The organism is Streptomyces gelaticus (genome assembly GCF_014649535.1).
In the GTDB taxonomy this organism is placed as follows: Bacteria; Actinomycetota; Actinomycetes; order Streptomycetales; family Streptomycetaceae; genus Streptomyces; species Streptomyces gelaticus.
This window is the reverse complement of sequence record NZ_BMTF01000004.1, coordinates 50,397-164,036: the sequence shown is the minus strand read 5'-3', so window position 1 is coordinate 164,036 and position 113,640 is coordinate 50,397. Positions and strand designations below refer to the sequence as shown.

Here is a 113,640-nt window from a genome sequence, read left to right as displayed (position 1 = left end):
CAGCGCGAGCGTGCCCGTCACCACCACCAGCCACTGCTCGGGGGCGGGCTGGGTACCGAAGACGCGGTCCCACAGATTGCCCAGATCGGTGCTGTTCATGACGTGGGCGGCTCCTTGCGGTTCGGCTTGCGGTATCGGCGTCCGGCCGGCGTGGCGGTCGTGGCAGTCTGGCACTTATGTGCGGACGGTATGCAGCGAGTCGGCGGCCCGAGGACCTGACCGGACTCTTCCAGGTCGAGAAGTGGGAACCGGCCGAGGCCCTGGTGCCCGACTGGAACGTGGCGCCCACCAAGGAGGTCTACGCCGTACTGGAGCGCCCCTTGAAAGACGCAGACGACCCGCGTCCGGTTCGCCAGATGCGTGCGCTGAAGTGGGGGCTCGTACCGTCCTGGGCGAAGTCCCCGGAAGGCGCCGCGCGGATGATCAACGCCCGCGCGGAGACCGTCCACGAGAAGCCGTCCTTCCGTCGCCCCTTCGTCTCCCGGCGCTGCATCCTGCCCGCCGACGGCTACTACGAGTGGGTCACCGGCGCCGACGAACGGCAGCTGGAGGAGAAGGGGAAGAAGAAGCGCCCGCGCAAGCAGCCGTACTTCGTGACGCCCGCCGACGGATCGGTCTTCGCGATGGCCGGGCTGTACGAGTTCTGGCGCGACCGGACGCTGCCGGACGACCACCCGATGGCCTGGTGGGTGACCTGCTCGGTGATCACGACCGAGGCGGAGACCACCCCGCTCGCCGTCGCCCCCGCCGACGGTCCCGCCACGCTCGCCGACATCCACCCCCGGATGCCGCTGATGCTGACCCCGGACCGATGGGACGCCTGGCTCGACCCCGCGCGCACCGACGTCGAGGAGCTGAGGGCCCTGCTCGCACCCCCGCCGGGCGGGCTGATGCGGGCCTACCCGGTGGCCACGGCCGTCAGCAATGTCCGCAACAACGGCCCCGAACTGCTGGAAGAGCTGGCCGCGCCGGAGGTGGGCACGCTCTTCTGAGCCCCCGGCGGGGAGGATGGGGTACGTGAGTACTACAGAGACGGGCCGCCGGCCCGAGGCGGTCGAAACGGTCGACACCGATGCCGGACCGGCCAGGATCAGCTGGTTCCCCGCGACGGGCACGACCAAGGCGCGGAGCGCGCGGCTGGTGCTGGCCCTCGGCCACGGCGCCGGCGGCGGCATCGAAGCCCGCGACCTCCAGGCCCTGGCCGCCGGACTGCCCGCTCACGGGGTGACCGTAGCCCTGGTGGAGCAGCCGTGGAGGGTCGCCGGGAAGCGGCTCGCACCCGCCCCGAAGACCCTGGACACGGGATGGCGGGGGCTGTGGCCCGCGCTCGCCGCCGCCGGGCCGCCCGTCGTGGCGGGCGGGCGGAGCGCCGGGGCCCGGGTGGCCTGCCGGACCGCCGCGGAGCTCGGTGCCCGCGCCGTGCTCGCGCTCGGCTTCCCGCTGCACCCTCCGGGCAGGCCGGAGAAGTCCCGCGCGGACGAGCTCCTCGGCACCGGTGTGCCCACCCTCGTCGTGCAGGGCGGCCGCGATCCCTTCGGGCGGCCCGCCGAATTCCCGCCGGGAGATTACGAGATCGCCGAAGTGCCGTACGGCGACCACGGGTTCGCCGTGCCGAAGAAGGCCGGTCCGGGCCAGGGCGAGGCGATGGGCGTCCTGACCGCCGCCGTGACCGGATGGCTGGCCGCCCTCGTGTGAGTACACCCCGGGAATGTTGCGCGGGGGGCCACTGTTGTGGCTGTCATCGGTACAACAACGTCGTACGTGGAGAGGGAGTCCGTCGCATGGGTTCGACCATCTGCCCGCGCCGCTCGAACGCCGCTGACCTGGAGTGGACGGTGCTGCATGCGGCCAAGACCACTCCCGAGCGGGCGCTGGGCGGATCGGAACGACAGCCCGTCTCGAAGCAAGGTCGACTATTCTCCGATTCGAGCGGGTCCGGTTTCGGCTCCGCCACAGCGTTGGAGGAGGTGGGTCCGGTCACTGGGACCGACACGGGGACCGACGACGGCCGCGCACAGGAGACGCCCGCCGAGCGCAACGCGCGCTTCGAGCGGGACGCGCTCGGTTACCTCGACCAGATGTACTCGGCCGCGCTGCGCATGACGCGCAACCCCGCGGACGCCGAGGACCTGGTCCAGGAGACGTATGCCAAGGCGTACGGCTCCTTCCACCAGTTCCGTGAGGGCACCAACCTCAAGGCGTGGATGTACCGCATCCTCACCAACACGTTCATCAACTCGTACCGCAAGAAGCAGCGCGAACCCCAGCGCAGCGCCGCCGAGGAGATCGAGGACTGGCAGCTGGCGCGTGCCGAGTCGCACATGTCGACCGGTCTGCGCTCCGCGGAGTCGCAGGCGCTCGACCACCTGCCCGACTCCGACGTGAAGTCCGCACTGCAGGCGATCCCCGAAGAGTTCCGCATCGCCGTGTATCTCGCCGATGTCGAGGGCTTTGCCTACAAGGAGATCGCGGACATCATGGGGACTCCCATCGGTACGGTGATGTCCCGACTGCACCGGGGCCGCCGCCAGCTGCGCGGCATGCTGGAGGACTACGCCCGTGAGCGCGGGCTCGTCCCGGCCGGTGCCGGAGAGTCGGACGATCGGAAAGGCTCGGGCTCATGAGCTGCGGAGAGCCGCATGAGACGGACTGCTCGGAAGTCCTCGATCATCTCTACGAGTTCCTCGACCACGAGATGCCCGACAGCGACTGCACCAAGTTCGAGGTGCACTTCGAGGAGTGCTCCCCGTGCCTGGAGAAGTACGGCCTGGAGCAGGCGGTCAAGAAGCTGGTGAAGCGCTGCTGCGGCCAGGACGACGTGCCCAGCGATCTGCGGTCCAAGGTCATGGGCCGGATCGACCTGATCCGCTCGGGGCAGGCCGTCCCCGAGCAGGACGTGACGGCAGCGCCGAGCGAACAGCCGTCCGCCGCCAAGGAGTGACACCCGGCGGCCGGGCGGTACCGGCCGCCGTCACCGAATCACCCGAATGTGCTAATCGGGCTCATTGAGGCTCGAAGGGTCGCACAACTCGCTAGCGTGGCGCCTCCATTGACCATGGTGAGGGGCGGGCCGAGCGGGTGAGAGCCACACGCGGGGCGGCGCGCGCGTACATTCCGGCGGCCGCGGTGGGCGCCCTTTGCTGTGCGCTCCCCGCCCTGCGGAGCGGTGCGGGAACCCCGTGGGCGACCGTCGCCCTGCTCACCGGGCTCTATCTGGTCTGTGAACTCCCCGGACGCTGCCCCTTCTTCGGCAGCTCCGTGCCGATCCGTGCCGGATCGTTCTTTCCGCTGCTGCTCGCCGCCGCCTTCCTGCTGCCGCCCGCCGCGGCCACCCTCGTCGCCGTACCCGGAGCCCTCGTCGGCCCGGTGGAACAGCCGCCCGTCGCCGCCCGGCGGGTCTGGCGGGCCGCGCAGCTCGCCGTCACCGTCTGGGCGGCCTCGTCCGTACACGGACTCCTCGGCGGCACCGCCACGCTCGGCGGCGCCGGCCGGCTCCCCGACCTGCCCCACGCGATCCTGCCCGCCTGCGCCGCCGCCCTGGCCTTCAGCCTCGTGCTGACCGCGCTGGACGGCTCCATCCTGGTCGTGGCCGAACGCCTGCCCCTGCGGCGTGCCTGGAGCGGACTGCTGACCCGCTCGCTGGGACCGCATCTGGTGCACGGACTCGCCGGGCTGATGATGGCGGTCCTGTGGCGCGGCCCCCACGGTCCGCTCTCCGCGCTCATCGTCCTGCTGCCGGTGTACATCTCCTGCTGGGTCTTCGCCCAGTACCACCGCGAGCACGCCGCCCACCGCGCCACCATCAGGGCGCTGGTGCAGGCCGTCGACATCAAGGACACGTACACCCGCGGCCACAGCGAACGGGTCGGGCGGGCCTCCGTCCTCATCGCCCGCGAACTGGGCATGGACCCGGACCGCCTGGAGGTCGTCCGGTTCGCGGGCATCCTGCACGACGTCGGCAAGCTCGGCGTCCCCACCCGGGTGCTCCGCAAGGACGGACCGCTCACGCCCCAGGAACGACAGGTGATCGAACTGCATCCGGAGTACGGGCACGAGATCGTCCGCGGCATCGGCTTCCTCGGCGAGGCGCGGGCCGCGATCCTGCACCACCACGAACGGCTCGACGGCAGCGGCTATCCGTACGGGCTCAGCGGGCGCGAGATCCCGGAGCTCGCCCGGGTCGTCGCGGTGGCGGACGCCTTCGACGCGATGACCTCGACCCGGTCGTACCGGCGCGGGAGACCGGTGCCGGCCGCGCTGGAGGAGCTGAAGCGGTGCGCGGGCACGCAGTTCGACCCGCAGATGGTCCGGGCGCTGGTGCGCGGTCTCGACCAGCACGGCTGGTCGGCGGTGACGACGGCAGGGACGGCGGACGGGCCCGGGGTCCCGGGGCCCCGCGGCGAGAGCGCGCAGGCCGTCCCGGACCGTCCCGGGCCGTCCGGCGGACTCGACCGCGTACCCCCGCCGCAGCCGTCGCCGGACGGGCTCGGCGCGGCGCCCGGTCCGCCGTCGCACGCGGACCACCGCGGATGACCCGGGCCGGGGCACAGCCACCCCCTGCCGTCCTGGCCGTCCGCGGCGCCGCGGCCCTGCTCGCCGCCGCCGGGCTCGGCCACACCCTCTGGTACGGCCTCCACGACCCGGGCCACGCGCTCGCCTTCGGGGTGCTCATCACGGTGGGCGAACTGGCCCGATGGCGCGCGCTGCCGGGGGAGCGGGAGCCGGCACCGCTCGGTGCCGCCGGAGCGCTCGCGTACGCCCTCCTCGGCCGCAGCGGCGGCGAACCGACCTCGCACGGCGTCCCCCAGGTGATCGCCGTGCTCGTCGCGGCACAACTGGCGGCCTGCGTGCCGCATGTGGCGCGCGGCACCGCACCGGCACTCGACCGGGTGGCCCGCCGCGTCCTGACCGTCGCCTTCGCCGCCGTGTGCTTCCAGCCCCTGTACAACAGCGGCCGCACCGGCAGCCGGTTCGGCGAGGGTCCCTCCTATGTGCTGGTGCTGCTCCTGATCCTCGTCCTGACCGCGCTGTGCGACGCCGTGCTCGCGGCCCTGCTGCTGCGCTCGCGCACCCGCCACCCCTACCCGCCGCTCCTGCGGGACGAGCTGCGCGGTCTCATCGGTATCGGGTCGGCGGTCTGTGCGACCGGGGTCGTGATGGCCCTCGGGGTGGCCGTCGCCGGGCTCTGGGCACTGCCCGTCCTGTGCGTACCGCTGCTGCTGACCCATGTCTCGTTCCGGCGGTTCGTCGCCGTGCGCACCACCTACCGGCAGACCATCGCCTCGCTCGCCAGGTCCACCGAGATCGCCGGGTACACCCCGCACGGGCATGCCCGCAGGGTCGCGGTGCTCTGCCGGGCCGTCGGCCGCGAGCTGGGTCTCTCCGGGAGCCGGCTGACCGTGCTGGAGCACGCCGCCCTGATGCATGACATCGGCCAGCTCTCGCTGGTCGACCCGGTCCCGGACGGGGCCACGGCCACCCTGCCCGCCGCCGAGCAGCGCCGCATCGCGCTGCTCGGCGGGGCCGTGGTGCGGCAGACCGGGGTGGCCACCGAGGTCGCCGTCGTCGTGGAACGGCAGGCCGACCCCTATCGCGAGCAGCCGTTGTCCGCCAGGATCGTCAGGGTCGTCAACGCATACGACGACCTGTGCGGGGAAAGTCTCATCGGGCCGCTGGGCGCACTGGAACAACTCAGGCTCGGGACCGCCCACGACTATCAGCCCGAAGTCGTGGAATCACTGGCCAGGGTCCTGGCCCGGGGCGGTCGGGCCCCGGTCCTGCCCGGGTAACCGATGGGTAATGAGCGAGCGTCCGGCCCGGCATGGTTGGATGCGAAGAAGAGCGGAAAATGAGGGTGTCCAGTCGGGACGGGCGGGAATCGTGAGGATCTTCGGGAAGGTACGGCATCGGCCCTCCGCCTCTTGGCGGCAGGCCACGGACCGCGCGTTCACGCTGATCGGCGACGGCCGGTACGAGGACGCGGGCGCGCTGCTGACACGTGCGGCGGACCTGGAGCCCTGGCTCTCGGAGTCGTGGTTCAACCTGGCGCTGCTGCACAAGTTCCGGCATGACTGGGAACAGGCGAGAGCCGCGGGCCTGCGGGCCGTCGCGCTGCTCGACAAGGAATCCGGCGCTCCCGACTGGTGGAACGTCGGGATCGCCGCCACCGCGCTGCAGGACTGGCCGCTGGCCCGCCGGGCCTGGCAGGCGTACGGCCTGAAGGTGCCGGGCGCCGGCCAGCACACCTCCGCGGCCAACAGCGAGCCGGTCGGGATGGAGCTGGGCAGCGCCGCGGTACGGCTGTCGCCGGAGGGCGAGGCCGAGGTGGTCTGGGGCCGCAGGCTGGATCCGGCCCGGATGGAGGTGCTCTCCATTCCGCTGCCGTCGTCCGGCCGCCGCTGGGGCGAGGTCGTCCTGCACGACGGGGTGCCGAACGGCGAGCGGGTCACCGCGGCGGGGCCCTCGTACCCCGTCTTCGACGAGATCGAGCTGTGGGCGCCGTCCCCCGTGCCGACCTGGGTGGTGCTGCTGGAAGCGGCCACCGAGGCGGACCGGGACGCGCTGGAGCAGCTGGCGTCCGACGCCGGGTTCGCCGCCGAGGACTGGTCGTCCTCCGTGCGGCTGCTCTGCCGGGCCTGCTCGGAGAGCCGGATGGAGAGCGACGAGGGCGACGGCGAGCACCTCGATCCGCACGACCACAGCGAGCCGGGGCATCCGGGCCCGCTGGGCCACCGCACCGCCGGTGAGCTGTGGGTGCCCGAGCGGGAGTGCGGGATAGCGGCGCCGGCCGGGCTGGTGCGCGGTCTGCTGGACGGCTGGGTGGCGGACAGCCCGGACAGCCGCGAGTGGCGGGATCTCGAAGAAGTCTGCTGACCGGTGCCCGTAGGCTGTACGGGCACCGGTCGCGGTGCCCGGTGCCCCGGGCCCGGGACTGTCGGATGGCCGGGTTTCAGGTATGGCCGGGTTTCGGGTTTTGAGGAAGGCGTACGGCGGACATGGCGCAGCAGGAGACGGACGAGCAGATCAGCGTCGACGACGAGGGTTTCGTCGTGGACACCGAGGACTGCGAGGCGCGTGAGGCGGCGCATCGCGAGCGCGGCACCTCCCGTCCGATCACGGTCGTGGGCAACCCCGTGCTCCACAAGGAGTGCAAGGACGTCACCGAGTTCGACGACGAGCTGGCCCGGCTGATCGACGACATGTTCGCCAGCCAGCGGACGGCGGAGGGCGTGGGCCTGGCCGCCAACCAGATCGGTGTCGACCTCAAGGTCTTCGTCTACGACTGCCCCGACGACGAGGGCGTGCGGCACGTGGGCGCGGTCTGCAACCCGGTGCTCGAAGAGCTGGCGCCCGAGGACCGGGTCCTCGACGACTCCAACGAGGGCTGCCTCTCCGTCCCGACGGCGTACGCCTCGCTGGCCCGCCCGGACTACGCGGTGGTTCGCGGACAGGACGCCAAGGGGAACCCGGTCAAGGTCCGGGGCAGCGGCTACTTCGCACGCTGCCTCCAGCACGAGACGGACCACCTGTACGGCTACCTGTACATCGACCGGCTCTCGAAGCGGGACCGCAAGGATGCGCTGCGGCAGATGGCGGAGAACACGCCGCGCTACGAGATCGTGCCGAACGACTGAGCGCGCACCCGGCTGCCGACGGGCCCGGTCCTTCCGCGAGGGGGACCGGGCCCGTCGGGCTTCACCCGCGAGTGACTGTCAATCACCATTGATCCGTGGGTGGTTGACGCGCGTCGACTCGTCCGACAGGCTCTCTCCCCATACCTCCTCACGGCAGGGAGCCCCCTCATGCTCAGACGTACCGCACGACTTCTGCTCGGGCTTGTCATGACCATGGCTTTCGCCGTGGGTGGTGCCGTGGTGACCGCCGGCACCGCACAGGCCGACGGCTGCTACACCTGGACCCGCACCCTGTCGCCCGGCGCCACCGGCAACGACGTCGTCCAGCTCCAGATCCGGGTGGCCGGCTACCCCGGCTACAACTCCGTACTCGCCATCGACGGCTCCTACGGGCCGGCCACCACCGCTGCCGTCAAGCGCTTCCAGGCCGCCTACGGCCTCGCCGCGGACGGCATCGCGGGCCCGGCCACCCAGGCCAAGATCTACGAGCTCCAGGACAACGACTGCACCCCGGTGCACTTCACGTACGCCGAGCACAACCAGTGCAATTCGACCTGGGCGGGTGGTGCCGTCGCGGCGGGCACGGCGAAGGCCAACGCGCTGAGCACCATGTGGAAGCTGGAGGCGCTGCGGCACGCGCTCGGTGACCAGTCCATCCGGATCACCAGCGGTTTCCGCTCCGCGTCCTGCAACAGCGCGGTCGGCGGCGCGTCCAACAGCCGTCACATGTACGGCGACGCGGCCGACCTCGGCGCCGGACCGCACTCCCTGTGCACCCTCGCCAAGCAGGCCCGCAACCACGGCTTCAACGGGATCCTCGGCCCGGGATACCCCGGCCACAACGATCACATCCACGTGAACCAGGGCCCCTCGCACTACTGGTCGGCGCCCGGCTGCGGCGTCTGATGCATTGGGGCCCCGTACGCCGGTTCCTTTCCGGACCGGTGCACGGGGCCTTTCGCGTGCCGTGCGCCGCTCGCCGCTCGCCGCGCGCCCGTGGTCAGGCGCCGGTCCGCCGGCGTCGGATCCTTTGCGGATCAGGCCACTTCGACCGTCGCGCCCGGTCCGCGGAAGGTGCGGCGGTACGCGTTCGGCGTGGTGGACAAGGAGCGTACGAACTGGTGGCGCAGTGCGGCGGCGGTCCCGAAGCCGGTGCGCCCGGCGATCGTGTCCACCGTTTCGTCGGACGTCTCCAGCAGGTGCTGCGCCAGCAGTACCCGCTGGCGCAGCAGCCAGCGGTACGGAGTGGTGCCCGTCTCCTGCTGGAAGCGGCGGGCGAAGGTGCGCGGCGACATGTGCGCCTGGGCGGCGAGCTGTTCGACGGTCATCTCCCGGTCGAGGTGGCGCTCCATCCAGGCGAGCGTCTCGCCGACGGTGTCGCAGGGGGTGCGGGGCAGTGGCCGCTCGATGTACTGCGCCTGACCGCCGTCCCGGTGCGGCGGCACCACCATGCGGCGGGCGAGCGCGTTCGCGGCATCGGGGCCGTACTCCTGCCGGATCAGGTGCAGGCAGGCGTCGATCCCGGCCGCCGTGCCCGCCGAGGTGATGACCTGGCCCTCGTCCACGTACAGCACATCGGGCTGGACGACGGCCCGCGGGAAGCGGCGGGCCAGCTCCGACGCGTGGCGCCAGTGGGTCGTGCAGCGGCGCCCGTCCAACAGTCCGGCCGCGCCCAGGGCGTACGCGCCGGAGCAGACACTCATCACCCGGGCACCCCGGTCCACGGCCCGGCGCAGGGCGTCGAGGGCCTCTTCGGGGTAGTCCCGGTCCACGAAGCGGCCGCCGGCCGGCACGGCGATGAGGTCGGCCTCCTCCAGGCGGTCGAGGCCGTGCGGGGTGCTGATGGTGAAGCCGGCGTGGGTCCGGAGCACCGGGCCCTCGGCGGAGACCACGGCGAAGTCGTGGACCGGCAGCCCCTGGTCGCTGCGGTCGAGTCCGAAGACCTCGCACAGCACGCCCAGTTCGAAGGGGTGGACCTCGTCGAGCAGCAGAGCGGCGACATTTTTCAGCATGGAGCCAGTGTGGCAGTAATTCGATGCTCGATGACAGTCCTGCCACTGCCGCGATCCGTTCGCACGGACGAGAGTAGAGCCATGAACACATTCCGGAACGTCCTGGGCATAGCCGCACTTATCGCCCTCGTCCTGCTCCCCACCCTCGCCGGACTCGCCCGCGAGCGCCGCATCGACCGCGAGCTGCGCGCCGCGGAACGGGCCCGGAGCGACGGACCCCCACAAACGGCGGACGCCGCGCGGCCGGTCACGGCTGCGCGGCGCCCCTGCCTCAGAAGCTGGGCCAGGATCTAGGCCCTACGGCACTAGCTAGAAGTCGTCGTCGAAGGCGACCGAGCCCTCCACCGCCACCTGGTACGCGGACGGTCGGCGCTCGAAGAAGTTCGTCAGCTCCTGCACGCCCTGGAGCTCCATGAACGAGAACGGGTTCTCGGAGCCGTAGACCGCCGGGAAGCCCAGCCGGGTGAGCCGCTGGTCGGCGACGCACTCCAGGTACTGCCGCATCGACTCGGTGTTCATGCCGGGCAGCCCGTCGCCGCACAGATCACGGCCGAACTGCAGCTCCGCGGCCACGGCCTCCTTCAGCATGTCGGTGACCTGCTGCTGGAGCTCGTCGTCGAAGAGGTCCGGCTCCTCCTTGCGGACGGTGTCCACGACCTCGAACGCGAAGTTCATGTGCATCGTCTCGTCACGGAACACCCAGTTGGTGCCCGTGGCGAGACCGTGCAGCAGGCCCCGCGAGCGGAACCAGTAGACGTACGCGAACGCGCCGTAGAAGAACAGCCCCTCGATGCACGCGGCGAAGCAGATCAGGTTCAGCAGGAACCGGCGGCGGTCGGCCTTCGTCTCAAGACGCTCGATCTTCTCGACCGAGTCCATCCACTTGAAGCAGAACTGCGCCTTCTCACGGATGGAGGGGATGTTCTCCACCGCCGCGAACGCCGCCGCCCGGTCCTCCGGATCGGGCAGATAGGTGTCCAGCAGCGTCAGATAGAACTGGACGTGCACGGCCTCCTCGAAGAGCTGCCGCGACAGATACAGCCGTGCCTCGGGGGAGTTGATGTGCTTGTACAGCGTCAGCACGAGGTTGTTGGAGACGATCGAGTCGCCCGTCGCGAAGAACGCGACCAGCCGGCCGATCATGTGCTGCTCGCCGGGGGACAGCTTGGCGAGGTCGGCGACATCGGAGTGCAGGTCGACCTCCTCCACCGTCCAGGTGTTCTTGATCGCGTCGCGGTAGCGCTCGTAGAAGTCCGGGTAGCGCATGGGCCGCAGGGTCAGCTCGAAGCCCGGGTCCAGCAGGTTTTTGTCGAGCGCGGTCTTCTCGGAGTTGGTGGAGCTCATTACTGGCAGGCCTCGCAGGACTCGGGGTTTTCGAGGGAGCAGGCGATCGCGTCCGCGTCGGGCGCCGAAGCCTGCTGTACGGGAATGGGGGCTGCGGCCGAGGCCTGGCCGGAGGCGGCACGGGCGATCCGGGTCGCCGGGCGCGAGCGCAGGTAGTACGTCGTCTTCAGACCCTGCTTCCAGGCGTACGCGTACATCGAGGAGAGCTTGCCGATCGTCGGCGTCTCCAGGAAAAGGTTCAGCGACTGGCTCTGGTCCAGGAACGGTGTACGGGCCGCCGCCATGTCGATCAGGCCGCGCTGCGGGATCTCCCATGCCGTGCGGTACAGCGCCCGCACCTCCTCCGGGATCCAGGCGAAGCCCTGCACCGAGCCACTGGCCTCGCGCAGCGCCTCACGGGTCCGCGCGTCCCACACGCCGAGCTGCTTCAGCTCATCCACCAGATACGCGTTGACCTGAAGGAACTCACCGCTGAGGGTCTCGCGCTTGAAGAGGTTGGAGACCTGCGGCTCGATGCACTCGTAGACCCCCGCGATCGAGGCGATCGTCGCCGTCGGCGCGATGGCGAGCAGCAGCGAATTACGCATCCCGCTCTTCGCGACGCGGGCGCGCAGCGCCTCCCACCGCTGTGGCCAGTTCAGCTCGGTGTCGTAGTGGTCGGGGTGCAGCACACCGCGCGCCGCCCGCGTCTGCGACCAGGCCGGCAGCGGGCCGGACCGCTCGGCGAGCTCGCACGACGCCTCGTACGCGGCGAGCATGATCCGCTCGGAGATCTTCGTGGAGAGCGCGCGGGCCCCGGGGGAGTCGAAAGGCAGCCGCAGCTTGAAGAAGACGTCCTGGAGACCCATGGCGCCCAGGCCCACCGGGCGCCACTTCGCATTGGAGCGGCCGGCCTGCTCGGTCGGGTAGAAGTTGATGTCGACGACCCGGTCCAGGAAGGTCACGGCGGTGCGGACGGTGGCGTCCAGCCGCTCCCAGTCGATGTCACCGTCGGCGACGAACGCGCCGAGGTTGACCGAGCCCAGGTTGCAGACCGCCGTCTCGCCGTCGTCGGTGACTTCGAGGATCTCGGTGCACAGGTTCGACGAGTGGACGACGCTGCCCGGCTCGGCGGTCTGGTTCGCGGTCCGGTTGGAGGCGTCCTTGAACGTCATCCAACCCTGGCCGGTCTGCGCGAGGGTGCGCATCATCCGGCCGTACAGCTCGCGGGCCGGGATCGACTTGCGGGCCAGCCCCTGGGCCTCGGCGGCCCGGTACGCGGCGTCGAACTCGTCGCCCCACAGGTCGACGAGCCCGGGTACGTCGGCGGGCGAGAACAGCGACCAGTCGCCGTCCGCGTCGACCCGACGCATGAACTCGTCCGGGATCCAGTGCGCCAGGTTGAGGTTGTGCGTACGCCGCTGGTCCTCGCCCGTGTTGTCGCGCAGCTCCAGGAACTCCTCGATGTCCGCGTGCCAGGTCTCCAGGTAGACGGCGGCGGCGCCCTTGCGGCGGCCCCCCTGGTTGACCGCGGCGACGGAGGCGTCGAGCGTCTTCAGGAACGGCACGATGCCGTTGGAGTGCCCGTTGGTGCCGCGGATCAGTGAACCGCGGGAGCGGATGCGGGAGTACGACAGACCGATGCCGCCCGCGTGCTTGGAGAGCCGGGCCACCTGGTGGTAGCGGTCGTAGATCGAGTCGAGCTCGTCCAGCGGGGAGTCCAGCAGATAGCAGGAGGACATCTGCGGGTGCCGGGTGCCGGAGTTGAAGAGCGTGGGGGAGGAGGGGAGGTAGTCGAGCCGGCTCATCAGCCCGTACAGCGCCGCCACTTCGTCCACGGCCCGCTGCGACTCGTCCTCGGCCAGCCCGGACGCGACCCGCAGCATGAAGTGCTGGGGCGTCTCGATGACCTGGCGGGTGTGCGGGTGGCGCAGCAGATAGCGGCTGTGCAGGGTCCGCAGCCCGAAGTAGCCGAAGCGGTCGTCCGCGCCGTCGGCGAGCGAACGCTCCACCAGTGCGTCGAGGGCGGCCGCGTGCCGGGCGACGAACTCGGCGGTACGGTCCGCGATCAGGCCCTCGCGGTGCCCGACGGCGACCGAGGCGGAGAAGGAGACCGCGCCCTGGCCGGCCGCCTCGTCCGTGATGGTGAGGGTCAGGAGCCGGGCGGCGAGCCGGGAGTAGGCGGGGTCCTCGGAGATCAGGCCCGCGGCGGCCTCGGTGGCCAGCGAGCGCAGTTCCGCCTCGTCCGCACGGGCGCTGCGGCCGCGCAGCGCGGCGGCGGCGACCCGGCCGGGGTCGGTGTCGGGCAGATCGGCGGTGAGGTCGGTCAGGGTCCGCAGCAGTGCGGTTCCCGGTCCGTCCTGTGCGGCTGCCTCGGACTCGGCTGCTGCGGACGCGGCGACTGAAGCCGGATCGGCTGGCGCGATGGTCACGTGGTGCTCTCCCTCGCTCGGCTCGGGGCCGGCGGGGAACGGGGCAGCCCTGTGGACGCACACACCCGGGGCAGGGCAGCGCTCCGCACGGCGTCCACCGGCCCAACCGCGAGGCCCGGACGTCTGGGCATCCGGTTCGGTCGAGCCGGATGCGCTGCCGGCAGGTCATCGGACTGACTCGGGGGTGCACAAAAGCGCACTGAATACACCGTTGCGGGACAGTTCCGGATTCTCACCGGATTCCCCTGCGGCGACAGCGAGGACGAGCATACATGTGGGGGCTCGCCGAAGAGGCAGCCCCCACATCTTGTGTCATGCAGATCGGGCCGGGCCCGCAGAATGAGCCGTACGGCCCTTTCCCGGGGCGGCGCGCCCGATCCACACCGACGGCCCGCCGCGCCCCGCCGGAGGGGGCTCGACGGGCCGTGGGCCGCAGTCGTCAGTGGCCGCCCGGCGCCCCCGCCGTGGCCGGCGGGAGTTCCGTCTCGACGCCCGGGTCGCCCGCGTCGGCGGTGTAGTCGGCCGGGGAGGTCTCGTCGGTGCCGACGGGTGCCTTCACGGCGTTCAGGGCGAAGGTGAGCACCACCGTCACCACCACGTTCAGCACGAACGCGGTCAGGCCGATGTAGCCGATCTCGCCGATGCCGGGGATCTCCGCGGACGAGCCGCCGAAGTGCTTCTGTGTCGGCGAGGCGACCCCGTACGCGGCCACCGTTCCGTACACCATGCCGACCGCCCAGCCCGCGAGCAGTGCCCAGCGGTGGAACCAGCGGGTGAACAGGCCGCCGACCAGGGCCGGCATCGTCTGGAGGATCCAGATGCCGCCGAGCAGCTGGAAATTGATCGCGACCGTCTTGTCCATCGTGAGGACGAAGGCGAGCGCGCCGACCTTGACCAGCAGCGACACCAGCTTGGAGACCTTGGTCTCCTGCTCCGGGGTCGCGTCCGGCCTCAGGAAGTCCTTGTAGATGTTGCGGGTGAAGAGGTTCGCCGCGGCGATCGACATGATCGCGGCGGGCACCAGCGCGCCGATGCCGATGGCGGCGAAGGCGACGCCCGCGAACCAGTCCGGGAACATGTTCTCGAACAGCTGCGGGATGGCCAGCTGCCCGTTGTCCACCTTGATCCCGGCGGCGATGACCATGAAGCCGAGCAGCGCGAGCAGGCCCAGCATCAGCGAGTACAGCGGCAGGATCGTGGTGTTGCGCCGGATGACGTTGCGGCTGCGGCTGGAGAGCGTCGCCGTGATCGAGTGCGGATACATGAACAGCGCCAGCGCCGAGCCCAGCGCCAGGGTGGCGTACCCCCACTGGCCCGCCTCGCCCGGCGCGAGCGCGCCGCGCGGCTTGCCGGTGGCCGGGTTGGTCTCGGAGAACGCCTCGCCCGCCTTGGCGAAGATGTCGTCGAAGCCGCCCAGCTTGATCGGGATGTAGATGATCGCCACCGCGATGACCAGGTAGATCAGCCCGTCCTTGACGAACGCGATGAGCGCGGGCGCCCGCAGCCCGGACGAGTAGGTGTACGCGGCGAGCACCGCGAACGCGATCAGCAGCGGCAGGTCCTTGACGAACCAGTGGGTGTTCTCGCCGCCGCCGACGCCCATCACGTCCAGCACCGCCTGGATGCCGACGAGCTGGAGCGCGATGTACGGCATCGTGGCGAGGATGCCCGTGACGGCGACTGCCAGCGACAGGCCCTTCGAGCCGAAGCGCCCGCGCACGAAGTCCGAGGTGGTGACGTACCCGTGCTTGTGCGAGACCGACCACAGCCGCGGCAGGAAGGTGAAGATCAGCGGGTACACCAGGATGGTGTACGGGACGGCGAAGAAGCCCGCCGCGCCCGCCGCGTAGATCGCCGCCGGCACGGCGACGAAGGTGTACGCGGTGTACAGGTCGCCGCCGAGCAGGAACCAGGTGACCCAGGTGCCGAACGACCGTCCGCCCAGGCCCCATTCGTCGAGGCTGGCCTCGTTCTCGGCCTTGCGCCAGCGCGCCGCGAGGAAGCCCATGACCGTGACGGCCGCGAAGAAGAAGATGAAGACGCCGAGCGCGACGCCGTTCACACCGTCCTTCATGCCGACTCACCTCCCTTGCGGGCGCGCTGGTCGCGCTGCCACAGCTTGTACGCGACCGTCGTGAGCGCGGTGGAGATCAGCACCCAGAGCATCTGGTACCAGTAGAAGAACGGAATGCCGATGAAGGTGGGGTCCACCTTCGCGTACGAACCCACCCAGAGCATCGCCACGAACGGCGCGACGAGGCAGAGGGCGATGACCACCCGCACCGGTGTGACGGTGGGCGGCTTTCCTGCTGGGCCTGCTGGCATGCGGCGACTCCGTCCCCTCGCTGATCACCTTGTGATGCGCAGGAAATCTAGGGGAGGCTTCCGGTCACCGTCACCCCCTGTCCGCATTGCGGTCCGGCAACGGTCCCCTGAGCAGGTACTTCTGTTCGTGATCCCGTCACACGTACGGCAATCGGCCCGCCCCGGGGCATGCCCGGGATCCCCGCGGAGTGCTGCGTTCCACGGGGGCCCGAGCGGTGGCGCGGAATCAGTCCGCGGGCCGCTTGAGGCGTGCCACGAACTTGTACCGGTCGCCGCGGTAGACCGAGCGCACCCACTCCACCGGCTCGCCCTGTCCGTCGAGCGAGTGCCGGGAGAGCATCAGCATCGGCAGGCCCACGTCCGTACCGAGCAGACCGGCCTCGCGCGGGGTGGCCAGCGAGGTCTCGATGGTCTCCTCGGCCTCGGCCAGCCGTACGTCGTACACCTCCGCCAGCGCGGTGTAGAGGGAGGTGTACTTCACCAGCGAACGGCGCAGCGCGGGGAAGCGTTTGGCCGAAAGGTGGGTGGTCTCGATCGCCATCGGCTCACCGCTGGCGAGCCGCAGCCGCTCGATCCGCAGCACCCGGCCGCCGGTGGTGATGTCGAGCAGTCCCGCGAGTGTGTCGTCGGCCGTCACGTAGCCGATGTCCAGCAGCTGGGAGGTCGGTTCGAGGCCCTGGGCGCGCATGTCCTCGGTGTACGAGGTGAGTTGCAGGGCCTGCGAGACCTTCGGCTTGGCGACGAAGGTGCCCTTGCCCTGGATGCGCTCCAGCCGGCCCTCGACGACCAGCTCCTGGAGCGCCTGGCGCACGGTGGTGCGCGAGGTGTCGAACTCGGCGGCCAGGGTCCGCTCCGGCGGCACAGGGGTGCCGGGCGGCATGGTGTCCGTCATGTCGAGCAGATGTCGCTTCAGCCGGTAGTACTTCGGGACGCGCGCCGTCCTTGTGGCCGCGCCCGTCTCGTTCTCCGTACTGCCCCCGTCGGCACCCATGGTCCGCCTTCCCGACGCTTGCGTTGCTGCCGTCACCGGCTCCTCCGTCTGTCGCGGCTCACATGGTGGCACGGTCCGGTCACGGCTGGTCGCCCTCCCTCAGGTGTCGGTCCGATAACGGACGCGAGTGCACTTCTTATACACCCTTGACACCCCAAAAGGTCTAGGCCAAGCTCCCCGTGCTGGTCTAAACCATTAAAGACCAGGTTCCAGCCCCAGCAGTACTCGTCGACGGTCTTCGCGGTGGGGAGGGGTTGCAGCATCCCTGAGGAGGGTGGCGTGAAGCGCAAGCTCATCGCGGCGATCGGCGTCGCGGGCATGTTGGTTTCGGTCGCAGCGTGCGGTTCGGACGACGACAAGACGTCGTCCAAGGACCCGAAGGACCGTAAGGAGACGCTCACCGTCTGGCTGATGTCGGACGCGCAGAGCACCTGGCCCGAGCTGGTCAAGGATGTCAACAGCCAGTTCAAGGCGAAGTACCCGAACGTCAAGGTCGATGTCCAGTACCAGACGTGGGCGGACAAGGCCAAGAAGCTCGACGCCGCTCTGGCCGGCGACAAGTTCCCGGACGTGGTCGAGCTCGGCAACACCGAGACCATGACGTACATCCTCAACGGGGCTCTTGGCGAGATCGACCCGAAGAAGTACGAGAACTCGGACACCTGGATCAAGGGTCTGAAGGACACTTGCGCCTTCGAGGGCAAGCAGTACTGCGTGCCCTACTACGCCGGCGCCCGCGTGGCGATCTACAACAAGGACATGTTCAAGGCCGGCACCGGCAAGGACACCCTCCCCGCCACGCAGGACGAGCTGACCGCCGCGCTCGACAAGGTCGGCGCGAAGTACGGCAAGGACAAGGCGTTCTCGCCGCTGTACCTGCCGGGTCGCTACTGGTACGCCGCGATGTCCTACGTCGCGGCCGAGGGCGGCCGGATAGCCGAGTACGACGAGGGCAAGAAGGAGTGGAAGTCCACCCTCTCCACCCCCGAAGCCCAGAAGGGCATCGGGGACTTCGTCGAGCTGGTCAAGAAGTACAACCGCGGGGACAAGACCAAGGACGAGGCGGACCACGCCAACGTCATGGCCAACGAGAAGACCGCGCTTCTCTACGGCAACGGCTGGGAAGCCGGCAGCGTCGTCGACTCCAAGGCGAACGGCAACCCGAAGCTGGAGGGCAAGATCGCCACGGCGGGCATGCCCGGTCCGAACGGCAAGGCCCTCCCCTCCTTCATCGGCGGCTCCGACCTGGCCACCATCTCCAAGTCCAAGATCCAGGACCTCGGCGAGGAGTGGATCTCGATGTTCACCAGCGAGAAGTCCGAAGAGGTGCTCGCTTCCAAGAACATCCTTCCGAACAACACCAAGCAGCTCGAGCCGCTGAAGGCCAAGCCGGAGACCGCGGCCATCGCCAACGCCGTGCCGGACGCCTGGTTCACGCCGATCGCCCCGGGCTGGACGGCGATCGAGAAGAAGGAAACGCTCGAGATCATGCTGCTCGACATCATCAAGGGCAAGTCGGTCGCGGAGGCCACCGAGGCGGCCGACGCGGAGATCGACTCGATGATCAACAAGGAGTCCTGAGCCTCCGGCTCACGGAGTCCGAGCCGGTGAGTCCGTGAACCACCGACTCCAGTGATCATCTGCGGGGGTGGCAGTCCGAAGGAGCTGCCACCCCTGTCCTCCGGTACCAGGTCCGAACGGAAGGCCAGCACAGTGAGTGCCGCCGATATGAAAGCAGCCGACCCGCCGGTGTCCGTCCCGCGGGCCCCTGAGGGGACGCGACCCCAGCCTGCGACGAACGGGAATCGTCCACCGCGGAAGGCCGGCGCTCTGCTGCCGTACCTCCTGATAGCTCCGGCGTTCATCGCGATCGCCGCCGTGTTCGTCTGGCCCTTCATCAAGACGGTCGTCATGTCCTTCCAGGACGTGGGGCGCCGTGAGCTGTGGACGGGAGATGCCGCTCCGTGGGTGGGCTTCGACCAGTTCACCAACATCCTCGGAGACGGCGAGTTCTGGCACGTCGTCCTGCGGACCGTCGTCTTCATGGCCGTCTGCGTCGTGGCGACCATGGCCGTCGGCCTGGGCCTCTCCATGCTCATGCAGCGGATGTCCACGTGGGTACGGCTCCTGCTGACCGCCGCGCTGGTCGCCGCCTGGTCCATGCCGCTCCTCGTGGCCACCTCCATCTTCCGGTGGTTCGCCGACTCCGACTACGGCGTCCTGAACATGGTGCTGACCAAGTACCTCGGGATCGACGCACAGGGACACAACTGGTTCCTGGACCCGAAGCAGGGCTTCGTCGTCATCGGCGCGGTGGTGGTCTGGGGCGCCGTCCCCTTCGTCTCCGTGACCTTGTACGCCGCGCTGACCCAGGTTCCCAAGGAGCTCGAAGAAGCCGCATCGCTCGACGGAGCCGGCACCTTCGGCGTCTTCCGCTTCGTCACCTGGCCCGTCATCAAGCCGGTCTTCCAGATGGTCGCCACCCTTTCCGTGCTGTGGGACTTCAATGTCTTCGGCCAGATCTTCCTGATGCGCGGCAACAAGCCGGAACCCGAGTACTCCGTCCTCGGCATCTACTCGTTCGAGAAGGCCTTCGAGTCCAACTCGTTCAGCCAGGGCGCCGCCATCTCACTCATCACGGTCCTGCTGCTGTCCGGCGTCGCCGTGTACTACCTGCGCCAGCTGCTCAAGATCGGAGAGGTCGAGTGAGTACCTCCGCCCCCCGGGTCCTCCGCCCGGACCGCAAGAAGAGCCGCATCGGCTACAACATCGCGGGCCTCGTCGCCTTCGTGCTGATGGCGTTCCCGGTCTACTGGCTGATCGTCAGCTCCCTGCGGCCCAACGCCGAGATCCGCAGCTACGACCAGACGCTCTGGCCGACGTCGATCACCTTCGACAACTTCTCCCGGGCCGTCAAACAGCCGAACTTCGCCACCGCCATCGAATCCAGCCTCATCGTGTGCGGTGTCGCTGTCCTCGGCGGCATGCTGCTGGCCACGATCGCGGCCTTCGCCATCGGCCGCTTCCGGTTCCGCGGACGCAAGTTCTTCATGATCGTGCTGCTCGTCGTCCAGCTGCTGCCCCCGACGGCCATGCTGATCCCCATTTACATCCAGCTCAACGACCTCGGTGGACTCAACGAGTACTGGGGCGTCATCGTCATCTACCTCGTCTCCACCCTGCCGTTCGCCACCTGGATGATCCGCGGCTTCGTGATCAACATTCCGCAGGAGCTGGAGGAGTCGGCCATGGTCGACGGCTGCAGCCGGATGGGAGCGTTCTGGCGCGTCACCTTCCCCCTGCTGGCCCCCGGCCTCGCCGCCGCGTCCATCTTCTCGCTGATCACGGCCTGGAACGAATACCTGCTCGCCTACGTCGTGCTGCAGGACAACGACAAATACACGCTCAACGTGTGGCTGATGAACTTCACCACCTCGCGAGGCATCGACTACGGCGCGCTGATGGCGGCCTCCACGCTGATCGCCATCCCGGTCGTGGCCTTCTTCCTGCTGGTCCAGAAGTACATGGCGACCGGCCTCACCTCCGGTGCCGTGAAGGGATAACGCCGCCCATGACCACCCTGATATCCGCCACGGACACCGTCACCCGCGACGCGCTCGCCGTCCTGCAGCCCGGATTCACCGGCACCACCGCCCCGGACTGGGTGCTGCGCCGGGTCGACGAAGGTCTCGCCTCCGTCGCCCTGTTCGGCCGCAACATCCGCACGCCCGAGCAGGTCGCCGCGCTCACCGCCCAGCTCAGGGCCGAGCGCGAGGACATCCTCGTCGCGATCGACGAGGAGGGCGGTGACGTCACCCGCCTGGAGGTGCGCACCGGCTCCTCGTTCCCCGGCAACCTCGCCCTCGGCCACGTCGACGACCTCGGCCTGACCCGCGCGGTCGCCCAGGAGCTCGGCCGCCGGCTCGCCGAGTGCGGCGTCAACCTCAACTGGGCGCCGTCCGCGGACGTCAACTCCAACCCGGGCAACCCGGTCATCGGCGTACGGTCCTTCGGCGCCGACACCCAGCTCGTGGCCCGGCACACCGCCGCATACGTCGAGGGCCTCCAGGCCGCCGGGGTCGCCGCCTGCACCAAGCACTTCCCGGGGCACGGCGACACCGCGATCGACTCGCACCACGCGCTGCCGCGCATCGACGTGGACCTGGAGACCCTGCACGCCCGTGAGCTGGTGCCCTTCCGGGCGGCCATCGCGGCGGGCACCAAGTGCGTGATGAGCGCGCACATCCTGCTGCCGGCGCTCGACCCGGACCACCCCGCCACCGTGAGCCCGCGGATCCTCACCGGCCTGCTCCGCGAGGAGCTGGGCTACGACGGACTGATCATCACCGACGCCGTGGAGATGCAGGCCATCGCCGCGACGTACGGCATCGAGCACGGTTCCGTCCTCGCGATCGCCGCCGGGGCCGACGCGCTGTGCGTCGGCGGCGGCCTGAAGGACGACGGCACGGTGCTCCGGCTGCGCGACGCGCTGGTCCGGGCCGTGCGCAGCGGTGAACTCGCCGAGGAGCGGCTCGCGGACGCGGCCGCACGGGTGCGTGCCCTCGCGTCCTGGACGCAGGGGGCCAGGGGGGCCGGTTCGGAGTCGGGCGCGGCAAGGCAGGAGGGGACCGGGCCCGGCACCGGAACCGGCTCCGGCATCGGCCTGGTCGCCGCCCGCCGGGCGGTGCGGGTGACCGGCTCCGCGGGCCCGCTGACCGAGCCCGCGTACGTCGCCGCGTTCACCTCCGCGTCGAACATCGCCGTCGGCAACGAGACCCCGTGGGGCGTCGCCGCCGAGCTGGCCCGGCTGCTGCCGGGCACCGGGACCGGCGCGTACAGCAGCGAGACCGAGGCACCCGTCGCCGCGGTGCTGCGGGCGGCGGGGGAGCGGCGCATCGTCGTGGTCGTCCGTGACGTCCACCGCCACGCCTGGATGGGCGAGGCGCTCGACGCCCTGGTGGCGCAGCGCCCCGACACGGTCGTCGTCGAGATGGGCGTCCCGCAGGCGGCCCCCAGGGGCGCCCTGCACATCGCCACCCACGGCGCGGCCCGCGTCTGCGGCCTCGCGGCGGCGGAGCTCGTCGTCAGGGGCACGGACGGCCCGACGGCCTGAGAGCCGGCGTGATGAGGGCCGGGGCCGCATCACGCCCGGCCGGGCCCGCGACGGCATACGAGAGGGCCGGGGGCACCCGCGGTGGGTTCCCCGGCCCTCTTCCGTGTGTCCGGGGGTGCCTACAGCCCCTGCCACGCCGGCTTCGCGGCATACGTGGCGCGGAAGTAGTCCGCCAGCTTCAGCTTCGACGCGGCGGCCTCGTCCACCACCACCGTCGCGTGCGGGTGCAGCTGGAGCGCCGAGGCGGGCACGAACGAGGCGACCGGCCCCTCCACTGTCCGCGCAACGGCGTCCGCCTTGCCCTCGCCGGTGGCGAGCAGGATCGGGTGGCGGGACTCCAGGATGGTGCCGATGCCCTGGGTGATCACGTGGTGCGGCACCTGCGTGATGTCGTTGTCGAAGAAGCGCGCGTTGTCGATGCGGGTCTGCTCGGTGAGCGTCTTGATCCGGGTGCGGGAGGCGAGCGAGGAGCACGGCTCGTTGAAGCCGATATGCCCGTCGGTGCCGATGCCGAGGAGCTGCAGGTCCACCCCGCCGGCCTCGGCGAGCGCCTTGTCGTACGCCAGGCAGGCCGCCCGGACGTCCTCGGCGGCGCCGTCCGGGCCCATGAAGGACGCCTCGGACAGGCCGAGCGGTTCGATGACCTCGCGCAGCACCACGGAGCGGTAGGACTCGGGGTGGCCCGCGGGCAGCCCGACGTACTCGTCGAGCTGGCAGATGCGGGCGCGCGAGGCGTCGACGGCACCGGAGCGGACCTTGGCCGCCAGAGCCTGGTAGATGGGCAGCGGGGTCGAGCCGGTGGCAACGCCGAGCAGGGCGTCGGGCTTGCGGCTCAGCAGGGCACCGATGGCCTCCGCGATGAGTTCGCCGCCTGCCTTGGCGTCCGGGACGATGACAACTTCCACGCGGGGCCTGCCGATCTGAAGAGTTGAGTCAGGTGGTATAGACCAATTGGTCTCCAATCTAGCAGACCCGGGCAACGCGGGCACGGGATGTTCACGTCCCGGACGCGGTCCGCCGGCGGATGTCCGGCGCACCGTGCCAGACTCGTCCGAACGGCACTGCCGACGCACCGGGGCGCCGCTGGGAAGTGCTCGACATGTCCGCCATTCTCCGGCCGAGGAGGCGGGCGGCCGGGCCGGATCATGTCCGGTGGGACGGCCGGGCTGCCGACGGCCGGGGTCGCCGGGGAGTTCCGGGCGGTCCTGGAGATCCTGCCGCTCCGGATGCGGCGCAGGAGATGACGATCGCCCGCGGTCAGGACCCTGACGCGCTCCGCGCCCTGGCCGAGGTCACCGGACCCGCCGAATACGGGAACTGCCCCGAAAGCACCCGCGGGCCACGGCGCCGGGACGGGACCCTCGGCCCGTCCGGCACCGCAGCCCGGAGTAAGACCGGCCTTCACGGACGGTCCGGTCGGCCGGCGGTGTGCGGTGCCCCCGGCCGGGGAGAGGTACCGGCGCGGTCAGGGCAGAGAGCGCGGTACCTCGATCCACTCTCCTGTGCGGGGAGAGCGGAAGTTCTGTCCCCAGCATTGTGGACTAGACCATTCGCCGTGTCCATCCATACGACGGCCGCAATTTTCCGGCCTTCTCCCCTTGCACGCACAGCCCGGTCGTCCGGTTCGGAACCATTGCTCCTCCGCGGGTACGCTCGCACACGTGCCCTCCATGAACGACCTCGTCCGCCAGCACACAGCCCTCAGCGACACCGACCTGGAGTGGCTGCACCTGCTGGTCTCGGAGTGGCAGCTGCTCTCCGACCTCTCCTTCGCCGACCTCGTGCTCTGGGTCCCCACCCGTGACGGCACCCGCTATGTGTCCGTGGCGCAGATGCGCCCCAACACCGGCCCCACCTCCTACCAGGACGACATGGTCGGGCATCTGGTGCCGCGCGGCCGCCGTCCGCTGCTGGACGCGGCGCTGGACGAGGGCCGGATCGTGCGCGAGGGCGACCCGGAGTGGCGCGAGGAGGTGCCGGTACGGGTCGAGTCGATCCCCGTGCGCAGGGAGGGCCGGGTCCTCGGCGTCATCGCGCGCAACACGAACCTCCTCACCGTCCGGACCCCGTCCAGGCTGGAGCTCACCTACCTCCAGTCGGCCGCCGACCTGGCCCAGATGATCGCTGCCGGGGCCTTCCCCTTCCCCGGCCAGCAGGTCGACATGGACGCCTCGCCGCGCGTCGGCGACGGGCTGATCCGGCTCGACGCCGACGGGGTCGTCCAGTACGCCAGCCCCAACGGCCTCTCCGCGTACCACCGGCTCGGCCTCGCCTCCGATCTGGTCGGCCAGCACCTGGGCGGCATCACCGCCGAACTCGCTCCCTCCCGGGGCCCGGTGGACGAGGCCCTGGTGAAACTGGCCAGCGGCTACGCGCCCCGGGAGTTCGAGGTCGAGTGCGCGGGCGGGGTGATCCAGCTCCGGGCGATCCCGCTCAAGCCCAAGGGTGTCCGCATCGGCTCCCTGGTCCTGCTCCGGGACGTCACCGAACTCCGCCGCCGCGAACGCGAGTTGATCACCAAGGACGCCACCATCCGGGAGATCCACCACCGGGTGAAGAACAACCTCCAGACCGTTGCCGCCCTGTTGCGCCTCCAGGCCCGGCGGATGGACTCCGTACGGGGCCGCGAGGCGCTCAACGAGGCGGTACGGCGCGTCGGTTCGATCGCCATCGTCCATGAGACGCTGTCCCAGAATCTGGACGAGCGGGTGGAGTTCGACGAGATCGCCGACCGTGTCATCGCGATGGTCGCCGAGATCTCGCCGGGCAAGGTCACCTGCCGCCGGACGGGACGCTTCGGCATCCTCGACGCCGAAGTGGCCACACCCCTGGCGATGGTGCTCACGGAGGTCCTGCAGAACGCCCTGGAACACGCCTTCACCCTCGCCGAGTCCGGCACGGTGGAGGTGTCCGCGGTGCGCGGCGGTTCCTCCGCCGGAGCGCGGCTGCTGATCACGGTCCAGGACGACGGGTGCGGGCTGCCCGAGGGGTTCGATCCGCAGCGCGCCGGCAATCTGGGTCTGCAGATCGTCCGGACACTGGTGGAAGGCGAGTTGGGCGGAACCTTCGGCATGGTCCCGGCCCCCGAGCGCGGCACCCAGGTCGTGCTCGACATCCCCGTCCTGCCCCAGAAGTAGCCCGCCGGCCGGTCTGTTCACCGCTGTGGACGGGCGGACCGGCGGCAGCGTGAACACAGCAGTGAGCCCGGACCGTTCGCACGGTCCGGGCTCACTGTTCATGCATGCGCTTCGGGGGTACTGCGCGCTGCGACTCGGGGGGCGGGGTTGTGCGTACGCTCTGTACGCGCCGCCTGGCTGAGGCTCGTAGCGGTGGCGTCGGTCAGGCGCTGGCGTTGCGCGCCCGGTTGCGAGCGGCGCGACGCTTCATGGCGCGACGCTCGTCCTCGCTGAGGCCACCCCAGACGCCGGAGTCCTGGCCGGACTCGAGCGCCCACTGCAGGCACTGCTCCATGACGGGGCAGCGACGGCAGACGGCCTTGGCTTCCTCGATCTGCAGCAGCGCAGGACCGGTGTTGCCGATGGGGAAGAACAGCTCGGGGTCTTCCTCGCGACAAACGGCGTTGTGACGCCAGTCCATGGCTGCTACCTCTCCTTGGTATTACATACTGTGCTTGTGAATGTGAACGCTTTCACGAATCCCCCCGCAGGTGACGGGCCGACGCCCAGATGAACTGGTTGTGGTCCTGTGCAGTAAGGAGGGGTTCTGGCTCTCAGTGGAGGCCGGTGTTGCGGGCCGTCCCGATCGCCATGTAGAGATTCGCAAACCTCAGCGGCGGATACAACCCCTTCTGGAAACTTTTTTTTGATTCCTCGGTGTCGACTAGGTCACAGCCGTACTTCTATGGGGTGGAGCCCAGCCCAAACGTTCGAGTCAAAGGACTTTGGCCCCTTCCACTCACACAATCACACGCAGTGCACGGCGTACGCCTGTGAACGTCACACTCGTGCGCACTCCCAGGTGGTCGCCGTCCATCTGGAAGGGGAGCGGCACCTTTGAATGCAAGGTGAAGTCCGTGAGGTCATGGAGTGAAACCGCGTGCTTGCCGGACGGGCCCCTCTCCGGGCTCGAAGTGAGCAGCTGGGTGCCGTAGCGGGCGACCGCCGGGGTGGAGAGCCGCTTCAGCCCGAGCACGTCCAGGCCGGTGTCGAAAGTGGCCTTCGGGGACGCGTACAGAGGACGATTGCCCAGGTAGGACCAGGGGGCGGTGTTGGAGATTATGGACAGCGCCAGATCGGTGACCGGTTCGTGCCCGGGGGTCTCCAGGGTCATCACGCCTTGCCTGCGGTGCGGCTCGTCGATGAATTGCCGGAGCACCTGGCGTACGTAGAGCGCGTGCGTGGAGCGCTTGCCGCGTTCGCGTTGCTGTTCGACGCGGCCGACCACGCCCGCGTCGAATCCGAGGCCGGCGCAGAAGGTGAACCAGCGTTCCGGGACCGATTCGTCCTCCGTGCCGGGGGTGCCGACCGCCAGCCCGAGGCCGACCGTGCGTTCGGTCCGGTTGGCGAGTGCGTCCAGGATCGCTCCGGTCGCCTCCACCGCGTCGTTGGGCAGGCCCAGAGCGCGCGCGAACACATTGGTGGACCCGCCGGGGACCACCGCGAGGCGCGGGAGGTTGTCCAGGTCGGGGCCGTTGTGGAGGAGGCCGTTGACGACCTCGTTGACCGTGCCGTCGCCGCCCAGGGCGACCACCATGTCGATGTCGTCGTCGTCCGCGGCCCGCCGCCCCAGGTCCCGGGCGTGGCCGCGGTATTCCGTGGTCACGGCCTCCAGCTTCATCTCGCTGGCCAGCGCGTGGATGAGCACGTCACGGGTCCGCGCACTGGTGGTGGTAGCAGCTGGATTGACCACGAGGAGTGCGCGCATGACGGCCAGACTACCTACCGTGCGGTATCACTCTGAAGTCCTGCCCCCAGACCTTCACGCTCGGTGACGGTCCGGGTGCTGCGGGGCGGGCCGGTCCTCCGTCCCCGTACCGATTCCGACCCCGGCTTCGCTTTCGTGACCTCGGGATGCCAACCTGCAAGGGTGAGTACTCAGCAGAACACGCCCGCCTCGTCGCCCTCGCCGAGGCTCGAACCGGTGAAGCCGAGCAGGATCACTCTCGTTGCCGCACTCACCGCCCTGGAAGGGGCGGCGCTGGCCATCGGCGGGATCTACATGCTGGTCATGGGTCTGCTCGGAGACCCCGAGAGCCCGCAGCAGGCGGAGATGGGCGGTCTGACGCTGATCGCGCTCGCCCTGATCCCGCTGTCCGCCGCCCGCGGTCTGCTGCGGCGGCGCAGCTGGAGCCGCGGTCCCGCGCTCATCACGCAGATCATCGCGCTCCCGGTGGCCTGGACGCTGCTGAGGTCGCACGGCGCGCTGATCCCGGCCGGGATCGTCCTCGCCGCGGTGACCCTGACGGCGCTCTACCAGCTGGTCAGGCCGACGACGGTCGAGGCGCTCGGTATCCGCCGGCCGGGCACCAACCCGGAGAACTGAGTGCGCCCCGCCCGATGACCGGGCGGGGCGGACCGGCGCCACCGGGCGGCCGCCTACTCCTCGACGAGCAACCGCTCGCGCAGCTGTGCCAGCGTGCGGGCCAGCAGCCGGGAGACATGCATCTGCGAGATGCCGACCTCCTGCGCGATCTGCGACTGGGTCATGTTGCCGAAGAAGCGCAGCAGCAGAATCCGCTTCTCGCGCGGCGGCAGGTCCTCCAGCAGCGGCTTGAGCGACTCCCGGTACTCGACGCCCTCCAGCGCCTCGTCCTCGGAGCCCAGTGTGTCCGCGACCGCGGGGGACTCGTCGTCCGTGTCCGGCACGTCCAGTGAGAGCGTGCTGTACGCGTTGGCCGACTCCAGGCCCTCCAGGACCTCTTCCTCGGAGATGCCCAGTCGCTCCGCCAGCTCGTGGACCGTGGGTGAGCGGCCGTGCTGCTGGGAGAGCTCCGCGGTGGCCGTGGTCAGCGAGAGCCGCAGCTCCTGGAGCCGGCGCGGCACCCGGACCGCCCAGCCCTTGTCACGGAAGTGGCGCTTGATCTCGCCCACGACCGTCGGGGTCGCGTACGTCGAGAACTCGACGCCGCGGTCCGGGTCGAACCGGTCCACCGACTTGATCAGGCCGATCGTGGCGACCTGGGTCAGATCGTCGAGCGGCTCGCCGCGGTTGCGGAACCGGCGGGCCAGATGCTCCACGAGCGGCAGATGCATCCGCACCAGCTGATTGCGCAGCTCCGCCTTCTCGGGCGAGCCGTCGGGGAGCGCGCGCAGTTCGACGAAGAGCGCCCGCGCCCCGCTGCGGTCGTGTGGATCGTGGTGCCCGTGCTCGCTCATCTGGCCTGCCCGCTCCGCCTGCGACTGCTCCACCGCGACCGTACGGCCTGTCGGCCCGTCCCCGTCCACCGGATGGGGGAGGGCCTGTTGTTCCGGGATGCCTGCTGCGCGCACCACCCCTGGTCGCATCGATTCGTCCCGCACAGGACCGTCCCCGTTCCCGCTGCTCACGCCGGCCCGGGTCCCGCGCCGCGCTGTTTGTAGAGGCTGATGCTGACCGTACGGTCGTCGGCCACCGAGGAGTCGACCTTCCCGGCCAGTGCGGAGAGCACCGTCCAGGCGAAGGTGTCGCGCTCCGGTGCCCGTCCGTCCGTCGTGGGGGCGGCCACCGTGACCTCGAGAGAATCCTCGACGAGCCGGAAGACGCAGCTGAGGACGGAGCCCGGCACGGCCTGCTGAAGCAGGATCGCGCAGGCCTCGTCGACCGCGATGCGAAGATCCTCGATCTCGTCGAGGGTGAAGTCCAAGCGCGCTGCGAGACCGGCCGTGGCCGTACGCAGCACCGACAGGTAGGCACCCGCAGCGGGCAGCCGGACCTCTACGAAGTCCTGATTCCCGGGCTCGCCTGCGATCTGGGACACCCTCACCTCCAAGGTGGCACAAACTCTTTCGAGGATCCGGGAAGGGTGCCCCGGAGCCATGCGGTACGTCTTCGGTTCTGGTCCGCGACGCTATCGCGACCCATGATGCCGTGTCGCCAGAGCCCCAGCCCATGGCTGTCACTCATGGTAAGCCCATGGGTACACACAGTGGGTAGGGGTCTGCGGCGGTCAATTGCGAACAACCGGCGCCGGTTTGACGTACCCAGGCCTCAGACGATCGAACCGTCCTCGAAGCACCAGCGCCAGCTCTCGCCCGGCTCGAAGCTCCGCATCACCGGATGGCCCGTCTCCTTGAAGTGGCCCGTGGCGTGCTGGAGCGGCGACGAATCACAGCAGCCGACATGGCCGCAGACCAGGCAGAGCCGCAGCTGCACGGGGTGGGTGCCCGCCGCGAGGCAGCCGGGACACGTCGCGCTGAGCGGTGCCGGTTCGGGGCGCGGCAGTGCGGACACATGGAGGCAGTCACTCATGATTGTCAGGTTACGACGGATGCGAGGACCGTGGAATGGACGTATTGCCGCTGGTGGGACTGGTCGCGGCCAGTGCGGCGGTCGCGGGGGCGGCCCGCCGTACCCCGGTGCCTGCCCCGCTGCTGCTCGTCACCGTGGGCCTGATCGCCTCCTATCTGCCCGGGGTGCCCACCTACACCCTGGACGCGCACATCGTGCTGCCGCTGCTGCTGCCGCCCTTGCTCTACACGGCGGCCGTCGACAGCTCGTACCTCGATCTGCGGGCCAATCTCCGGCCGGTCGCGCTGCTGTCGGTCGGTTACGTCCTGTTCGCGACGGTCGCGGTCGGCTGGCTGGCGTACCGCCTCGTGCCCGACCTGCCGCTCACCGCCGCGCTGGTGCTCGGCGCGGTCGTCGCCCCGCCGGACGCGGTCACGGCCGCCGCGATCGCGCGCCGGGTCGGGCTGCCCGGCCGGGTCACGACGGTCCTGCAGGGCGAGTCCCTGGTGAACGACGCCACCGCGATCACCGCCTACAAGGTGGCGGTCGCCGCCGCCGTGGGCGAGGGGATGAGCTGGGGCGCTGCGATCGGCGAGTTCTTCCTCGCCGCGGTCGGCGGGGTCGCGGTCGGCCTGGCGCTGATGGTGCCGCTGCACTGGCTGCGCACCCACCTCAAGGAAGCGCTGCTGCAGAACACGCTGTCGCTGCTGATCCCCTTCGTGGCGTACGCGGCGGCCGAACACGTACACGCCTCCGGGGTGCTCGCCGTGGTCGTCGTGGCGCTCTACCTGGGGCACCGGGCCTGGCAGGTGGACTTCGCGACCCGGCTCCAGGAGGCGGCCGTCTGGAAGATGGTCGCGTTCGTCCTGGAGTCCGCGGTCTTCGCGCTGATCGGGCTCCAGCTGCCCTTCGTGCTGAAGGGGCTCGGCGCGTACGCCGTGGGTGACGCGGTCCGGTACGCGGTGGCCGTCTTCCTCGCCGTGGTCGTGGTCCGCTTCATCTGGGTCTATCCGGCGACGTACCTGCCCCGGTGGCTGTCGAAACGGATCAGGGAACGCGAGCCCGACACCGACTGGACGGCGCCGCTGATCGTCAGCTGGGCCGGGATGCGCGGCGTCGTCTCGCTCGCCATCGCCTTCTCCATCCCGTTCGCCGTGTCCGACGGGAGCCCGTTTCCGGCCCGCAACCTGGTGCTGTTCCTGACCTTCACCACCGTCATCGGCACCCTGGTCGTCCAGGGGCTCAGCCTGCCGCTGCTGGTGCGGGTCCTGAAGCTCCCGGGGCGCGACGCGAAGGCCCAGACGCTGGCCGAGGCGCAGGCCCAGAGCGAGGCATCCGCGGCCGCCGAGGCGCGGCTGGACGAGCTGCTCGCCGATCGCCGCAACCAGCTGCCGGGACCCCTCGCCGACCGGCTGCGCACCGTGCTGGAGCGCCGCCGCAACGCCGTGTGGGAGCGGCTGGGCGCGGCCAATCCGCTGACCGGGGAGTCGGCGGACGACACCTACCGACGGCTGGCCAGGGAGATGATCGAGGCCGAGCGGTCGGTCTTCGTGACGCTGCGGGACGAGCGGCGGATCGACGACGAGATGCTGCGGACGCTGCTCAGACGGCTCGACCTGGAGGAGGCGGCGGCCTACCGGGAGGAGTCGGACGCCCCCTGAGGGCTGCCCGTGACGACCGCCGCGACCGTGGTTCCCGGAGGGAACGCGCCCTCCCCGGCCAGTTCGGTGAGCGCGTGGAGCAGCTTGGCGACGTAGAGCCGCTCCACGGGCAGGCCGTGTCGCTGCTCGAAGTCGTCGGCGAAGGCGTGCAGGGCCGGGGTCGTACGGGCGTAGCCGCCGAAGTGGAAGCGCTCGTCCAGGGACCACGACCCGGCCGGGCCGCCGAAGGCCTCCTGCTGCAGTTCGCGCACCGCGTCCCCGAGGAAGCCGCCGCGCAGCACCGGGACGCCGAGGGCGCGCTGCCCGGGGGCGAGGCCGGCGGCGAGACCGGCGAGGGTGCCCCCGGTGCCGCAGGCCACCGCGACCGTGTCGGCCCGGCCGCGCAGCTCGCGCCCCAGCTCTGTGCAGCCCTGTGCGGCCAGGGCGTTGCTGCCGCCCTCCGGGACGACACAGCATTCCCCGAAGGCGCTCAGCAGCCCCGCCAGGACCTCAGGATCGCCCTTCGCGCGGTAGGTCGCGCGGTCCACGAAGTGCAGGGTCATGCCGTCGGCGGCGCACCGGGCCAGTGAGGGGTTCAGCGGCCGGCCGGCCAGTTCGTCGCCGCGTACGACCCCGACGGTGGGAAAGCCGAGCAGCCGCCCGGCGGCGGCGGTGGCCCGCAGGTGGTTGGAGTACGCGCCGCCGAAGGTCAGCACGGTGCGCCCGGCGGCGGCCCGCAGATTGGGGGCGAGCTTGCGCCATTTGTTGCCGGGCAGATCGGGGTGGATCAGATCGTCACGCTTGAGCAGCAGCCGTACGCCGCGGCGCGCGAAGCGCTCGTCCTCGACCGGCTGCAGGGGCGAGGGCAGCACCGGCCGCAGCCGGGCGAGGTCGAGCGCTTCGGAGGCCATGCCGCAATTGTCGCCGGACCGCAGGGGCGCCGGACTCAGTCCTGGGTGAGCCACATGTCGGGGCCGAACACCTCGTAGTGGATGTCGGCCGCCGGGACGCCCTTGGCCAGCAGCTGGGTGCGTACGGCGCGCATGAAGGGGAGGGGGCCGCAGAGATAGGCGTGGGTGCCGGGGGCGACGGCGAGGTCGCTCAGATCGACCTGGCCGGTGCGCTCGGCGGGGTGGCCGGGCTCGGGGTCCTCGTACCAGAAGTGGGCGGTGGCGTCGGGGAGCTTGCCGGTGAGCAGGGCGTGGTCGGTGCGCATCGCGTGGGTGGCGGGGGAGCGGTCGCCGTGCACGACGGTGACCGGGGCGCGGTGCCCGGTCGCCGCGAGGTGGTCCAGCATCGAGAGCATCGGGGTGCAGCCGATGCCGGCGGAGGCGAGCAGGAGCGGCGCGTCGGCGGATCCGAGTACGAGGTCGCCGTACGGTGCGGAGACCCGCAGCAGGTCGCCGGCCTTCACCTCGGTGTGCAGATGGTTCGAGACCTCGCCGTCCGGCGCGCCGCCGCCGTGCACCCGCTTGACGGTGATCGAACGGAGCCGCGAGCCGGGGGCGCAGGAGAGGCTGTACTGGCGTATCTGGCGGGCCCCGTCGGGGAGTTCCACCTGTACGGAGACGTACTGGCCGGGCCGGAAGGCGGGGGCGGGCGCTCCGTCGGCCGGGCGGAGCTGGAAGGTGTCGACATCGGCGGTCTCCTCGATCCGGGCGGCCACCTCCCACTCGCGCCACACGTCGCCGGCGACGACGCCCTGCTGTGCGTACAGCCGCTCCTCGATCGAGATCAGGGCACCGGCCATCAGCCAGTAGACCTCGTCCCACGCGGCGGCGACCTCCGGGGTGACCGCGTCGCCGAGCACTTCGGCGATGGCGGCGAACAGATGGGTGTGCACGATGTCGTACTGGGCGGCGGTGACGCCGAGCGAGGCGTGCTTGTGGGCGATCCGGCCGAGCATCACGTCGGGGCGGGTGTCCGGGTGCTCGATCAGATGGGTCGCGAAGGCGGCGATGGAGCCCGCGAGGGCCTGCCGCTGGGCGCCGGACGCCTGGTTGCCGCGGTTGAAGAGGTCGCGCAGCAGCTCGGGGTGGGCCTCGAAGAGCTTGCGGTAGAAGAGATCGGCGATGTCCCCGATCGCCGCGCCCACGGCGGGGAGGGTGGCACGGACAGTGGCGGTCGACGTCTCGGAGAGCATCAGGACTCCTCATTTGAATTGGTATTTGAGATTCGTATTTTTGGGCAGGACGGAACCGGGCAAGGCGAAGCCGGGTGGTTGCGGAATCGGGCGCCGGGGCCCGTGGTGCGGCGGCTCAGCCGGTGTCCGGGCGGCGACCGCTGATGCCGATCAGCAGTGGTCCGGTGGGGGATGCGACCAGTTCGGTGACGGTGAGCGGATCGAGCGAGGCGTAGAACGCCTCCTCGGCGAGGCGCAGGGCGCTGCGCAGCCGGCAGGCCGAGCGGAGGGGGCAGGGGGTGCTGCCCTCGCAGTCGACGACGTCGCCGGGCCCTTCCAGCTCCCGGACGAGTCCGCCGATCGAGGCGGAGCGGCCCGCCCCGGTGAGACTCAGCCCCCCGCCGCGGCCCCGTCGCGCCTCGATGAGGCCGAGGTGCTGGAGCCTGGCGACGACCTTCGCGGTGTGGGTGTACGGCACCTGCATGGTGGCCGCCACCTCCCGGGTGGTCGGCGGGTCCTCGTTCTCCGCGACGGCGAGGCGCATCAGTACGCGCAGCGCCACGTCGGTGAATCTCGTCAGCCGCATGGCAGCAACCGTAGATAAGTTGCATCGAGGATGCAACTTAAAGCGCTCCGCGGACATCGCTCAGCGTTGTGCCCAGCCCAAAGCCGATTAGTCACACTCTTTTGTGTAATGGCGCGACCACTCTCCGCGCTGAAAGGCTCTTCGTGCAGGTCAGCCGAAGAGGGAGAGGACGTCAGATGTCCGTTGGTGAAGAGGTTCAGAGCGCGTCGTTGCCGCCGCAGCAGAGTCTGGGGACGGCAGCGGCGCGGAACCTCGCGACGACCACCAAGTCCGCCCCGCAGATGCAGGAGATCACCTCGCGGTGGCTGCTGAAGATGCTGCCGTGGGTGCAGGTGCAGGGTGGTACCTACCGGGTGAACCGCAGGCTGAGCTACTCGGTCGGGGACGGCAGGGTGACCTTCGTGCAGACCGGTGACCGGGTCGCGGTCATCCCCGCCGAGCTCGGAGAGCTCCCCGCCCTGCGGGACTTCGGTGACGAGGAGGCGCTGGGCGAGCTCGCCCGGCGGTGCGAACAGCGCGAGATCGCGGCCGGGCAGGTGCTGGCCGCGTCGGGGGACGCGGCGGACAGCGTCTATCTGCTGGCACACGGCAAGGTCGAGAAGATCGGCACCGGTCCGTACGGGGACGAGACGGTGCTCGGGGTCCACGCCGACGGGGCCTACTTCGGGGACCAGGCCCTGGTGGACGGCGACGCCGTCTGGGAGTACACGGCCCGTGCCGTCACCGCCTGCACGGTGCTGACGCTGAGCCGGGCGGACGTGCTGAACCTCGCCGAGCGCGCCGACTCGCTCCGCGACCATCTCGCCGGACTGCTCAGCATCCCGGAGCAGCGCACCAACAAGTACGGCGAGGCGGCGATCGACCTCTCCGCCGGCCATGTCGGCGAGGCCGTCGTCCCGCACACGTACGTCGACTACGACGCATCCCCCCGTGAGTACGAACTGAGCGTCGCCCAGACCGTGCTGAAGGTCCACAGCCGGGTCGCCGACCTCTACAACCAGCCGATGAACCAGACCGAGCAGCAGTTGCGGCTCACAGTCGAGGCGCTGCGCGAGCGCCAGGAGCACGAGCTGATCAACAACCGCGAGTTCGGGCTGCTCAACAACTGCGACTACGGTCAGCGCCTCCAGCCGCACGACGGCGCGCCCGGCCCCGACGACATGGACGAGCTGCTTTCGCGCCGCCGCGGCTCGAAGCTCTTCCTCGCCCACCCGAAGGCCATCGCCGCGTTCGGCCGTGAGTGCAACAAGCGCGGTCTGGTGCCGGAGAGCGTCGACGTCGGCGGACACCACGTGCCGGCCTGGCGAGGGGTGCCGATCTTCCCGTGCAACAAGATCCCGGTCACCGACGCCCGGACCACGTCGATCATCTGCATGAGGACGGGTGAGGCCGAGCAGGGCGTCATCGGACTCCAGCAGTCCGGCATCCCCGACGAGATCGAGCCCAGCCTCTCGGTCCGCTTCATGGGGATCGACGAGCAGGCGATCATCTCCTATCTGGTGACGGCCTACTACTCCGCGGCCATCCTCGTGCCGGACGCCCTGGGCGTGCTGGAAAACGTCGAGGTCAGCCGCTGGCGGTAGCCCCTCGGGGGTCCGGACGGCGATGTCCGGGTCCCCGTCAACCTCCGCCACCGGGCAGCCGTGCCCGGGGCGGCCTCGGGAGGACGGCCCAGTGAAAACCCACCACGTACCCCAACCACCCACACCCCGGGCCCCGGGCGACGACGCCCTGCCCGGCAGTGCCCCGCCCGCCCCCGTGGGGCAGGGCGCCGACGGCCCGCCCGCCCCCGCCGCGACACAGGGCCGGGAGGCCGAGGTCCTCCTGGAACGGACCCGGGCCCTGGTCGACCCCCGACTGCGCGCCGCCGTCGCATCGTTGCCCGGGTCGATCCGCCGCGTCGCGATGTACCACTTCGGCTGGCAGGAGGTCGACGGCAGCCCCTCCTCCGGGCCGGCCGGAAAGGCGGTCAGGCCCGCATTGGTCCTCGCAGCCACCCGTGCGCTGGGCGGCGACCAGGCACAGGCGGTACGGGCCGCCGTCGCCGTGGAGCTGGTTCACAACTTCACCCTGCTGCACGACGACGTCATCGACGAGGACCGGACGCGCCGTCACCGGGCCACCGCCTGGGCCGTCTTCGGTATCCCCGACGCGGTCATCGCGGGCGACGCCATGCTCGCCCTCGCCCAGCGGCTGCTCGCCGATGACCCGTCCCCGGCCGGGATCCGCGCCTCGGCACGGCTGTCGAGCTGTGTCATCGAGCTGTGCGCGGGCCAGCAGGCCGACTGCGCCTTCGAGGACCGGGGCCCCGACGAGGTCACGCTGGACGAGTGCCTGACCATGGCCACGGCCAAGACCGGTGCTCTGCTCGGCTGCGCCTGCGCGCTGGGAGCGCTGTACGCGGGGGCGGGGGAGCGGGCGGTCGGCGCGATGGACGGATTCGGCCGGGAAGCGGGCCTCGCCTTCCAGCTCATCGACGACCTGATCGGCATCTGGGGGGACCCGGCGCGGACCGGGAAGCCGGTCGGGGCGGATCTCGTCGCCCACAAGAAGTCCCTGCCCGTCGTCGCCGCGCTGACCTCCGGCACCCCGGCGGCGGCCGAACTCGCCACGCTGTACCAAGGATCGATGAACACACCCGGCGAGGTGAGCCGCGCCGCCGACGCCGTCGACCGGGCCGGCGGCCGGGACTGGGCGCAGATCGCCGCGGCGGACCGGATGGCCCGCGCGGTCCACCATCTGTCCCGGGCGGTCCCCGATCCGGCCCGCGCGGGCGACCTCCTGACCCTGGCGGAGTTCGTCACCCGCCGGACGCACTGACCGCGGAGCGGAGGGGGAGAACAGGAACAAGCCGCCGAGGTCACAAGGCCCGTGAGAGGAAACGGAGGGCGACCGGGCGACTGTCATGGGCACGGGCTACAGTCCGTGCCCATGACAGACGAGTCATGGGCAGGGTGGTACCGGGACCGACAGGGTTCCGACGCCGTCGTCCTCACCACCGACGGACAGCAACTACGCCTCCGGACAAGGGGCATCGACTTCGAGGGCACGAGCTTCGACGGCCTCGCCCCGGCCGTCGGCACGCCACCGGCCGACGACCGGTTCACCCTGGTGGACGGCGCACTGAGCGACTGCGTTCTGGAGTGGGACCTGCCGCTCCCGGTCATCTGGGACGGAGCCGTCCACCAGGCCACGCTCAGCTGCCTGTTGTCGCTGCGCCGCCCCGATTCGCACCTCGGCCTGGAGTTGCAGTTCGGGGGCGCGGCCTACGCGTCCCATCGCGCCGAGAGCGACTTCGCGTCCGCGCTCGCCACGATCCAGCGCGCCCTGCCGCCCGGCGTGCGCATACAGACCTGCATCGCCTGTGCCTTCTCGGACTACTTCCCGGCCCCGGCCACGGGCCGCGGACTCTCCGGCGGCCTCGCCTGTTTCCGGGGTGCCAAGGACGCCTACCGAGGGGCGGCCGGTGAGGGCGATGTCCGGGACCTGTGGGACCGGCGCACCGGGTTCGTCCAGGAGATCTGGAGCTGCCGCGAGTACGAGCCCCGCCCGGAGCAGGGAGCCGGTACCGGCCACCGGGGCGCCTTCCCGCTGGAACACGCCTGATCGCCCGGCCCCGGCGCGCAGGAGACCGCCGCGCTGGGGGCCACCCCGTCCTACGAGGTGGCCCCGCCGGCGCGACGTGTCCGGACCGGGACGGTCAGGAGGTGCTGCGCGCGAGGGAAGCCGCGAAGCCGAACTGCCACAGGTAGTTGACCTGGCTGCGCTCGTTCGCATTGGGGTACGGGTTGGTGCAGGAAGTGCCGGGGCCGCCGCCCGACATCAGCTCGCTGCACGGGCCGGAGTAGTGGTCCGGAAGGCCGAGCACGTGCCCGGTCTCGTGCGCGGTGACGCGGGTCGAGTTGTACTGCTGGTTCTGCGCGTAGTCCAGGAAGATGTACCCGTTGCCGTGCCCGTCGGTGCTCGCGTACGAGCCCCTGGAGTCATTGCCCTCGTAGTAGGTGAAGTCGGCGTTCGAGCCCTCCTGCAGGCGGACGTTGGAGACGGAGCTGTTCCAGATCTGCGCGCTGCTGGCTATCTGGGAGCGGAAGCTGGGCGCGTTGGCGGCGCTGTAGACGACGGTGACCGACTGCGCGCCGGGGTTCGCCGCCTGCTTCTTTGCCACGGACTTGGCGACCGCCTCGAAGAACGCCTTGTTCGCGGCGGCGTTCTCGTGCGACCCGGCGTAGGTGGTGTAGCCGGCGCGGGCGTCCGAGGCGGTGGGTGCTGCGGCGGGGGCCGAGGAGGCGATCGCCGGTGCCGTGCCCAGCGCGGCCGCGAGGCCGAAGCCGAGGCCGACCACGGCCGACATGACGGTCCTGGGGTGTCTCATGGGGGGGTCTCCTACCGTTACCGGTCCGATGAACCCGTCCGATGATCGGACTCGGACGGGTGCGGTACGGAGAGAGTGTCGGGGAGCGGAAGGCGTGGCGGATGATGTCAACCGGCGATAGCACCGGGCTATCGCAGGCCCCGGTACCGTCGCCGAAGAGTCCGCCAACTCCAGGTGAATTAAAGGGGTTTGATGCGATTGGGGAGTCTGGTGCGAGCGTCGCCCGCCGCCCTACGCTCGATCGTATGGAGCTTGAGGTGAGACACCTCAGGGCGCTGTGCGCCATCGCGGACACGGGCAGCCTGCACCAAGCCGCCCGCAGACTGGGCGTGAGCCAGCCCTCCCTGACCACCCAGCTGCGCCGGATCGAGAACACCCTGGGCGCCGAGCTGTTCCGCCGCGAACGGACCGGCTGCCGGCCGACGTTGCTCGGCCGCGCCGTGCTCAGCCGGGCCCGCCCCCTGGTCGACGGGATGACCGCCCTGGTCAGCGACGCGAAGGCGGAGGCCGAAGCGGTCCGGGCCTCCGGGCCCCGACTGCGCATCGGTTGCACGGCGAGCCGGGTCATCGGCGGATGGCTGCGCAGGCTGCGGCTCCGGCTCCCCGGTACCGACATCTCGCTGCGGGTCGACGTATCGGCCCGCGCACTGCTCCGCGACGTCGGGGCGGGCGGGCTCGACGTCGCCTTCGTGCACGAGGTCGAGGGCTGCCCGCTGACCGTCCCCGAGGGCCTGGAGCAGCGCGTACTCCTGGACCGTGAACCGCAGTTCATCTCCATGGCCAGGGACCACCCGGCCGCTGCCCGGCCCGTCGTCGACCTCGCCGATCTGGCCGCCGACCGGTGGATGGTCGACCCCACGGTGGACGGCGAATGGGACGGGCTGCGCCGGGTGTTCGACGAGGCCGGTCTCGCGCCCACCGTCCTGCACGGCGACTACCTCACCGCCGCCTCCCTCATCGTGCTCGGCGAGGCGGTCGCCCCTTGCCAGCCCACCTCCGGGCCCCGCGACGACATGGCGATCCGCCCGCTGCGCGACGACCCCCTCGCCGTACGGCTGCTGCTGGTGTCACGTCCGGGCCTCGACACGGCGACGGTCTACGGGGAGCTGGAGGCGGCCTACCGGGAGGCGGCCCGGCGCGCGGCCGGGTACCACCAGTGGCTGCTGCGCAACCGCAGCCCGCTCGCCCGCACCCCGTGAAGTGCCCGGTTCCCGATTCCGCCGAGAGCGAGGACCGGTTCCCACCCGGCCGCCCGGCGGGCAGAGTCGGTGCCATGAGGCTTCTGATGCTGGGTGGTACGGAATTCGTCGGGCGCGCCGTCACCGAGGCGGCGCTGGCGCGGGGCTGGGACGTCACGGTGTTCCACCGCGGCCGGCACGCGCCCCCGCCGGGCGTGACGGAGCTCCTCGGCGACCGCACCGCCGAGGGCGGCCTCGCGGCCCTGACCGGACCGGGACCCGCAGCCGGCACGGTCGACGAACCCGGCGACGGGTACACCTGGGACCTGGTGGTCGACACCTGGAGCGGCGCCCCCTCGGCGGTACGGGACGCGGCCCGCCTGCTGACCGGCCGGGCCGCCCGGTACGCCTATGTCTCCAGCCGCTCCGTGTACGACTACCCGGCCCCGGCCGGTCTGCCGGAGGAGGGTCCGCTGGTGGCCGGTGCCTCGCCCGACGCGGGCGGGGACGTCTCGTACCCCCTGGCCAAGCGCGGCGGCGAACTGGCCGCGCTCGACGCCTTCGGTGACCGGGCCCTCCTGGCCCGCGCGGGACTGATCCTGGGCCCCTGGGAGAACATCGGCAGACTGCCCTGGTGGCTGCTGCGGATCGCCCGGGGCGGACCCGTACTGGCCCCGGGCACACCGGATCTGAAGCTTCAGTACATCGACGCCCGCGACCTCGCCGACTGGCTGCTGGACGCCGCCCGCAGCGGTCTGCACGGACCGTACAACCTGGTCAGTCGGCCGGGCCACGCCACCATGGGGCAACTGCTGGAGGCCTGTGTACGTGTCACCGGCTCCGACGCGGAACTGCGCTGGACGCCCGCGGAGAAGATCCTCGCGGCGGGCGTGGAGCCGTGGAGCGACCTGCCGGTCTGGCTGCCGCCGGGCGAGCTGTACGACACCATGCACTGCGGTGACGTCAGCAAGGCGTACGCGGCCGGCCTGCGCTGCCGCCCGGTCGAGGAGACGGTCGCCGACACCTGGAAGTGGCTGGAGGAGCTGGGCGGACAGGCCCCGCAGCGCCCGGACCGGCCCGCGGTCGGCCTGGCCCCGGGTGCGGAGGCCGGACTCCTGGCGGACCCGGCCTGATGCAGCACGGGTGGCGTCCGGGGGCTGCTGACGCCCCGTCGGCCATGTGCCCGCGCGCACGGGCGTACCCGTCCCCGGCTCCACGTATACGAGTGCATCGGGGTCGCACCGGGCGGGACCGCAGCCCACACCGTCCCACATCTGGCCGCACGAGCCCGACGGGCCGGACGAGCCCCGTCCCGGGTGCGCGCGCCGCACACAGGTGCGCGCGGCGGTGAACGGGTTCTCGGCGCAATCGCCGCCGCGCTGCTCGTGGCCGGATCGGCGGCCACGCTGATGGCCCGGAGGGCGCGTCGACGCGGCTAGTTTGGGCCCATGGCCGAACTGCTGCTGCACCTCACCGAAGGCCCCCTGTGGGAGGCGGCCCGCGGGATCGGGACGTACGAGATGTCCACCCGCGGCCGCACCCTGCACGAAGAGGGCTTCATCCATTGCTCGCTGCCGCACCAGCTCGCCGGCGTGGCCGAGATGCTGTACGGCGCCGGGAGCGGGGCCGGGACCGGGGACCAGGAACTCGTGGTCCTCGTCATCGATCCCGGCCGGCTCCCCGTGCCCGTACGGTACGAGTCCGTCGCGCCCGGCCGCGAGGAGTTCCCGCACATCTACGGACCCGTCCCGGTGGACGCGGTCGTGGAGGTGCGGCCCTGGCCGCGCGAGGAAGGCGTCCCCGCATGAACAACCCACCCCCCACCGGCCCGGAGAACCCGAGCGCCCCCATCGTCGCCGTCACCGGCGCGGGCGGAGCCGTCGGCGGACGTGTCGCGCGGCGTCTGGCGCGCGCCGGCGTGCCCGTGCGGCTCCTCGGTCGCGATCCGTCCCGGCTGCCCGAACTGCCCGGCGCCGTCGCCGCGCCGCCCGCCCGGTACGGCGACGGGGAAGCCATGCGCCGCGCCCTGGCCGGGGCGCACACGCTGTTCCTCGTCTCGGCGCACGAGAGCCCGTACCGGGTGCGCGAGCACACGACGGCCGTGGACGCGGCGGTCGCCGTGGGCGTCGAGCGCATCGTGTACGTCTCCTTCCTGGGCGCGGCGCCGGACGCCACGTTCACCTTCGCCCGGGACCACTGGCACACCGAGGCGCACATCCGGGCCACCGATGTCCGCTACACCTTTCTGCGCGACAGCCTGTACCTGGCCGGGATCCCGGCCATGACCGGCGCCGACGGCGTACTGCGCGGCCCGGCCGGCGACGGCCGCGTGGCGGCGGTGGCGCACGACGACATCGCGGACGTCGCGGTCGCCGTTCTGCTGGCCGACACCGAGAGCGACGACACCCGCTACGACGGGTTCACCTACGACCTCACGGGCCCGGAGGCGTTCACCCTCGCCGAGGCGGCCGAGGAGCTCAGCAGGGTCACCGGCCGGACCATCACCTACCTGCCGGAGACCCGGGAGGAGGCCTACGCCTCCCGGGCGCAGTACGGTGCCGAGGACTGGGAGGTGGCCGGCTGGGTGACGTCGTACGAGGCCATCGCCGCCGGCGAGATGGCCGCGGTCTCGGACGCGGTGCCGGACTTCACCGGGCATCCGGCGACGAGCCTGGCGGCCTTTCTGAGGGACCATCCGGACAGCTACCGGCATCTGCTGACGACGGACTGACGCCCGCGGCGGGCGGTTCCGGAGAGGGAGAGGGGCCTGCGGCCATGCGTACGGAAACCCCGTGGGGCCCCTGGGACCCGCCCCCGCCGGACGAGGCCGCCCGCCTCTTCGCACCCTTGCGTGCCCCCTGGTGGATCGCCGGGGGATACGCGGTCGAGTTCGCCGTGGGCCACGCCTTCCGGGACCACGGCGACATCGACGTACTCCTGCTCCGCCGCGACCAGTTCGCCGCCCAGCTCCTCCTGGCGGACTGGGAGTGGTGGGCCGCGGACCCGCCCGGCACGCTGCGCCGCTGGCTCCCCGGCGAGGTCCTGCCGCCGTACGTGCACGACATCTGGTGCCGCCCGGGGCCGGACGAGCCGTGGCGCGTCCAGCTCATGCTCGACGACGCGGAGGGCGGCGACTGGCTGTTCCGCCGTGACCCCCGTATCCGCCTGCCGGTCGAACGGCTCGGCCGGGTCTCCGGGGACGGCGTTCCGTATCTCTGCCCCGAGGTGCAGCTCCTGTACAAGGCGGGGTCCCCGCGCCCCAAGGACGAGCAGGACTTCGCGCAGGCGCTGCCGGTCCTCACCGCGGACCAGCGCGCCTGGCTGACCGAGACCATCACCCTGGCCGAGGGCGCCGGGCACCCGTGGGCGGCCCGCCTGCGCGCCCACCCGGCGGGCTGACGGGGCCTACGCTCCCGCCCGTCCTCCGCTCCCACCCGTCCGGGCTGACCGGACGGGCGGCCCTCAGCCGACGTACGCGCTCGGCCGCGCCGCCGCTGCCGCGGCCTCGGCGGCCGAGCGGTCGGCCGGTTCAGGAGCCGTACGGCCATCGTCACCGGCGGGGCCGTCCAGGCCGTTGCCACCCTCTCCCTGGTGGCGCTCGGAACGTCACCAGCAGGTCGGCATCACCATGGGCATCCTGGTGATGAGCGCCGTCGCCACTGCCAGGATGTCCGCCCTCGGCGACACCGGCCCCGAGGGCGTCCTCTCGGGCGTCTCGGTCGCGATCCTGGTCAACTCGGCACTGGTCCTGGCCGGCGCGCTGCTCGCGGGTACCTTCCTCGCCCCGCGGCGCGCGAGGGTGACGACGGGCAGGGGCCGCCGGGCCCCGGCGCGCAGATGCCGGAGGGTACGGATCCACCGACTCCCGTCGGGTCCGCCCTCCGGCATCTGCGCGCCCGTACGTTCGCGCGTCCAAGTGCCCACGCGTCCGCGCGGCTCAGCCCTCGTCGTGCGCCTTCCGCAGCGCGGCGATGTCCAGCTTCTTCATGGTCATCATCGCCGAGGTCGTCCTTGCGGCCTTCGTCCCGTCCGGGTCGAGGAGCAGCTCGGTCAGCCCCTCGGGCACGACCTGCCAGGAGACGCCGTACCGGTCCTTCAGCCAGCCGCAGGGCCCCTCTTCGCCGCCGTCGGTGAGGCTGCTCCAGTAGTAGTCCACCTCGGTCTGGTCCGCGCAGCCGATCTGGAACGAGACGGCCTCGTTGAAGGTGAACTCCGGCCCGCCGTTCACCCCGACGAACCTCTGGCCGTTGAGCTCGAACTCGACCGTCATCACCGACCCGGCGGGTCCCGGACCCGCCTCGCTGTAGCGGCCGACCCTGCCGAGGCGCGAGTTCTTGAAGACCGAGACGTAGTACTCAGCCGCCTCCTCGGCCTGCCCGTCGAACCACAGACATGTGGTGAAGCCCTCGGTGGTCATCGCTGTCTCCCCTCGTGCGCGCAGCCCCGTCGTCTGCGCATATCCACCCGTATCGACCGATCCCGCCCCGAAAACTCATCGGTGGTACGAGGAGCGAATCGATGGGGGACCGGCATCGGCCGAATTCATATGGTCCTCTCAGGAGAGGCGAAACCTCCGGCGACACGGCCGCTTTCCGGGTAATCGGCTTGGCAAACACCTTCCCAAGCGCCTCCCCCGCACGTGTCTGCGCCCGCCTCCGTCAACGGCTTTCTCGTGCCGGGAGCCACCCCTGGGATCACCGCAGCGGGATCGCGCGGTCCCGCAGACTGCGGTGTCGTGGCAGAGCGGCCCATGGCGATCGGCGTCCGGAGGTCACCCGTGCGTCGACTGGCGGGAACAGGGTGGACCTGCCCTCCTCGCCCGCGGGTTCGAATCCCGCCGGTGCCGCAGTCGACCGCAGGCCCCGTGGTGACCCTCGATCCCGGAACCGGCCCGAGCCCGGCGCGAGGCCACAGTGGTTGTCAGTCCCTGCCGCTACCGTCTGGGCATTCACGATCTTCAGGGAGGGCGGCTTCATGGGTGCCAGTGGATGGGAGTACGTCACCGGGTACGACGGGGATGTCGAGGCGGCACTGAAGGCCTTGCAGGCCAGGTTGTTCCGGGAGCAGTACGGCGACGGTTCCCGCTACCGAAGTCTGGAGGAACTGTATGAGGATGCGGAGTTCATGGGAAACGAGGGCACCCATACGATCCTCGACATCGACACGGTCGTTGCCATGGACGACCCGCCGATGCAGTCCCGTCCCTCCGACTACGGCACCCTTCGCCCTCTGGCACCCGGCCGAGTGGTCCACCACTTCGGTACGGACCGTCCCACGGTCGCGCAGTACAAAGAACTTGTCGCCGCTGCCGATGATGCTGCGAGCCACGAGGAACACGAGCGGAGCCTCTTGGGCGAGTGCCGGATGCGGTGGACCGGCTATTACGTCGTCCTCTACGCCGATGACAAGCCCACCCACCTGGGAATCTTTGGATTCTCGGGTGATTAGGGCCGATTCGGTGGGATGGATGACCGCTCCCGCCGGCGGCGTACCGTAGAGCTCCCGCGCGACCGACCACCGCAGCTGACAAGACGGCAGAACACCCGTGAACTCCACGTCGATTCGCTTGATCGAGCCCTCCGACGGCCCCGCACTCGCCGGCCTGCTCTCCCGGGACAAGCAGGCGTACGCACGCTGGCTGCCTGCGAGGCCGGCAGGGTTCTACACGCCCGACGGTCAAGCCGCGGTCATCGAATCCCTGCTGGCCTCCCACGAGAACGGGCTCGCGTGGCCCGGCGTCGTGGTCTCCGGTGAGACCGTCGTCGGGCAGGTCAACATCAGCTCGATCCTGCGTGGCCCGTTCCAGAAGGGATTCCTCGGCTACTGGGTGTCTTCTCGCCACCAGGGACTCGGGCACACGAGCCGTGCCGTCGGCCTCGCACTGCGGATTGCCGAGGACGAGCTGAACCTGCATCGGCTGGAGGCACACACCCAACTGGACAACCTCGCGTCCCAGGCGATCCTCCGCAAGCACGGATTCAGTTCCTGGGGCGTCGCCCATGACCACTTCTACGCCGATGGCGCATGGCGCGACGAAGTGTTCTGGGAAAAGAGGCTCACCGGCGGGCACGCCTTCTGAGCGACTGCGGATTTCGGTTGATCCGGTTGAGTTCGGGGCGGCGTCGATACACTGCCGCCGTGTCGTATCCGCCGATGTCACTCCAACTCGAAACCGCCCGGCTGACGTTGCGTCCGTGGACCGATTCCGACATCGACGCCCATCGCGAGCTCGTCGCCGAACGGGGCGACGGCATGCCGTCGATCCAGCACAACCGGCAGATGATCGAGGACGAGCGGGTCGCCTCGGTACGGACAGGCATTGCCCTATTGCCCGTCGTCCGTCGCGATGTGGGCGACTTCATCGGGTACTGCGGGCTTACTGTCGGGCGGGCTTCCGTCGACGAGCCCGAGATCGCGTACGAGTTGTTCCGGCGCGTGCACGGACAGGGCTACGCGACCGAGGCGGCTTCCGCGGTGCTCGACGACGCGATCGCGACCGGACGGAAGCGGCTCTGGGCGACGGTGCGCATCTGGAACGCGCCGTCGTTTCGCGTTCTCGACAAGCTCGGGTTCGAGCGCGACCACGTATCGACCGATGATCGCGGCGAACTGGTATGGCTCACCCGCTCCCTGCCATGAGAGGCGCGTTGCAGTGGGGCCCGGGTGACGCTCACCACAGGACCGTCGGGCCGACCCGCCGGAGGCCGACAGTTTCCGGTGCGCGATTCCGGTCGACGAGTTCGTGACCTGTGTTGTTCGGCGCACACTGATGCGCGGCTTTTGGAGCAGTGGATCTGGTTCCACTTGCGGCCGGGCGAAGAAGACCGCACCCGGTCCGTCATAAACGCCGTGCTCGGCGGCCGACGGGCCGGGTGCGGGGAGGTGGGCGATGCGAGCCGCGAAATCGCAGGTCGGACAGCCCGGCCGAAGATCAGGCCTTCTTGGTCTCCCAGAAGATCTTGTCGATCTGGGCGATGTAGTCCAGCGCCTTCTGACCGGTCGCCGGGTCCGTGGAGGCCTTCGCGGCCGAGAGGGCCTTGAGGGCGTCGTTGACCAGCTGGTGCAGCTCCGGGTACTTCTCGAAGTGCGGGGGCTTGAAGTAGTCGCTCCACAGCACCGAGATGTGGTGCTTGGCGAGCTCGGCGCGCTGCTCCTTGATGACCACCGCGCGGGCCCGGAAGTGCGGGTCCTCGTTGGCCTGGTACTTCTCCTGGACGGCCTTGACGGACTCCGCCTCGATGCGGGCCTGGGCCGGGTCGTACACGCCGCAGGGCAGGTCGCAGTGGGCGCTGACCTTCACCTTGGGGGCAAACAGGCGGGAAAGCATTGAGCTGTCCTTCCTCGTGATCGTCTTCTCAGGTGGGACATTACTCCGTGAGAGACGCGTTTTTGCGGGTGCCCCCATGGGCTTAGGCCAAAAGTCCAGGCGAGGATGGGACCAGTGGCCGAATGCACGAAACGCTGTACAGGACGTGTACTGGACGGACCGGGGAGGTGCCGGAGAGATGCGGGAGATGCCGGGGGCGCCTGAGCTGGCGCAGGGGCAGCACGGGCGCGGGCTGGCGGCGAGGGTGCCGTTCCAGGTGGTGGAGGTGACCGGACCCTCGATGGTGCCGACGCTCCATCACGGCGACTGGCTGCTCGTGCAGTACGGGGCGACGGTGCGCCCCGGTGACGTGGTGATCCTGCGGCATCCGTTCCAGCAGGACCTGCTGGTCGTGAAGCGCGCCGCCGAGCGTCGTCGGGGTGGCTGGTGGGTGCTGGCCGACAACAGTTTCGCGGGCGGGGACAGCACGGACTACGGGGCGGTGCCCGAGGAGTTCGTACTGGCCAGGGCTTGGGTGCGCTACCGGCCGCTGAAGAAGGATCAGCGGTCGGTGCGGGGCGCGGTGGCCTGGGCCGTCTCCGCGCTGCGGCCGGTGTCGGCCGCCCGTTCCGTCTCCTGGCGCTTGCGGGCCCGGTAGGCGGCCACATTGGCTCGGGTCGCGCAGCGGTCCGAGCAGTAGCGGCGAGAACGGTTGGTGGAAGTGTCGAGGTAGGCGTTGCGGCACGGCGACGCCTCGCACACGCCGAGCCGGTCGACCCCGTACGAGGTGAGATGGAAGGCGAGGCCCATCGCCGCGATGGCGGCGTATCCGGCCGTCGCGTTCGACGGATGGTCGGCCAGGTGCATGTGCCAGTCCGGCTTGCCGTCCTCGTCGCGGGTCTCATGGCCGGAGATCTGCGGGCTGACCGGGAACTCCAGCAGCAGTGAGTTGAGCAGGTCGACGGCGAGCGTCTCGTCGCCGCCGTCGGCCGCCTCGAAGACCGAGCGCAGCCGCGCCCGTACGGACCTGAAGCGGGTCACATCCGCGTCGGTCGCCCGCCGGGCCGCCTGGCGGTTGACGCCGAAGAGCTCGCGGACCGCCTCCACGGAGGTGAGGGAGTCCTTGTTGCGGGCCGGCGCCTCGGTGTTGACCAGACGTACGGCGTAGTCCGAGTAATAGGCCAGTTCCACTTGTAGTCCTTACGGCGTCGGTCTATGGTCGATGCGTGCGAACGGTGTAATGGGCTTTTACTGGTCCAGGGTATTACATGGAGGTTCCTGGTGACAGACACATCGACGGGTACGGACTGGCGGGCCTGGCAGGAGAGCTGGGACCGGCAGCAGGAGTGGTACATGCCCGACCGCGAGGACCGGTTCCGGGTGATGCTGGACATGGTCGAGGCCTTTGTGGGGCCGCGGCCGAGGGTGCTCGATCTCGCATGCGGTACGGGAAGTATTACGGACCGGCTGCTCAAGCGGTTCCCGGAAGCCACCAGCACCGGCGTGGACCTCGATCCGGCGCTGCTCGCCATCGCGCGCGGCTACTTCGACGGCGACGAGCGCGTCACCTTCGTCACCGCGGATCTCAAGGACCCCGAGTGGGCGGCGCAGTTGCCGTACGACTCGTACGACGCCGTGCTCACCGCCACCGCCCTGCACTGGCTGCACAGCGAACCGCTCACCGCGCTCTACGGGCACATCGGCGGGCTCGTCAGGGACGGCGGCGTCTTCATGAACGCGGACCACATGATCGACACCGCGACGCCCCGGATCAACGCGGCCGAACGTGCCCACCGGCACGCCGTCATGGACCGCGCCAGGGCCGCCGGCGCGGTCGACTGGGCCGACTGGTGGGCGCTGGCCGCCAAGGACCCGGTCCTCGCCGGGCCGACCGCCGAGCGGTACCGGATCTACGGTGAGCACGCGGACGGCGACATGCCCTCCGTCGGCTGGCACACCGAGACCCTGCGCGCGGCGGGGTTCGGCGAGGCGCGGACCGTCTGGGCGTCGCCCTCGGACACCCTGGTGCTCGCAGTGAAGTAGCGGCGGGACGTGCGGGGGAGGGGCGGTGCGGGGCGGTTGCCCGTACCGCCTCTTCCTTTCCGGCTTCCGCTGCAACCCGCCGCGCCTCCCACCGCACTGGAAGGGATGAGACGGTCCGCACCCGCGGACCCGGAGAGGGGCGCCGACGATGCGGATCGAAGACGATGCCGCGCTGCACGCCTTCGTCGAAGACAGACGTACCGCGCTGTTCCGCAGCGCGTACCTGCTCTGCGGCGACCGGCACGAGGCCGATGACCTGGTCCAGGCGACGCTGGTCAAGGTGGTGCTCGGGGGGCGGCGGTACGGACGGCTCGACAACATCGAGGCGTACGCGCGCAAGACGTTGATCAACACCTTCATCGCATCCCGCCGCAGGTTCTGGCGGCGCGAACAGTCCTACGGCGAACTGCCGGACCGCGCCGACCGGGCACCGGACACGGACACCGGGCTGGCGGTGCGGGCGGCGCTCGCCCGGCTCACGGACAAGCAACGGGCCGTGCTGGTCCTGCGCTACTGGGAGGACCTGAGCGTCGAGGCCACGGCCGGGCTGCTCGGGATGCGGGAGAACACGGTCAAGAGCCACGCGGCTCGGGGGTTGGCGGCGCTGCGCGCCGAGATGGCGGAGGAATTGGTATGAGCAACGAGGTGCACGAGCTGCTGGGGCGGGCCGCGGACGAGGCGGGACAGCCGGCCACCACCACCCGGACGGTGTACGCCGGGGCCGCCCGGGTGCGGCTGCGGCGCCGGGTCACCGTCTCGGTCGCGGCGGCCGCCGTGGTCGCGGCCGGAGCTGTCGCGGTGCCGAACCTGGCCCCGAAGGGGGACACGCAGGAGACCGCGGTGGCGGCCCCGGTCGAGCTCGCTGGGAACGGCGGCCGGGCGAAGAAGCTGGCGAAGGTGCTGCCGAAGGACGTCGGAGCCGTCGACCAGGTCTCGCTCTCCGTCATCATCAAGGGCGACACCTCCAAGCAGGAGATGGAGCACCTGGCGGGCCCGCTGGACGGGCACTTCTCCGTACGGAGGGACGGCGGCGTCGGCTACCTCGTCATCGGCTACCTGAACACCGGCAGCCCCTTCGCGGGGGACGACCCGTGCAAGCCGGCCCCGGGGGTGCCGGGCATGCCGGACTGCGTGAGTGAGAAGCTGCCGGACGGACGGGTGCTGACGACCTGGAGCGACCCGATGAACTACGAGGGCGCGCCGCAGTGGGGCAAGGAGCTGGTCGGCCGGCTCACCCTGAAGGACGGCGGGGTGCTGTCCGTCCGTGACAGCACCGGCTTCGAGGGCGAGCGGGCACAGGGCCCGCTGCTGAAGACGCCGCCGCTGACCCGCGACCAGTTGCGGGCGCTGCTGCTCAGCCCGGAGCTGCTGCCCAAGAAGTAGGGGGAACGGAAGAGGGCGGTACGGAGCACTGCTCCGTACCGCCCTCTCGCCGCGCCGCTACAGCACCTTCGACAGGAACGACTTCGTCCGGTCGTGCTGAGGGTTGGTCAGCACGTCGCGCGGGTGGCCGGACTCGACCACCACACCGTTGTCCATGAAGACCAGCGCGTCGCCGACCTCACGGGCGAAGCCCATCTCATGGGTCACGACGACCATCGTCATGCCGTCCTCCGCGAGACCGCGCATGACGTCCAGGACGTCTCCCACCAGCTCCGGGTCGAGCGCCGACGTCGGCTCGTCGAAGAGCATCAGCTTCGGTTCCATGGCCAGGGCGCGGGCGATGGCCACCCGCTGCTGCTGTCCACCGGAGAGCTGGGAGGGGTAGTTCTTCGCCTTGTCGCCGAGGCCCACCCGGTCCAGCAGCCGCTCGGCTCGGGCCCGCGCGACGGCCTTGGACTCGCGCTTGACCTGGACGGGGGCCTCCATGACGTTCTCGATCGCCGTCATGTGCGGGAAGAGGTTGAAGCGCTGGAAGACCATGCCGATGTCCCGGCGCTTCAGCGCGACCTCGCTGTCCTTGAGCTCGTAGAGCTTGTCGCCCTTCTGCCGGTAGCCCACGAGTTCGCCGTCGACGTACAGCCGGCCGGCGTTGATCTGCTCCAGGTGGTTGATGCACCGCAGGAACGTCGACTTGCCGGAACCGGACGGGCCGATCAGACAGAAGACCTCCTGCGGCGCGACCTCCAGGTCGATGCCCTTGAGGATGTGCGCGGCGCCGAAGGACTTGTGGACGCCCTCGGCCTTCACCATGGCGGTCATGCCATGACTCCCTTCGGGCGGCCCAGGGACAGGAGATTGGCCCTGACCTTCTGGAACGGGGTGGGCGGCAGGTTGCGGCTCGAACCGCGCGCGTAGTACCGCTCCAGGTAGTACTGGCCGATGCTCAGCACCGACGTCATGATCAGGTACCAGGCCGCGGCCAGGAAGTACATCTCGACCGGGGCACCGGACCCCTGCCCGATGTCCTGGGCGTACTTGAACAGTTCGTAGAACTGCACGGCCGCCACCAGTGACGTCGTCTTGAGCATGTTGATCACTTCGTTGCCCGTCGGCGGCACGATCACCCGCATCGCCTGCGGGATCACGACGCGGCGCAGGGTCTTGCCGTGGCTCATGCCCAGCGCGTGCGACGCCTCCGTCTGGCCCTCGTCGACCGAGAGGAGACCCGCACGGCAGATCTCGGCCATGTACGCGGCCTCGTTCAGACCCAGGCCGAGCAGCGCCGTCAGCAGCGGCGTCATGAAGCTCGACCAGTAGTCCTTGTAGATCGGCATGAGGTCGATGTACTCGAAGACCAGGCCCAGGTTGAACCAGACGAACAGCTGGACCAGGACCGGGGTACCGCGGAAGAACCAGATGTAGAACCAGGCGATCGACGACGTCACCGGATTCCTGGACAGCCGCATGACGGCCAGCAGGACACCGCCGACGATGCCGATGACCATGGACAGCGCGGTCAGCAGCAGGGTCTGGGTGACGCCCTTGAGGATGCGGTGGTCGAAGAAGTAGTCGGGGACCGCACCCCAGTTGATCTTGCCCTGGCTGAAGGCGTAGACGATCGCGACGAACGCCCCGATCGCGATGACCGCCGAGACGTACCGGCCGTAGTGCCGGACCGGAACGGCCCTGATCGCCTCGGGTCCGGTCGGTGGGGTGGAGGGTATGGGCGGCTGGTCGGCCGGGCCCGTCTTCTTGATGTCAGTCACTGGAAGAACCTTTCAGCACCGGTACCTGTTCAGGATCCGCCGTTCAGCTTGGCCTCGGTGACCGCGCCGGCCTCCACACCCCACTTGGACACGATCTTGTTGTACTCGCCGTTCTTGATGATTGCCTCCAGGGCCGCCTGAACGGCCTTGGTCAGCTGGTCGTTGCCCTTGGCGACGGCGATGCCGTACGGGGCGGCCTCGACCTGCTCGCCGACGATCTGGAAGTCCTTGCCGCCGCCCGAGGTCTTCACCGCGTACGCGGCGACCGGGAAGTCGGAGGAGACGGCGTCGGCGCCACCGCTGCGCAGCCGGGTCTGGGCCTCCAGGTCGTTGTCGAACGTCTCCATGGCGATCTTCTTGCCGTCCGCGCACTTCTTGGACTCCGCCTTGGCGAGGTCGTGCGAGACGGTGCCGCGCTGGACGGCGATCTTCTTGCCGCAGAGGTCCGCCCAGGTCTTGATTCCCTGGTCGTCGCCCTTGCGGGTGTAGATCGAGACACCGGCGGTGAAGTAGTCGACGAAGTCGACGCCTTCGCCGACCTTCTTCTTCGTCTCGGAGTCGATGCCCTGCTGGCGGTCCTTGGTGTCGGTCATCGAGGACATCGCCAGGTCGTAGCGCTTGGAGCGCAGGCCGGTGATCAGCGTGTCGAACGTGCCGTTCTCGAACTGCATGGTCACGCCGAGCTGCTTGCCGATCGCGGCGGCGATGTCGGGGTCGATGCCGACCGTATTGCCGGACTTGTCCTTGAACTCGACCGGCGGGTAGGCGATGTCGGAACCGACCTTGATGACGCCCTTGTCCTTGATCTCCTTGGGCAGGAGGCCGGCGAGCGGTGCCTGGGCCGAAGCGGGGTTGTTCGTCGACCCGTTCTTGGTCTGGTCGCCGCAGGCGGCCAGCAGCATGGTGCCGGCGACCGCGATGGCGCCGACCGCTGCGATCCTGGATTTCGCGGCCGTGCGGCGTGTTGTGCTTGCGGTCATGATCGGGGTTCCTTCGGCAGGTGAGGGTGGTGTTGCCAGGTGGTATGGACACACAGCTGTGGATCCCGCCCCCCTGTGCGATTAGGGCATCTTGCCATTCGGACTGGCGCAAACTGGCTGGTACGCATGTCAAAATCGGATAACGGGAGATCCCCGAACCTCAGGAGGCCGGTACGCAAGGCCGGACCATCCACGGGGTTTCCCCCTTCGAGCCGGAAGATCTGCGGCGCGTCTCATCTAGTGGACACTTTTGTCGCTTGGTGGACTTGTCCAGATATTCGACTATGAGTCACGTCACCGAGTCCGTTTGGACTCGTCCATGACGCGGTCCGTCGGGTAAGAAAGACCTTTACACCCCTCATCCGGGGCTCAGGGCGCGTGTGCGGCGCGCCCGCGCGTATGTATTTCCCCCTGCCGGGGCGGGCCAACCGCCGACGCGGGGCACGTACGTGGTGCCCGCCCACCCCTCCTCAACCAGGAGTGGCCACCCTCAAACGATGAAGACTTAAGGGGTCAACACCATGGCAGCGGAGATCGTCAATCCTCGCAGCGACAGCACCACTGACAGCACCACAGATGAGCCGTTCGATCCGGCCTTCGCCCTTCATCGCGGGGGGAAGATGGCCGTGCAGGCCACCGTTCCCGTCCGCGACAAGGACGACCTGTCCCTCGCGTACACGCCCGGCGTCGCCAAGGTGTGCAGCGCCATCGCGGAGAATCCCGAGCTGGTCCACGACTACACCTGGAAGTCGCAGGTCGTCGCCGTCGTGACCGACGGCACCGCGGTGCTCGGCCTCGGTGACATCGGACCCGAGGCGTCCCTCCCGGTGATGGAGGGCAAAGCGATTCTCTTCAAGCAGTTCGGCGGCGTCGACGCGGTGCCGATCGCGCTCGCGACCACCGACGCGGACGAGATCGTCGAGACGGTCGTCCGGCTCGCGCCGTCCTTCGGCGGCGTGAACCTGGAGGACATCTCGGCGCCGCGCTGCTTCGAGATCGAGCGCAAGCTCCAGGAACGGCTCGACATCCCGGTCTTTCACGACGACCAGCACGGCACCGCCGTCGTGACGCTCGCGGCCCTGCGGAACGCCGCGAAGCTGTCCGGCCGCAGCCTCGGCGACCTGCGCGCCGTCATCTCCGGCGCCGGCGCCGCCGGGGTGGCCATCGCGAAGTTCCTGCTGGAGGCGGGGCTCGGCGACGTCGCCGTGGCCGACCGCAAGGGCATCGTGAGCCGGGACCGCGAGGACCTGACCGAGGTCAAGCGCGAGCTGGCCGAGATCACCAACCGGGCCGGGATCTCCGGTCCGCTGGAGAGCGCGCTGGCGGGCGCCGACGTCTTCATCGGCGTCTCCGGCGGTACCGTCCCCGAGGCGGCCGTCGCCTCGATGGCGCCCGGCGCATTCGTCTTCGCCATGGCGAACCCGAACCCCGAGGTCCACCCCGACATCGCGCACAAGTACGCGTCCGTCGTGGCGACCGGGCGGTCCGACTACCCGAACCAGATCAACAATGTGCTGGCCTTCCCCGGCATCTTCGCGGGCGCCCTCCAGGTCCGGGCCTCCCGCATCACCGAGGGCATGAAGATCGCCGCGGCGAACGCGCTGGCCGACGTCGTGGGCGACGAGCTCGCGGCGGACTACGTCATCCCCTCGCCGTTCGACGAGCGGGTGGCACCCGCGGTGACGGCCGCGGTGGCGGCGGCCGCGCGGGCCGAAGGCGTGGCCCGGCGCTGAGGCCGGTGGCGGGGCGGGGTACGGGTTCCCGGGTGCGGGGTGCGCCTGCGGCGGGCTTGTTCCCCACCCCGCCCCTTCCCGTTTCCGGGCGTACAACCGGGGTCCCCGCTCCCGGAGGTCCGCTCCTCGAACGCCGGAGCAGCTGAACCCGCCCCGCCCGCCCCGCGCGGTGCGCGTCACACCCGCGGCCGGTTACGCCCGGCCACGCCCCGGCCTATCGTCGGGGCCATGTTCGCCGCCTACGCATCCCGCATCGACCGCGACCAGCCCCTCAACGGCCTTGAGCTGGGTGAACGCCCCGCCCCCGAGACCCGCCCCGGCTGGACCACCGTCAACGTCCGGGCCGCCTCCCTCAACCACCACGACCTCTGGTCCCTGCGCGGCGTCGGCCTCGCCGAGGACAAGCTGCCGATGATCCTCGGCTGCGACGCGGCCGGAACCGACGAGAACGGCAACGAGGTCGTCCTGCACTCCGTCATCGGCCAGACCGGTCACGGTGTCGGCCCGGCGGAACCCCGTTCCATCCTCACCGAGCGCTATCAGGGCACCTTCGCCGAGCAGGTCACCGTTCCCAGCTGGAACGTGCTGCCCAAGCCGAAGGAGCTCAGCTTCGAGCAGGCCGCCTGCCTGCCGACCGCCTGGCTCACCGCGTACCGGATGCTCTTCACCAACGCCGGGGTACGACCCGGCGACTCGGTCCTCGTCCAGGGCGCGGGCGGCGGCGTCGCCACTGCCGCGATCGTGCTCGGCCGGGCGGCCGGGCTGCGGATCTTCGCCACCAGCCGCGACGGGGCCAAGCGCAAGCGCGCCGTCGAACTCGGCGCGATCGAGGCCTTCGAGCCGGGGGCGCGGCTGCCGCAGCGCGTCGACGCGGTCATCGAGACGGTCGGCGCGGCCACCTGGTCCCACTCCGTGAAGTCGCTGCGCCCCGGCGGCACGCTCGTCATCTCCGGCGCGACCAGCGGCGACCGGCCCTCGCACGCCGAGCTGACCCGGATCTTCTTCCTGGAGCTGAAGGTCGTCGGCTCGACCATGGGCTCCAAGGACGAGCTGGAGGACCTGCTGGCTTTCTGCGCGACCACCGGAGTGCGGCCCGTCATCGACGAGGTGCTGCCGCTGGACCGGGCCCGCGAAGGGTTCGAACGGCTGGCGGCGGGCGACCAGTTCGGAAAAATTGTGCTCACCTGCTCTTGAGGTGTGCGGGGTGAACTGCTCTGATCTGCGCCATGCGAATACGGATGGGCTTAGGCAGCGTACTCACCTCGGTCGTCGCTTCGGCTGTGCTCGCGGCGGGGGCGCTCGCCCCTGTCGCCGATGCACATCCCGCACCACCGGATCGGCCCGGCATCCCTCGTCTCACCGACGACGAGGGCCGCACCCTCACCCTGCGCGGATGGAGTTTCGCGGACAAGGCGAACAGCGGTGACCAGGCGCTGACCGGCATCACCGAGAAGCACTTCCGCGATCTGCGGGCCAAGGGCTTCGACTTCGCCCGGCTGCTGATCTTCTGGGACGACCTGGAGCCGCGCCGGGGCCAGTACAGCACCGGGTATCTGCGCAAGATCGACCGGGTCCTGGGCTGGGCGCGGAAGTACGACGTCCGGGTGGTGCTCGATGCCCACCAGGACGTGTTCGGCCCGGCGTTCGGCAGTCGGGGCATCCCGGCCTGGGCGACCCGCACCGACGGGCTGCCCTTCACCCCGCACCCCGACGACTGGTTCTCCGAGTACTTCGAGCCCGCCGTGCAGCGTGCCTTCACCCATCTCTACGAGGACCCCGATCTCCAGCGCGCCCAGGCACAGATGTGGAAGGTCGTCGCCGACCGCTACGCGCATCACCCCGCCGTCATCGGCTACGACCTGATCAACGAACCGATGGGGGAGCTCCAGGAGGGTGAGGACCTGCCGACGGCCGCCCGGCGCATCGAGGCCCGCCAGCTCACCCCGATGTACAACAGGCTGGCCCGCGCCATTCGTTCGGTGGACCGCTCCACCTGGCTCTTCGTCGAACCCACCCCCGCCGTCGGCGAGGGTGTCCCCACCGGGCTGGGCGTGATCAAGGATCACCGGGTCGTCTACGCACCGCATTTCTACAACACCGCGATGGAGGCGGGCGCCGACTACGACCCGTCGGCGGGCTGGATCGAGTCGTACGAGGCCGCCGTCACCGCCTACCCGGCACAGCAGCACATTCCGGTCGTCGTCGGCGAGTGGGGCCCGTTGAACAACACGCTTCCCCAGATGGGCCGTTTCTACCAGGACGCGATGGCCTCCCTGAACCGCTACACCTCGGGCTGGGCCGGCTGGGTGTGGTGCTACGGCGGCGGCTACTGCGCCCTGGACGAGAACGGGGACTTCGCCGCCAACAAGGACCGGACCGCCACACCGTACGCACCCGCCGTCGCCGGAACCGTCCACTCCGACACCTATGACGACACCGCGCGCGTGTACCGGCTCACCTATACGGCGGGCCGCCGCGGCACCACGGAGATCTCGCTGCCGCCGACGGCCGGGCGGTGGCGGGTCTCGGTGGACGGTCGCGCCGAGGTCCGCAGGCACGGGGGAGAGGTGCACGTCCGGGCCCGGAAGGGGGTGCGCGTCACGGTGACGGTGGCCTGGACGGCGCGCGGCTGAGCAGGGTTCAAGGGGGACGCGGGGCGGTTCAGGAAGGCGGGCTGAGCCTTCGGCCTTCCGGGGCTTCGGGTCGTGCCCCGGTCCGTGCGCCGAGCCCTCCCGGGCCGCGCCCCGGCGCACGACCCCCCGCCCCCGCCCCGCTCCGTCACTTCTCCCCGCTGCCGTCCTTCCGCAGCAGCGCCCCGATGCGGGCCGCCGCCGTCGACAGATGGCCGCGGGCCTTCGCCAACTGCTCCTCCGTGACACCCCGGTCCCGGGCCGCGTCGCGGATGTCGTCGCGGAAGCGGTCGAGCAGGCGGTCCAGATCGCGGGCCGGGTCGCCGGTGCCGGCGGTGTCCCTGGCCCAGTCGGGGTCGGCGCCGGCGGGCTCCGGCTTGACGTACGGGGGCCGGGCGCCCGCTCTGGCGAAGCCGCTCAGCTGGCCGGTGATCTCGGCCAGCCCCTCGCGTACGCCCGAGGGCCAGTCGCCCCGGGCGAAGTGCTCCTGGACCTGGCGGGCGGCGTTCTGCATCTGCTCGCGCGCCCGGTCCTGGGCCTCCTTGGCCTGGCGGCGGGCCTGCTGGGCCTCCTCGCGGGCACGGCGGGACTCGTCCTTCGCCCGGCGGGCCTGCTCCTTCCACTCCTGCTTGGCCTTGCGCAGCTCCTCCTTCGCGGCGCGCCAGGCCTCGTTGTCGCCGAAGTCCCCGAAGTCGCCGAAGGCGGACTCCCAGTCACCCTTGCGGCCGGAACCGGAACCCGTGTGCCTGGTCTCGTCCGCCGCGGCCCGCATCTCGCTGCGCAGCTTGCCGGCGGCGCCACGTACGTCGTCCCGTATCTCGGCGGCCAGCTCGGAGACCGAATCCCGGATCTCCAGTTCCAGATCGGCCAGTTCGTCCGTGCGGCCGGCCAGCTCGGCGCGGCCCGCGTCGGTGATCGAGTAGACCTTGCGGCCGCCTTCGGTGGCATGGGTGACGAGGCCCTCGGCCTCCAGTTTGGCGAGACGCGGATAGACCGTGCCCGCAGAGGGGGCGTACAGCCCCTGGAACCGCTCCTCCAGGAGCCGGATCACCTCGTAGCCGTGGCGGGGGGCCTCGTCGAGGAGCTTCAGCAGGTAGAGGCGGAGGCGGCCGTGGGCGAATACGGGGGGCATGTCAGAGCACCTTTCCGGTCGGCTCGGCATCGTACGGACCGTCCTCGGCCGGGCGGCGCAGCAGGGCGATCGATCCCGAGACGGTCGTCGCCCTCAGCTTCCCGGTCCCGGCGCCCAGCGTGCCGGTGATCTTCTTCGCTCCCCACTGGCCGCTGACCCGCAGGTCCTCGAAGCCGTTGGAGACGGAGCCGCTCGCGGTGTTGGCCTCGACCGTCGCGTCCGCCGGGTGGGGCATCCGGATGGCGACCTCGCCGGAGACGGTGGTCAGCCGGATGTCCGTGGGCTTCCCGGTCGGATCCAGGTCGAGCACCATGTTGCCGCTGACCGATTCCGCCCGTACCGAGGCCCCGGCGCCCTCCATGACGGTCAGATCGCCCGAGACCGAGTGGAAGCGGAGCTCGCCGGTGACCGACTGGGCCTCCACGCTGCCGGAGACCGTCTCGGCCAGTACCGGCCCCGCGAGCCCGACGAGCGTGGTGTCGCCGGTGACGCCCCGTACGTCCGTACGCCCGCGGATGCCGGACACGACGGCGCCCGCGCCGACGACACCGACCTCCACCGCCGATCCGGCCGGCACGGCGAGCGAGACGACCGCGCTGCGGTGCCAGCCCTTGCGGTCGAACCACTTGAGGAAGTTCTGCCAGGGCAGGTCCTCGTAGGCGACCGTGAGCGTGCCGTCCTCCAGGGTCACGATCAGCGGCGGACCCTCGATCCCCGAGATCTCCAGCCGGGCGGTCGGGTCCTCGGTGCCGACGACATTGACGGTGCCTCCGACGATGCGGACGTTGAGCGATGTCACGGGGTCGTCGAAGGTCAGTTTCTGGGGCTCGGCGACGGCCCATGTCGACACAGGCATGGATCTGACCTCCCGGGGAGCACGGAATGACGCAACATATCGCGTCTCTTGCAGAACACGATATATCGCGGTTCGGGGAAGTCAAGGCGCGTGAGGTGATCGGTGATGGATCAAATAGCTTCAAATGTGGGCAAATTGCCCTAGCGTGTGGCATATGAACGCGACATCCCCTGCGGGGGCGCTGCTGCTGTGCCGGGCCGAACCGGAGACTGTGCGGCCGGTGGCCCATCTGTTGCGCGAGCGGATGCTGCTCGCTCCCGCCGGAGACGGCTGGTCGGTCCTCGTGCCCGAGGGAAAGCCCTGGCAGGGCGGCGCCGGTGCCGGCCTGGGCGCTGTGGATGTGGAGCCGGTCGACCGGGTCGTGGCCGGCTGGGTCACCGCACTCGCGGTCGGTTCGACCTGGCCCGTGCTCGCCCTGTGGTGGGACGGCGACCGGGCCGGCTGCACGCTCGCGTCCGGATTCCGCCGTCCCGTCGGCTACGTCTGGCTCGCCGACGGCACCCCGGCGGGTGAGGACGAGGCCATGCGTACGCTCGCCGAGCGCCTCGGCCTCGACCCCGTACCGGACATCCAGACGCTCGAAGGGCTGACCCACCCGGACCCGGACGCCGACGCGCGCATCCGGCTGCGCGGTCTGCTCGCCGTCCTGACCCGGATCGGTCTGGCCCTTCCGCCGGGGATGGACCCGGACACACCCGGCGACCGGCTGTACGCGGCGGCAGACAGGCGCACCGGGACGGAACCGCTCGTCCGGACCGGGTGGCGCGAGGTGGTCCGGGCCGACCCCGAAACGGTCGAGGGCAGCCGCCTCGGCCCCTGGACGCGCGGCCCCGGGGCCCGGGTGCCGGCAGGTGCCCAGCTCGCGGCCGGACTGCCGCTGGTCCTCTGGGGGCTGCGCCGCGGCGGCGGTGGATGGGTGATCGCCGGGACGCTGCTGCTGGCGCACGGGGCGCTCGGCCTCGCCCGCGACCGGATCAGGGGCGCCGAGGACGCCCGAACCGGGCGCGAGTGACTACTCGTCCTCGTCCTCGTCGTCGAGCCGGGCCAGCCAGGTCGCGAGGCGCTCTACCGGCACCTCGAAGTCGGGATTGAGATCGACGAACGTACGGAGCTGCTCGGCGAGCCACTCGAAAGTGACCTCTTCCTCGCCTCGCCGCTTCTCCAGCTCCTCGATACCGCGGTCGGTGAAGTACATGCGGCCAGCCTAATGCCTGGTGACAGCGGTGCGGAGGCCGGGAGCGGGGCCCCGGGCCACGGTCCGGAGCAGCCGCGCGAGCCCGCCGAGAACCGGCCCGCACCATCCCCGCGTCCTGGCCGGTGCACCTCGCATCGGGCGCGTACTGCCGTTAGCCTGCGGGTAGTTGGGGAACGGGGGGTTTCATGGGTGACAGCGACGCCCGTATTACGCGCATCGAGATGCCCGACGGCACGGAGGTCTGGGCGCGGATCTCCGGCGCCGAGGAGCTGGCACAGCCCGGCTCGGGCCCGTCGTTCACGGACATCGGCGCCGGGAACATCGCCGACCGGGTGCAGGCCCGGGTCGAGAGCCTGCAGGGGGTCGTGACCAGCGTCGCGCGCTCGCTCGCCGAGCCGCTGCGGGCCGTGCGGCCCGACGAGGTCAGTGTGGAATTCGGCATCGAGCTCACCGCGAAGTCCGGCAAGGTCGTCGGACTCCTCGCGGACGGCGAGGCCAAGGGGTCCATCAAGGTCACACTGACGTGGAACGGCGGCGGACCGCCCCTCGACCCGCAGGTGCCCGCGCAGGCGCCGGGGCAGCAGCCGGCCATCCCCTCCGCTCCTCCCTCCGTTTCTCCCGCCGGGGCACCCACCGGCGCATCGGCGCATGCGAGCGGCACCCGGCCGGACGACGGAAGCGGATCGTGACGCCCCCGCCGGCCGGGGGCGCGTGGCAGGGGCCGAACGACGCGGAATCCGCGCTGATGAGCCTCGTGAAGGACGCGACGGTGCGCATCCATCGTCCGGAGCCCGGGTATGCCCCTGAAGGGTCCGACGGCGACTTCCTGGGGAGCGGCTTCTTCATCGCCCCGAGCTGGGTCCTCACGTGCGCGCACGTCGCGATGGAGGGGAGGGGGCGTCAGGTGAACGTGGTGTACAAGACCGCCCGCGGCGGCGACGCCGTCCGGGTCGGGGGCACGGTCAGGGCGGCCCTGCCCGAGGAGCGGCCGGGCACCGGCGGCTGGCCGGCCCCCGACCTCGCCCTCATCCAGCTGCTGCGCCCCGTCGAGCACCCCTGCGTGTACCTCAGCGAACGCTCCACGGGCATGAACCGCGGCGCGTACTACTTCGCGGGCTGGGCGGACGGTGGCTCGGGAACGCTCAAGCGGCTCGGCCGGGAGTGCCGGGTGGTGGGCACCGTCGACGACTGGTGCGACGACGACGAACAGGTGCTGATCGAGGCGAGCCAGCTGTACGCGGGCATGTCCGGCGGGCCCGTCGTCGACCTGGCCCGGGGCGAGGTCGTCGGCGTACTCAAATCACGCTCCATGGACACCAACGGCGGTACGGCGATCGGCGTGGAGCGGCTGCGGACGCTGCCCGTGCCCCTCCGGGCGGCCACGGCCGAGTCCGACGACCCGTACCAGGCCGTGTTCCACGCCCACGACCGCTACCACGCCGACCGGCACAACAACCCCGTCGACGACGAGGAGACCTGGGCGGACGTCCAGCGGGACCTGGGCTGTGCGGCGGGCCCGGCGCTCACCCCGCAGCAGCGCGTCGACCTGCTGGGGCGGCTCGCCAAGCTCCCTCCGCCGGTCAGCACCCGCAGCCTGCTCGACATCCTCGGCGGCCTGGGCTACGGCTACCGGACCGTCGGCGCCCCGGCGCCCCGCGGCTGGCGCGACGGCCTGGGGGTCCTCTACGACGCGCGCGAGGGCGACGAGGCGCTGGAGCGGATCCTGCGCTACTGCATGAGCGCCATCGCCGCCGAACGCCCCTATGTGGTGCCGTCCACCAAACTCGCCGAGGACGCCCTGTGGGACTGGGTGAAGGAGACCGCCGAGGACCGGCTCCGGCGGCCGTTCCGCCGCGAGATGGCGCAGCTGCGGTACCAGGGCCGGTACGACCGGGGCGCCGAACACCTGCGTACCCCCGAGCCGGCCGGCGAACCGGTCCGGCCGCCGCGCTCCCCGTCGGTCGTCGTGCTGCACCTGGAGTCCCGCGCCTGGCAGCCGGACCAGTACGACTGGCGGGTCGTGGCCCGACCGTCCGACGACGACCTGCCGGTGACCGAGAACTACCAGGGAACCGGGGCCGACGAACTGCCCGCCAGGCTCGCACCCGCCCTCGCGAAGGCGTTCCGGATGTGCGACGAACCCGACAGCCCCGCGATCCTCCAGGTCGTGGTGGAGCCGGCACTGCTCGACCTGGAGGTGGAGAAGTGGGAGCTCCCCTTCGACAGCCGGCCGCTCGGAGTCCAGCGGCCGGTCGTCATCCGCTGCTCGGACGAGCGCCCCGCCCCCTCCGAGGACGCCGCCCGGGAGCGCGAAGCGCGCTGGAACCGCACCCACACCGGTCCGATGCGGGCCGCGGTCCTCGACTGCGACGACGGTATGCGGGTACCCGTGCCGATGAGAGCGGAGCTGCGCGGACTGGCGTACGAGACCGTGCCGGTGCTCTGCCGCTACGACGGCCGGGCCGACGGCCAGAGCCTCGTGGGGTTCGGCCGGTTGCTCGAAGCCGGGTACGGCGTGGTGCTGTGGCGGCGCCCGAGGGCCCAACGGACCGCGGCCTGCACGGAGTTCCACCTCCGTGCCGTCGACACGGTCGACGGGGCGGGCGTGGCCGACCGGCTCCCGCACAAGCTCCAGGAGCTGAGAAAAGGGGTGCGCGAGGGCCGTCCCGACATGTTCTGGTCGGACGGAATCGCCCTCGTGTACAGCAAACCGCGATCGGAGCCGCCCGAACCGTTGCTGCAGGCACCGTGATTTCCCTTACGGGGTGCGGACCGGATGGCTACGGTGAACCACGTTCGACTGCTGCTGCCCCTGGCGGACGAGTGATGACGAGGAACACGTTATGAGTGAACCCAGCGAGTGGCTCATCTACCGAGGGGCCGGTGAACCGCACGAAGGCATCGAGCAGTTGCCCCCGCCGCCCCCCTGGCGCGACTTCGCGAGCCGGGGCGCCCCGGCCTCCGGCGAGCCGGACGCGGACGGTTCCGCCGACCGCCGTCTCGGCGGCCACCGGCACATCGCCGAACTCCACCGGCCGGGCGCCGAAGAGCTCGAAATGATCAACGCCGCGCTCTATCTGCGGCGTCCGCTGCTGGTCACCGGAACCCCCGGCGCCGGAAAGAGCACACTGGCCCACTCCGTCGCCCATGAGCTCGGGCTCGGCCGGGTCCTGCGCTGGCCGATCGTGAGCCGGACGACACTGCTGGACGGCCTCTACCACTACGACGCGATCGCCAGGCTCCAGGACGTGCAGATCGCCGCACACGGCGCAGCAGCCGGTACGGGCGGCGCCGCGGCCGCCGACGGCGTGGGCAGCTACATCCGGCTCGGGCCGCTCGGCACCGCGCTGCTTCCCTCGGACCGGCCCCGGGTGCTGCTCATCGACGAGCTCGACAAGAGCGACATCGACCTGCCGAACGACCTGCTCAACGTGTTGGAGGAAGGCGAGTTCGGCATCCCCGAACTGGAGCGGATCGCCGACCGGCTGCCCGACGGCGAGGCGGAGGTCCTCGACGACGACGGCGACAAGGTGAAGGTGCGCGGCGGCCGGGTGCAGTGCACGTCCTTCCCGTTCGTGGTGCTCACCAGCAACGGCGAACGGGACTTCCCCGCGCCCCTGATGCGCCGCTGCATCCATCTGGAGCTCGGACGCCCCGACCACCAGCGGCTGGCGACCTTCGTACGAGCTCACCTCGGCGACGAGGCGGCGCGCTCCGGGGACGATCTCATCGCCCACTTCCTGGAGCGGTCGCGCAGCGAACTCCTCGCCACGGACCAGCTGCTGAACGCGATCTACCTCACCGACGCCGCCGCCCCGGCCGGCCGCGACCGCCTCGCCGATCTGCTCATCCAGCGACTCGACCGGCCGAGGTGATGTGCTGATGGCGGGCGCCGGGCCGGAGCGCTCCCCCGATGCGCGTGGCGCCGACGATGCGGGGCTCCACCCCGATGCGCGCGGCACCGACGACGCGGGGCTCCACCCCGATGCGCGTGGCGCCGACGATGCGGGGCTCTACCCCGCGTTCGTGGCACGGCTGCGCGAGGCCGGGCTCGACCCCGACGTCGAGCAGCTCCGTGACGCGCTCTGGCTGGCCCGCTGGGCCCGCCACCCGGACGCGCCGCCGGACGAGGAGGCGCGGGGGAGTGCCCCGCCCGTCCGCCTTCCCCCGGAGCGGGGGGACGGTCGGCGGCCCGCCGGGCCCGAGCCCGCCGCCGTGAGGCCCGCACCCGGTGCGCCGCGCGAGGAACCCCTGCCCCGAGCGGATCCCGGGGACGCCGACCGGATCACCCTCTACCCCGTACCGCGCACCGGTGCTCGTCCGGGAGCCGGTCCGGGAGTCGCCCGGACGGGCCGCACGGCCGCCCTCACCTTCGGTGTGCCCGCCGCCCCGGCACTTCCCGCCCCCCTCGAACTCCAGCGAGCACTGAGGCCCTTGCAGCGCTACCACCCCGCCTCGCCGCCCCTGCGCAGCATCCTCGACGAGACGGCGACCGCCGAACTCAGCGCCCGCGCGGGCGGGTTGATCATGCCGGTGTTCCGGGGCGTGTCCCGGGGCGAGGCGGTCCTGCAGTGCGTCATGGACGCCTCGTCCTCGATGCGGGTGTGGGACCGGATGTTCGGTGAACTCCAGCAGATATTCGCCCAGTTGGGTGCCTTCCGAGACGTCCAGATGCGCTATCTGCACCAGGGGCCGGACGGTGCCGCCGCAGTGAGCCGCAGCCTCGACCCGGCCGCGGCGCCCCTGCACTCCGCGGACCGGCTGAGCGATCCGACCGGCCGCCGCGTCACCGTCCTGGTCAGCGACTGCGCCGGTCCGCTCTGGCACAGCGGCCGGGCCCACCGGCTGCTGCACCACCTGGCCGCACAGGCCCCGGCCGCCGTGCTCCAGCCGCTGCCGCAGCGGATGTGGAACCGGACCAGACTGCCGGTCACCCACGGCTCGCTGTCCCGGGGCGACGGACCCGGCGGAGCCGCCGTACTGAAGGTCGTGGAGCAGCCGGGTACCGGTCCCGCCGTGCACCCGGGCGCCCTGGCCGTCCCCGTACTCCCGCCGGTCGAGGGGGCGTTGGCGGCCTGGGCGAAGCTGCTCTCCGGCACCGGCTCGGGGCAGATCTCCGGCGCGGTCGGCTGGGTGCGGGCCGATCACCCGGCGGCGGCCGCACAGCGTCCCGGCGGCGGACTCTCCTCGCTCCAGCTGGTCAGCCGCTTCCGGGCGACCGCCTCACCGGCCGCCGGGCAGCTCGCGGTCTACCTCGCGGCGGCCCCGCTGCACCTGCCGGTGATGCAGCTGGTGCAGCGCACGATGCTGCCCCACTCGGGCCCCTCCGAACTCGCCGAGGTGCTCCTGAGCGGGCTGCTGTCACGGAGCGGGGGTGAGAACGGCGGCCGGTACGACGGCCAGTGGTACGAATTCGCGCCCGGCGTACGGGAGGCGCTGCTCGGCCCGTTGAGCCGCGACGAGGCGCTGCTCGTGCTCAAGCACTGTTCGCAGTACATCGAGCAGCGGTTCGGCAAGGGCGGGCCGAACTTCCCGGCCCTGGCCTTCGCCCAGCTCGGCGAAGGCAGGTACGCGGAGCGGCCGGTCGCTCTCGGCGCGGATCCCATGGAGAGCGGGGCACCCGACGAGGAGATCGAAGAGGGCGCCGAGAACGGGGAGGGTGACGCGGGCGCCTCACGCGTGCCCCATCCCTTCGCCGAGGTCGCGGTCCGCGTACTGGAGCGTTTCATGCCGCTGCCCGAGCAGTTCGTGACGACGACCGGACGGGGCGGCCGCCGCAACACCGTCCAGACCCGGAACGCGGCGGTGGAGAGCGCCCGCGCCCTCGTGCGGCAGTTCGAGTCGGACAGCATGGTGCAGTACCTCATCGACGCCGTGCAGCTGCTGCGCGGCGCCATCGAACGCGAGGAGCGGCCGGGCGCCGACCCCGGACTGTGGGCGGAGTACTCCCGCTGCGTGCTGCGGCTGTGGGAGGTCCAGGGCGACGCCGAACTGCTCCGCGAGGCCGAGCACGCCGCCGAGCAGGCCGCCGCACACCCCACCGCGGTGCGCGAACGGGCCGTACTGGCCAAGGTGCTGCACGCCGCGGCCGACGACCGACGGCGGCGCGGCGACCGGCGCGGGGCGCTGGAGCTGCTGCGCCGCGCCGACCGCGAGTACACCGCCGCCTGCTCGGCCGCCGGACTGGAACCCGCCGAGGCCCTGCGGCTGACGCTGGAACGGGTCCGGGCGCTGGAGGCGCAGTGGCGGCTCGACGGCGACACCGCGCTGCTCCAGGCCGCCTGCGGCATGCTGGAGGCCTTCGCCGACGTCTGGCCCGACCAGGAGAACCGCCCCACCACTCTGCCCCTGGCACACGGCCGGACCCTGCTGAAACTGGCCGGGGCCACCACCGACACCGAGCAGTCCCGGGTGTACGCGGGCCAGGCGGCACGCTCCCTGCGCACCGCGTTCGAACAGGGCGGCGGCCGGCACACCCTGGGCACCGAGGTGCGCATCCTGCTGGACCTGGTGGACGCCCTGCTCGGCTCCGGCCAGGAACCCGACGAAGCCGCGACCCTGATCCAGCAGGCCCTGGCGACCGTACGCGAACAGCGGCTGCGCGCCTCGCTCCAGATCAGGGCGGGCCGGGTCGGTGTCGCGCGGTACGAGCACACCGGTGAGCCGGACGAACTCGTGGACGCCGCCGACTGGTTCGCCCGCGCCGCCCGGGGCGTACCGCGCGACTCGCGGGCCCATGCCGACCTGCTCGCCGAATGGGGCGGCACCCTGCTGCGCCGGGCCCAACTGCCGGACGGGCGCCCGCACATCGGCGCAGCGATCCGGGTACTGCGCGACTGCCGTACGGAGACGGCGGCGGGGAGCGCGCGCCAGGCCGGGCGGCTGCTGATGCTGGGCCGTGCGCTGATGCTGCGGCACCGGGCCACCGAGGACCGGGTCGACCTCAGGGAGGCCGAGCACCTCTTCGGCCTCGCCGCCCAGGAGGCGACCGACCCGCTGACCGAGGCACGCTGCTGGCTGGAGCTGGGCCGGTCCCACCTCGACGCCTCCCGGGTGCTGGAGCGTCCGGCCCGGCTCGACGACGCGGCCGAGGCGTTCCGGGGCGCCGCCGAGGCGGCCGGCGCGGCGGAGGCGGAGCTTGACGGACCGCAACAGTCCGCACAAGCAATCGAGTTGAGTGCTACAGCCAACCACTGGCGGGGTATGACGTACGAGAGGGCGGGCCGCCCCCGGGCCGCCCGCGGGGCGTACCGGGCGGCCCGCCAGGAATGGCGCAAGCTGCCGGACGGCGGCGGCGCGGCGGGCGAGGCGACCGCCGAGCGGCTGGCGGAACTGGAGCGCTGAGCCGCTCGAAGAAGAGCACCGGCGGACGGCAGGGTTCACGAAGTCACGGGGAGGAACGATGAACGAGACGCAACACCAGGACCTGCCGGCGGGCGGACCGTCCGGCGGACCGGACGCGCTGCCGGATCTGCTGGAGCTCGACCTGGAGTCGTTGCGGACGCTGGACCATCCGGTGCTCGCCGAGGTGGTCGCGGACCTGCGCGGGCGGGCCGAGCAGCCGCGGGAGATGCTGTGGGGGTTCACCAACGCCTTCTGAGGGCCCCCGATTTCGGTCCGGGGACCGGCTGAACAGGACATCGTGGTGAGGTACACGTTTGCCCGCGCGACAAGCCAGGGATACTCGCCTCGGGACGGCGACGGGGGCCGTACCGGAGGATGTGATCGGCGCGGGGGTGCGGGAGTGTCTCGACAGGCGACGCCGCAACCGCGCACCGGGGACGGCCGACTTCCCTTCTCCTTCGGGCAGTTCATCGTCAAGGTGCACGGCCGCTGCAACCTCGCCTGCCGGTACTGCTACCTCTACGAGGGCCCCGACCGCACCTGGCGCGACCGGCCGGCCGCCGCCGCGCCCGCCGTCCTCGACCGCACCGCGCACCGCATCGCCGAACACGCGGCGGCCCACGGGCTGCGGGACCTCGCGCTCGTCCTGCACGGCGGCGAACCCCTCCTCGCGGGTGCCGGCCGGCTCGCCGCCTTCGCCGACCGGGTACGCGCCCTGACACCCGACGGCTGCACCGTCCACACCACCGTCCAGACCAACGCCACCCTCCTCACCGACGCCCGCGTCGCCACCCTCGCACGGCACGGCATACGCATCGGCATCAGCCTCGACGGCGGAAGGCCCGCCCACAACAGCCGGCGCACCGACCATGCCGGACGCCCCTCCTGGCCCGCCGCCTCGCGCGGCGCCCGGCTCCTCGCCGACCGGCACCCCGACGCCTACGCGGGCATCCTCACCGTCGTCGACCCGGACACCGACCCCGTCGAGATGTACGAGTCGCTGCTCGAACTGCACCCCCCGGCCCTGGACCTGCTGCTCCCGCACGGCAACTGGACGACCCCGCCACCGGGCCTGCCCCTCACCGGGCCCGGCCGCCCGACCCCGTACGGCGACTGGCTCACCACCGTCTTCGACCGCTGGTGGCACACCGGGCGCCGGGAGACCCGGATCCGGCTCTTCGAGGAGTGCATCGCCCTGCTGCTGGGTCTGCCCGGCGCCACCGAGTCCCTCGGCCTCGACCCGGTAGACGCGATCGTGATCGAGACGGACGGGGCGATCGAACAGGTCGACTCCCTCAAGTCCGCCTACGACACGGCCGCCGCCACCGGCCTCGACGTCTTCCACCACACCTTCGACGACGCCCTGCGCCACCCGGGCATCGCCGCCCGCCGGGCAGGCGCCGACGCACTCGCCGCGGCCTGCCGGGCCTGCCCGCTGCTGACCGTCTGCGGCGGCGGCCACTACGCACACCGCTACCGCGCGGAGAACGGCTTCGCCAACCCGTCCGTCTACTGCGCGGACCTCGAACGGCTGGTACGCCACATCGCCGCCCGGCTGTCCGACGCAACCGCAGGAGAACGCCGATGATCCCCCCACTCCCGGACCACATGCTGCGCCAACTGGGCCGCACCGAGGGCGACTACGAAACCCTCAGCGTCCTCGTGCGCGATCAGGACACCCGTCGGCTCCTCCTGCTGCGGGCCCTGCTCGACGCGGCCGAAGCGGCACCCGCGGCCGCCTGCCCTCCCCGGGCGCTCGACCGGCTGCGACAGGACTGGGCGCTGCTGGAGACGGCCGAGCGCGCCGACCGGACCGCCGTACGCGCCGTCCTGCTCCACCCCCTCACCGGACCCTGGGCGCAACGCTGCCTGCGCGGCCTCTCCGCCGCCGTCCCGGGGCCCGAACTCCACGCCGATCTCGCCCACTTGAGCGCCCTGGCCGCCGCAGCCGCGATCCGCGCCGGAATCCCGTTCACGGCCCGGCTCACCGCACACGACGGGCTCCTGTCCCTGCCCACCCTGGGCGCCCTGCGCACACCGTCCGAAGAGCTCGACATCACCTTCCGGGACGGTCAACTGGTGATACGTCAGATCGACGCGGGTGAACCGCCGCTGTCGGCGCACACACAGCCCGACGGCACGACCGGTTCGGCCGACCCGCGCTGGCTTCCGGTGTTCGCCCTGCCGGCCGTGCAGGCAGGCATCGGTCCCGTGCCCCTGGACGACGTCGACCCGTACCGCACCGACGGGAGCGGACTCCAGCCGCACGGACTGAGCGCCGCCACCCACATCGACGACCACGAACGCAAGGCGTGGGCCGAGTCCTGGGCCGGAGTGGGCCCCCTGCTCGGCACCGGCGGCGAACACCGCCTCACCGAAGCGGCGGTCCTGCTGCGCTGCCTGGTGCCGCTCGGCCCGCCGCCCGGCTCCGGGCCCATGGGGGAGAGCCCTGCCCATTGCAGCGGCACCAGGCGCGAGGCCTTCGGCGCCGTCCTCAGCAGCAAGCCGGCCACCCCGGCCTACTTCGCCTCCACCCTCGTCCACGAACTCCAGCACACCAAACTGTCCGCGCTCGGTGCCCTCGTACCGCTGCACCACGAGGATCCGGAACCCCGCCACTTCGCGCCCTGGCGCTCCGACCCCCGCCCCTTCGACGGCCTCCTCCAGGGCGCCTACTCGCACATCGCGCTCGCCGACTACTGGCAGCGGTTCGCGCTCGCCGCCCGGCGCGTCACCCACCGCGACCTGGCCTGGGCCGAGCACGCCCGCTGTCGCGAACAGGTCGGGGCGGTCCTGCCCGTGCTGGCCGGATCGGCAGCGCTGACCCGCGAAGGCCGGGTGCTGGTCAACGAGATGATCACGCTCTACCACCGTCTGGACGATTGCCCGCCTCCTACGGGGCACCTCGCGCGCGCGGAGGCATACGTGGCCACCGCCAAGGTGATATGGCAACAGAGGAACGGCCCGCACGGGCCGTGAGGGACCCCGGGATTGTCCGCCGGAACGACCATGCTCCGGTGTATGTTGACAAGGCTCGAATCGAGGCAGGGAGACGGTTGAATGCCCGGAACGCGTAGGCAAGTTGGAGCAACCGGGGCGCAAACCGTCACCATCAGTTTCGCCGGATTCAACCGCGCCTGGGCGACATGGATCGGTGACCGGCTGGAGCGGCGCGGAGTGACGGTCGTCCAGCAGCGCTGGGACCCCCCGGTGGAGGTCCCGCTGGAGGATTCGCTGCGCGACCTGACCCTCTCCCGGGGGCGGGTCCTGGTGATCCTCAGCGACTGGTACTTCCAGCTCGGCCCGCGCGGCCACGAGGAGTGGAACAGGGCGCTGCGCGAGGTCGTCGCCCCCGACCCGGACCGCTTCGCCGCCGTCTGCGTCACCACCTCCGCACTGCCCGGCGCCACCTCTGCGCTCGCCGCCGCCGACCTGACCAATGTCGGCGCCGACGAGGCCGAGCGGCGGCTCCTGGCGCGCCTGGGCCTGCCCGCCGACCCGCTGCCCGAGCCCGTCGCGGCCAGGCAGGGGCCGCGGTATCCGGCCGACACCCCCGAGGTGTGGGGCGGGGTGCCGCGCCGCAACACCCGGTTCACCGGCCGAGAGGCGCTGCTCAACAAGGCGTACCAGGCCCTCCAGGACGCCGGACCCGGCGCCGGGGTCGTGGCCCTGCACGGCATGTCCGGCGTGGGCAAGACCCAACTGGCGGCGGAGTACGTCTACCGGTTCGGTTCCGAGTACGACGTCGTGTGGTGGGTGCCGGCCGACCGCCGTGCCCTCTACCGGCAGAAGCTCGCCGAACTCGCCCCCGAACTGGGCCTGTCCACGGGAGCCGAGTACGGGGAGCGGCTGCGCGCGGTCCGCGACGCCCTGCGGCGCGGCGAACCGCACTCCCACTGGCTGCTCGTCCTGGACGGGGCGGACGAACCCGAACACATCTGGGACCTGGTGCCGACCGGCCCCGGGCACGTGCTGATCACCTCCCGCAACCCGGAGTGGAGCGAGCACAACAGCAATCTGGTCGAGGTGCCGGTCTACGAACGCGACGAGTCGGTCGCCTTCATCCGCCGCCGCGCACCACGCCTGACCCCGGACGACGCCGACCAGCTGGCCGAGGCCCTCGAAGACCTTCCGCTCCTGCTCGACCAGACGGCCGGCTGGCTCAACGACTCCGACATGTCCGTCGAGGAGTACATCGAACTCCTCGAAGGCGGCATCGACCAGGACGTCGTCAAGGTCTCCGCCGACTTCCCGCTCGCCTTCCAGACCGCCTGGTCGATACTGCTGAACAAGCTCAAGGAAACCGTTCCGGAATCCGTCGACCTGCTGCGCCTGTGCAGCTTCTTCGCACCCGGCTCCATCCCCGTGCGTCTGCTGAGGGAAATGCCGCCCGGCGAACTGCCGGAACAGCTCTCCGGCCTGATGAACGACCCGCTGCTGTGGAACAGGGCGATCGGCCAGCTCCGTCAGTACTCCGTGGTCCGCCTGGAGTCACACGAGACGGCCGACGAGGACGCCTCGTCCGGCGAATCGCTCTACATGCACCGCATGGTCCACCAGATCGTCGGCAAGGACATGCCGGAACGCGACCGCCACGAGTTCATCGACGTGGTCCGCAGGGCCCTCGCCGCCGCGGACCCCGGCCGCCCCACCGACACCCGGCTGTGGCCCGCCTACGCGGAGATCACCCCGCACCTGAAGTGGGCCGACGTACTCAACAGCACCGACCCGGCCGTCCACGCCCTGGTGCTCAACTGCCTGCGCTACATGTACCTCTCCGGCGAGTACCGGGCCGGCATCAAGCTGGGCCAACGGGCCATGAAGGCCTGGCGGGAACTCCTCGGCGAGGACCACCCCAGGGTCTGGGACGTCAGCTACCACTACGCGAACGTGCTGCGGGCCGTCGGCGACTACGCCGGCACGGAAGCCATCGAACGCGCCGCCGTCGACCACCTCCGCGCCGAACGCGGCGCACAGGACCTGGAACACCTGCGCGCCGCCGGCGGCCTCGCCGCCGACCTGCGGGGCCTGGGCCGGTACGACGAGGCACTGGAGATGTCGGCCTGGATCCTCACGGCCTACCGTGAACTGCTGGGCGACCAGGACGCGCGCACACTCAGTGCGCAGAACAACCTGGCCATGTCGCTCCGGCTGCTCGGCAGATACGAAGAGTCCCTGGAGCTGCACCGGCGGACACTGGAGGCCAGGCGGCAGGTGTTGCGCCCTCGCCACAGCTGGACGCTCTACTCGGAGATCCACTACGCCACCGACCTGCGTCTCCTCGGCCGCTACGGCGACGCCCTCTCGCTCCAGAGCCAGAGCGTCCGGGTGCACCGGCTGGTCATGGGGCCCGACAACCCGCAGACCCTGCGCGCCGAACACAATCTCGCGCTGTGCCAGTACCGCTCGGGCGAGCGTGCCAAGGCCGCGACGCTGTTCACCCGGGTTCTCGAACGAAGCGAGCGGGTTCTCGGCGAGAACGACCCGCTGACGATGATGTTCGCGGCCGGCCAGAGCTTCTTCGCCCGGGAGCACGCCGACATCGACCAGGCCAGGGCCATAAGCGAGAAGGTGGTCGACGGCTATGCGGACATGCTCGGCGAGGAACATCCGTACGTGGCCGGAACCCGCGCCAACCACGCCCTGATCCTCCGCAACGTGGGTGAACGCGACCATGCGCACGCCCTGTTGGAGGAGGCACTCGCGGACATGACGCGAGCCGTGGGCGAGCACCACCCCTGGACCCTCGGCTGCGCGGTCAACGCCTCGGCGCTGCGCAACCTGGTGGGCGACCCGGAATCCGCGGCCGCGCTGACGGACTCGGTCATCAGCAGGGCCACCGAGGTCCTCGGCCGGACCCATCCGCTGACCTTGTCCGCCCGGATCGCACACGCCGCGGACCTGCGCGGCCTCCGTGACCGCGAGCGCGCGGACAAGGTCGAGCGGGAGGCACTGGGCGACCTGGTCGCGACGCTGGGCGCCCAGCATGTCCACACGGTCTCGGCCCGCTCCCGCAACCGTCCGTACTGGGACTTCGAACCGCAGATGATCTGACGGGTAGCACGGAGCGCGCAGCACGGCGGTTCCACGGACCGTCAATCCTTCTGATGCACCGTCAGTTGGCGTGCCCCGGAGAGAGGGGCGCGACGGTCACCGCCACTCCATGGCGACCGGGGCCCGATCCCCCGGTCGTCATGGATTCGCTCGCACCCGGGCGCCGCACGAGACGGCGATTCCTTCCACAGCCGTGAGCCGCTCAGGGGTGTCCGGACCCCGGGCGGAACGTGCGGCCGGTGATTCCGGTGTGCCCCCGCGCCCGCGGAGCACCGGGCCGGCCCGGTCAGGCAGCACCGGCATTCCCCTGGACGCGCGGGCAACGACCGCGCCCTACTGATCCAGGGGGCTGTACGCCCCCTGCGCGTGCACGTCTTTCAACTCCCGTGACATGCACGTGAACGTGCGGTCCGGGCCGTCACGCGGAATCGACGCCACCGCCCGGCACGGAAGTTGGGCCACCGCCATGAGTGCGGACAGACCGTCACCGCTCGAAGTCCACGACCGGCGCTCCGCCTCCTGCTGCCTTGTGTGCACGGGGCCCATCGATCGCATGCCTGGCATATGCGCAGCCTGTGCCCGCCTCGGTCGCCGCACGGTATTCCAGGCCAATCCGGGTTCAGGAGGATGGCGAACAGGTCACCGGGGATCGAACGTTCTTCGCCGATCACGTCCGGTGGTCCGCATCCAAAACGAGGGGAGGTGAACGACAAATGAACCTGATTCGCGCTTGGAAGGACCCGGAGTACCGGGCCACTCTCGCCGACGCTCCGGCCAACCCGGCCGGTCTGGTCGAGCTGGCCGACGATCAGCTCGACGGCGTCGCCGGCGGTACCACGTGGGCCTGCGCCACGATCACCCTGACCGTCACGGTGTGCTCGCCCACCGGGACGCTCTGCGGCAGTTGCAACATGGGTACGCGCGGCTGCTGCTGAGCCGTCGCCATCACATCAAGGAGTGATGTTCGTGGACGTAGTGCGCTCTTGGAAGGACGCCGAGTACCGGTTGTCCCTCGGGAGTGAGGCCCCCGCCCATCCGTCGGGCGACGGCCTCACCGCAATCACCGATGAGGAGCTGACCGAAGTCAACGGTGCGGGCACCGGTGTCCTCGGCACTCTCGGGTGCTGCTGGTGCTTGCCGTGGTACTCAGGCTGGACCGTCTGCGGTCTCGCCTGCGACCCCGGTACGCCCTGTAAGTAAGCCTAGCAGCTTACCGAAGAAATGACGCGGCCGGCAGGGGGTCAATTCGGGCCTCTGCCGGCCGCGTTCCTGTCTCAGGAGGAGAGACGAGAATGCCGCTCGAAGCAACCGATCACGACACCGGCAGGCAAGGCCGGACAGGCCTCCCATGGCACCGGGCGGCCACGCTGGGCGAGAGGGCGGGCGGACGCCCGTCGCGGACCGACACCGTCCGTGGCGAGAAGCGCCTGGCCATGTGGAGGGAACTCGCGCCTCTCAAGGGCGATCGAGCCGGCCTGGACACGCGGCTGGCCCCGCTGGGTGTCACCGCGAGCGAACTGTCCGCGCTGCTCGGTGAGACCGATGAGTCCCTCGCTTCCCGGCTGACGGATGAACCGGAGTGGCACAAGACCTTCCTCCGCTGGTGGGCGGCGGGCAGGGCCGCCACCGACGTCAACCGTCGTCTCGACTCCGACATGGGCCTCCTCGAAGTGATCCGGCCCCTCGTCGAAGGCGCGGTGCACGAACTCGACGCTCTCGTCGAGGAACGGGTCGTGGCTTCGACCGACCCCGTCATGGCCGATCTCGGTCACCTGCTCGACGTGGTGCGCGCGACGGCCCCGGCAGCGGACCTCCTGGGACATGTGCAGCGGACCCTGGTCCTGGAACTGAACATCGCCCGCGTCGAGGACCGGCTGGCGGGCGAGACTCCCGAGGAGCGCTTCGCCTCCTACGTGAATCTGCTGCGCGACGAGGGCAACGCCCTCGCCATCTGGGACGAATACCCGATACTCGCCCGGCTGCTCGTCCATCAGCTCCGGTTCTGGATCGACACCCGTGTGGAGCTGATCGAAGCGCTCGTCGCCGATCTGCCCCTCCTGCGCGAGGGCATGCTCGCCGGGGCCGGCCCCGAGCGCCTCGAACGAATAGAGTTCGGCGCCGGTGACAAGCACCGCCGCGGCCGGTCGGTCGCGATCGTCAGTTTCGACACCGGCTCGCTGGTGTTCAAACCCCGTTCGCTGGCCATGGACGTCGCGTTCGACCGCCTTCTCGACTGGGTCAACCGGCAGCGCCCGCCGCACGATCTCGCCCGCATAGGCATTCTCGACCGCGGTGAGCACGGCTGGGTGGAACTCGTCGACACCTCGGCGACCACGGACGCCGAAGGCGGCGACCGCTACGCGTGGCGGCTGGGCGGACTGACGGCGCTGCTGTACCTGCTGCATGCCACCGACTTCCACTTCGAGAACGTCCTCGCCGCGGGCGAGCACCCGGTTCTCATCGACTTGGAAGCACTGCTGCACAGCGACAAGACCGCTGCCGTCGTGAAGATCGACGGCGAGACGGACATCGCCGCGGTCACGCTCGCCAACTCGGTCCAGTCGGTCGGCATCCTCCCCAACCGTCTGCTCGTACGCGGTGAGGACGGAACCTTCGGGCTCGACGTCAGTGGGCTGGCCGGGCACGGCGGTCAGCTCACGCCGATGCCGGTGCCCACCTGGGAGGACAGCGGCACCGACCGGATGCGGCTGGTCAAGCGCCGCATGGAGATGGACGCCGAGCGCAATCACCCGATGACCGCCGACGGCGAACCGATCGACCTGATCGGACGCGTCGACGTGTTCGTGGACGGTTTCACCCACGTCTACCGGCTCCTCGAAGCCGCACGCGACGAACTCCTCGGCCCGGCCGGGCCGATCGCGGCCTTCGGATCCGTGAAGACCCGGCTCATCGCCCGCCCCACCCACATCTACGGCCGCCTGCTGCTGGAGAGCACCCACCCGGACTTCCTGCGTGACGGACTCGACCACGCACGGTCGCTGGCCCGACTGGCCGGCGGCCACACCGAGATGCCGGACTGCCGCAACGCGATGGTCCTGGACGAGATCGCCGAACTGTCGCTCGGGGACATTCCCATGTTCACCGTCGACGCCGACACCGGTGCCCTGCGCGGCGGGCTCGACGACGCACGGATCGGCACGCGTACCCCGGCACCGCTGACCGCCGTACGCGAGCGTCTCACCGCGCTCGGCGACGATGATCTCGCCTTCCAGGAACGCGTCATCCGTTCCAGCGTCGCCGCCACCGTCATGGGCGACGACGAAGCGCGCTGGCCCAACTGGCAGCGTGCCCGGATGCAGAGCCCGGCGGACTCAGGGGACTTCGCCGAGGAGGCCCTGCGCATCGCACGCCGGCTCTCTAGCCTCTGCGTCCGCGACGAGCACGGGCTGGGCTGGATCGGCCTCGACCTGGTGGACGAGAAGTACTGGCAGTACGCCCCCGCCCCGATCGGCCTGTACACCGGCACCGCCGGCATCGCGCACGCGCTCGACGCGGTCGCGGCCGTGTCCGGCGACGCGGAGATCGGCGAGCTGGCGCAGGCCGCCTTCGACCAGGTCGCCAAGCGCTCGCTGCTCGTCGCCGAGACCCTGGCCGGACTGGAGAAGAAGCCCGGCCCGGCCGACCTCGGTATCGGCGCCTTCGGCCCCTTCGGCGGAGCGATGTACGCCCTGGCGCATGCAGCCGCCCGCCACGGTCGCCGGCACTACGCCGAGGCTGCCGCCGCACTGCTGCCCGCCATCGGTGAACTCATCGCCGAAGAACCTCTGCTGGACGTGGTGTCCGGATCGGCAGGGGCGATCCTGTCGCTGTTGTCGCTGGAATCCGCCGCGCCCGGATGCGGTGCCGTCGAGCTCGCGGTGCGCTGCGCCGACCGGCTCCTCACCACCCGGCGGGAGACGGGTGACGGCTGGGGCTGGATCACTCCGATCAACCCCGAGGCGCCGCTGGCCGGGTTCTCCCACGGCGCGTCCGGCATCGCGTACGCGCTCGCACGGCTCGACCAGGTGGCCGCCCGCCCGGAGTACGCGCAGGCCGTACACCACGCGCTGCGTTACGAGTCGACCGTCTATGATCCCGGTCTGCGGACCTGGCGCGACCTGCGTCCGGCCAACCTCGGCGGCCGGACGGTCATGAACGCCTGGTGCCATGGTGCCCCGGGCATCGCGATGGCCCGCACCGAATTCCAGCGGATGGGAATCGCGCCGGAGCTCGCCGAAACGATCGAACGCGACAGGCACAGGGCCGTGCTCGCATCCATATCCACCGGATTCGACCTCGACCCGGTGTCCGGTCTGGGCAACCACAGCCTGTGCCACGGCGACGTCGGCAACCTCCTCCTCATCGAGGCGAGCTGCGACCCGGACACGGAGCCAGAGGTTGCCGAGCTGGTGCCCCCGGTATGGAACACGCTGCTGCACGAGGGCCGTGAGAACGGCTGGCTCTGCGGTGTCCCGAACGGTGTGGAGACCCCCGGACTGATGACCGGACTCGCCGGCATCGCCTGGGGCCTGGCACGCAAGGCCGACCCCGCACAGGTGCCGGACCTGCTGACGTTGAGCGGGCCGACGGGGGAGGAACGGGCACGTTGAACGCCAAGACCACGGCACCCGCCGCATCGGACGGTGCCCTCGCCGAGGGCGTCTACCGCCCGAGCATGGTGGCCGCCTACCGGGCCAACCCCCGCGGTCCGGCCCGAACCGGCTTCGACGTCGAACGCATGACGCCGCGGTGGCGGTGGGCGCTGATCGGCGCGCTGATCATCGCCGCCACCGTGCTGGCGGGGCTGTTCGTGAGGGTTCCGGTCGGTCCGACCGGGGCCCTCGCCGGGGTCGCCAAGGGCAATGCCGTCCTCGCGTTCCCGAAGTTCACGCCTCCGGCGAAGGGCACCGATGTCGTCCTGCGCCTGGGCGAGAACCGGACGGTGACCGGGCGCGTCAAGGATTTCCAGCCCGGACAGGGAGGCACCCAGATCACCATGGTGCTCGTCGAACTGCGCGCCGGTGAATCTCTCGACGACATGAAGGACGGTACGCAGGTGGCCATCGACCAGGGCACCAGGCCGCTGCTGCTCGACATCCTGGACGGGGGCGGAAAGAAGTGAGGATCGGACGCCGCCGGGTTCCCGTACGCCTGCAGTCCACATCGGTCGAATGCGGTGTCGCCGCTCTGGCGATGGTGCTCGCCCACCACGGCAGACACACCACGGTCGCCGAGCTGCGCGACCGCATGGTCCTGGCCCGTGACGGGGCCAGCGCCGCCTCCATCGCCCGGCACGCGCGCGAACTCGGCATGAAGGTCAAGGCCTTCCGCGCCGAACCGCACGCTCTGGCGGGGCTGTCGATGCCAGTGATCGCTCACTGGGGGATGAACCACTTCGTGGTGATCGAACGCATCACCCGCAGTGGCGCCGACATCGTCGACCCCGCATCCGGGCGGCGCCGCATCACCCATGCGGAGCTCGACGCGTCGTTCACGGGCGTGGCTCTGGAACTGGAGCCGACCGACGCGCTCGAACGACGCACCGGGGGCGAGGCCGGACTGTGGTCCTTCGTCAGACCGTTCCTGCCGCGCTCGGTCAGCGTGCTGTCGGCCATCGTCGGGGCTTCGGTCCTCCTGACCGTGTTCGGGCTGCTCCCGGCCTTCCTGACCGCCTACGTCGTCGACCGCGTGCTGCCCGGCCGCCAGGAGAGCACCCTCCTGATCCTGGTGGCCGGCCTCGCCGCCTACACCGTGAGCCACGCGATGATGACGCTGGCGCGGGCCGAGCTCCTGCTGTGGCTCCAGACCCGCATGGACTGGTCGATGATGGGCTCGTTCCTCAGGCACCTGATGTCGCTGCCGTACCAGTTCTTCCAACTGCGCACCGGCGGTGACCTCCTCGTCCGCGTGTCGAGCATGGCCTATGTACGTGATGCGGTCTCCAGCCAGCTGCTCGCCGTCTTCCTCGATGTGGCCCTGCTGGGCATCTACCTCGTGGTGATCGGATTCAAGTCGCTGCTGTTCGTCGCCGCGATCCTGGCCATCGCCGCCGTCCAGCTCGCCGTCATGTTCTTCTCGGCGCCGACCGCACAGCGCCTGACCGAGCGCGAACTCCAATCACTCGGTGAGGCACAGAGCACCCTCCTGGAAGCGGTGACCAGTGCCGAGACGGTGAAGTCGTCCGGAGCCGAACACGTCGTCGTCGAGCGCTGGTCACAGAAGTTCACCGAACAGCTGGCCTCATCGGTACGCAGAAGCAGGCTCGACAACGCGATCGACAGCGTCCTGGGCATGCTCGGAACGGCGTCACCCCTGCTGATGCTCGTTCTCGGTGCCTCGCTCGTGTTCAGCGACAACCTCTCCCTCGGCGAGATGCTCGCCCTGATCGCCCTCGCCGGGGCAGCGCTGTCCCCGGTGGCGCAACTGGGCCGCAGCATCAAGACGTTCCAGACCATCCGGGTCCACCTCGACCGGCTGCGCGACGTACTCAACGAGCCGTCCGAGAGCGTCGGCCAGGGGGACAAGACGGTCACCCTGGACGAGCCGATCAAGCTGACGGACGTCAGCTTCCGGTATTCCGGGGACGGCCCGGAGGCTCTCTCGGACATCTCGCTCACGGTCAACCCGGGCGAGAAGATCGCCATCGTCGGCAGCAGTGGCTCGGGGAAGTCCACCCTGGCGCGCCTCATCCTCGGCCTCTACGACCCCACCGACGGGCAGATCACCTACGGCGAGACGCCTCTGATCGACATCGACCTGGGACATCTGCGGCGCCAGTGCGGTGTGGTCACCCAGGACGCCGACATCTTCAGCGGTTCGGTGCTGAGCAACATCGCACTGGTGAAACCCGAGGCGAACCTGGACGACGTCGTCGCCGCCGCCCGTCTCGCGGCCGTCCACGACGACATCACGCGCATGCCGATGGGCTACGAGACGATCCTCGGCGAGGGCGGCAGCGGACTGTCCGGCGGTCAGCGGCAAAGGATCGCCCTGGCCCGTGCCGTCGTGCACCGGCCGCGCGTACTCCTCCTGGACGAGGCCAGCAGCCATCTGGACGCCACGACCGAGGCAGTCGTGCACGAGAACCTCTCGGAGCTCGACTGCACCCGCATCGTCATCGCGCACCGCCTGAGCACGGTTCGGGATGCCGATCGCATCCTCGTCCTCGACCGGGGCCGGATCGTCGAGGACGGACGGCACGAGGAACTGATCGCGCTCGGCGGGACCTACGCCACACTGGTCGACCAGCAGCTCGTCCATGACTGATCCGGCGGACGCGTCCGCGGTGCGACCGCGTGGGTACGCCATGCTCAAGGGGTGACGACCATGAATCGCCTCCGGGCGGAACTCACGGCGCGGCTGCGCAACCTGGCCGTGCTGGAGCTTGCGAACACCGTCTGGATCGGCTGGGTGGTGTTCGTGACGCTGGACGCCCCGATGAGCGCGGCGAACGCCGTCGGGTACGGGCTGGCGGCCGCGCACCTGGTCATCGGTGCGCTGTACTGGGCCGCGAAGCTGCGCCAGTTGGGTGCGGGACTGTCCCGGCCACCTCTGATGGGGGTGTTCCGGTGGCTGCGACCGGTGTGCGCGGTGGGCCTGGCGGCGGGTCTCGTGGTGATCGCGACGGCCCTTGCCGACAGGCCGCGAGGGATCGAGGTGGTGCCGGGGGCAGTCCTGTACGGGCTGGCCGCGGCCGAGTACGTCAACTACTTCCAGTGGCAGCTGATGCACGACACCCGTGCCGACTTGCGCAGGCTGCTGCGCACTCGGCGAGTGCGCCGGTCGCACCTCTACGAGGACATACGCGTGCACCGGAACCCACAGGCGGCCCGGTAGCCGTCTGCGGGCGGCCTGCACGGAGCGCGGTTCGCTCCCTGCCGGCCCGAGCCGAAAGACAAAGAGAGGACCGCTTCCATGGCGGGAAAAGGGCCGAACAGCGAGTCGGGCACGATCGAGGTGAAAGGCCTGACGAAGCGATACCGGGGTGTGGTGGCCGTCGACAACCTGTCGTTCACGGTCGCGCCGCGGCGCGTGACGGGCTTCCTCGGCCCCAATGGCGCGGGCAAGACGACCACGCTGCGCATGCTGCTCAGTCTGGCGGCTCCCAGCGCCGGCACCGCGACCATCGGCGGATACCGGTACGAGGAACTGGCGGAACCGCTGAAGACGGTCGGCGCGATGCTCGACGAATCGGGGGCGCACAAGAGCCGTACCGGCCGCGACCACCTGCGTGTCCAGTGCGCGGCGGCCGGGCTGCCCGCGCGCAAGGCCGACGAGGTGCTCGACCTCGTCGGGCTGACGCCGGCCGCCCGGCGACGGTACGGAGAGTACTCGCTCGGTATGCGGCAACGGCTCAATCTCGCACAGGCGCTGCTGGGCGACCCGGCCGTGCTCGTCCTCGACGAGCCGGCCAACGGGCTGGACCCCGAAGGGATCGCATGGATGCGTGAACTCCTGCGGAACTTCGCCGCCGAGGGGCGCACCGTGCTCGTCTCCAGTCACCTCATTTCCGAGGTCGAGCAGACCGCCGACGACCTGGTGATCATCAACCGGGGAAGGCTGGTGGCGCAGGGCGCGACCCGTGAGGTCGTCAGCGGTCTGAGCAGGGCGCGACGGGTACGGGTCCGGGTTTCGCGCACCGTGGACCTGGAGGCGGCGCTCACCTCCGCGGGCGCAACCGTCACGGCCGGTGTTCCCGGCGGCGAAGAGGTGCTGCTGGTGTCCGGCCTCGAAACAGCCGCGGTGTCCTCGCTCGCCGCAGCCCACGGCGGAGAGCTGTACGAACTGGCCGAGGAGAAGCGCGATCTGGAACACGCGTTTTTGCACCTCACGGGCGGAGAGGCGACGATCCGATGACAGGTCTGATCGGCAGCGAGCTGCTGAAACTGCGGACCGTACGCACCTGGTGGACCGTCGGTGCCGCAATGGCCGGGACGACGCTTCTGATGGCGTCGTGGTACTGCTGGCAGGCCACCAACTTCATGCAGCCCTTCGAGGACTACCTGGCGGGCGCGATCCTGACTCCCCGTCAGGACATGTCGGCGGAGCAGATCGCCACCATGCACCGGCTCTGGGAGACGCAGGGCGATGTCGGCCATATCGCCGCGACCATATACACGTCCGGACAGGCGGTCGGCCTGCTCCTGGCAGGAGTGCTGGCCGTCCTGCTGGTGACCGACGAGTACCAGCACCGCACCCTGACCGCCACGTTCCTGGCGACCCCGCGCCGGGGCCGCGTCATCGCGGCCAAGCTGGCCGTCGTGGTCATCGCCTCCGCCGGACTGTGGCTGGTGTCCACCGTCGTCGATCTCGTGGTCGGAACCGTCTTCCTGACGTCCCGAGATGTGGGACTCCAGCTCGGCAGCCCGGACGTGGTGTCCGCGGTGCTGCTGAACCTGGCCGCGTACGTCGTCTGGGGTGTGTTCGGCTTCGGCCTCGGCGTGCTCATCCGCAACCAGGTGATCGCCACCGTCACCGCGACGGCGTTGTACTTCCTCACCTCGGTCGTGGTCGCCTTCGCCTTCCGGGCCATCCATGAACTCGTGATCGAAGAGGACTGGGTGCTGAAGGTCCAAGTGATCATTCCCGGTGTGGCCTCCCAGATCATGACCACTCCCGGTGAACTCTTCGCCGGTGCCCCGGCGCAGTGGACCGGCGCGGTGGTCCTGGTCGCGTACGGCCTGACCGCCGGCCTTGTGGGAACAGTCCTCCTGCGCAGACGGGATGTGGTGTGAGGGCGTCGACGCGGCGCTCTCACACCGTCCAGGCACTCAGCCTCCCCTGGTGAACGGGGAGGCTGACGTGTGTTCAGGACAGGTGCGAGCCGTCCTCCGCTCTGGGGGACTGTACGGATGCCGCGACGAGCCGCCAGGCCTTGCGGCTGTCCCAGGTCAGCGCCGCGGCCCTCATCGCCTCGATGCCCGGAGGCAGGTCGAGGCCCAGGTCGTCGGCGAACAGAGCCTGACAGCGCTTGATCACATCCAGTGCACTCGAGGCGTCGCCCTTGATGCAGTGGACTGCGGCCAGCAGCTCCCAGAAGCGCTGACGGTAGGGCACTTCGGCGATCGCGCTTTCGATCTGATAGCCGAGCACCGCAGTGTGGTCAGCAAGGATGCAGGCGGTGAACAGGTCCTGATACGCGTCGAAGCGGGCGTTGTTGAGCCCGGCGACGTGCGCGCTGAACCAGCGTGTCGGCGGCAGGTCCTGACCGAACGGCCCACGCCACAGCGTGATGGCTTCCTCCAGTGACGCGATGGCAGCGTCGAGGTCGCCGCACAGGAGATGGGTCCGGCCGGTACGTGCCGCCTTGGCGAACCTGGTCAGGTCGAGCTCGTCCGGCTCGATGTGGAGCCGGTACCCGCAATGACCTCCCCGATAGGTGTGTAACCTTTCACTGAGTCCCCGCTGGGTCCCGTCGAGGTCGCGTCGCAGGCCCGTGAGATGGCTGCGGATGTTCGCCGTGGCGGAAGCCGGGGGCTCGTCCCACAGCAGTTCGGCGAACTCGGAAATGGTGATCGGCCGCCCGGTCCGGAGCAGGAGAGCGGTGAGGACGGCGCGCCGGACGGGCGAGATCATCCGGTTGTCGCCCTGGACGAGCAACGGACCGAGAATGCTGAAGCGCGCGCTGCATATTTCACCAGACTGCATGACGGTCCAACAGGCCTGACGCGGGACGCGAGCCGCCCGGGTATCGGAGCGCCCGGCAAGAGGAACAGCCCCGAAGGCCGTGCCGCGGGCCGCCCGGACGGTGCGGCAGCCGTCGGCTCTCCCGCCCCGGTCCGGTGGACACACCCCGGAACACTGCTGCGGCAGACGACACCACGGAGTGCGGATCGCTCTGCCGAACGACGGTCAACAACCCCGGTCCAGGGCGTCCGCCGTGCAGCCGCCGTGGACACGGGTTCTGCTCGTAGGACCTGCTGGCGCGCCGACACCTGGTGCCGTGGTGGATTCCGCCGCTGTCGGCGCGCTGTGGATCGTCATCGTTGATCTCCTCCCGCTTGGTCAGGGCAGGGGGGAGCGCATTGCACCATGCCTGGATTGCTCGTGTCCCCCGTTGATCTCCAATCTTGCCACGAGGGTCCGAAGTCAGCCATGGTTCTGCGCGACCGGTGTGAGTGCTGTGAGGGCAGACCCTTCTCTGTGTCCCCTTTGTGGATGCAATGTGGTCCGTTCAGCGAATCCTGGGGAACCGCCCAGTACGGACACGTGCCGGTCGGTCTGCGCGGTTGACGGACCGACCACGGCGAACCAAGTGGCCGGTGGCCGGAATTGAGTCCCAGGCACGAACCAGTGCCGTGCCGGGCGTCACGAGCCGGTGAACCTTTCAAGTCACAGCACCAGGCGGGCCCACCCCGTGACAGGCCGAGGGGCCCGTCCCCGCGATCGTCTCGCGGGAACGGGCCCCTGTTCGTACGGCAGCGGGTCAGGCCTCGAAGACCTCGGCGACCAGCTGGGCCTGCTCGGCCTGGTGGCGCTTGGCCGAGCCGACCGCCGGGGACGAGCTGTGCGGGCGCGAGATGCGGCGCAGGCGCTCACCGTGCGGGACATCGGCGCCGACGGCCAGGTCCAGGTGGTCGATCAGGTTCAGGGCGATGAACGGCCAGGCACCCTGGTTGGCCGGCTCCTCCTGGGTCCAGAGGTACTTCTCGGCGTTCGGGTACTTGGCGATCTCGGCCTGGAGCTCGGCACCCGGCAGCGGGTACAGGCGCTCCAGACGGATGATCGCGGTGTCCGTGACGCCGCGCTTCGCACGCTCGGCCTCCAGGTCGTAGTAGACCTTGCCGGCGCAGAAGACGACCTTGCGGACGTCGGCCGGGTTCACCGAGTCGTCGCCGATCACCGGGCGGAAGCCGCCGGTGGTGAACTCCTCCACCTTCGACGCGGCCGCCTTGAGGCGGAGCATCGACTTCGGGGTGAAGACGATCAGCGGCTTGTGGTGCGGGTTGTGCACCTGCCACCGCAGGAGGTGGAAGTAGTTCGACGGCAGGGTCGGCATGGCGACCGTCATGTTGTTCTGCGCGCACAGCGTGAGGAAGCGCTCCGGGCGGGCGGACGAGTGGTCCGGGCCCTGGCCCTCGTAGCCGTGCGGCAGCAGCAGCGTGACGCCGGAGGTCTGACCCCACTTCTGCTCGGCCGAGGAGATGAACTCGTCGACGACGGTCTGCGCGCCGTTGACGAAGTCACCGAACTGGGCCTCCCAGACGACCAGCGACTCCGGGCGGGCCAGCGAGTAGCCGTACTCGAAGCCCATCGCCGCGTACTCGCTGAGCAGCGAGTCGTAGACGTTGTAACGGGCCTGCTCGTCGGAGAGGTAGAGCAGCGGGGTGTAGTCCTCGCCGGTCACCTGGTCGACGAGGACCGCGTGGCGCTGGCCGAAGGTGCCGCGGCGGGAGTCCTGGCCGGCGAGCCGGACCGGGGTGCCCTCCATCAGCAGCGAACCGATGGCCAGGGTCTCGCCCATGCCCCAGTCGATCGTGCCGTTCTCCACCGAGGCCGCGCGGCGCTGCATCTGCGGCATCAGGCGGGGGTGGACGGTGATCCGGTCGGGGATGTTGACCTGGGACTCCGCGATCACCTTGACGACCTCCGGGGAGACCGCGGTGGTCACGGAGACCGGGAACTCGGGCTGCACCTCGGGGGTGTGCGCCGGAGCCGGCAGCGAGGTGGCCTCGCGGACCTCCGCGAAGACCTTCTCCAGCTGGCCCTGGAAGTCCTGGAGCGCCTGCTCCGCCTCTTCCAGCGTGATGTCGCCGCGACCGATGAGGGACTCGGTGTACAGCTTGCGCACCGAGCGCTTCTTGTCGATCAGGGTGTACATCTGCGGGTTGGTGAACTCCGGGTTGTCGCCCTCGTTGTGACCGCGGCGGCGGTAGCAGATGAGGTCGATCACGACGTCCTTGTTGAACGCCTGGCGGAACTCGAAGGCGAGCCGCGCGACGCGGACGACGGCCTCGGGGTCGTCGCCGTTGACGTGGATGATCGGCGCCTCGATCATGCGCGCCACGTCGGTGGCGTACATCGAGGAGCGCGAGGACTCCGGGGCGGCGGTGAAGCCGACCTGGTTGTTGATCACCACGTGCACGGTGCCGCCGGTGCGGTAGCCGCGCAGCTGCGACATGTTGAGCGTCTCGGCGACGACGCCCTGGCCCGCGAAGGCCGCGTCGCCGTGGAGCGCCACGGGCAGGACCGTGAAGTCCGTGCCGCCCTTGTTGATGATGTCCTGCTTGGCGCGGGCGATGCCCTCCAGGACCGGGTCGACCGCCTCCAGGTGCGAGGGGTTGGCGGCCAGCGAGACCTTGATCTGCTCGCCGTCCAGACCGGTGAAGGTGCCCTCGGCGCCCAGGTGGTACTTGACGTCGCCGGAGCCGTGCATCGACCGGGGGTCGAGATTGCCCTCGAACTCGCGGAAGATCTGGGCGTACGACTTGCCCACGATGTTGGCGAGGACGTTGAGCCGGCCACGGTGGGCCATGCCGATGACGACCTCGTCGAGGCGGGCCTCGGCGGCGGAGTCGATGACCGCGTCGAGCAGCGGGATGACGGACTCGCCGCCCTCCAGCGAGAACCGCTTCTGGCCGACGTACTTGGTCTGCAGGAACGTCTCGAACGCCTCGGCTGCGTTCAGCCGGCGCAGGATGCGCAGCTGCTCCTCGCGCTCGGGCTGCTGGGCACGCGGGCGCTCCACCCGGTCCTGGAGCCACTTGCGCTGCTTCGGGTCCTGGATGTGCATGAACTCGATGCCGGTGGTGCGGCAGTACGACTCGCGCAGCACACCGAGGATGTCGCGGAGCTTCATCATCGACTTGCCGGCGAAACCGCCGACCGCGAAGTCCCGCTCCAGGTCCCACAGGGTGAGGCCGTGCTCGGTGATGTCCAGGTCGGGGTGCTTGCGCTGGCGGTACTCCAGCGGGTCGGTGTCGGCCATGACGTGGCCGCGGACCCGGTAGGAGTGGATCAGCTCGAAGACCCGCGCGGCCTTGGTCACGTCGTTGTCGTGCGAGGCGTCGATGTCCGTGAGCCAGCGGACCGGCTCGTACGGGATGCGCAGCGACTTGAAGATCTCGTCGTAGAACTCGTTCTCGCCGAGCAGGAGCTGGGCGACGATCCGCAGGAACTCGCCGGAGGCGGCGCCCTGGATGACCCGGTGGTCGTACGTCGAGGTCAGCGTCATGATCTTGGAGATGCCCAGCTTGTTCAGGGTGTCCTGCGAGGTGCCCTGGAACTCGGCCGGGTAGTCCATCGCGCCGACGCCCATGATGAGGCCCTGGCCGGGCATCAGGCGGGGCACCGAGTGGACGGTGCCGATGCCGCCGGGGTTGGTCAGCGAGGCGGTGACGCCGGTGAAGTCGTCCATGCCGAGCTTGCCGTTGCGGGCGCGGCGGACGATGTCCTCGTAGGCCTGCCAGAACTCGAAGAAGTTGAGCGTCTCGGCCTTCTTGATGGCCGCGACGACCAGCTGGCGGTCGCCGTTCGGCTTCACCAGGTCGATGGCGAGACCGAGGTTCACGTGCTCCGGCTTGACCAGGGTCGGCTTGCCGTCCTTCACCGCGAAGGAGTGGTTCATCGCCGGCATGGCCTTGAGGGCCTGCACCATCGCGTACCCGATGAGGTGCGTGAAGGAGATCTTCCCGCCCCGGGCGCGCTTGAGGTGGTTGTTGATGACGATGCGGTTGTCGAAGAGCAGCTTCACCGGGACGGCGCGGACGGACGTGGCCGTCGGCAGCTCCAGCGAGGCGTTCATGTTCTTCGCGACGGCGGCCGAGGGGCCCCGCAGCGTCACGTACTCGGGGCCCTCCGGGGTCTCGGTGGCCGGCGCTGCCGCGGCCTTGGCCGGAGCGGCGGCCTTCGCGGCCGGAGCCGGAGCGGCCTTCGCCGGAGCGGCCGGGGCCGCCGGAGCGGCGGTGGGGGCGGCCTGTGCGGGGGCCGGGGCGGGGGCGGCCGGGGCCGGGGCCTGCGCAGGGGCGGCCTGGGCGGATGCGGCCGGGGCGGGGGTCACCGCAGCTCCTGTTGCCGGGGCGCCGGGAACGGGCTTGTCCGCCGTGCCGGAGGTACCCGGCTTGTAGTCGGCGAAGAAGTCCCACCAGGCGCGATCGACCGAATTGGGATCCTGGAGGTACTGCTGGTAGATCTCGTCGACGAGCCACTCATTGGGCCCGAAAGCAGCGGCCGGGTTCGTACCCGGGCCGGCTTGTTCGGTCGAGATGCTCGAGTTACTGGGGGACTGAGACGACACGGCGGCAACCGCCCTCTTCCGCTTCACAAGGTGATGGACAGCGGAAATCAAGGCTACGCCTCCCCGGCCGTTCCTCGCAGGCCGGGCCGGTCTTCGTCGCGCAAGTCACATTGGAAGGCGGGTTTCGGTGCAGGAATTGGCGGGAAACATGCACGGTTCCGCTTCACTTTGGGTACGCGGGACCGCGGCTACGGCCCCCTGGGTCGTACCCCCCTGAACGGAACGCGCAGAAGCTGCCCTTCCGGTTCGAACCCTATGTCAACCTCGCGGTTGCGGTACCCCTGGAAGAGTGACTTGAATGCGGCAACCGCGAACGGATTCGGCCACACCGATGCGCCCGCCGTGCAGATCCACCGCCCAGCGGGCGATCGCCAGGCCGAGGCCCGTACCGCCGTCGCTGCCCGGACCGTGCGGGGAGGGCACCTCGCCGCGGTTGAAACGCTCGAAGACCCGGTGCCGCTCGGACTCCGGAATGCCCGGTCCCTCGTCCAGGACCTCCAGCGTCAGGGACTCCGGGCCGGGCCCGCGCCGCGCCAGCACGGTGACCCGGCCGTGCGGCGGGCTGTGCTTGACGGCGTTGTCGATCAGATTGGCCACCACCTGGTGCAGACGTTCCGCATCCGCGTGCGCGGTCAGCTCCGGCGGCGACACGTCCAGATGCAGATGGACGTCCTTGCGCATGTGGTTCCCGGAACCGGACGACAGCCGGCGGTGCGAGACGGCGAGATTCGCCTCCTTCAGCACGCCCGACAGATACGGCCACACCTCGAAACGGCGGGCCTTGAGCGTGACCACCCCGTTGTCCAGGCGGGACAGGTCCAGCAGCGTCTCCACCAGCCTGCCGAGCCGCTCCGTCTGCTTCAGTGCGGTACGCATCGTCTCGGGATCGGCCGAGGACACCCCGTCCACGACGTTCTCCAGCACGGCTCTCAGTGCCGCGATGGGTGTGCGCAGCTCGTGCGAGACATTGGCGACCAGCTCCTTGCGATGCCGGTCCACGGCCTCCAGATCGTCCGCCATGCGGTTGATCGTCTGGGCCAGGTCGCCGAGCTCGTCGCGCCGGTCGGCGCCGCTCACCCGTCTGGTGTAGTCGCCGTGCGATATCGACCGGGCCACCTTGGTCATCTCGTCCAGCGGCGCGGTCAGGCCGTGGGCCACGAACTGGGTGATCAGCAGGGTCGCGATCACCGAGAACACCGTGATGAACCGCAGCTCGGTCCTGGTGCGCACGGCCACCATCAGCAGCCCGGTGGTGATGAACACCGAGACCACGACGAGCGTGCTCATCTTGGCCTTGACCGAGAAAGGACGCAGTCCGGAACCGGGCCGGGTCATGGAGCCGGCGTCTCCAGGGCGTAACCCACACCGTGCACCGTACGGATCCGCTCCGCACCGATCTTCCGGCGCAGCGCCTTGATGTGGCTGTCGACCGTACGGGTGCCGGAGGCGTCCGCCCAGTCCCAGACCTCGGCCAGCAGCTGCTCCCGGGAGAGCACCGCACGCGGCGTATTGGCCAGACAGACCAGCAGGTCGAACTCGGTCGGCGTGAGGTGGACGTCGTCGGCGCGCACCCTGACCCGGCGCTGCGCGTGATCGATCTCCAGCTCGCCCAGGCGCAGGATCCCGCTGCGCGGCGTCACCGCGGCCAGCGCCGCGCGCTCGACCCGGCGCAGCAGGACGTGGACCCGGGCCGCCAGCTCGCGCATCGAGAACGGCTTGGTCATGTAGTCGTCGGCGCCGACGCCGAGGCCGACCAGCATGTCCGTCTCGTCGTCCCGGGCGGTCAGCATCAGCACCGGCACCGGCCGCTGGGCCTGCACACGGCGGCAGACCTCCAGGCCGTCGAAACCGGGAAGCATGATGTCGAGCACCATCAGATCCGGCTGCCACGCCTCGGCCGCGTCCACCGCCGCCGGACCGTCGAGTGCGGTCTGCACCAGAAAGCCCTCGGCCCGCAGCCGGGCGGAAATGGCGTCGACGATCGTGGCGTCGTCCTCGACCACCAGCACCCGGCGCTGCGCGCCAGGGGTGGCCGCGACGCCGGTCTGGGTGGTGTTTGTCTGTTCCATCGCCCCGCCCCTGCCCCGTTCTCACGGGGGCCATTCCCCCGGACGCACGGTCTTCGCTTGTGGATTTCGTGGGTGATCCCGTTACCGGTCAGCAGCGTAAAGGCAGCGGACTGCTCTCGGCTACGCAGGGTGTAACGGCTCGGCTGCAAGGAAGTGGCGGAGTGTCGGTCTTGTGGCGCTTGGCCCCCGGGCAGCGGGGGCCGGTCATCCCCGGAGGGGGCCTCAGTCCGTCCGAAGTGCGAGATGCACCACGTCGGGCACACCTCGGGCAACAGCGATCTCTTCGGTTCTTACCCCATCGAATCCGGCATTCCGCAGGGCCTGTTCGAAGTCGGCGGACGGCTGCGCGGACCACACTGCGAGAACACCCCCCGGTGTCAGCCGCTCCCGGCAGTCCGCCAGGCCGGCGGGGGAGTACAGGCTCGTGTTGTCCTCGGTGACGGTCCAGTCCGGTCCGTTGTCGATGTCCAGACACAGGGCGTCGTAACGGTCCGTAGTCGTCCCCAGATACTCGACCAGATCCGTCGGCAGGATCCCCGTCCGTGGATCGGCGAGTGCCGCGCCCGAGATCGCGGCCAGCGGCCCCTCCAGGTGCCAGTCCACGATCGCCTGTTCCCGCTCGGCCACGACGATCCGTCCCCACCGCGGCTCGGCGGCGGCCCGGACGAGCGAGAATCCGACGCCGAGCCCCCCGATGAGCACCGACGGGGCGGTCCTGTCGGCGGGCAGGGCGGCCAGCGCCGCGTCGATCAGCAGCCGCTCGGAGCGCCCGTCCGAGGTGTCCATCAGGAAGCACCCGTTGGCGATGATCTCGAAGTCGTCACCCCGCTCCCGCAGAACGACCTCGCCGTACGGGCCTTCGCGGCGGTCGAGGGTGACGGGGGCGTCGGAGCGGTGGACGTCGGGCATGGTGCGGGTCTCCGGTGGACGGCGGACAGGGTCCCCGCCATCCTGTCCGGTCGGCGCGGCCGGAGGCCAGCGGATTGCCGGAACCGGCCGCGCGGCTACCCGCGCTCCGGACGCGCCCCGCGCACCACGAGGAGCGCCGCGCCGACCGCGTACGCCGTCACCGCCACCGCCCACGCCGCCTCCTGCGGACCCGGCTGCATCGGCCAGGCCCACACCGCCGCCGCGCCGCCCGGGGTGCGGGGCGCCGCCAGGTAGACGGCGCCGCCGTAGACCGTCATCGGCAGCCAGCTCAGCCGGGCACCGAGCAGGGCGGCGGCGGCCGCGGCCACCCCGGTCGCGCCGAGCAGGTTGCGCACCATGGCCGGTGCGCCGAACGCCTCCGGGTGCCCCGGGACCGCCGCCGCGAGTGCCCCTGCCGCCGGCACGGTCAGCGCCAGCAGATGCAGCAGCCGGCGCGGCCACCAGCGGCCCACGGCGGTCCGGTCCAGCTCGTCGGAGTGCGCGTGCAGGCTGGTACCGATCGCGGCGGAGGCGAGCAGCGGGGCCAGCACGACGACCGGGACGCGGGCGGTGTGGTCGAAGTACGGCTGGTCCTGCAGCCAGTGGGCGGCCCAGGCGGCGACGAGGACGATGCCGGTCAGGGTGGCGAGAGTGAGGGGGAGGGCACGGGAGCGGATGTAGAGGAGAGGGAGGACCGCGTGGGCCGGGCGAGTGCTCACAGGGCCGGCACCTCCGTGGGCATGCAGCTCTTCCGGGTGGCCAGGTAGCGGCCGAGCCAGGCCTTGCGGTCGGCGTCGGGCATGGCCTCGAGACGGGTGACGAGGGGGCGGGCTTCCGGGTCCCACGTGGAGTCCCCGTCGGCCAGCCAGGTGCGTACGGCGTCGTCCGTGAGATCCACCTGCTTTCCCCCCTCGCGTCTGCTCCGGTGCGAATGGTTCGAACAGTCGCGCAGCGTCAGGCTCAGCGCGGTTTCCGAGGCGTACGCCCGAGGGTCGGTCAGTTTGTTCCGCGTGATGCCCCAGCCGCGCATGACGTGCGCCAGGGCGGCTTCGTCGTCCTTCGGGTCGAACGTGGATTCCACGTATCTGACCGGTGCGCCCGGGACCCCCTCCAACCGCGAGAACATTCCGGCCAGGGCAGCGGACGCACTGGGCAGCACCGGTGCGTCGGGCGCCGCCACACAGAGCTGCGGCGTGCCGGGTGCCGGCGTCGAGCAGACCCGGCGCGTCGCGGCCGGATCGTCCCGGAACAGGTGGTCGCCCGTCGGCACGATCACCGCGCCCGCCGTGACCGCCAGCGCGAGCGGTACGACGGCCAGCAGGCGCCGCCGGGCCGTGTACGCGAGCAGCACGGTGGCGGCGATGCCACCCGTCCAGGCCAGCAGGACCGGAGCGAACCACCACACCGGCACGGACCCTTCGAGCATGTACTGCTCGGCGGGGCTCAGGAACCGGGCATTCGATTCCACATAGCCCGGGGCCCCCAGGAGCACGTAGCAGACGGCCGCGAGCACCGGGGCGATCAGCCGCCACCGCACCAGCCGCCCGACCACGAAGCCGACGAAGCCGATGGACAGCAGGAGACCGAGATCCGTGACCACGACCGAGAGGGACGGACCGCCCGCCCCGGTGTACGGAGCCGTCGCCGCGAACACCACGGCCAGCGCGAGCAGATACCCCGCCGCCGCCCACAGCACGATCGGCGTCACGGCCGTCATCACCTGCGCCGGCCGGCTGCGCGGGACCGAGAGCAGCAGTTCGGCGGTGCGTCGGCGGTGCTCCCGGCCGCCCTGCCAGCAGGCGGCCGCGGCGACGAGCGGGCCGCCGAGCAGTGCCGCCGCCGCATGCAGTTGGTCCTGCGTCTGACCCCAGCCCCCCTGCCACTGGGCCGCCTTGCTCCACAGTGGAACGAGAAGCGTGAGTGCGGTGGCGAGCCCCGCCCAGGGGGCGATCCCGCGCCGGAGTTCGGTCCGCAGGGCGGTGTACGTCCGGCGGGGCGCCGGTGCTTCGGAGGCCGTCATCGGTTCGCCACCGCCGCCCGGTGCGCCCGCAGTGCCGCGGTGTAGCCGCGCTCGATCGGGTTGCCGTCCGGCCGCTGCGCCTCGCCGTCCTCGGTGCCGCCGAGGTCCGTCAGCTCCTGCGTCGTACCCCGGTACGCGATCCGGCCCGCCTCGATCAGGGTGACATCGGTGCAGGCCGCGGCGATGTCCTCGACCAGGTGGGTCGAGACGATCACGGTGGTGGTGCGGCCCAGCTCCCGTATCAGCGCCCGGAACTCGACCCGCTGCTCGGGGTCGAGACCGGCGGTCGGTTCGTCGAGCAGCAGCAGGTCCGGATCGTTGACGATTGCCTGGGCGATGCCGACGCGCCGCACCATGCCGCCCGACAGGGTCTTCACCTTGGCGTCGATCCGGTCCGCCAGACCCACCCGGTCCACCGCGTGTTCCACGGCGGCCGGGACCGCCGCCGCGTCCATCTCCTTGAGCCAGGCCACGTAGGAGACGAACTCGCGGACGGTGAAGCCCGGGTAGTAGCCGAACTCCTGCGGCAGATAGCCGAGCCTGCGCCGGACCTCCGCCCGGCCGCGGTGGTCCGACCCGGCGCCGACCTCCTGGCCGAGCAGTTCCACCCGGCCGGCGGAGGGCGCGGCGACGGTGGCCAGCACCCGGATCAGCGAGGTCTTGCCCGCGCCGTTCGGTCCGAGCAGCCCGTGCACACCGGGCGCGAAGTCGAGGTCGACGGCGTCCAGCGCGGTCGTCCTGCGGTGCCGGACGGTCAGTGCCCTGACCTCGACCGTGTTCACGGCCTCGATGCCGCTCATGCGTTCACGCTCACAACTTCTCCAGATGGTCGAAGGATCTACGGCGTACGGCGAGCAGCGCGGCGCACACCAGTGCACCCGCCGCCCAGCCGGCCTGGGCGGCGGGCCCGGCGAAGTACCGCGCGGCCTCGGCCGCCGCCCCGGTGGTCGCCGGGGGCGACGCGGCGAGGACCGGCAGGACGACGACGGCCGCCCAGGCCACGGCGACGGACGTGGCCCCGGTGCGGCAGCCGACGTACGAACCGAGGGCGAGCGCCGCCAGCGTCATCGCGAGGCCGGGCAGCAGCCAGGCGGCCGCGCCGGGCCACCCGGCGGACGGGGGCAGCGCCGCCCCGGCGAGGGTGAGCGCCGGGATGCTCACGGCGAGCACCGCGGCGGTCCTGGTGAGCAGCAGCCGCAGCCCGCCGGAGGGGGTGGCGGCGGTAATCTCGTGCATCGGGTCCGCGTGCCGGCCGTAGGAGAGGGCGACCCCGGCCAGTGGCAGCACCGGCGCGACGACGAGGAGCAGCGGACGGACGGCCTCGCCGGCCCCGGCCCCGTACGCCAGCGCGAGGGCCCCGACGGCCACCAGCACCAGCGCCAGCAGCCACGGAGCGCGCAGCGCGGGCCCGGCGGCCCACAGCAGCCGCCCGGCGCGGGTCACGGCCCCGGGGGAGCGGCGTCGGGCGCTGCGGGCGGGCCCCCTCACGGGTGCTCCCTCCGCCGCCACCGCGGCCAGCACCCCCGCGCGCACCGCGTCCAGCGCCGCGCCCGTCTCCGGCCGCGCCCGCACCGCCGCCGAGATCCGCGCCGCGCATCCTCCGCACGCCTCGACGTGCTTCTCCACGGACCAGGCGTCCGTCTCCGTCATCGAACCGGCGGCGTACCGCCCGGCCAGCTCCTCGCTCACGTGCCAGTGGGACATGCCGGTACCTCCCGTCGTGGTCATGCCGTTCCTCCCAGCGGTCCGGGCTCCGGGGCCGAGAGTTCCAGTGCGGCGCGCAGCTCGCGTCTGGCCCGCATCGCGCGGGTCTTGACCGTGCCTTCGGGGATGCCGAGGAGCCGGGCCGTCTCGCGGGTCGTCAGTCCGTCGATGACCGTGGCGCGCAGGACCTCCCGCAGCTCGGGAGAGATCCGGTCGAGCGCGGCGCCCACGTCCCCGTACTCCAGCCCGGCGAGCACCCGTTCCTCGGCGGACGGCGCGGTGGCGGCCCACTCGTTGTTCCCGGTCCGCTCGGCCCGGACGGCGAGATCGGTACGGGCGTGGGCCCGCTGCGCGTCCACCAGCCGGCGCGAGGCGATCACCCACAGCCAGCCGCCGATCTGGGCCCCGCGATGCGAACCGGCGGAGCGCCAGACCGTGACAAAGGTGTCCTGAAGCACCTCCCGTACGGTCTCGGCATCCGCGCACCGCCTGCCCAGCCGGGCCAGCAGCCAGCCGGCGTGCCGGTCGTAGAGCGTGGCCAGGGCCTCCGTGTCCCCCTGCGCGACGGCACGCAGCAGGGCGTGGTCGTCGTCCGGGTCCTCCCCCGAGGGGCGCAACAGCTTCACACCCCCTCTATCGGGCGATGGACCCGAGCCGGTTCGCCGAGATGTGCGTGTCGGGTGCCGTTTCGCATTGCGTCGGCTCCGATGGACTAGCTGCGGGGTGAAGAGATGGGTTGCGCTGTGCCATCAGGTTTTGTGCAGATTGACTCTTCGTTTTCCGTCCGCTGCTGCGGCAGGCGGGGGCTTGCGAAAACCATTGGTGCCCGGCCTGCTCCGCTGATGGACTGACGTCCTACCGTGAGTCTGCCGCGTGACGGAGGTAGTGGTTGTGACAGGTTATGGCGTGCTTGCCGAGGTGTACGAATGGCTCATCTCGGATGCGAAGTTGCCTCCAGCCGAGTTCGTTGCGTCGTTCGACGACGTCCTCAATCTCCTGCCGTCGAACGCTCAGGTCCTCGACTGTTCGTGCGGAACCGGACAGTTGGCGGTTGGCCTCGCCGGTCGTGGCATGCAGGTTGTCGCAACTGACGCCAGCGAGGCGATGGTTCGTCGGACTGCAGAGTTGGCCGAGGAGTTCGGGGCATCCGTCCGGACCGTACGGGCGAACTGGGAAGAGTTGCCCGACCATTTCCAGGACAACACGTTCGACATGGTGTTCTGCGTTGGCAACTCACTTCACCACGCCGCGGGCGCGACAGGCAGGGGTGCTGCTCTGGAGTCGATGTCACGGCTTCTGCGCCCCGGCGGGCGCTTGGTACTCACATCCCGCACTTGGGAACTCGTGAGGGCCAGAGGTTCCCGGCTGGACATCTGGGACCGACTCGTCCGACGAAACGGTCGCGATGCCGTCGTAATTTACCGCTGGGAGATTGCGCCGCATTGGGAGGATGAGCACCACATCGAGATTGCGATCGCCCAAGTTGATGCGACTGGGCCGGTTCTTGTCCGCTCGGAACTGCTGTCCTGCTGGCCCTACCGGTACGAGGAACTCGAAGTCGAGCTGCACCAGGTCGGACTCCAAACGGAACTGAGCACGTTCGATCTTGAGGCCGAGAACTACATGGTGGTCGCGAGCAAGGTATAAACACCGGACTCTCAGTCCTTGGCGTCGGAAGCTCGGCGCATGTCCGCGACCTCTTTGCGCATGAGTTCGTCGGTGCGTGTGCTGTGCCAGATGGTTCCTTCCCACTTCTCGTATCGGTGTTTGCCGTCACGCAAGAGGACCGGTTTGAGGTGGCTGTGGAAGAGGAGTGTGCGGCCCTGGTCCTTGCGGGTGCGGCTGAACCACATCGCGCCCTTTTCGTGGCGGGCGAGCCGGTTCGCTGCGAGTCCGGAGAGCTTGCCGTGCATCCGGCCGGGCGTGTAGGTCGTCAGGGGTTGGCTGGGTGGGCGCCAGGAGTCGGCGAGGGACCAGTGCGCGATGGCGTCGCCCTTGCGGTCGGGTGGGTTGTAGGGGTAGGTGATGCGGTTGCTGATCTCCGTGAAGAAGCGGGCTTGCTCGGCCTTGGTGCCGTCGGCCAGCTGCCGCCAGTGGGGTGAGGCGATCAGGGGTGCCAGGGCAACGGCCTCGGGATAGACCGCTGCGAACATCCGCGAGGTGCTGTAGCCGATGTACTCCTGCTTCTCTTGATCGAACGGGATGAGGAGGTCGATGCGGACGTCCCAGGCGTCCCAGGTGCCGAATGGGACCGGGTAGCCGTCGACGGACCAGATGTGTGCGCAGAGCATGAGGCCGCTCAGCACGGCGTCGTAGGTGGCGGCCCAGCCGTAGCGGCTGAGGATGCGCAGATGTTTGCGCTGGGCGTCGACGACTTCGGGGAGCCGGGTGAGGTCGACGGCGGGGTGGTCGATGTCGGGCGGGCCGATCCAAGTGCGGTGGCGCAGGCAGATGTAGCGGTGGTGGGGCAGGAGCCGGGTCACTTTGCCGCCGGGGTGCCGGGCGTCGCAGCGGTGGCAGCCGGTCTGGGGCTGGTGGCGGAACATCGTCCAGTCGGGTCGTGGTGTGCGCAGTTCGGGCAGGGCTCCGGCGAGAGCGTGGATGGGGCGTCCGGTGAGCGCGGAGAGGCGTTCAGGGACGACGACGCGGCGCATGCCGCCGGATTTCTCGCGCTCGGTGATCTGCGTCCAGAGGTCGTTGATGTCGAGGCCGTGAAGGGTGGCCAGGCGCCCGACGTAGGAGGCGGGGATCTCGTGCCGGGCGGGCGGAACGGGATCGGGTAGTCGTCGGATAGGCATCAGGCCACGCGCCTCCGTTTCCTCGCGGGTCTCGCGGGGGCGGTGCGCTTCTCGGACTGCTCGGCCGCGTAGTCGACGGGGACGGCCTGAAGGAGGTCCTCGGTGATGCGCTCGCTCTCGTCCTCGATGGCGAGGACGGCGGCGCCACGGATGACCTGGGAGAGGCTGCCGATCATGCCGCCGGTGCGGTGGAAGAGGTACTCGCTCAGCCCGGCCAGCGTGCCGGGCGTGTGGTGGTGCAGCCGGAGGGTGGATTCCAGGGTGCCCACCCACCAGGGCCCGCCATGCGTCCTGGTCCTCGGCGGTGGCGTGCGTGAAGGGGGCGGCGGGGATGACCACGAAGCGTCCGGCGATCTGCTCTCCCCGGGTGCCCCTGAACAGACCCTTGGACTCGACGTCGATGCCGGCGTAGGCGAAGGTGGCGGGCAGCCGTTCGGCGAAGTACTTCAGCTGGTCGGATGCTTCGGCCCCGGAGCGGGTGGCGAGAGTCAGGTTGTGGATCTCGTCGACGAGCACCAGGTCGACACGGACATGGGCGGCCGTCGCGCAGACGGCGTCGACGATGTCGGTCACGTTGGCCCGGGAGGGGAAGGTCAGCCCGAAGAAGCGGGCGAACTCCATCGCGAGCATCTTCGGCGTGGCCGCGGGTGGGACGGTGACGTAAAGGACCGGGAGCCGGTTGCGGTCGCGGGGGTGCCGCTTGCGGACGGCCAGTTCGTGAGCCCGTCCGAGCTGGGTCAGGGCGGTCGTTTTCCCGGTGCCGGAGGCGCCGGAGAGGATCACACCGCGGCGGGCGGAGATCTGGTTTCGGTTGAGCTGGATCAGCAACCGGGAAGTGGTGGTGACCTTGCGGATGACCGGAGTGTGCACCATCGGCAGATCGGCGTGATACTCGCGGCGCTGTTCGTCCTCACGCACCCGTTCCCGCGGACTCAGCGCCGCCCGTTCGGCGGCGGTCAGCGGCCGGGGCGGGACCGGCTCGTGGTCGACGAAGTGACGCCAGCCCTCCTTGCTGGTCAGCGGGTTATCCGGCGGAGCCTCCGGGTCCGGGGCGGATGGGGAGGGCGTGTTCATAGCCACCTCTCGGCTTCTGCGTGCGCGTCGAAGAGTCCGAACTCCGCCACCGCCGCGGGCGGCTGGGCCTCGGGCTCGGGCTCCGGCTCCGTGCGGTGCTCGGTCTCGGGTGCTGCGGCGGGCGCGGGGATGGGACGGGCGGTGCGGGTGCGGGCGGCGACCTTGGCCGACCGGGTGTCCGGGCCGTGCTCGGCGCGGGTGAGCAGGTCGTCCAGGACGCGGGCGATGGCCGTCTCGTTGGTGTCGTCCAGTCCGGCCTCGGCCGCAAGGCGGCGCGCGTGCTGCCAGGTGAAGTCCGCGAACGGTGCGTTGACCAGCGGCCACTGCGTCCAGGGCGCGGTGACCCAGCCGTCCGATGTGCGGACGAACACCTGGGACAGGTCGTAGGGGTCGTAGTGCACCTCCCACAGACCGCGCTTGGCGGTGATCCCGGAGTGCTCGCGCCGATGCGGCCCCAGGTCGGGGCTGTCGTAGGTGCGGTAACTGATCTGGATGCCGTAGTCGTTGATCGCCCGCCAGGCCACCGGCAGCAACTCCAGGTAGTCCTCGCCGCGCAGCACGAGCGGCAGGTAGCCGGAGGCTGCCACCAGGGAGGCGTACTTGTCGTTCGGTGACATCGCCGTCTTCGGACGGAACGGGTCGCGCAGAGCGCTGTGCGGCCTGGCTTGCCACCCGGCCAGCAGCCACTCATCCAGTAGGTCCTGAAGCTCCGGAACGGTCCAGACGGCCTGGTCCTCGACACGCTCGCCGCGGCGGGAGACGTCCCGGCCGGTGTAGCCGGCCAGGTGCTGGGTGAACAGCGTGTTGACCGAGGAGAAGGTGGCCTCCACGATCGCCTTGTCGGTCGGCGTGCGCGGACGTGCCCGCTGCACCGAGATGCCGAGCCGTTCGCAGGCCCGGACGAAGGTGTCGGAGATGAACACCTTCCCGCCGTCGATGGCGACGGTGTCCGGCACGATCACCGGTTTCGCCGCGACCTGTTCCATCCGTGTGTCCACGTCCAGCAGCCGCATGTGCGGCATCCGGGAGGCCGCCATCCGCAGGCTCGTGGACCAGCCGGGTCGCATCGGTTCGGGCACCAGCATCCGGGCCAGCAGCAGCGAGGCGTCCACCGCCTTGGTGCCCACCGGCCTTAGCACCGCGGCGCAGATGGTGCGGGTCGCGACATCGACCGCGATCGTCAAGTCCGCGCGGGCCGTCAGCCCTGAATCGAGTACCACCATCACGTCCAGCGGGGTGGAGTCGATCTGAACCTGTTCCCCGGGGCGGTCCGCGAACGTCGGTGTGAACGGCCCCTGCGGCCGGTTCGCCGTCTGCCGCCGCGTGACCGCCGAACCGAAGGTGTGCCTCCCCGTGGACAGCGCGTCGATCAGCTTGTAGAAGGTCCGCTCACTCGGCAGCGGCACCACCCCTTTGCCGTGGGTGGCTTCCACCAGCTTGACCACCCGGCGGATCAGCCGCGACCGGGTCCCGGTCGAGGCGTGTGTCTCCGCATCCAGGACCTCTTGGACGGCTGCCACCAGCCGGGCGTCCGCCCGCCCCGTCGCCTCCCAGGTCTGGGTCGTCCGCTGGTCCACCAGCCCCCAGACTCCCTGCCGGACGTAGCGAGACCGTCGGCTCTGCACGGTCCGAACCGTCACCCCCAGCTCCCGTGCCTTCGCGGCCATCCGCTCCATCAACGAGAAGGCTGCCGGGTCATAGCCGGGGCGCGGCGGCGTGCCCGGTGCGGCGCCGAACGGCAGCCCGGTCTCGATCTCCACCATGTGCCGTTCCCACTCGCGGGCCGCCTCCTGTACCGACTCCGGCAACGTCGCCAGCAACCCTGACGGCTCCAGCACGGGCAGAAGCTCCGTGCCGGTGACGGCGAAGTCCGGCGCTGCCATCAGGTGCGATGCCAGCACCACCGATTCCGACCCTGCCACCGAGCGCAGCCGCACGGACGTACCGGCGAGCGCCACCACCTGGTGGTCCCCGCTGTCGTAGGTGACCCAGTCCCCGGGCCGCAACACTGGCTTGCCCGGCCCGGCCGTCACCGCGGCACCTCTGCTGACACCAGCGAGAGGGCATGCAGCGGCACCGACACATTCGCCGTCAGCTCGTGCAACCACAGCAGGTGGAACAGCACCGGCAGCACCCTGATCGGGTCACCAACTGCCGATGCGCCCGCCATCAGCGGCTGTGGCTCGGCGAACGCCGCCAGGAGATCGGAGGCCACCGACTCCAGCCTGTGCCGGGGGTGGCGGTAGCCCGCCAGCCAGCGCACATTGCGCACCATGATCGCGTCCGGCGCCCCCACCAGTCGGAACTCCCACCCGACCTGAGCGCAGGCTGTCCGCGTCGCCTCGAACTTCGCCACGTCCCGGGGCTTGCGCCGATCCGCCGGACGGCAGTCGACCACCAGCCCCGTGCCGTTGTCGCGGCGGGCGAAGTAGTCCGGTGCGTGCGAGACGCCCTTGCCCGCCTCCGACCGCCAGAACAGCCAGAACGGCTGTGAGGAGATCCCCACCACCGAGGCGTCGAAGTCCAGCAGCATCACATGATCGCGCTCCAGCCAGGACTCGTAGCCGATGTGCCCGCCCGCCGTGGACGACCACCACAGCCCCGGCAGATGCCGCTGACCTTTGTACGACTTGAACGCGCGTACCGGTGCGACGTCCTCGAACCGCACTGCCCAGGCATCCCTCAGCGAAGCGCGGAACTCAGACCCGCCCCGGTCGGCGTACGCGACCTCGAACCCCTCCGCCGGCGGCCCGGAGACCCCGCCCGGCAGTACCCCTAACGAACCCGCCATGACCCACTAACCCGAGCCCGCGACGAAAGGTCACTCTGCAAGACGAAAGACCGGACGAAACCTGAAGCTGCAAAACGAAGAGATCCACGTCGCAGGACAGTGCGACCGGACGATCGCTCACAGCGAACACTTCCCGGGGAACAATGCACGGCTCAGAAGCATTGAGTCTGCATAGCTCAACTTGACTGCCGAAAGGGAGATCATGGCTACCGATGCCCATACGGTCACTCCGCTCGCCCTGCCCGTGCTGCCGCTCGACGACGAGGTCGTGCTCCCCGGGATGGTGGTGCCTCTGGACCTGTCCGACACCGATGTACGTGCCGCCGTGGAGGCCGCACAGGCCGCGGCCCGTGACGGCGGCGGCAAGCCCGAGGTGCTTCTGGTGCCGCGGATCGACGGTACGTACACCGGGACAGGTGTCATCGGCACCGTCGAGCAGGTCGGACGGCTTTCGGACGGGGACCCGGGCGCGCTCATCCGCGGCCGGGGCCGGGTGCGGATCGGGGCCGGCACCAGCGGGCCGGGCGCCGCGCTCTGGGTGGAGGGGACCCGGGTCGACTCGGTCGTCCCCGACCCGCTCCCCGGAGCCGCCGCCGAGCTGGTCAAGGAGTACAAGGCGCTCGCCACCAGCTGGCTGAAGAAGCGCGGCGCCTGGCAGGTCGTGGACCGGGTCCAGCAGATCGAGGACATCTCCGCGCTCGCCGACAACTCCGGTTACTCGCCCTTCCTCACCACCGCCCAGAAGGTACAGCTCCTGGAGACCACGGACCCGGTCGCCCGGCTGAAGCTCGCCATCCAGTGGCTCGGTGAACACCTCGCCGAGCAGGATGTCGCCGAGTCCATCGCCAAGGACGTCCAGGAGGGCGTCGACAAGCAGCAGCGCGAGTTCCTGCTGCGGCGCCAGCTCGAAGCCGTACGCAAGGAGCTGGCCGAGCTGAACGGCGATCCGGAGGACGAGTCCGACGACTACAGGGCCCGCGTCGAGGCCGCCGACCTCCCCGGGCATGTCCGCGAGGCGGCGCTCAAGGAGGTCGACAAGCTGGAGCGCTCCTCCGACCAGAGCCCCGAGGGCTCCTGGATCAGGACCTGGCTCGACACCGTCCTCGAACTGCCGTGGAGCGAGCGGACGGAGGACGCCTACGACATCCGCGGCGCCCAGGAGATCCTCGACGCCGAGCACGCGGGGCTCCAGGACGTGAAGGAGCGCATCACCGAGTACCTGGCCGTCCGCAAGCGGCGCGCCGACCGCGGGCTGGGGGTCGTCGGCGGGCGGCGCGGCGGTGCGGTGCTGGCGCTGGTGGGGCCGCCGGGCGTGGGCAAGACCTCGCTCGGTGAGTCCGTCGCGCACGCCATGGGCCGCAAGTTCGTCCGCGTCGCGCTCGGCGGTGTACGGGACGAGGCGGAGATCCGCGGCCACCGGCGTACGTACGTGGGCGCGCTCCCCGGACGCATCGTGCGGGCCGTCAAGGAGGCCGGCTCGATGAACCCGGTCGTCCTGCTCGACGAGATCGACAAGGTCGGCTCCGACTTCCGGGGCGACCCCGCCGCCGCCCTCCTCGAAGTCCTCGACCCGGCGCAGAACCACACCTTCCGCGACCACTACCTGGAGGTCGAGCTCGACCTCAGCGACGTCGTCTTCCTGGCCACGGCCAATGTGCTCGAAGCCATCCCGGAGGCCCTGCTCGACCGCATGGAGCTGGTCAGGCTCGACGGCTACACCGAGGACGAGAAGGTCGTCATCGCCCGGGACCACCTGCTGCCGCGCCAGCTGGAGCGGGCCGGCCTGGAGCAGGACGAGGTGGTGCTCGACGAGTCCGCGCTGCGCAAGCTGGCCGGCGAGTACACCCGTGAAGCGGGCGTACGGAACCTGGAGCGGGCCGTCGCCCGGCTGCTCCGCAAGGTCGCGGCCCAGCACGAACTGGGCGAGAGGGAACTCCCGTTCACGGTCACCGAAGCGGATCTGCGCGGTCTGATCGGACGTCCGCACCACGTCCCCGAGTCCGCCCAGGACCCGGCCGAGCGCCGCACTTCGGTGCCGGGCGTGGCCACCGGACTCGCGGTGACCGGTGCGGGCGGCGACGTGCTGTTCGTCGAGGCGTCGCTGGCCGACCCGGAGACCGGGGCGTCCGGACTGACCCTCACCGGCCAGCTCGGCGACGTCATGAAGGAGTCCGCGCAGATCGCGCTGAGCTTCCTGCGGTCGCACGGTGCGGAGCTGGAGCTGCCGGTGGCGGATCTGAAGGACCGCGGCGTGCACGTCCACTTCCCGGCGGGCGCGGTCCCGAAGGACGGCCCGAGCGCCGGTATCACCATGACGACGGCGCTGGCCTCGCTGCTCTCCGGACGGCTGGTCCGTACGGACGTGGCGATGACCGGTGAGGTCTCGCTGACCGGACGGGTGCTGCCGATCGGCGGCCTGAAGCAGAAGCTGCTCGCCGCGCACCGTGCCGGAATCACCACCGTGGTGATCCCGAAGCGGAACGAGGCCGACCTGGACGACGTCCCCGCCGAGGTCCTGGACACGCTGGAGGTCCACCCGGTGACCGATGTCCGCCAGGTCCTGGAGATCGCCCTGGCCCCCGCCGCGGCCCGGCCCGGGGAACGGATCCCGGCCGCTGCCTAGTCCGTGTCCGTGAGGTCCCGCCTGCCCGGCAACGGGTGGGCGGGACTCTTCATGCCTTGCGCGTTCCGTGACCGGTTCAGGGGCGGTAGATGGTCCCCGGGACCGGCTCGGCCGGTGCCATCAGCTGCGGGACGGTGACGAAGGTGTAGCCCTGCTTCTTCAGCTCGTCGATGATGCCCGGTACCGCGGGCACCGTGCCCTTGTAGATGTCGTGCAGCAGGATGACCCCGTCCTTGCCCGCCTGGTCCAGGATGCGTTTCTTGATCAGCGCCGAGTCGGTCGTGGAGTAGTCCTTCGCGGTGGCGCTCCACAGGACCTGGGAGAGTCCCAGATCGCGGCTGATGTCGGAGACCGTGTCGTCGGTGCGGCCCTGCGGCGGGCGCATGAGACGCGGCTTCTTGCCCGTCACCTCCGCTATGGCCTCCTGCGTCTTCTCCAGCTCGGCGCGTATTTCGGCCGGCTTGCGGTCCGTCAGGACCTGGTGCGTCCAGGTGTGGTTGGCCACCTCGTGCCCCTCGGCGGCGATCCTGCGCACGGTGTCGGGGTGCTTCTTGACGTGGTTCTTGCCCAGCAGGAAGAAGGTCGCGTGCACCTTCTTCTCCTTGAGGATGTCCAGCAGGTGCGGGGTGTCCTCGCCCGGACCCGCGTCGAAGGTCAGCGCTATGCACTTCGCCTTGCGGCAGTCCGCCGGACCGAAGGAGCCCTTGGCGTCGGAGCCCGCGTCACCGCGCGCCGAGGCGGGCGCGGTGGTCTGCATGGAGCAGCCGCTCAGCGTCAGGGTGAGAGCCGTCACAAGGGCGGCGGCCAACCCGGTACCGATCGACTTCGTCTTCCTGGACAAGGCGGGTCACTCCTCCGTAGCGGGACAGGGCGCACGGTGTGCGGCAGAGAAGGACTATACATAGCATGTATACGCCGAGTGTATAGAGGGTCCGGCCCGGAGGCCGGGGAAGTCCAGGTCGGGGCGCGAAACGAGCAGAACCCCGGTGGGGCACCGGGGTTCTGCTGCGTGAAGCGGTGGGCCACGAGGAAGCGGCGGGCGGGCTCAGCCGTTGGCGAGGGCCTGTACGCGGTCGAGGGCACCGTTGAAGCGGTCGTGGTCGCCGACGTAGGGGCCGGACGAGGTGTACTGCCACATCGTGTAGTAGCCCCAGCCGGCCGGGAGTTCACCGACCGTGGAGGCGTAGCGGGCCACCCACAGCGGGTTGGTGGAGCCGAAGCCGGCGTTGTTCCCGGTGCAGGTCTTCCACCAGCTGGTCGCGGTGTAGATGACCGCGTCACGTCCGGTGCGCGCCTTGTACGTGTTCACGAAGTCGCGGATCCACGAGACCATGCCGGCCTGACTCAGGCCGAAGCACTGGTCGCCGTACGGGTTCCACTCGATGTCGAGGACGCCGGGCAGTGTCTTGCCGTCCCGCGACCAGCCACCCCCGTTGTCCACGAAGTAGTTGGCCTGGGTGGCGCCGCTCGTGGTGTTCGGGGTTGCGAAGTGGTAAGCGCCCCGGATCATGCCGATGTTGTACGAGCCGTTGTACTGCTGGGTGAAGTAGTTGTTCTTGTAGTACGTGCCCTCGGTGGCCTTGACGTAGGCCCACTTCACACCGCTGTTCCAGAGCGTCGACCAGGCGACGTTGCCCTGGTGGCCGGAGACGTCGACGCCTTCGGTCTGGGCGGCGAGGGTGTTCCCCGGCAGTCCGTCCTGGCCGTCGTGGGCGATGACGCCCATGCCCATCGTGGCCGTACCGCGGGCGGGCTTCTTGGCGGCTGCGTCGTGGGTGCCGGCGGCGCTGGCCGCGCCGGGCAGGGTGAGCAGGAGCGAGAGAGCTGCGAGCAGGGTTCCGGCTGCCGCGAAGCGCGAGCGGCGGGACGTCTTGGAAGTGGATCTGAGCACCGGCATGGGGAGTGCCTCCGAGGACGTGGTGGGGGGACGTGCTGATCCCAGGGGGACGCGGGCGCACCCCTGCGGGCATGTAATGGTGTGAACATGCCAGCCATGACGCTACGCACGTAGACCCGTGCTGCGGAAGGGGGTCTGGGAGCTGCCGTTGGTCTACGCCTACGAAATACTGGCGGAGCTGCGGCGATGACCAGCGGCGAAAGAAATTTTCAGCGACAGGAAAGCTCACGAGGGGTGTTGACGTGCACGGGAGCGAAAGCGGTAGTGAACCCGGCGCGACCGGAGGGAATGGTGTGGACCACGCATTCCTCGCTCTGGAGCGGGAGTTGGCCGTCTTTCTGCGCCGGGCGCGGGCGAATTCGGGGGAGATGGCGCGCGAGGTCCACCCGGAACTGGAGTCCGCCGCGTACGGACTCCTCGTCCGGCTGGAGTCGGCCGGGCAGCAGCGGGCCACCGATCTCGCGGCCTACTTCGGGGTGGGCAAGGCGACCATGAGCCGTCAACTGCGCGCCCTGGAAGACCTCGGACTGGTGGCCCGTGAACCCGATCCGGCCGACGGCCGGGCCTTTCTCGTCCACCTCACCGCCGAAGGGCTGGACCGCTACCGCAGTGTGCGCGACGCCCGCCGCGAGCGCTATGTCCGCAAGCTCGACGACTGGGACCGGGCCGAGGTGGCCGAACTGGCCCGGCTGCTGCACCACTTGAACGCACGGGCCGAGGACTGAGGCGCGCCGGGCGGGCCCGCCGGTGCGCGGGGCGGAGCAGGTGGTGCGCGGGGCGGAGTCGACGGCGCGCTGTCACAGCACCGCGTAGACCGCCGTCGCGTCGTCGTGGGTCTTGCCGCGGCGCAGCCGCCTGCGTTCGGTGTCCGCGTCCTCCAGGGCCCTGACGCGGTCGATCAGCGCCTGCGTTCCCTCCTTGTGGAGAATGCCGAGACAGTCCGCCCAGTCGCCCTCGTGGAACATCTCGGTCCAGCGGGCCGCCCCGTCGGTCAGCGCGGCGATCGCCCGCACCTGGCCGAGGGGGGTGCGCCCGGTGACCGCGCGGGCCGCCACGGAGGGGTCGGCGGCGGCGGTGAAGAAGCCGCCCTCCTTGTTCCGCACCCGGGCGTCGGCGATCGCCTCGGTGCTCAGCGAGCCGGGCGGCAGCCGGTCGAGCCGGTCGTCGAGCAGGGGGCGCACGCTGCCGTCGTACGCCTCGAACAGCAGTACGGAGTCGGAGAGCACCAGATGCTCCACCTCGTGCTCGTCCCAGCGCGCCATGACGACCGTTGCCTGAGGCGTGCGTACGTGAGAAAGGTCACACAGGGAACGGTGCGTGTCGGCGGTGTGCCGGATGGACGCTGCCAGGATCTCGTCAAGGGTCAGATCCGGCCGTGAACCGGACAGTTCGACCAGCATGCCGCCCAGCCTCGCGGTGAACCAGGGCACCGAGTGCACACAACCGTCCCCGCCCCGTGGTGGTGTCACCCCGTCGAGCAGGATCAACGTCCCGCCCTGGCCGGAAGCGGGAAGCGCGGTGGCGGCCCAGTCCTCGTTCGGGCGTTCCGGGCTGCCGGGGGCGGTGGCCAGTTCGATGCGCATGCGGCCAGTCTGCACGATGCCTTCACGAACCCTGCGCCCGGCGGAGATTGGCCTGTACCAGCAGGTCAGGCGGCTGGCCGGAACGGAAGGAATGACTCCGTGGGGCGTGCGGGCGGGCATCCTGCCAAAGCCTGCGCGGAAGTTCCAGCCGACGGACCAGGTGTGGCCGAAGGGCACCCGGGGCAAACTTGTTCGCCAACTCTGGAGTGATGTTCACTCGTTCAGGTGGCGGAGTGGTTGATGCGCGCCCCCCTCTCAAAAGCACTGGAATGGTCGGAAGCCGTACCAGGGGTCGGGGCGCTCATTACATGTGACCGTGCGTCACCTCTGCTTCAAGGGCGGACGAGTCAAGATTGCGAGCACCGGTGCAGAAGAAGCGGCCTCGGAGCAAGGGCAGCAAGCAGCACGGTTCCGGGGTGACGCCACCGGCACCTGCCGAGAGCGAGGGCACCCGGCGCACCGTGCGCGTGAGGAGCCGGCTGGTCGCCGGTGTCGCGGTCGTCGGTATCACCGTCATCGCCGCGGGCACGCCCGCGATCCTCGCCGCCTCCTCCGAACTGAACGAATCGCAGCGGCTGGTCACCCTCGCCGAGCTGAACCAGCAGGCAATCGCCCTCGCCCATGCCCTCGCGGACGAGCGCGACGAGGTCACCGCCCGGATCGCCGCCGGACGTGACGAGAAGTCCGGTGCGACGGACCGTCAGGACGGCTCCCGCAGCCGGAGCGCGCGCGTCGACCAGCAGGTCGACGAGATCAGGGCCACGGCCCCGGCCGCACTGCGCCGCGATCTCTCCACCATTCCCTCCCTGCGGCGCGAAGCGCTCAGCGGCAAGGGCACGGCACTTGAGGCCCACCAGGCCTACTCCGAGGTCATCGCCAAGCTCCACGACCTCGCCGACGAACTCGCCGAGAAGACCCCGCCGCGCGCCGCCGAGGCCACCCGCGCCCCGCTCGCCCTCGGGCGGGCCACCGAGCAGGCCTCCGCCACCCGCGGGCTGCTGATCGCCGCGCTCTCGGTGCCCCGCAAGGTCACGACCTCCCAGATCGACCCGGTCACCGGACTGCCGATGCAGGTCCCGAGCAGCGGCAGCGACAAGGACGACCGCACCCGTGACGAGCTGAGCGCCGCCGCCCAGCAGGCCCGGGTCCGCGAACTCGCCTCGCTAGCCGAATTCGACCAGGCCGCGGGCGCCACCGCCCGCGACAAGCTGTCCTCCACCGTCACCGGTCCCGAGGTCAACAGCGCGGAGAAGTACCTCAACTCCCTCACCGACCGCCCCGAGCTGTCGGACTCCGACCAGCAGACCAGCAGCAAGAAGGCCGAGGCGGCGCTCTCCGCCCGGATCGACCGGATGCGGAGCGTCGAATCCGCCCTCGGTACCGAACAGATCGAGCGCCTGGAGCAGTTGCGCGACGACGACGTCACGGCGCTCGAACTGCGCATCGCGCTGCTCGGCGGCTGTCTGCTGGTCGCCGTCGGCGTCTCCACCGCCGTGGCCCGCACCCTCACCCAGCCGCTCGCCGTCCTGCGGATCGGCGCCGCCCGCCTCGCCGCGGAGCCCGAGACCGCCGAACCGGTCCGCTACACCGGCCGCAACGACGAGTTCGCCCAGGTCGTACGGTCCCTCAACAGCCTGCACGGCAGGCTCCAGGGGCTCCTGACCCAGTTCAACGGCCGCTTCGAGAGCCTGCAGGCCGAGCGTGGCGAGCTGATCGCCGGGCGCGAGGCCCTCACCGTCCAGCGTGCCGAGCTCCAGGTCCTGGCCTCCGACCTCACCGACCAGCTGGAGCGGCTGAAGAACACGGTCCACCACACCTTCGTCAACCTCTCGCTGCGCACCCTCGGCCTCGTCGAGCGCCAGCTCGGGGTCATCGAGAGCCTGGAGGAGCGGGAGCACGACCCGGAGCGGCTGGCCACCCTCTTCAAGCTCGACCACATGGCCACCGTCATGCGCAGGCACAGCGAGAACATGCTGGTCCTCGCGGGCGCCGAGCACGGCCACGGGCACGCGGGAGCGATTCCGCTGGTCGACGTGGCGCGCGCGGCCGTGTCCGAGATCGAGCGGTACGAGCGGGTCACCATCCAGTCCCTGCCGCCGCACGCCCAGATCGCCGGTTTCGCCGCCGACGACCTCAGCCACCTCGTCGCCGAACTCCTGGAGAATGCCACCTCCTTCTCCCCGCCGGACTCCCAGGTCCAGCTCTCCGGCTGGCTGCTGGAGAGCGGCGAGGTGATGCTCTCCGTCGAGGACGCGGGCATCGGGATGTCGGCCGCACGGATGGACGAGCTCAACACCCGGCTCGGCGACCCCACCCTGTTCGACGCGGGCGAGCAGGGTGCGGACGGGGCCGGGCTCGGCCTCCAGGTCACGGCCCTGCTGGCCGCGCGCCACGGCGTGAAGGTCCAGCTCCGCGACCACAAGGGCAGCGGGATCACCGCGGTCGTCGTCCTGCCCCAGGCCCTGCTGCCGAAGGCGCCCCCGGCCGCCACGCCGCCGCCGGTGCAGCTCCCCGGGGACGCCCCCGCGCTGAACCTCCCGGGGTCGGTCGCCGAGGCCAACTCCAACGCGCTGCCGGCCCGTGCGCTCGCGCCGTCCGAGGACCCGCTGATCGCCGCCGCCGAGCAGACGATCCGCGAGTCGGGCGCCGAGCCGGCACCCGCCGCCCCCGAGCCCGCTCAGGCTCCGGCCCCGGCGCAGGCGGAGGCCTCGGCCCCGGCTCAGGCGGAGGCCCCGGCCGAGGCGGAGTCCGAGGTCACGATGCAGGTCCGGCTCCCGGTCGTTCCGGAGTCCGCGGACGCTCCCGAGACCGAGGCGCCCGATCCGTACGCCATCGGCCCCGACCACCACGAACACGCCGCGGACCAGGCCCCGGAGCCGTACACCCCCGCCCCGGCCCCTACGCCGCTGGCCGACGCGCTGCCCGGCCCCCGGCAGCCGGACCAGCAGCCGCAGCAGACCGAACGCATCACGGACAAGGGGCTGCCCAAACGCACCCCCAAGCTCGTCAAGCCCGCCGCGGCTCCCACCGCCGAGCGCAAGGGCAGCCTGGACAAGGAGGCGCTGCGCCGCAGGCTCGGCGGCTTCCACCAGGGCGCGAAGGACGGCCGTCGGGACGTCGAGGCGGAGATCGCCGAAATCACGGCCACCCAGTCCCTCCCGGGAGGCACCGCACCGGGTGGACACCCAGCACGGACCGACCAGACGGATGAGACGGGGGACACAGTCGAGGAGGCACGCAGTTGACTGCGCCCAGCACATTCGGGCTGAGTACCGAGGCCCGTAACCTTCACTGGTTGCTGAGCAATCTGGTGGAGGAGGTGCCAGGGGTCCACTCGGTCACCGTCGTCTCGTCGGACGGACTGATGCTGCTCTCCTCCGACCCCGGCCATCTGGCCGCCCGGAGCACCGGCGGGCAGGACGGCCCCAAGGGCTCCAGCGCCGACCTGGCGACCATCGTTTCCGGTATCGGCAGCCTCACCATCGGTGCCGCCAAGCTGATGGACGGCGGCGGTGTCAAACAGACGATGGTCGCCATGGACGAGGGCAGCGTCTTCGTGATGTCGATCAGCGACGGCTCGCTGCTCGGCGTGCACGCCACGCCGGACTGCGACATGAGCGTCATCGCCTACCACATGGCGCTCTTCGTGGGCCGGGCCGGACACGTACTCACCCCCGAACTCCGCAGTGAACTGCGCAAATCGATGGAGAGCACTCAGTGAAGCCCGCTGCCGAAACCGCCCCCAGGCTCCCCGTCCGCGGGTCCGACCGAAGGCCCGCGCGGGTCCGCCCGTACTCGCTCACCGGCGGACGCACCCGCTTCGGCCACGTCCTGCTCGTCGAGACGTTCGTCGCCGCGCTCGAAGCGCCCGAGGAGCGCCGCGAGCTGACCAATGGCAACCTGGCCGGCCGCGTCATGCCGGAGCTCCAGGCCATCGTCGAAATCTGCCGCCGGATGCGTACGGTCGCGGAGATCTCGGCCCTGTTGAAGATGCCGCTCGGCGTGGTCCGGGTGCTGCTCAGCGACTTGGCCGACCAGGGAAAGATCCGCGTGTACGGGACCGGTCACGGCACCGGCCAGCCCGACCGCGCACTGCTCGAAAGGGTGCTCAATGGACTCCGCCGTCTCTGAGTCGCCGCTCTTCGCCCCGCGTCAGCCGGGCGCCAGGAACCAGGCCGAGGAATCGCTCCAGGCCTGGCAGTTGGACCACACCAGGGCTCCCATCGCCACGAAGATCGTGGTCGCGGGAGGGTTCGGCGTGGGCAAGACGACCTTCGTCGGGTCGGTCTCCGAGATCACCCCGCTGAAGACCGAAGCGATGATGACCCAGGCCAGCGAGGAGACCGACGATCTCTCCGCCACGCCCGACAAGGTCACCACGACCGTCGCGATGGACTTCGGCCGGATCACGCTCGACGACGACCTCGTGCTGTACGTGTTCGGCACACCGGGACAGCAGCGCTTCTGGTTCATGTGGGACGACCTGGTGCGCGGCGCGATCGGCGCGGTCGTCATGGCCGACACCCGCCGGCTCGCCGACTGCTTCCCCGCCCTCGACTACTTCGAGAGCTGCGGGCTGCCGTACATCGTCGCCGTCAACCACTTCGAGGGAACCCCGGGGTTCGACGCCGAGGACGTCCGGGAGGCCCTGACCGTCCCGCCGCACGTGCCTGTTGTGATCATGGACGCGCGTAACAGGATCACCGTCATCGAGGCGCTGCTGGCCCTGGTCGGCCACGCCCTCGACGCCACACCGGCATAGATCACACACAACGGAGAAGCGCGATGCGGAAGATACTCATAGTCGGAGCCGGTCAGTCCGGGCTCCAGCTGGCCCTCGGACTGCAGTCCCGGGGGTACGAAGTCACCCTGATGTCCAACCGCACGGCCGACGAGATCCGCACCGGCCGGGTCATGTCGACGCAGTGCATGTTCCACACCGCGCTCCAGCACGAGCGTGACTACCAGCTCAACTTCTGGGAGTCCCAGGCCCCGCGCATCGAGGGCCTCGGTGTCTCCGTCGCGGCGCCGGACTCCTCGCGCGCCGTCGACTGGGTCGGCAAGCTGGACGGCTTCGCCCAGTCCGTCGACCAGCGCGTGAAGATGGCCGGCTGGATGGAGACCTTCGCCCAGCGCGGCGGACAGCTCGTCATCCACGGCGCGGCCGTCTCCGACCTGGACTACTTCTCCCGTACCTACGACCTGGTGCTGGTCTCCGCGGGCAAGGGCGAGCTGGTCTCCATGTTCGGCCGGGACGCCTCCCGTTCCCCCTTCGACGCCCCGCAGCGCGCCCTGGCCGTCGCGTACGTCCACGGCATGGGCCCGCGCCCGGAGCACCCCGAGTTCGACGCGGTCCGCTGCAACCTGGTCCCCGGTGTCGGCGAGCTCTTCGTGATGCCGA

General features: G+C 70.7%; 102 protein-coding genes, 1 pseudogene and 1 riboswitch (1 of these 104 cut by a window edge). Of the genes and pseudogenes, 61 read left to right on the top strand and 42 right to left on the bottom strand.

The annotated features are described in order from the left end of the window. Window positions 1–99 carry the start of a M50 family metallopeptidase gene (locus IE107_RS07615; protein WP_189542436.1) on the bottom strand. 615 nt of this gene lie to the left of the window's left edge, so the window shows 99 of its 714 coding nt (coding positions 1–99); it begins with the start codon at window positions 97–99; its stop codon lies beyond the left edge, outside the window. 77 nt (window positions 100–176) lie between these two features. Between IE107_RS07615 and IE107_RS07610 the strand changes: the two genes are divergently transcribed. The 9 genes from IE107_RS07610 (at window position 177) to IE107_RS07570 (ending at window position 8,540) form a co-directional block, all read left to right on the top strand. Then, window positions 177–992, top strand: a complete 816-nt coding sequence (locus IE107_RS07610; RefSeq protein ID WP_189542435.1) for an SOS response-associated peptidase — start codon at window positions 177–179, stop codon at window positions 990–992. Between the two features lie 16 nt (window positions 993–1,008). Continuing rightward, window positions 1,009–1,695 carry an alpha/beta hydrolase family protein gene (locus tag IE107_RS07605; protein WP_189542433.1) on the top strand — a complete coding sequence of 229 codons (687 nt, stop codon included), beginning with the start codon at window positions 1,009–1,011 and terminating at the stop codon, window positions 1,693–1,695. 272 nt (window positions 1,696–1,967) lie between these two features. Beyond that, the gene (locus IE107_RS07600; RefSeq protein ID WP_189542902.1) at window positions 1,968–2,624 is read left to right on the top strand and encodes a sigma-70 family RNA polymerase sigma factor; all 657 of its coding nucleotides are present in this window, start codon (window positions 1,968–1,970) and stop codon (window positions 2,622–2,624) included. Next, on the top strand, window positions 2,621–2,941 hold the full coding sequence (gene rsrA / locus IE107_RS07595) for a mycothiol system anti-sigma-R factor (protein ID WP_189542431.1): 321 nt from the start codon (window positions 2,621–2,623) through the stop codon (window positions 2,939–2,941). Before IE107_RS07600 ends, rsrA begins: the two co-directional genes overlap by 4 nt. A 137-nt stretch (window positions 2,942–3,078) precedes the next feature. Beyond that, window positions 3,079–4,533: an HD-GYP domain-containing protein gene (locus tag IE107_RS07590; protein WP_189542429.1), complete on the top strand. Its 1,455-nt coding sequence runs from the start codon at window positions 3,079–3,081 to the stop codon at window positions 4,531–4,533. After that, window positions 4,530–5,789, top strand: a complete 1,260-nt coding sequence (locus IE107_RS07585; protein WP_189542427.1) for an HD-GYP domain-containing protein — start codon at window positions 4,530–4,532, stop codon at window positions 5,787–5,789. The genes IE107_RS07590 and IE107_RS07585 overlap by 4 nt, the downstream gene beginning before the upstream one ends. 91 nt (window positions 5,790–5,880) lie before the next feature. Continuing rightward, entirely contained in the window at window positions 5,881–6,873 is a 993-nt protein-coding gene (locus tag IE107_RS07580; RefSeq protein WP_189542424.1) for a tetratricopeptide repeat protein, read from the top strand. Between the two features lie 122 nt (window positions 6,874–6,995). Further along, window positions 6,996–7,634 (top strand): peptide deformylase, encoded by a 639-nt coding sequence (gene def, locus IE107_RS07575; RefSeq protein ID WP_189542422.1) that lies wholly within the window; start codon window positions 6,996–6,998, stop codon window positions 7,632–7,634. A gap of 168 nt (window positions 7,635–7,802) precedes the next feature. Further along, window positions 7,803–8,540, top strand: coding sequence for a D-Ala-D-Ala carboxypeptidase family metallohydrolase (locus tag IE107_RS07570; protein ID WP_189542420.1), 738 nt, complete (start codon window positions 7,803–7,805; stop codon window positions 8,538–8,540). A 131-nt stretch (window positions 8,541–8,671) separates the two neighbouring features. Here IE107_RS07570 and IE107_RS07565 read toward each other — a convergent pair whose 3' ends face one another. Beyond that, entirely contained in the window at window positions 8,672–9,646 is a 975-nt protein-coding gene (locus IE107_RS07565; RefSeq protein ID WP_189542409.1) for a helix-turn-helix domain-containing protein, read from the bottom strand. A gap of 81 nt (window positions 9,647–9,727) precedes the next feature. Here IE107_RS07565 and IE107_RS07560 point away from each other — a divergent pair, with 81 nt between their 5' ends. Further along, complete coding sequence (locus IE107_RS07560; protein WP_189542407.1) at window positions 9,728–9,940, top strand: hypothetical protein; 213 nt, start codon at window positions 9,728–9,730, stop codon at window positions 9,938–9,940. A 15-nt stretch (window positions 9,941–9,955) separates the two neighbouring features. Here the strand turns inward: IE107_RS07560 and IE107_RS07555 are convergent, their stop codons facing one another. The 5 genes from IE107_RS07555 to IE107_RS07535 form a co-directional block, all read right to left on the bottom strand. Then, window positions 9,956–10,990, bottom strand: coding sequence for a ribonucleotide-diphosphate reductase subunit beta (locus tag IE107_RS07555; protein ID WP_189542405.1), 1,035 nt, complete (start codon window positions 10,988–10,990; stop codon window positions 9,956–9,958). Then, window positions 10,990–13,401 carry a ribonucleoside-diphosphate reductase subunit alpha gene (locus tag IE107_RS07550; protein ID WP_189542403.1) on the bottom strand — a complete coding sequence of 804 codons (2,412 nt, stop codon included), beginning with the start codon at window positions 13,399–13,401 and terminating at the stop codon, window positions 10,990–10,992. The genes IE107_RS07555 and IE107_RS07550 overlap by 1 nt, the downstream gene beginning before the upstream one ends. A gap of 142 nt (window positions 13,402–13,543) precedes the next feature. Further along, window positions 13,544–13,671, bottom strand: a riboswitch (cobalamin riboswitch). A 169-nt stretch (window positions 13,672–13,840) separates the two neighbouring features. Next, the gene (gene mctP, locus IE107_RS07545; RefSeq protein WP_189542401.1) at window positions 13,841–15,475 is read right to left on the bottom strand and encodes a monocarboxylate uptake permease MctP; all 1,635 of its coding nucleotides are present in this window, start codon (window positions 15,473–15,475) and stop codon (window positions 13,841–13,843) included. Continuing rightward, window positions 15,472–15,726, bottom strand: a complete 255-nt coding sequence (locus IE107_RS07540; RefSeq protein ID WP_189542399.1) for a DUF3311 domain-containing protein — start codon at window positions 15,724–15,726, stop codon at window positions 15,472–15,474. The genes mctP and IE107_RS07540 overlap by 4 nt, the downstream gene beginning before the upstream one ends. A 226-nt stretch (window positions 15,727–15,952) precedes the next feature. Continuing rightward, a complete protein-coding gene (locus IE107_RS07535; protein WP_189542397.1) occupies window positions 15,953–16,717 on the bottom strand; it encodes a GntR family transcriptional regulator in 765 nt (254 codons plus the stop codon). Window positions 16,718–16,996: 279 nt separating this feature from the next. On the opposite strand from IE107_RS07535, the gene IE107_RS07530 reads away from it, so the two are divergent. From IE107_RS07530 to IE107_RS07515, 4 genes are all read left to right on the top strand, one after another. Then, window positions 16,997–18,298 carry an extracellular solute-binding protein gene (locus IE107_RS07530; RefSeq protein WP_189542394.1) on the top strand — a complete coding sequence of 434 codons (1,302 nt, stop codon included), beginning with the start codon at window positions 16,997–16,999 and terminating at the stop codon, window positions 18,296–18,298. 132 nt (window positions 18,299–18,430) lie between these two features. Further along, complete coding sequence (locus tag IE107_RS07525; RefSeq protein WP_189542385.1) at window positions 18,431–19,426, top strand: carbohydrate ABC transporter permease; 996 nt, start codon at window positions 18,431–18,433, stop codon at window positions 19,424–19,426. Continuing rightward, window positions 19,423–20,280, top strand: coding sequence for a carbohydrate ABC transporter permease (locus tag IE107_RS07520; protein WP_189542383.1), 858 nt, complete (start codon window positions 19,423–19,425; stop codon window positions 20,278–20,280). The genes IE107_RS07525 and IE107_RS07520 overlap by 4 nt, the downstream gene beginning before the upstream one ends. Window positions 20,281–20,288: 8 nt before the next feature. After that, window positions 20,289–21,830: a glycoside hydrolase family 3 protein gene (locus IE107_RS07515; protein ID WP_189542381.1), complete on the top strand. Its 1,542-nt coding sequence runs from the start codon at window positions 20,289–20,291 to the stop codon at window positions 21,828–21,830. A 119-nt stretch (window positions 21,831–21,949) separates the two neighbouring features. On the opposite strand, the gene nagB is transcribed toward IE107_RS07515, so the two are convergent. After that, window positions 21,950–22,735, bottom strand: a complete 786-nt coding sequence (gene nagB, locus IE107_RS07510; RefSeq protein WP_189542379.1) for a glucosamine-6-phosphate deaminase — start codon at window positions 22,733–22,735, stop codon at window positions 21,950–21,952. A 765-nt stretch (window positions 22,736–23,500) separates the two neighbouring features. On the opposite strand from nagB, the gene IE107_RS07505 reads away from it, so the two are divergent. Beyond that, a complete protein-coding gene (locus IE107_RS07505) occupies window positions 23,501–24,967 on the top strand; it encodes a PAS domain-containing sensor histidine kinase (RefSeq protein ID WP_189542900.1) in 1,467 nt (488 codons plus the stop codon). A 202-nt stretch (window positions 24,968–25,169) separates the two neighbouring features. Here IE107_RS07505 and IE107_RS07500 read toward each other — a convergent pair whose 3' ends face one another. Both IE107_RS07500 and IE107_RS07495 read right to left on the bottom strand, forming a co-directional pair. After that, entirely contained in the window at window positions 25,170–25,427 is a 258-nt protein-coding gene (locus IE107_RS07500; protein WP_003953983.1) for a WhiB family transcriptional regulator, read from the bottom strand. 318 nt (window positions 25,428–25,745) lie between these two features. Further along, window positions 25,746–26,714 (bottom strand): diacylglycerol/lipid kinase family protein, encoded by a 969-nt coding sequence (locus IE107_RS07495; RefSeq protein ID WP_189542377.1) that lies wholly within the window; start codon window positions 26,712–26,714, stop codon window positions 25,746–25,748. Between the two features lie 162 nt (window positions 26,715–26,876). On the opposite strand from IE107_RS07495, the gene IE107_RS07490 reads away from it, so the two are divergent. Continuing rightward, window positions 26,877–27,332 carry a hypothetical protein gene (locus tag IE107_RS07490; RefSeq protein ID WP_189542375.1) on the top strand — a complete coding sequence of 152 codons (456 nt, stop codon included), beginning with the start codon at window positions 26,877–26,879 and terminating at the stop codon, window positions 27,330–27,332. A 53-nt stretch (window positions 27,333–27,385) separates the two neighbouring features. On the opposite strand, the gene IE107_RS07485 is transcribed toward IE107_RS07490, so the two are convergent. From IE107_RS07485 to IE107_RS07475, 3 genes are all read right to left on the bottom strand, one after another. Continuing rightward, entirely contained in the window at window positions 27,386–28,309 is a 924-nt protein-coding gene (locus tag IE107_RS07485; protein ID WP_189542373.1) for an RNA polymerase sigma factor SigF, read from the bottom strand. A gap of 23 nt (window positions 28,310–28,332) precedes the next feature. After that, window positions 28,333–28,746, bottom strand: a complete 414-nt coding sequence (locus IE107_RS07480; RefSeq protein WP_072483809.1) for an ATP-binding protein — start codon at window positions 28,744–28,746, stop codon at window positions 28,333–28,335. 230 nt (window positions 28,747–28,976) lie between these two features. Then, window positions 28,977–29,237 carry a UBP-type zinc finger domain-containing protein gene (locus IE107_RS07475; protein ID WP_189542371.1) on the bottom strand — a complete coding sequence of 87 codons (261 nt, stop codon included), beginning with the start codon at window positions 29,235–29,237 and terminating at the stop codon, window positions 28,977–28,979. 35 nt (window positions 29,238–29,272) lie between these two features. Between IE107_RS07475 and IE107_RS07470 the strand changes: the two genes are divergently transcribed. Next, window positions 29,273–30,877, top strand: coding sequence for a Na+/H+ antiporter (locus IE107_RS07470; RefSeq protein ID WP_189542369.1), 1,605 nt, complete (start codon window positions 29,273–29,275; stop codon window positions 30,875–30,877). Here IE107_RS07470 and IE107_RS07465 read toward each other — a convergent pair. From IE107_RS07465 to IE107_RS07455, 3 genes are all read right to left on the bottom strand, one after another. Then, a complete protein-coding gene (locus IE107_RS07465; RefSeq protein WP_189542367.1) occupies window positions 30,850–31,767 on the bottom strand; it encodes a 1-aminocyclopropane-1-carboxylate deaminase/D-cysteine desulfhydrase in 918 nt (305 codons plus the stop codon). The two genes, IE107_RS07470 and IE107_RS07465, sit on opposite strands and share 28 nt — an antisense overlap. 35 nt (window positions 31,768–31,802) lie before the next feature. Beyond that, complete coding sequence (locus IE107_RS07460) at window positions 31,803–32,999, bottom strand: globin domain-containing protein (RefSeq protein WP_189542365.1); 1,197 nt, start codon at window positions 32,997–32,999, stop codon at window positions 31,803–31,805. 115 nt (window positions 33,000–33,114) lie between these two features. Then, complete coding sequence (locus IE107_RS07455) at window positions 33,115–33,564, bottom strand: RrF2 family transcriptional regulator (protein WP_189542363.1); 450 nt, start codon at window positions 33,562–33,564, stop codon at window positions 33,115–33,117. Window positions 33,565–33,740: 176 nt separating this feature from the next. On the opposite strand from IE107_RS07455, the gene IE107_RS07450 reads away from it, so the two are divergent. From IE107_RS07450 to IE107_RS07440, 3 genes are all read left to right on the top strand, one after another. Continuing rightward, the gene (locus tag IE107_RS07450) at window positions 33,741–35,147 is read left to right on the top strand and encodes a family 2B encapsulin nanocompartment shell protein (protein ID WP_189542361.1); all 1,407 of its coding nucleotides are present in this window, start codon (window positions 33,741–33,743) and stop codon (window positions 35,145–35,147) included. Window positions 35,148–35,169: 22 nt separating this feature from the next. After that, entirely contained in the window at window positions 35,170–36,384 is a 1,215-nt protein-coding gene (locus IE107_RS07445) for a family 2 encapsulin nanocompartment cargo protein polyprenyl transferase (protein WP_373302409.1), read from the top strand. A 111-nt stretch (window positions 36,385–36,495) separates the two neighbouring features. After that, complete coding sequence (locus IE107_RS07440) at window positions 36,496–37,170, top strand: DUF6304 family protein (RefSeq protein ID WP_189542359.1); 675 nt, start codon at window positions 36,496–36,498, stop codon at window positions 37,168–37,170. 94 nt (window positions 37,171–37,264) lie between these two features. Here the strand turns inward: IE107_RS07440 and snpA are convergent, their stop codons facing one another. Further along, window positions 37,265–37,936: a snapalysin gene (snpA, locus tag IE107_RS07435; protein WP_229866753.1), complete on the bottom strand. Its 672-nt coding sequence runs from the start codon at window positions 37,934–37,936 to the stop codon at window positions 37,265–37,267. Between the two features lie 245 nt (window positions 37,937–38,181). On the opposite strand from snpA, the gene IE107_RS07430 reads away from it, so the two are divergent. From IE107_RS07430 to IE107_RS34765, 6 genes and pseudogenes are all read left to right on the top strand, one after another. Continuing rightward, complete coding sequence (locus tag IE107_RS07430; protein ID WP_189542356.1) at window positions 38,182–39,135, top strand: LysR family transcriptional regulator; 954 nt, start codon at window positions 38,182–38,184, stop codon at window positions 39,133–39,135. A gap of 86 nt (window positions 39,136–39,221) precedes the next feature. Beyond that, window positions 39,222–40,247: an NAD-dependent epimerase/dehydratase family protein gene (locus tag IE107_RS07425; protein WP_189542895.1), complete on the top strand. Its 1,026-nt coding sequence runs from the start codon at window positions 39,222–39,224 to the stop codon at window positions 40,245–40,247. Between the two features lie 315 nt (window positions 40,248–40,562). Further along, entirely contained in the window at window positions 40,563–40,922 is a 360-nt protein-coding gene (locus IE107_RS07420) for a DUF952 domain-containing protein (RefSeq protein WP_189542354.1), read from the top strand. Then, window positions 40,919–41,845, top strand: a complete 927-nt coding sequence (locus IE107_RS07415; protein ID WP_189542352.1) for an NAD(P)H-binding protein — start codon at window positions 40,919–40,921, stop codon at window positions 41,843–41,845. The genes IE107_RS07420 and IE107_RS07415 overlap by 4 nt, the downstream gene beginning before the upstream one ends. Before the next feature lie 44 nt (window positions 41,846–41,889). Next, complete coding sequence (locus IE107_RS07410) at window positions 41,890–42,513, top strand: nucleotidyltransferase domain-containing protein (RefSeq protein ID WP_189542350.1); 624 nt, start codon at window positions 41,890–41,892, stop codon at window positions 42,511–42,513. 105 nt (window positions 42,514–42,618) lie between these two features. Continuing rightward, window positions 42,619–42,913: pseudogene (locus IE107_RS34765) on the top strand (MFS transporter); the annotation flags it as partial. Window positions 42,914–43,051: 138 nt separating this feature from the next. Here the strand turns inward: IE107_RS34765 and IE107_RS07405 are convergent. Continuing rightward, window positions 43,052–43,531, bottom strand: a complete 480-nt coding sequence (locus tag IE107_RS07405) for a VOC family protein (protein WP_189542332.1) — start codon at window positions 43,529–43,531, stop codon at window positions 43,052–43,054. 557 nt (window positions 43,532–44,088) lie between these two features. Between IE107_RS07405 and IE107_RS07400 the strand changes: the two genes are divergently transcribed. The 3 genes from IE107_RS07400 to IE107_RS07390 all read left to right on the top strand — a co-directional run bounded on the left by IE107_RS07400 (window position 44,089) and on the right by IE107_RS07390 (window position 45,753). After that, window positions 44,089–44,562, top strand: a complete 474-nt coding sequence (locus IE107_RS07400; RefSeq protein ID WP_189542330.1) for a hypothetical protein — start codon at window positions 44,089–44,091, stop codon at window positions 44,560–44,562. Window positions 44,563–44,680: 118 nt separating this feature from the next. Further along, on the top strand, window positions 44,681–45,193 hold the full coding sequence (locus IE107_RS07395; RefSeq protein ID WP_229866752.1) for a GNAT family N-acetyltransferase: 513 nt from the start codon (window positions 44,681–44,683) through the stop codon (window positions 45,191–45,193). 74 nt (window positions 45,194–45,267) lie between these two features. Beyond that, a complete protein-coding gene (locus IE107_RS07390) occupies window positions 45,268–45,753 on the top strand; it encodes a GNAT family N-acetyltransferase (protein ID WP_189542892.1) in 486 nt (161 codons plus the stop codon). A gap of 292 nt (window positions 45,754–46,045) precedes the next feature. Here the strand turns inward: IE107_RS07390 and sodN are convergent, their stop codons facing one another. Beyond that, window positions 46,046–46,441 (bottom strand): superoxide dismutase, Ni, encoded by a 396-nt coding sequence (gene sodN / locus IE107_RS07385; RefSeq protein WP_072483792.1) that lies wholly within the window; start codon window positions 46,439–46,441, stop codon window positions 46,046–46,048. Window positions 46,442–46,619: 178 nt separating this feature from the next. Here sodN and sodX point away from each other — a divergent pair, with 178 nt between their 5' ends. Continuing rightward, entirely contained in the window at window positions 46,620–47,078 is a 459-nt protein-coding gene (sodX, locus tag IE107_RS07380; protein WP_189542327.1) for a nickel-type superoxide dismutase maturation protease, read from the top strand. Here the strand turns inward: sodX and IE107_RS07375 are convergent. Further along, window positions 46,982–47,611: a CGNR zinc finger domain-containing protein gene (locus IE107_RS07375; RefSeq protein ID WP_189542326.1), complete on the bottom strand. Its 630-nt coding sequence runs from the start codon at window positions 47,609–47,611 to the stop codon at window positions 46,982–46,984. The two genes, sodX and IE107_RS07375, sit on opposite strands and share 97 nt — an antisense overlap. A 90-nt stretch (window positions 47,612–47,701) precedes the next feature. On the opposite strand from IE107_RS07375, the gene IE107_RS07370 reads away from it, so the two are divergent. From IE107_RS07370 to IE107_RS07360, 3 genes are all read left to right on the top strand, one after another. Next, window positions 47,702–48,463, top strand: a complete 762-nt coding sequence (locus IE107_RS07370) for a class I SAM-dependent methyltransferase (protein ID WP_229866751.1) — start codon at window positions 47,702–47,704, stop codon at window positions 48,461–48,463. Window positions 48,464–48,611: 148 nt separating this feature from the next. Continuing rightward, complete coding sequence (locus IE107_RS07365) at window positions 48,612–49,100, top strand: SigE family RNA polymerase sigma factor (protein ID WP_189542321.1); 489 nt, start codon at window positions 48,612–48,614, stop codon at window positions 49,098–49,100. Next, window positions 49,097–49,846 carry a hypothetical protein gene (locus IE107_RS07360; RefSeq protein ID WP_189542319.1) on the top strand — a complete coding sequence of 250 codons (750 nt, stop codon included), beginning with the start codon at window positions 49,097–49,099 and terminating at the stop codon, window positions 49,844–49,846. Before IE107_RS07365 ends, IE107_RS07360 begins: the two co-directional genes overlap by 4 nt. A 57-nt stretch (window positions 49,847–49,903) precedes the next feature. On the opposite strand, the gene IE107_RS07355 is transcribed toward IE107_RS07360, so the two are convergent. From IE107_RS07355 to IE107_RS07345, 3 genes are read right to left on the bottom strand one after another with little or no spacing between them, the layout of a single operon-like run. Beyond that, on the bottom strand, window positions 49,904–50,665 hold the full coding sequence (locus IE107_RS07355; protein ID WP_308434214.1) for an amino acid ABC transporter ATP-binding protein: 762 nt from the start codon (window positions 50,663–50,665) through the stop codon (window positions 49,904–49,906). Further along, a complete protein-coding gene (locus IE107_RS07350) occupies window positions 50,662–51,612 on the bottom strand; it encodes an amino acid ABC transporter permease (RefSeq protein WP_189542317.1) in 951 nt (316 codons plus the stop codon). Before IE107_RS07350 ends, IE107_RS07355 begins: the two co-directional genes overlap by 4 nt. A 29-nt stretch (window positions 51,613–51,641) precedes the next feature. After that, window positions 51,642–52,592, bottom strand: a complete 951-nt coding sequence (locus IE107_RS07345) for an ABC transporter substrate-binding protein (RefSeq protein ID WP_189542315.1) — start codon at window positions 52,590–52,592, stop codon at window positions 51,642–51,644. A gap of 521 nt (window positions 52,593–53,113) precedes the next feature. On the opposite strand from IE107_RS07345, the gene IE107_RS07340 reads away from it, so the two are divergent. From IE107_RS07340 to IE107_RS07330, 3 genes are all read left to right on the top strand, one after another. After that, window positions 53,114–54,325 (top strand): NAD(P)-dependent malic enzyme, encoded by a 1,212-nt coding sequence (locus IE107_RS07340; protein WP_189542312.1) that lies wholly within the window; start codon window positions 53,114–53,116, stop codon window positions 54,323–54,325. Between the two features lie 228 nt (window positions 54,326–54,553). After that, window positions 54,554–55,519, top strand: a complete 966-nt coding sequence (locus IE107_RS07335) for a zinc-binding dehydrogenase (protein WP_189542310.1) — start codon at window positions 54,554–54,556, stop codon at window positions 55,517–55,519. Window positions 55,520–55,563: 44 nt separating this feature from the next. Beyond that, window positions 55,564–56,958 (top strand): cellulase family glycosylhydrolase, encoded by a 1,395-nt coding sequence (locus tag IE107_RS07330; RefSeq protein ID WP_189542308.1) that lies wholly within the window; start codon window positions 55,564–55,566, stop codon window positions 56,956–56,958. A gap of 145 nt (window positions 56,959–57,103) precedes the next feature. Here the strand turns inward: IE107_RS07330 and IE107_RS07325 are convergent, their stop codons facing one another. Both IE107_RS07325 and IE107_RS07320 read right to left on the bottom strand, forming a co-directional pair. Further along, window positions 57,104–58,087: a PadR family transcriptional regulator gene (locus tag IE107_RS07325; RefSeq protein ID WP_189542306.1), complete on the bottom strand. Its 984-nt coding sequence runs from the start codon at window positions 58,085–58,087 to the stop codon at window positions 57,104–57,106. A 1-nt stretch (window position 58,088) separates the two neighbouring features. Beyond that, a complete protein-coding gene (locus tag IE107_RS07320) occupies window positions 58,089–58,943 on the bottom strand; it encodes a DUF4097 family beta strand repeat-containing protein (RefSeq protein WP_189542304.1) in 855 nt (284 codons plus the stop codon). Window positions 58,944–59,097: 154 nt separating this feature from the next. Here IE107_RS07320 and IE107_RS07315 point away from each other — a divergent pair, with 154 nt between their 5' ends. After that, window positions 59,098–59,955 carry a hypothetical protein gene (locus IE107_RS07315; protein ID WP_189542302.1) on the top strand — a complete coding sequence of 286 codons (858 nt, stop codon included), beginning with the start codon at window positions 59,098–59,100 and terminating at the stop codon, window positions 59,953–59,955. Here IE107_RS07315 and IE107_RS07310 read toward each other — a convergent pair whose 3' ends face one another. Then, entirely contained in the window at window positions 59,956–60,138 is a 183-nt protein-coding gene (locus IE107_RS07310; RefSeq protein WP_003961784.1) for a DUF6104 family protein, read from the bottom strand. 185 nt (window positions 60,139–60,323) lie between these two features. Here IE107_RS07310 and IE107_RS07305 point away from each other — a divergent pair, with 185 nt between their 5' ends. The 16 genes from IE107_RS07305 (at window position 60,324) to IE107_RS07230 (ending at window position 83,270) form a co-directional block, all read left to right on the top strand. After that, window positions 60,324–60,827 (top strand): CU044_2847 family protein, encoded by a 504-nt coding sequence (locus IE107_RS07305; RefSeq protein WP_189542300.1) that lies wholly within the window; start codon window positions 60,324–60,326, stop codon window positions 60,825–60,827. Then, window positions 60,824–62,890 carry a VMAP-C domain-containing protein gene (locus tag IE107_RS07300; RefSeq protein ID WP_189542298.1) on the top strand — a complete coding sequence of 689 codons (2,067 nt, stop codon included), beginning with the start codon at window positions 60,824–60,826 and terminating at the stop codon, window positions 62,888–62,890. The genes IE107_RS07305 and IE107_RS07300 overlap by 4 nt, the downstream gene beginning before the upstream one ends. 91 nt (window positions 62,891–62,981) lie before the next feature. Continuing rightward, window positions 62,982–64,013, top strand: a complete 1,032-nt coding sequence (locus tag IE107_RS07295) for an AAA family ATPase (protein ID WP_189542296.1) — start codon at window positions 62,982–62,984, stop codon at window positions 64,011–64,013. 7 nt (window positions 64,014–64,020) lie between these two features. Further along, entirely contained in the window at window positions 64,021–67,482 is a 3,462-nt protein-coding gene (locus tag IE107_RS07290; RefSeq protein WP_229866750.1) for an SAV_2336 N-terminal domain-related protein, read from the top strand. A 58-nt stretch (window positions 67,483–67,540) separates the two neighbouring features. After that, window positions 67,541–67,738: an FxSxx-COOH cyclophane-containing RiPP peptide gene (gene fxsA / locus IE107_RS07285; RefSeq protein WP_189542294.1), complete on the top strand. Its 198-nt coding sequence runs from the start codon at window positions 67,541–67,543 to the stop codon at window positions 67,736–67,738. 144 nt (window positions 67,739–67,882) lie between these two features. Beyond that, a complete protein-coding gene (locus IE107_RS07280) occupies window positions 67,883–69,070 on the top strand; it encodes an FxsB family cyclophane-forming radical SAM/SPASM peptide maturase (protein ID WP_189542292.1) in 1,188 nt (395 codons plus the stop codon). Beyond that, entirely contained in the window at window positions 69,067–70,461 is a 1,395-nt protein-coding gene (locus IE107_RS07275; RefSeq protein ID WP_189542290.1) for an aKG-HExxH-type peptide beta-hydroxylase, read from the top strand. The genes IE107_RS07280 and IE107_RS07275 overlap by 4 nt, the downstream gene beginning before the upstream one ends. Window positions 70,462–70,542: 81 nt before the next feature. Then, window positions 70,543–73,536 carry an FxSxx-COOH system tetratricopeptide repeat protein gene (fxsT, locus tag IE107_RS07270; RefSeq protein ID WP_189542288.1) on the top strand — a complete coding sequence of 998 codons (2,994 nt, stop codon included), beginning with the start codon at window positions 70,543–70,545 and terminating at the stop codon, window positions 73,534–73,536. Window positions 73,537–74,249: 713 nt separating this feature from the next. Beyond that, complete coding sequence (locus tag IE107_RS07265) at window positions 74,250–74,471, top strand: mersacidin/lichenicidin family type 2 lantibiotic (RefSeq protein WP_189542286.1); 222 nt, start codon at window positions 74,250–74,252, stop codon at window positions 74,469–74,471. Between the two features lie 25 nt (window positions 74,472–74,496). Next, on the top strand, window positions 74,497–74,736 hold the full coding sequence (locus IE107_RS07260) for a mersacidin/lichenicidin family type 2 lantibiotic (RefSeq protein WP_189542284.1): 240 nt from the start codon (window positions 74,497–74,499) through the stop codon (window positions 74,734–74,736). Between the two features lie 92 nt (window positions 74,737–74,828). Next, on the top strand, window positions 74,829–78,146 hold the full coding sequence (locus tag IE107_RS07255) for a type 2 lanthipeptide synthetase LanM family protein (protein WP_189542282.1): 3,318 nt from the start codon (window positions 74,829–74,831) through the stop codon (window positions 78,144–78,146). Continuing rightward, window positions 78,143–78,658, top strand: a complete 516-nt coding sequence (locus IE107_RS07250) for a hypothetical protein (protein ID WP_189542279.1) — start codon at window positions 78,143–78,145, stop codon at window positions 78,656–78,658. The genes IE107_RS07255 and IE107_RS07250 overlap by 4 nt, the downstream gene beginning before the upstream one ends. Then, a complete protein-coding gene (locus IE107_RS07245) occupies window positions 78,655–80,802 on the top strand; it encodes a peptidase domain-containing ABC transporter (RefSeq protein ID WP_189542278.1) in 2,148 nt (715 codons plus the stop codon). The genes IE107_RS07250 and IE107_RS07245 overlap by 4 nt, the downstream gene beginning before the upstream one ends. A 60-nt stretch (window positions 80,803–80,862) precedes the next feature. Continuing rightward, a complete protein-coding gene (locus IE107_RS07240; protein WP_229866748.1) occupies window positions 80,863–81,372 on the top strand; it encodes a multidrug transporter in 510 nt (169 codons plus the stop codon). Window positions 81,373–81,450: 78 nt separating this feature from the next. Next, window positions 81,451–82,392: an ABC transporter ATP-binding protein gene (locus tag IE107_RS07235; protein WP_189542275.1), complete on the top strand. Its 942-nt coding sequence runs from the start codon at window positions 81,451–81,453 to the stop codon at window positions 82,390–82,392. Next, window positions 82,389–83,270, top strand: a complete 882-nt coding sequence (locus IE107_RS07230) for an ABC transporter permease subunit (protein WP_189542273.1) — start codon at window positions 82,389–82,391, stop codon at window positions 83,268–83,270. Before IE107_RS07235 ends, IE107_RS07230 begins: the two co-directional genes overlap by 4 nt. A 73-nt stretch (window positions 83,271–83,343) precedes the next feature. Here IE107_RS07230 and IE107_RS07225 read toward each other — a convergent pair whose 3' ends face one another. From IE107_RS07225 to IE107_RS07180, 10 genes are all read right to left on the bottom strand, one after another. Beyond that, window positions 83,344–84,135, bottom strand: a complete 792-nt coding sequence (locus IE107_RS07225) for an AfsR/SARP family transcriptional regulator (protein WP_229866747.1) — start codon at window positions 84,133–84,135, stop codon at window positions 83,344–83,346. 826 nt (window positions 84,136–84,961) lie between these two features. Further along, complete coding sequence (locus IE107_RS07220; RefSeq protein ID WP_189542269.1) at window positions 84,962–88,771, bottom strand: multifunctional oxoglutarate decarboxylase/oxoglutarate dehydrogenase thiamine pyrophosphate-binding subunit/dihydrolipoyllysine-residue succinyltransferase subunit; 3,810 nt, start codon at window positions 88,769–88,771, stop codon at window positions 84,962–84,964. 258 nt (window positions 88,772–89,029) lie between these two features. Beyond that, the gene (locus IE107_RS07215) at window positions 89,030–90,106 is read right to left on the bottom strand and encodes a HAMP domain-containing sensor histidine kinase (RefSeq protein WP_189542267.1); all 1,077 of its coding nucleotides are present in this window, start codon (window positions 90,104–90,106) and stop codon (window positions 89,030–89,032) included. Then, on the bottom strand, window positions 90,103–90,840 hold the full coding sequence (locus IE107_RS07210; protein WP_189542265.1) for a response regulator transcription factor: 738 nt from the start codon (window positions 90,838–90,840) through the stop codon (window positions 90,103–90,105). The genes IE107_RS07215 and IE107_RS07210 overlap by 4 nt, the downstream gene beginning before the upstream one ends. A 222-nt stretch (window positions 90,841–91,062) precedes the next feature. Beyond that, window positions 91,063–91,749, bottom strand: coding sequence for a spermidine synthase family protein (locus IE107_RS07205; RefSeq protein WP_189542263.1), 687 nt, complete (start codon window positions 91,747–91,749; stop codon window positions 91,063–91,065). Between the two features lie 95 nt (window positions 91,750–91,844). Continuing rightward, a complete protein-coding gene (locus tag IE107_RS07200) occupies window positions 91,845–92,468 on the bottom strand; it encodes a hypothetical protein (protein ID WP_189542262.1) in 624 nt (207 codons plus the stop codon). Beyond that, complete coding sequence (locus tag IE107_RS07195; protein WP_189542260.1) at window positions 92,465–93,769, bottom strand: hypothetical protein; 1,305 nt, start codon at window positions 93,767–93,769, stop codon at window positions 92,465–92,467. The genes IE107_RS07200 and IE107_RS07195 overlap by 4 nt, the downstream gene beginning before the upstream one ends. Next, window positions 93,766–94,569 carry an ABC transporter ATP-binding protein gene (locus IE107_RS07190; RefSeq protein ID WP_189542258.1) on the bottom strand — a complete coding sequence of 268 codons (804 nt, stop codon included), beginning with the start codon at window positions 94,567–94,569 and terminating at the stop codon, window positions 93,766–93,768. Before IE107_RS07190 ends, IE107_RS07195 begins: the two co-directional genes overlap by 4 nt. A gap of 10 nt (window positions 94,570–94,579) precedes the next feature. After that, window positions 94,580–95,497: a zf-HC2 domain-containing protein gene (locus IE107_RS07185; RefSeq protein ID WP_373302408.1), complete on the bottom strand. Its 918-nt coding sequence runs from the start codon at window positions 95,495–95,497 to the stop codon at window positions 94,580–94,582. After that, the gene (locus IE107_RS07180) at window positions 95,494–96,099 is read right to left on the bottom strand and encodes an RNA polymerase sigma factor (RefSeq protein WP_189542257.1); all 606 of its coding nucleotides are present in this window, start codon (window positions 96,097–96,099) and stop codon (window positions 95,494–95,496) included. Before IE107_RS07180 ends, IE107_RS07185 begins: the two co-directional genes overlap by 4 nt. Before the next feature lie 265 nt (window positions 96,100–96,364). Between IE107_RS07180 and IE107_RS07175 the strand changes: the two genes are divergently transcribed. Next, on the top strand, window positions 96,365–97,120 hold the full coding sequence (locus tag IE107_RS07175) for a class I SAM-dependent methyltransferase (RefSeq protein ID WP_189542883.1): 756 nt from the start codon (window positions 96,365–96,367) through the stop codon (window positions 97,118–97,120). Between the two features lie 11 nt (window positions 97,121–97,131). Here the strand turns inward: IE107_RS07175 and IE107_RS35900 are convergent, their stop codons facing one another. The 3 genes from IE107_RS35900 to IE107_RS07155 are packed head-to-tail and all read right to left on the bottom strand — an operon-like array spanning window position 97,132 to window position 102,136. Beyond that, on the bottom strand, window positions 97,132–99,345 hold the full coding sequence (locus IE107_RS35900) for a TniB family NTP-binding protein (protein WP_308434213.1): 2,214 nt from the start codon (window positions 99,343–99,345) through the stop codon (window positions 97,132–97,134). Beyond that, window positions 99,342–101,378: a TnsB C-terminal domain-containing protein gene (locus IE107_RS07160; RefSeq protein ID WP_308434212.1), complete on the bottom strand. Its 2,037-nt coding sequence runs from the start codon at window positions 101,376–101,378 to the stop codon at window positions 99,342–99,344. The genes IE107_RS35900 and IE107_RS07160 overlap by 4 nt, the downstream gene beginning before the upstream one ends. Next, the gene (locus tag IE107_RS07155) at window positions 101,375–102,136 is read right to left on the bottom strand and encodes a TnsA-like heteromeric transposase endonuclease subunit (RefSeq protein WP_189542252.1); all 762 of its coding nucleotides are present in this window, start codon (window positions 102,134–102,136) and stop codon (window positions 101,375–101,377) included. Before IE107_RS07155 ends, IE107_RS07160 begins: the two co-directional genes overlap by 4 nt. Before the next feature lie 202 nt (window positions 102,137–102,338). Between IE107_RS07155 and lon the strand changes: the two genes are divergently transcribed. Then, a complete protein-coding gene (gene lon, locus IE107_RS07150; protein ID WP_189542250.1) occupies window positions 102,339–104,759 on the top strand; it encodes an endopeptidase La in 2,421 nt (806 codons plus the stop codon). 76 nt (window positions 104,760–104,835) lie between these two features. Here lon and IE107_RS07145 read toward each other — a convergent pair whose 3' ends face one another. Beyond that, the gene (locus tag IE107_RS07145; protein ID WP_229866773.1) at window positions 104,836–105,516 is read right to left on the bottom strand and encodes a polysaccharide deacetylase family protein; all 681 of its coding nucleotides are present in this window, start codon (window positions 105,514–105,516) and stop codon (window positions 104,836–104,838) included. Window positions 105,517–105,804: 288 nt separating this feature from the next. Further along, window positions 105,805–106,656, bottom strand: a complete 852-nt coding sequence (locus IE107_RS07140; RefSeq protein WP_189542248.1) for a lysozyme — start codon at window positions 106,654–106,656, stop codon at window positions 105,805–105,807. Window positions 106,657–106,898: 242 nt separating this feature from the next. On the opposite strand from IE107_RS07140, the gene IE107_RS07135 reads away from it, so the two are divergent. Continuing rightward, window positions 106,899–107,381, top strand: a complete 483-nt coding sequence (locus IE107_RS07135; protein ID WP_189542246.1) for a MarR family winged helix-turn-helix transcriptional regulator — start codon at window positions 106,899–106,901, stop codon at window positions 107,379–107,381. A 72-nt stretch (window positions 107,382–107,453) separates the two neighbouring features. Here the strand turns inward: IE107_RS07135 and IE107_RS07130 are convergent, their stop codons facing one another. After that, window positions 107,454–108,239: a protein phosphatase 2C domain-containing protein gene (locus tag IE107_RS07130; protein WP_189542244.1), complete on the bottom strand. Its 786-nt coding sequence runs from the start codon at window positions 108,237–108,239 to the stop codon at window positions 107,454–107,456. A 365-nt stretch (window positions 108,240–108,604) separates the two neighbouring features. On the opposite strand from IE107_RS07130, the gene IE107_RS07125 reads away from it, so the two are divergent. From IE107_RS07125 to IE107_RS34760, 5 genes are all read left to right on the top strand, one after another. Then, complete coding sequence (locus tag IE107_RS07125; protein WP_189542242.1) at window positions 108,605–111,484, top strand: sensor histidine kinase; 2,880 nt, start codon at window positions 108,605–108,607, stop codon at window positions 111,482–111,484. Next, on the top strand, window positions 111,481–111,960 hold the full coding sequence (locus IE107_RS07120; RefSeq protein WP_189542240.1) for a roadblock/LC7 domain-containing protein: 480 nt from the start codon (window positions 111,481–111,483) through the stop codon (window positions 111,958–111,960). The genes IE107_RS07125 and IE107_RS07120 overlap by 4 nt, the downstream gene beginning before the upstream one ends. Next, window positions 111,957–112,370, top strand: a complete 414-nt coding sequence (locus tag IE107_RS07115) for a DUF742 domain-containing protein (protein WP_189542237.1) — start codon at window positions 111,957–111,959, stop codon at window positions 112,368–112,370. The genes IE107_RS07120 and IE107_RS07115 overlap by 4 nt, the downstream gene beginning before the upstream one ends. Further along, window positions 112,351–113,001, top strand: a complete 651-nt coding sequence (locus IE107_RS07110) for a GTP-binding protein (RefSeq protein ID WP_189542235.1) — start codon at window positions 112,351–112,353, stop codon at window positions 112,999–113,001. The genes IE107_RS07115 and IE107_RS07110 overlap by 20 nt, the downstream gene beginning before the upstream one ends. A 23-nt stretch (window positions 113,002–113,024) precedes the next feature. After that, a partial coding sequence (locus tag IE107_RS34760; RefSeq protein ID WP_308434211.1) for a styrene monooxygenase/indole monooxygenase family protein occupies window positions 113,025–113,640 on the top strand: 616 nt, incomplete at its 3' end.

What these genes read in the sequence shown, in the direction of transcription:
- IE107_RS07610 (WP_189542435.1), top strand. Translation starts at nt 177, where the DNA reads ATGTGCGGACGGTATGCAGCGAGTCGGCGGCCCGAGGACCTGACCGGA.
- IE107_RS07605 (WP_189542433.1), top strand. Translation starts at nt 1,009, where the DNA reads ATGGGGTACGTGAGTACTACAGAGACGGGCCGCCGGCCCGAGGCGGTC.
- rsrA (WP_189542431.1), top strand. Translation starts at nt 2,621, where the DNA reads ATGAGCTGCGGAGAGCCGCATGAGACGGACTGCTCGGAAGTCCTCGAT.
- IE107_RS07585 (WP_189542427.1), top strand. Translation starts at nt 4,530, where the DNA reads ATGACCCGGGCCGGGGCACAGCCACCCCCTGCCGTCCTGGCCGTCCGC.
- def (WP_189542422.1), top strand. Translation starts at nt 6,996, where the DNA reads ATGGCGCAGCAGGAGACGGACGAGCAGATCAGCGTCGACGACGAGGGT.
- IE107_RS07570 (WP_189542420.1), top strand. Translation starts at nt 7,803, where the DNA reads ATGCTCAGACGTACCGCACGACTTCTGCTCGGGCTTGTCATGACCATG.
- IE107_RS07565 (WP_189542409.1), bottom strand. Translation starts at nt 9,646, where the DNA reads ATGCTGAAAAATGTCGCCGCTCTGCTGCTCGACGAGGTCCACCCCTTC.
- IE107_RS07560 (WP_189542407.1), top strand. Translation starts at nt 9,728, where the DNA reads ATGAACACATTCCGGAACGTCCTGGGCATAGCCGCACTTATCGCCCTC.
- IE107_RS07555 (WP_189542405.1), bottom strand. Translation starts at nt 10,990, where the DNA reads ATGAGCTCCACCAACTCCGAGAAGACCGCGCTCGACAAAAACCTGCTG.
- mctP (WP_189542401.1), bottom strand. Translation starts at nt 15,475, where the DNA reads ATGAAGGACGGTGTGAACGGCGTCGCGCTCGGCGTCTTCATCTTCTTC.
- IE107_RS07540 (WP_189542399.1), bottom strand. Translation starts at nt 15,726, where the DNA reads ATGCCAGCAGGCCCAGCAGGAAAGCCGCCCACCGTCACACCGGTGCGG.
- IE107_RS07535 (WP_189542397.1), bottom strand. Translation starts at nt 16,717, where the DNA reads ATGGGTGCCGACGGGGGCAGTACGGAGAACGAGACGGGCGCGGCCACA.
- IE107_RS07515 (WP_189542381.1), top strand. Translation starts at nt 20,289, where the DNA reads ATGACCACCCTGATATCCGCCACGGACACCGTCACCCGCGACGCGCTC.
- IE107_RS07505 (WP_189542900.1), top strand. Translation starts at nt 23,501, where the DNA reads ATGAACGACCTCGTCCGCCAGCACACAGCCCTCAGCGACACCGACCTG.
- IE107_RS07500 (WP_003953983.1), bottom strand. Translation starts at nt 25,427, where the DNA reads ATGGACTGGCGTCACAACGCCGTTTGTCGCGAGGAAGACCCCGAGCTG.
- IE107_RS07495 (WP_189542377.1), bottom strand. Translation starts at nt 26,714, where the DNA reads ATGCGCGCACTCCTCGTGGTCAATCCAGCTGCTACCACCACCAGTGCG.
- IE107_RS07475 (WP_189542371.1), bottom strand. Translation starts at nt 29,237, where the DNA reads ATGAGTGACTGCCTCCATGTGTCCGCACTGCCGCGCCCCGAACCGGCA.
- IE107_RS07470 (WP_189542369.1), top strand. Translation starts at nt 29,273, where the DNA reads ATGGACGTATTGCCGCTGGTGGGACTGGTCGCGGCCAGTGCGGCGGTC.
- IE107_RS07465 (WP_189542367.1), bottom strand. Translation starts at nt 31,767, where the DNA reads ATGGCCTCCGAAGCGCTCGACCTCGCCCGGCTGCGGCCGGTGCTGCCC.
- IE107_RS07460 (WP_189542365.1), bottom strand. Translation starts at nt 32,999, where the DNA reads ATGCTCTCCGAGACGTCGACCGCCACTGTCCGTGCCACCCTCCCCGCC.
- IE107_RS07455 (WP_189542363.1), bottom strand. Translation starts at nt 33,564, where the DNA reads ATGCGGCTGACGAGATTCACCGACGTGGCGCTGCGCGTACTGATGCGC.
- IE107_RS07450 (WP_189542361.1), top strand. Translation starts at nt 33,741, where the DNA reads ATGTCCGTTGGTGAAGAGGTTCAGAGCGCGTCGTTGCCGCCGCAGCAG.
- IE107_RS07445 (WP_373302409.1), top strand. Translation starts at nt 35,170, where the DNA reads ATGTCCGGGTCCCCGTCAACCTCCGCCACCGGGCAGCCGTGCCCGGGG.
- IE107_RS07440 (WP_189542359.1), top strand. Translation starts at nt 36,496, where the DNA reads ATGACAGACGAGTCATGGGCAGGGTGGTACCGGGACCGACAGGGTTCC.
- snpA (WP_229866753.1), bottom strand. Translation starts at nt 37,936, where the DNA reads ATGAGACACCCCAGGACCGTCATGTCGGCCGTGGTCGGCCTCGGCTTC.
- IE107_RS07430 (WP_189542356.1), top strand. Translation starts at nt 38,182, where the DNA reads ATGGAGCTTGAGGTGAGACACCTCAGGGCGCTGTGCGCCATCGCGGAC.
- IE107_RS07425 (WP_189542895.1), top strand. Translation starts at nt 39,222, where the DNA reads ATGCTGGGTGGTACGGAATTCGTCGGGCGCGCCGTCACCGAGGCGGCG.
- IE107_RS07420 (WP_189542354.1), top strand. Translation starts at nt 40,563, where the DNA reads ATGGCCGAACTGCTGCTGCACCTCACCGAAGGCCCCCTGTGGGAGGCG.
- IE107_RS07415 (WP_189542352.1), top strand. Translation starts at nt 40,919, where the DNA reads ATGAACAACCCACCCCCCACCGGCCCGGAGAACCCGAGCGCCCCCATC.
- IE107_RS07410 (WP_189542350.1), top strand. Translation starts at nt 41,890, where the DNA reads ATGCGTACGGAAACCCCGTGGGGCCCCTGGGACCCGCCCCCGCCGGAC.
- IE107_RS07405 (WP_189542332.1), bottom strand. Translation starts at nt 43,531, where the DNA reads ATGACCACCGAGGGCTTCACCACATGTCTGTGGTTCGACGGGCAGGCC.
- IE107_RS07400 (WP_189542330.1), top strand. Translation starts at nt 44,089, where the DNA reads ATGGGTGCCAGTGGATGGGAGTACGTCACCGGGTACGACGGGGATGTC.
- IE107_RS07390 (WP_189542892.1), top strand. Translation starts at nt 45,268, where the DNA reads ATGTCACTCCAACTCGAAACCGCCCGGCTGACGTTGCGTCCGTGGACC.
- sodN (WP_072483792.1), bottom strand. Translation starts at nt 46,441, where the DNA reads ATGCTTTCCCGCCTGTTTGCCCCCAAGGTGAAGGTCAGCGCCCACTGC.
- sodX (WP_189542327.1), top strand. Translation starts at nt 46,620, where the DNA reads ATGCGGGAGATGCCGGGGGCGCCTGAGCTGGCGCAGGGGCAGCACGGG.
- IE107_RS07365 (WP_189542321.1), top strand. Translation starts at nt 48,612, where the DNA reads ATGCGGATCGAAGACGATGCCGCGCTGCACGCCTTCGTCGAAGACAGA.
- IE107_RS07360 (WP_189542319.1), top strand. Translation starts at nt 49,097, where the DNA reads ATGAGCAACGAGGTGCACGAGCTGCTGGGGCGGGCCGCGGACGAGGCG.
- IE107_RS07355 (WP_308434214.1), bottom strand. Translation starts at nt 50,665, where the DNA reads ATGACCGCCATGGTGAAGGCCGAGGGCGTCCACAAGTCCTTCGGCGCC.
- IE107_RS07345 (WP_189542315.1), bottom strand. Translation starts at nt 52,592, where the DNA reads ATGACCGCAAGCACAACACGCCGCACGGCCGCGAAATCCAGGATCGCA.
- IE107_RS07340 (WP_189542312.1), top strand. Translation starts at nt 53,114, where the DNA reads ATGGCAGCGGAGATCGTCAATCCTCGCAGCGACAGCACCACTGACAGC.
- IE107_RS07335 (WP_189542310.1), top strand. Translation starts at nt 54,554, where the DNA reads ATGTTCGCCGCCTACGCATCCCGCATCGACCGCGACCAGCCCCTCAAC.
- IE107_RS07330 (WP_189542308.1), top strand. Translation starts at nt 55,564, where the DNA reads ATGGGCTTAGGCAGCGTACTCACCTCGGTCGTCGCTTCGGCTGTGCTC.
- IE107_RS07325 (WP_189542306.1), bottom strand. Translation starts at nt 58,087, where the DNA reads ATGCCCCCCGTATTCGCCCACGGCCGCCTCCGCCTCTACCTGCTGAAG.
- IE107_RS07320 (WP_189542304.1), bottom strand. Translation starts at nt 58,943, where the DNA reads ATGCCTGTGTCGACATGGGCCGTCGCCGAGCCCCAGAAACTGACCTTC.
- IE107_RS07315 (WP_189542302.1), top strand. Translation starts at nt 59,098, where the DNA reads ATGAACGCGACATCCCCTGCGGGGGCGCTGCTGCTGTGCCGGGCCGAA.
- IE107_RS07310 (WP_003961784.1), bottom strand. Translation starts at nt 60,138, where the DNA reads ATGTACTTCACCGACCGCGGTATCGAGGAGCTGGAGAAGCGGCGAGGC.
- IE107_RS07305 (WP_189542300.1), top strand. Translation starts at nt 60,324, where the DNA reads ATGGGTGACAGCGACGCCCGTATTACGCGCATCGAGATGCCCGACGGC.
- IE107_RS07295 (WP_189542296.1), top strand. Translation starts at nt 62,982, where the DNA reads ATGAGTGAACCCAGCGAGTGGCTCATCTACCGAGGGGCCGGTGAACCG.
- IE107_RS07290 (WP_229866750.1), top strand. Translation starts at nt 64,021, where the DNA reads ATGGCGGGCGCCGGGCCGGAGCGCTCCCCCGATGCGCGTGGCGCCGAC.
- fxsA (WP_189542294.1), top strand. Translation starts at nt 67,541, where the DNA reads ATGAACGAGACGCAACACCAGGACCTGCCGGCGGGCGGACCGTCCGGC.
- IE107_RS07275 (WP_189542290.1), top strand. Translation starts at nt 69,067, where the DNA reads ATGATCCCCCCACTCCCGGACCACATGCTGCGCCAACTGGGCCGCACC.
- fxsT (WP_189542288.1), top strand. Translation starts at nt 70,543, where the DNA reads ATGCCCGGAACGCGTAGGCAAGTTGGAGCAACCGGGGCGCAAACCGTC.
- IE107_RS07265 (WP_189542286.1), top strand. Translation starts at nt 74,250, where the DNA reads ATGAACCTGATTCGCGCTTGGAAGGACCCGGAGTACCGGGCCACTCTC.
- IE107_RS07260 (WP_189542284.1), top strand. Translation starts at nt 74,497, where the DNA reads ATGTTCGTGGACGTAGTGCGCTCTTGGAAGGACGCCGAGTACCGGTTG.
- IE107_RS07255 (WP_189542282.1), top strand. Translation starts at nt 74,829, where the DNA reads ATGCCGCTCGAAGCAACCGATCACGACACCGGCAGGCAAGGCCGGACA.
- IE107_RS07240 (WP_229866748.1), top strand. Translation starts at nt 80,863, where the DNA reads ATGAATCGCCTCCGGGCGGAACTCACGGCGCGGCTGCGCAACCTGGCC.
- IE107_RS07235 (WP_189542275.1), top strand. Translation starts at nt 81,451, where the DNA reads ATGGCGGGAAAAGGGCCGAACAGCGAGTCGGGCACGATCGAGGTGAAA.
- IE107_RS07230 (WP_189542273.1), top strand. Translation starts at nt 82,389, where the DNA reads ATGACAGGTCTGATCGGCAGCGAGCTGCTGAAACTGCGGACCGTACGC.
- IE107_RS07215 (WP_189542267.1), bottom strand. Translation starts at nt 90,106, where the DNA reads ATGACCCGGCCCGGTTCCGGACTGCGTCCTTTCTCGGTCAAGGCCAAG.
- IE107_RS07210 (WP_189542265.1), bottom strand. Translation starts at nt 90,840, where the DNA reads ATGGAACAGACAAACACCACCCAGACCGGCGTCGCGGCCACCCCTGGC.
- IE107_RS07205 (WP_189542263.1), bottom strand. Translation starts at nt 91,749, where the DNA reads ATGCCCGACGTCCACCGCTCCGACGCCCCCGTCACCCTCGACCGCCGC.
- IE107_RS07195 (WP_189542260.1), bottom strand. Translation starts at nt 93,769, where the DNA reads ATGACGGCCTCCGAAGCACCGGCGCCCCGCCGGACGTACACCGCCCTG.
- IE107_RS07190 (WP_189542258.1), bottom strand. Translation starts at nt 94,569, where the DNA reads ATGAGCGGCATCGAGGCCGTGAACACGGTCGAGGTCAGGGCACTGACC.
- IE107_RS07185 (WP_373302408.1), bottom strand. Translation starts at nt 95,497, where the DNA reads ATGACCACGACGGGAGGTACCGGCATGTCCCACTGGCACGTGAGCGAG.
- IE107_RS35900 (WP_308434213.1), bottom strand. Translation starts at nt 99,345, where the DNA reads ATGAACACGCCCTCCCCATCCGCCCCGGACCCGGAGGCTCCGCCGGAT.
- IE107_RS07155 (WP_189542252.1), bottom strand. Translation starts at nt 102,136, where the DNA reads ATGGCGGGTTCGTTAGGGGTACTGCCGGGCGGGGTCTCCGGGCCGCCG.
- lon (WP_189542250.1), top strand. Translation starts at nt 102,339, where the DNA reads ATGGCTACCGATGCCCATACGGTCACTCCGCTCGCCCTGCCCGTGCTG.
- IE107_RS07145 (WP_229866773.1), bottom strand. Translation starts at nt 105,516, where the DNA reads ATGCAGACCACCGCGCCCGCCTCGGCGCGCGGTGACGCGGGCTCCGAC.
- IE107_RS07140 (WP_189542248.1), bottom strand. Translation starts at nt 106,656, where the DNA reads ATGCCGGTGCTCAGATCCACTTCCAAGACGTCCCGCCGCTCGCGCTTC.
- IE107_RS07130 (WP_189542244.1), bottom strand. Translation starts at nt 108,239, where the DNA reads ATGCGCATCGAACTGGCCACCGCCCCCGGCAGCCCGGAACGCCCGAAC.
- IE107_RS07110 (WP_189542235.1), top strand. Translation starts at nt 112,351, where the DNA reads ATGGACTCCGCCGTCTCTGAGTCGCCGCTCTTCGCCCCGCGTCAGCCG.